The organism is Peptoniphilus ovalis (assembly GCF_018919265.1).
Classification (GTDB): domain Bacteria; phylum Bacillota; class Clostridia; order Tissierellales; family Peptoniphilaceae; genus Peptoniphilus_A; species Peptoniphilus_A ovalis.
The window spans coordinates 1-115343 of record NZ_JAHLQO010000005.1; the positions used below are offsets into that span (position 1 = coordinate 1).

The window sequence follows — 115343 nt, forward strand, 5'->3', positions numbered from 1 at the left end:
ATCTGTCATGTAGTGTTTTTGTTATTGCTGCTGTAAGTGTTGTCTTACCGTGGTCAACGTGACCGATTGTTCCAATGTTAACATGTGGTTTATTTCTTTCAAATTTTGATTTAGCCATTATAATCCTCCTAAATAATTAGTCTTTCTTTTTATCTCCAACTACTTCTTCTGCAATTGAAGCAGGTACTTCTTCGTAGTGATCGAATTGCATTGAGTAGTTTGCTCTACCTTGTGTATTTGAACGTAAGCTTGTTGCGTAACCAAACATTTCTGCTAGTGGTACATAAGCTGTAACAACTTGAGCTCCAGCTACAAGTTCCATACCTTCCATTCTTCCACGTCTTGAGTTGATGTCTCCGATTACATCTCCCATGTATTCTTCAGGAGTAGTAACTTCAACCTTCATCATTGGTTCAAGAAGAACTGGGTCAGCCTTAGCAAGTGCATCTCTAAGAGCCATAGAACCTGCTATCTTAAATGCCATTTCTGAAGAGTCAACTTCGTGGTAAGAACCATCGTAAAGAGTTACCTTTACATCAAGAACTTCGTATCCACCAACAATACCTGATTGTAGTGCTTCTTCAATACCTTGTTGAGTTGGTCCAATAAATTCTTTAGGAATAGCACCACCAACAATTGCATTTTCAAATATAAAGCCTTCACCTGGTTGATTAGGTTCGATTCTAATCTTAGCGTGACCATATTGTCCACGACCACCAGATTGACGAGCGTATTTAGCTTCGCCTTCAGCTGCTTTTCTAATACCTTCTCTATAAGATACTTGAGGGTTACCGATATTAGCCTCAACTTTAAATTCTCTTAGAAGTCTATCAACGATGATATCAAGGTGAAGTTCACCCATACCAGCGATAATAGTTTGTCCAGTTTCATCATCAGTATAAGTTTTGAAAGTTGGATCTTCTTCAGCAAGTTTTGCAAGTGCAATTGCCATCTTGTCTTGAGAAGCTTTAGTCTTTGGTTCAATAGCTACTGAGATTACTGGTTCTGGGAATTCCATGTTTTCAAGAATTACTTGAGCTTTTTCGTCACATAGAGTGTCTCCAGTAGTAGTATCTTTAAGACCTACAGCTGCAGCAATTTCTCCAGTATGGATTTCGTCAAGTTCTTCTCTCTTGTTAGCGTGCATTTGAAGGATTCTACCGATTCTTTCACGCTTACCTTTAGAAGCATTCATTACATATGAACCAGCTTCAAGAATACCTGAATAAACTCTAAAATATGCTAACTTACCAACATATGGGTCAGTAACAATTTTAAATGCAAGTGCTGAGAATGGTTCATCATCTGATGGATGTCTTTCAACTTCGTTGCCATCTAAGTCTGTACCTGTAATAGCAGGGATATCAAGTGGAGATGGTAGGTAGTCAATAATCGCATCAAGAAGTAATTGAACTCCCTTATTTTTATAAGAAGATCCACAAGAAACTGGAGTCATCTTAACTGCAAGAGTTCCCTTTCTAATAGCCTTCTTTAATGTTTCATTATCTATATCTTCACCTTCAAGATAAGCCATCATTAAATCTTCATCAAATTCAGATGCCTTTTCAATTAGGTTTTCTCTGTATTCATTTGCTTGATCTAGGTAATCATCTGGAACATCAGTGATTTCAATTTCTTTACCTAGTTCATCCTTGTAAATTTCAGCTTTCATTTCTACAAGGTCAATCATTCCAATGAAAGTATCTTCTGCACCAATTGGAATTTGGATAGGAACTGGATTACCTTTAAGTTTCTTATCGATTGTATCAACAGATCTAAAGAAATCAGCACCAGTAACGTCCATTTTGTTAATATGTGCAATTCTTGGTACACCATATTTATCTGCTTGTCTCCAAACAGTTTCTGATTGTGGTTCTACCCCTGATTTAGCATCAAATAATGCAACTGCACCGTCAAGAACTCTTAGAGATCTTTCAACTTCAACAGTAAAGTCAACGTGTCCTGGAGTGTCTATGATGTTTAATCTATGATCTCTCCAGTGAGCTGTTGTAGCTGCAGAAGTAATAGTAATACCTCTTTCTTGCTCTTGTTCCATCCAGTCCATTTGTGCTCCACCTTCGTGAGTTTCTCCTATTTTGTGGATTTTACCAGCGTAAAATAGAATACGTTCAGTTGTAGTAGTTTTACCAGCATCAATATGGGCCATAATACCTATATTTCTAACTTTCTCTAATGGATAATCTCGAGACATTTCTTCCTCCCCTTATTACCATCTATAGTGTGCAAATGCCTTGTTGGCTTCTGCTGTTCTATGCATTTCATCTTTTCTCTTAACGCTTCCGCCAAGACCATTAGATGCATCTAGAATTTCTTTTGCAAGTCTTTCGTGCATTGTCTTTTCGCCTCTAGCTCTTGCATATTTAACTAGCCATCTTAGTCCTAGTGTTTGGCGTCTTTCCGGTCTAACTTCCATAGGAACTTGGTAAGTAGCACCACCAATTCTTCTACCTTTTACTTCAAGTACAGGCATTACATTATTTAGTGCCTTGTAAAATACTTCTAGTGCGTCCTCTCCTGTTTGTTCAGAAACAGTTTCAAGTGCTCCATAAACAATTCTTTGAGCAGTACCTTTTTTACCGTCAAGCATAACATTGTTTATAAGTTTTGTGATAACTACATCACTATACATTGGATCAGCCATAACTTCACGTTTTTGGATATGTCCTTTTCTTGGCATAACTTCCCTCCTTAACTATTTTCAGTCGATTCATTGGTACTCAGGTTGAGCCCGTAAGCCAAAAAATCTATAATAATCATAAAAAAATTCTATCAGTTCTTAGGTTTTTTAGTACCATATTTAGATCTTGATTGTTTTCTATCAGTAACTCCTGCTGTATCTAGAGTTCCTCTAACAATATGATATCTAACCCCTGGTAAATCCTTAACTCTTCCACCACGTATTAAAACAACACTGTGTTCTTGAAGATTGTGACCAATTCCTGGAATGTAAGCCATTACTTCGTATCCGTTAGTTAAACGAACTCTGGCAACTTTTCTTAAAGCTGAGTTAGGTTTCTTAGGTGTTACTGTTCTTACTGCAACACATACTCCTCTTTTTTGTGGAGAATTAACTTCTGTTTCAACTTTCTTTAAAGTATCGTAGTTTACATCAAGAGCTGGTGATTTAGATTTACTGTGAATTTTCTTTCTACCATTTCTTACTAATTGGTTAATTGTAGGCATTCTTGCACCTCCTGTTTAAAATAATGATATTTGCACATTACTAAGACTACCTAAAATAGGTAGTCTCGTCTCAAATACTGTTCAATTTTACCATTTAAAGCAAATTAAGTCAACTAAAAATTTGATAAAATGGGAGTTTCTTCAAACTTTTTTAAACTTTAATATTAATCTAAACTTATAAAAATAAATCTATCAAAATTAAAAATATTATAAAAAGTTACAATTACAAATAATAAAATAAAAATAATTTCACTTATAAGAAATATTTTTTTATAAATATCATTATTTACAAAATATTTCTTCAAAACTTTTTTATCAACTATATACTTAAAAGCAAAGTGAATAAATAAAGCGAGAATCAGCGTAATAAAATAATCTCTAGAACTAATTCCATAAATTTTTATTTTTTCATCATTAATTAAACTAAAGGGCATGGAGCAAATAACTGCGACAATGGAAATAAATATAAAACTTATTTTATCAACAACTGGGTTATTTATTAGAAATTCTCCCCTTTTACTTTGACTAGCAAGTGTAAGTATTGCCCACGCTACAAATATAACTGCTCCAAAAACTAATATTTTTGGAAAATCATAAAAAGAAAAAGGATCATTATACAAATTTCTTTGAATGTCCATTAAAACATAGGAAGTGAAAATAAAATAATATTTAAAATCAGATTCATCTTTATTTCCATAAAAGATTTTAGAGAAAACCAAGAAAATAAAAATAGCTAACACCATGCTTATAGAACTTCTATAATCTTTTAAAATCATATCAACCACCTCATTGACCCCAAATCTTTAAATTTTCTAAATTTACATATAAATATACTTTTTCTGCTACATAGATAACTAGATATATAAAATTAAGTGCAATAAAAATTTTTCTATACTTATCTTTTTCTACAAATACTTCTTTTAACGCTCTTCTAACAGTTATTAATACAAAAAAGAATACTAAAATCGCTTCAACAAAAATATATTTTCTAAGTTCATCAAGATGATAAAAAATTTCTAAATCAAATATTGAGTTGAAAATATAATAACTTAATGCTGAAATAATTAAAATTATTTCTGTATAAATCAATATGTACTTATTGAGATTAATGTTTTTCTTAAAAGTTTTTCCACTTTCTGTCATTGAATAAAATTTGAATAAGAAAAAGGATGCAAGCATTGTTATAAAAAACACTTTTGTTTTAAAAGTATCAAAGAACAATCTGTCTTGAAAAACTAATATGTATAGCGAGCTTCCTGCAAATCCATAAGTAGGACTCACTTCATCTTTTCTCATATAACTTATTGCGACAAGAAGTCCAACTGCAACTAATACTAGGTAAAAAATTAATTTTACACCTTCATTCATAATCCACCTCTATAAATACATTTTACCATTCTAAATAGATAAATAAAAGTTTACAAAAAAAGATGCTGCATAAAGCAACATCTCTTTTCTAATTTATTTATTCTTCTTCAACTGTTTCAAGTTCAAGTTTTAAATCTTTTTTAGTAACTACTTCAGAGTTTTCTAAAATATTATATTCTTCTCTTAACTCATCATTAACAGCAATTTGAACTCTAGAATTTGATCTAGTACCTGTACCTGCTGGAATTAATTGTCCGATAATAATATTTTCTTTTAAGCCTTCTAGCTTATCAACTTTTCCCTTAATTGCCGCATCTGTAAGAACTCTAGTAGTTTCTTGGAATGATGCTGCTGATAAGAAGGAATCTGTTGCAAGTGAAGCCTTTGTTATACCAAGAAGATTTATAACACCAATTGCTGGTTGTCTTCCTTCTTCAATAGCTTCAGCATTTGCTCTCTTATAATCAACTACATTTACAAGTGAACCTGGAAGTAAGTCAGTTTCGCCTGGATCTTCGATTTTGCATTTTGATAGCATTTGTCTAACAATGATTTCAATATGCTTGTCGTTGATATCTACCCCTTGTAGTCTGTAAACTCTTTGAACTTCTTTTACAATATATTCTTCAACGCCCTTAGGTCCTTTAACACGAAGTAAGTCTTGAGGATATACTGAACCTTGAGTTAGTTCATCTCCTGCTTCGACTTCATCTCCTGTTTTAACCTTAAGTCTTGAGCCATAAACTATATTGTAAGTATCAACTGAACCGTCTTCTGTTGTAATAACAACTTCTCTTTTCTTAGCAGTTTCCTTAACTTCAACAACTCCTGCTCTTTCAGCAATTATTGCAAGTCCCTTAGGTTTTCTAGCTTCGAAAAGTTCTTCAACTCTAGGAAGACCTTGTGTGATGTCGGCTGCAGATGCTACCCCACCAGTGTGGAAAGTTCTCATTGTAAGTTGTGTACCTGGTTCACCAATTGATTGAGCAGCTATTACACCAACAGCTTCTCCAATGCTTATGTGAGAACCTGTTGCAAGGTTTTTACCATAGCAGTGTGCACAAACTCCATTTTTACTCTTACATCCAAGAACTGATCTAACCTTTACATCAGTGATGCCTGCAGCTTCAATTTCAACTGCAACCTCATCAGGGATTTGTTCATTTGCATGAACCATAATTTCTCCAGTTTCTGGATGAACTATATCTTCAAAGGCATATCTTCCTTCGATTCTGTCAGCAAGTGATTCGATTAATTCCTTGCCATCTTTAAATGCTCTTGCCACAAGATATTCATCAGTTCCACAGTCTTCTTCTGAGATTATAACTTGTTGTGAAACATCTACTAGTCTTCTTGTCAAATATCCTGAGTCGGCAGTTCTTAGAGCAGTATCGGCAAGACCCTTTCTAGAACCATGGGCTGACATGTAGAATTCAAGTACTGATAATCCTTCTCTAAAGTTTGAAGTGATTGGAACTTCTATTGTTCTACCTGAAGGTGATGCCATAAGTCCACGCATACCTGCAAGTTGTCTAATTTGATTCTTAGAACCTCTGGCTCCTGAATCTGCCATGATATAGATATTGTTTAGCTCATCAAAGCCATCCATTACATCATCAGTTAAGTCATCAGTTGCCTTGTTCCAAATTTCAATTACCTTTTCATATCTTTCTTCATCAGAGATAAGACCTCTTCTGAAAGCTTTTTCGTATTTAGCAACTTCTTTTTCTGCATCTGCTAAGATTTGTGGTTTAGACTCTGGAATTTGAACATCACCCATTGATATTGAAATAGCTCCAATAGTTGAGTAATGGTATCCATTAGCCTTAATATCATCTAATAGTTTAGCAGTTTTAAGGTTGCCGTGTTTTTTATAAGTTTTTTCAATTATTTTACCAAGAAGTTTCTTGTCAATTACTTGATCAATTTCAAGAGAATATTTATCTTCGTCTCTATTTACAAAGCCTAAGTCTTGTGGGATAAATTCATTTACCAAAAATCTTCCAACAGTAGAAGAAACAATTTTCCCTCTTTTGTCGTTTTCATCTGCAAATCTTCTCACAGAAACATGAGATTGTAGATGTAAAAATCCTGACTCATAAGCGTGGAACATTTCATCATAGTTTCTATAAATTGATCCATCGCCTGGCATTTTATCTTTTCTGTCTAATGTTAAATAGTAAGAACCCAAAACCATATCTTGAGTAGGTGTTGTAATTGGCTTACCATCTTTTAGAGCTAAGATGTTATTTGTAGAAAGCATTAAAAGTCTAGCTTCTGCTTGGGCTTCTGTTGAAAGTGGTAAATGGACAGCCATTTGGTCCCCATCAAAGTCGGCGTTGTATGCAGTACAGCTAAGTGGATGAAGTTTAATAGCTTTACCTTCAACTAAGACTGGTTCAAAAGCTTGAATTCCAAGTCTGTGAAGAGTCGGTGCACGGTTAAGTAGCACTGGGTGGTCCTTGATTACATCTTCAAGCACATCCCAAACTTCTTCTCTTCCTCTTTCTACCATTCTCTTTGCTGATTTTATATTATAAGTTAATTCTCTAGCTACAAGCTCTCTCATTACAAAAGGCTTAAATAGTTCTAGAGCCATATTTTTTGGAAGTCCACATTGATAAAATTTAAGGTCTGGACCAACTACGATTACAGAACGTCCAGAGTAGTCAACTCTTTTACCAAGTAGGTTTTGACGGAAACGACCTTGCTTACCCTTTAACATTTCTGAAAGAGATTTAAGTGGTCTGTTACCAGGACCAGTTACAGGTCTTCCTCTTCTTCCATTGTCAATAAGTGCATCTACAGATTCTTGAAGCATTCTCTTTTCGTTTCTTACAATGATATCTGGTGCATTTATATCCATTAACTTTTTAAGTCTGTTATTTCTATTTACAATTCTTCTATATAAATCATTTAAATCACTTGTAGCAAATCTACCACCATCAAGTTGAACCATAGGTCTTAAATCTGGTGGGATTACTGGAATCGCATCTAATATCATCCATTCAGGCTTGTTGTCTGATTGAATAAAAGCATCAATTACTTCTAGTCTTCTTGTGATTCTGATTTTCTTTTGACCAGTTGCATCTTGAAGCTCTTCAGTTAACTCGTCATTTTCCTTTTGAAGGTCAACTTTTTCAAGTAAATCTCTAATAGCTTCTGCACCCATTTTTGCAGTGAATTTATCTCCGAATTCTCTTTTAAATTCTCTGTATTCAATTTCAGTCAAAAGTTGCTTTTCATAAAGTGTAGTTTCACCTGGTTCTACATGAGTAACTATATATGATGCAAAGTAAAGCACCTTTTCAAGAGCTCTTGGACTCATGTCAAGGACAAGACCCATTCTTGAAGGAATTCCCTTAAAGTACCAAATGTGAGAAACTGGAGCGGCAAGTTCAATATGACCCATTCTTTCACGACGAACCTTAGCCTTAGTTACTTCAACTCCACATTTTTCACAGACTACTCCCTTATATCTAACTCTCTTATACTTACCACAAGAGCATTCCCAATCCTTAGTAGGTCCAAAAATCTTTTCGCAGAATAGACCTTCCTTTTCTGGTTTTAATGTTCTGTAGTTAATAGTTTCCGGTTTTTTTACCTCACCATAAGACCATGATCTAATCTTTTCTGGTGAAGCAAGTCCAATTTTTATTGAATGGAATAATTCATGTTCGCTCAAGGAGCACTTCTCCTTTCATATTACAATTGAATATTAATCATCAATTGAGTCATTATCGTCATCGTAGTCGTCTTCATCATCACTATCTTCATCTTCATAGTAATGACTGTTTTCAAAAGACTCTACTTCATCATTAGATATAGTTCTAATTCCTGCAGTAGGATTTGAGCTTGAATGTTCAATTAGCTCTTTAATGTCATCTTCAGATTCAGTGTTTTTGTCATCTATATTGTCAATCTTTGTTAATTCATCTTCATCAACTTCAAGATCAACTTCATGTCCATTTTCATCAAGAACTTGGATTTCTAATGCAAGTGATTGAAGTTCCTTAATAAGAACTTTAAAGGATTCTGGCACTCCTGGTTGAGGAATATTTTCTCCCTTAACAATTGCTTCATAAGTCTTAACACGTCCTACTATATCATCAGACTTAACTGTAAGCATTTCTTGAAGTGTATAACTTGCACCATAGGCTTCAAGAGCCCAAACTTCCATTTCTCCAAATCTTTGTCCACCAAATTGAGCCTTTCCTCCTAGTGGTTGTTGAGTTACTAGTGAGTAAGGTCCTGTTGAACGAGCATGGATCTTTTCATCTACTAAGTGGTGAAGTTTTAACATATACATATATCCAACTGTAACTGGATGGTCGAATTCTTCACCTGTTCTACCGTCACGAAGTTGAATCTTGCCATCTCTTGAGTATCCTGCTTTTTCAAGTGTGTCGAAGATGTCATTTTCATTAGCACCATCGAATACTGGAGTGGCCACATGCCATCCAAGTTTTTTAGCAGCAAGTCCCAAGTGAACTTCAAGTACTTGTCCAAGGTTCATACGAGATGGTACCCCTAGTGGGTTTAGTACTATTTGGATAGGTGTTCCATCAGGCATATATGGCATGTCTTCTTTAGGCATTACTCTAGAAATTACACCCTTGTTACCGTGACGACCACACATCTTATCTCCAACTTGGATTTTTCTCTTAGTTGCAACAAAGACTCTAACCATTTCGTTTACACCTGGTTGAAGTTCGTCGCCTTCAGATCTATTAAATGTTTTAACATCTACGACAATTCCATGTTCACCATGAGGTAGTCTTAGAGATGTGTCTCTTACTTCTCTTGCCTTTTCGCCAAAGATTGAACGAAGAAGTCTTTCTTCTGCAGATAGTTCAGTTTCTCCCTTTGGAGTAACTTTACCAACTAGGATATCTCCTGGTTTAACTTCTGCACCAATTCTAATAATTCCACGAGCATCAAGATCTTTTAACATATCTTCGCCCACATTTGGAATATCTCTTGTAATTTCTTCAGGTCCAAGTTTTGTATCTCTTGCTTCTGATTCGTACTCTTCAATATGAAGTGAAGTTAGTACATCGTCTATAACAAGCTCTTGACTTACAAGCATGGCATCTTCATAGTTATATCCTTCCCAGTTCATAAAGGCAATGAGGATATTTTTACCTAGAGCCATTTCTCCCATGTCTGTACTTGGTCCATCTGCGATGATTTCACCAGCTTCTACCTTATCTCCAAAGCTTACAATAGGTCTTTGGTTAATAGTAGTACCTTGGTTACCACCCATGAATTTATGAAGTTTATAATTGTCAACTCCAGATTTATCGTCTCTTTCAATTTCAATGTGGTTTGAGTCAACTTTTTTAACTACACCAGCATTTTTAGCTACAATTACAACACCTGAGTCCTTTGCCGCTCTGTATTCAATACCTGTACCTACAACTGGTGCTTCAGTTTTAAGTAGAGGAACTGCTTGACGTTGCATGTTGGCACCCATTAGTGCTCTGTTGGCATCGTCGTTTTCAAGGAAAGGAATCATGGAAGTACCTACAGCTACAATTTGTTGAGGTGAAACGTCCATGTAGTTTACATCTTTTATATCAAATATATCGGCATTACCGCCATGACCTCTGGCTGCAATTCTGTCTTCTACAAATTTGTTATTTTCGTCAAGCTTTTCATCAGCTTGTGCGATAATTTGCTCCCATTCGACATCTGCTGTTAGATAGTCGATTTGGTCAGTTACAACTCCGTCTACAACTTTTCTGTATGGAGTTTCAATAAATCCGTATTCGTTGATTCTCGCATAAGTTGTAAGGGAAGTTATAAGTCCAATATTTGGACCTTCTGGCGTTTCAATAGGGCACATTCTTCCGTAGTGTGAGTTATGGACATCACGCACTTCAAATCCAGCTCTATCTCTGCTCAACCCACCAGGTCCAAGTGCAGATAACCTTCTTTTGTGAGTTAATTCTGATAGAGGATTGTTTTGATCCATAAATTGTGAAAGTTGTGAAGAGCCAAAGAATTCTTTGATAGCTGCTGTCACAGGTCTAATATTAATAAGTGATTGTGGAGTTGTTGCATCTACATCTTGTACAGTCATTCTTTCACGAATAACTCTTTCCATTCTAGATACACCAATTCTAAATTGATTTTGAAGAAGTTCACCAACTGAACGAATTCTTCTATTGCCTAAGTGGTCTATATCATCAACTTCTCCAATATTGTTTAATAAGTTAAATTCGTAATTGATACCAGCTATAATATCATCTACTAAAATATTTTTAGGAGATAATTCTCTATGAGCCTTTACAAGTTCTTCTTTAAACTTTTCAGTGTCATCTGAAAACTCTTCGAATAGCTCATCGAAAAGAGGTCTATACACCTTTTCTTTGAATCCCAATTCTTCCATTGAAAAATCAAGTTCATAAGCATCTACAAAAGTAAAGTTATTTCCTATAACGATAGTAGTTTCACTTGCGTGGTCTTGGTTTAAATCGGATTTTAATACAACCTGATTTACACCTGCTGATTCAATTCTATTTGCCATTTCTCTGTCGATATATCCATCAGTTTCAACTAGAACTTCTCCAGTCATTGGATCGATTATATCTTCTGCGGCAAAATTGTCTTCGATTCTAGCACTGATTCCCAATTTTTTGTTGAATTTATATCTTCCAACTTTTGCAAGATCGTATCTTCTGTCGTCGAAAAACATATTTTCAAATAGAGATTGTGCTGATTCAATTGTTGGAGGCTCACCTGGTCTTAATTTTTTATAGATTTCAAGTAGAGCTTCACCCTTATTAGTTGTAATATCTTTTTCAAGAGTTTTTAAAACAGTTTCATTTTCACCAAGAACGTCAATGATTTCGCTATTAGATTCAACTCCAATTGCTCTTAAAAGAATTGTAATTGGAATTTTTCTAGTTCTGTCGATTCTTACATTGATTACTCCTTGAGCATCTGTTTCAAATTCAAGCCACGCCCCTCTGTTAGGGATAAGAGTTGCAGAATAAATCTTTTTACCAGTCTTGTCTCTGTCTTCTTTATAATACGCTCCCGGACTTCTTACAAGTTGCGAAACGACAACACGTTCTGCACCATTGATTACAAAAGTTCCAGTTGGAGTCATAAGTGGGAGATCTCCCATGAAGACTTCTTGCTCCTTAACTTCTCCAGTTTCAGTATTTATTAGTCTAACTTTAACCTTTAAAGGAGCACTGTAATTAGTATCTCTTTGCTTTGATTCGTCGATATCATATTTAATATCTTCAGATAAATGATAGTCAACAAATTCTAAAATTAAATTTCCAGAGTAGTCCTCGATTGGAGAAACATCATCAAAAACCTCTTTCAACCCTTCATCAATTAACCATTTATATGAAGAAGTCTGCACGTCTAAGAGATTTGGAAGTGACATTACCTCATCTACACGAGAAAAACTCATTCTCTCACGTTTCCCATATTTCACAGGATGTACCATTAATTTTTCACCCTAGCCTTTCAAATGAGTGTACCGAATTAGAGAACACTACGCCACTCTAATTGTTATTATGCAATTAATCATTTTATCATTTGTATTATTATTTTTCAAGGCTATAAATAAAAAAATCCTGCCAAATTTGACAGAATTTCTTTACAATTAAAGTCTTATATAAGCATATCCTTCGTTTTGAAGTTTTGCTATCTTTGTTATTACTAAATCTTCAATTTTTATTCCAGAAGGAATCATATCTTCAGATAATTTATTTTGTTCAAGAGCGGTTTTTCCAATAGTTATATTAACTTTAGGATTTCCCAATACTCCGTCAAAATCAACTCCTGAATATCTGTTAAAAAGTGCTGCTGCCTTTGACATTGCAATGATTTCAATCTCTACATCATCATAAGTTCTTAAAATATCTTTGACATTTGAAAGAACCGCTTGCCATTTGTCTTGTTCAACTACGTGAAAAATTACTTTCATTAAATCACCTCTGTTAAATAATATTTTACACTAATAAAGAGGAAAAGAAAAGTCTTATCTAAATTCTCTTTTTCCCAATCTTTTCAAAAATTAGATTAAATATTTCTTTAATCTCATCTACTCTTAGAATTATTAAAAGTAAAAGATAAATAACTCCAGCCATTACGATGGAAATAAGTAGAGATAAATTACTTCCAAGCCTGTCAAATAGCATATTGTAAAATACTTTTGAGCCAACTGCCATTATAATAGAAGAAATTGTAATTTTAATAATATTTGTTACGAGTTTCTTGTCAAAGACATTTCCAATGTATTTAATAGATGGAAGATAAATTGTAATCGCTCCAATTATAAAAGAGATTGTAGTTGCAAGGGCAAGTCCCTCTATTCCCATTAATTTTGAAAGAATAAAACTAAGTATAATATTTATTCCAACGATTAAAACAGAATTTATTAGGGGGGTCTTGTTATCAGAAATTGAATAAAAAACTCTTGATAAAATTTCTCGAACTCCAATTCCTATTACTCCAAAGGCATAGAAAGATAGTACAACTGCAGTAATTCTTGCATCATCAAGTGTAAACTCTCCACCTACAAATAATAAATTAACAATTGGTAGAGAATATGCGTAAAGTCCAAAGGCCGCTGGAATTACAAGAAGAAGCATATTTGAGAGCCCTTCTCTAAGTGATTTATTTAAATTCAGAAAATCTTTTTTAGATCCAAAGTTTGCCAGCTTAGGATATGTTGCAGTAATAATTGATGTTACAACAATTCCTGTAACAAATCCCTGGAGCTTATATGCGTAGTTAAGAATTGAAATTCCACCTGCAAATAATCCCGATGAAAGGGAACGAGAAATCATAAAGTTAATTTCAATTGCAGATGTTGAAATTAAAATTGGAAGAATGAGATAAAACATCTTCTTAATATTTTTATCTGCAAAATTTATTTTTAATCTATATCTGTAACCAGTACTTTTAATTGGAAGAATAAAAATTACATATTGAAGTGTGAAAGATAGAAATATTCCAATTGCAAGATAGTTAATTCCAAGCTTATACGAAGCTGCCATTGCAGCAATTATAATTACATTCATAAGAATTGAGTGAAGAACTGAAACTATAAACTTCTCATGAATTTGTAAGTATGCTTTATAAATTGAACTTGTTGCAGTTACAGATATAGAAAGCATTGCAACTCTTGAAACAAAAACCGCAAGGTCTAGCTTCTCCCCTGTAAAACCTTCAGCCATTAACTTTACAAGAGGTCTTGCAAAAATTATAGAAATAATTGTAATTATAATAAAAATTAGCATAATTATATTTGCAAGATTCGATGTGAAATCATCAGCGCTCTTTTTGTTTTCTCTTTGTCTAATTTTGTCATACATTGGAATATAACCATTGGCAACAGCTCCACTTATTACATTAGTAAAAGTCATTGGAAGCTGAAAAGCGATTAAGAAAATATCTGCAATTATTCCAGCTCCAAAGAAGTATGCAAGAGCCTTCTCACGAAGAAGACCAAAAACTTTTGATAGAATTGTAATAATCATAAGTATATAAGAAGTTTTCATTTAAAATCTCCATTCATAAAAATTAAAAAGACTTGAGCCTTTTACTCAAGTCATTATATATTTTATTATATTTAATTACAAGTTTTGAATATTAAAAAATCAGCCCCTTAGGACTGATTTATTTTACTTCAACTTTATGAATACTTCCCCTTGATACAATTTTCACTTCTCCAGTGAGTTGATAGATCCAATTTGATATAAAGGGTTCATGTGACACAAAGATATAATTTTTTTCCCTTTCAAGTGTTTTGATTATATCTTCAATTCTTCCTCCTGCAAGGAAGTTTTTAACTTCATAATCTTTTTCTAAATGGCGAGATAAAATTTCTGCAGTTTCCTTTGCTCTTCTAAGTGGTGATGAGTAAATCACATAGCTTTCTTTATCTTCTAAATCCTCGGCAAATTCTTCAAAAGTTGCTTCTAATTTTTGCTTTCCAGCAATTGTTAGTTTTCTTTCGAAGTCATCATCTGCAAAGATTTCCGCTTCGCCATGTCTTATAAATATTATTTTCATTTTAAATTATAAAAGGCATCTTTGCCCGGATATTTTGCCATAGTGTAAAGTTCGTCTTCAATTCTTAGAAGTTCATTGTATTTTGCAACTCTTTCACTTCTTGCAGGTGCTCCAGTTTTTATAAATCCAGCATTTGTTGCAACTGCCAAGTCCGCAATTGTTGTGTCTTCAGTTTCTCCAGATCTGTGAGAAATAATTGCAGTCATATTGTGTCTCTTTGCAAGTTCAATGGCATCAAGAGTTTCTGTGAGTGTTCCAATTTGATTTAACTTGATTAAAATTGAATTTGAAACTTTTTCTTCGATTCCCCTTTGAAGTCTCTTTGTATTAGTTACAAATAAATCGTCTCCAACAAGTTGAACTCTATCTCCAATTGCATCTGTTAAGATTTTCCAACCTTCCCAGTCATCTTCATCAAGTCCATCTTCAATTGAATAAATAGGATATTTTTCTACAAGTTCTTCATAATATTTTGCCATTTCTTCAGAGTTTAACTTTCTATCTTCGCCCTTTAAGAAATATTCTTTTTTATCTTTATCATAGAATTCACTTGCTGCAGCATCAATTGCAAGAACTATATCTTCTCCTGATTTGTATCCTGCTTTTTCGATTGCTTCTACAATTACATCAAGTGCCTTTGCGTTAGAATCAAGGTTTGGTGCAAATCCACCTTCATCGCCTACTCCAGTTGAAAGTCCAGCTTCTTTTAAAACATCTTTTAGAGAGTGATAAACTTCTGAACCCATTCTTAGTGCTTCTTTAAAAGATTTTGCTCCCACTGGCATAATCATAAATTCTTGAATATCCACATTATTGTCGGCGTGTTCGCCACCATTTAATATATTCATCATTGGAACTGGAAGTGTCTTTGCGTTAACTCCTCCAATGTATTGATAAAATGGAAGTCCAAGTTCATCTGCTGCTGCACGAGCTACTGCAAGTGAAACTCCTAAAATTGCATTTGCTCCAAGTTTACCCTTGTTGTCAGACCCATCAAGTGCGATTAAAAGTTCATCAATTGCAACTTGGTCTAGCACATCGTATTCAAATACTAGTTCTTCAGCAATTATTTCGTTAACATTTCTTACTGCAGTTTCAACACCTTTTCCAAGGTATCTTTCATCTTTATCTCTTAATTCAACTGCTTCATAAATTCCAGTCGATGCTCCTGATGGAACTATTGCAGATCCAAAACCGTCAAATTCTGTTAAAACTTCTACTTCAATTGTAGGATTTCCCCTTGAATCAAGGACTTCTCTTGCATAGACATCTGTGATTAAGCTCATTTTACTTCCTCCTCAAATAAACTTCTTCCAGTCATTTCCTCTGGTTTTTTTATATTTAAAATTTCTAAAATTGTAGGTGCAATGTCGCATAGTGCTCCGCCACTTCTAAGTTTTCTATCCATTCCGTATAAAAATAGTGGAACTGGATTTATACTGTGAGATGTAATAACATTTCCATTATCATCTATCATAAGCTCACAGTTTCCATGGTCTGCAGTAATTATTGCTACTCCACCAACTTTATCCAAAGCATCTAAAATTTTTCTAAGCTCATAATCCACTGTTTCAACTGCTTTTATTGCAGCATCTAAATCTCCAGTGTGACCAACCATATCTGGGTTTGCAAAATTTAAAATTATGGCTCCATATTTTTCCGATTTAATTCTTTCAACTACTTCTGCAGTAACTTCAATTGCACTCATCTCCGGCTTTAAATCGTAAGTTGCAACTTTTGGAGATGGAATTAAAACTCTGTCTTCCCCTTTAAATGGAACTTCGCGTCCACCGTTAAAGAAAAATGTAACGTGTGCATATTTTTCTGTCTCTGCAATTCTAAGTTGATTGATGTGATTTTTTTCTAAGATTTCGCCCAAAGTATTTTTTGGAATTTCATCTTTAAAGGCAACAACTTTATTTTTAATTTCCTTATCGTACTCTGTCATTGTTACAACTTTTAAGTTTCCAATTTTTTCTCTTTCAAAACCGTTAAAGTTATCATCTACAAGAGCTCTTGTAATTTGTCTAACTCTATCTGGTCTAAAATTAAAAATTATAACTGAGTCGCCTTCTGAAATTTCTGAGCCTTCTACAAATTTTGCTGGCTCTAAAAATTCATCAGTTACTTTTTTGTCGTAGGAATTCTTTATATAATCTAGAATATTTTCTTCTACAAGGTATTCATCAGAAACTATGTTATCATAGTATTTCTTAGTTCTTTCCCATCTATTGTCCCTATCCATTGCAAAGTATCTTCCACAAATTGTGGCAATCTTACCTACTCCAATTTCTTTAATGTCATCTTGGAATTCTTTTATATCTTCTATACTTGCATTTGGCGAAACATCACGACCATCTGTAATTGCATGAATATAAACTTCACTTAGTCCTTCTCTCTTTGCAAGTTCCACAAGTGCCTTTAAGTGATTCATGTGTGAATGAACTCCACCCTTTGAAAGAAGTCCAATTAAATGAAGTTTTGAATTATTTTTCTTTGCATTTTCTGTAGCTTCTAAAAATTCACTATTTTCATAAAATTCGCCATCTTCAATTGACTTAGTTATTTTTGTAAGATTTTGATAAATCACTCTACCTGCGCCTATGTTTAAATGTCCAACTTCTGAGTTACCCATTTGGCCATGAGGAAGTCCAACATATTCTTCGCTGGCAAAAATTTCAGTGTATGGACAAGTTTTTCTAAGAGAGTCAATTGTTGGAGTGTTAGCCATTTTTACGGCGTTTCCATTTACTTTATCTCTATTTCCAAATCCATCCAAAATAATTAGCATAGCTGGTTTCATAAATTTTCTCCCGCTTTTATAATTTCAATAAAATCTTCAGATTTTAAACTAGCTCCTCCAACAAGAACTCCATCAATATTTTCCTTTGATAGAATTTCAACTGCGTTTTCAGGTTTAACTGATCCGCCGTATAGAATTCTTGTTGAATCTGCTTCTTCAGTATATTCTTCTATCAATGTATTTCTAATTTCTTTACACATTTCTTCAGCATCAATAGAATTACAAGTTTTACCTGTTCCAATTGCCCAAATTGGCTCATAGGCAATTGTAATGTTTTCAAGAGTCTTTATATCTTTTAGAGATGCAAGAAGTTCATCTCTTACAAATTCAACTTCTTTACCTTTTTCTCTTATTTCTTCTGATTCTCCAAGGCAAAGTATGACTTTAAGCCCCTCAGATATTGCTCTTTTAACTTTTTCATTTACTATTTCATTTGATTCTTTGAATATCTCGCGCCTTTCTGAATGTCCTATAATTACAGAATTTACATCAATATCTTTTAACATTTCTGCAGAAACTTCACCAGTGTAGGCTCCATTTTCGTATTGAGAGATATTTTGAGCTGCAATTTCTATTTCGCTTTTTAATTCTTTTCTTAAAGATTCTAGTGTCACAAAGGAAGGTGCAATTAATACATCTACATTTTTAAATTCAGAATTATTTAAATCTTTAGCAAATTTTCTAGCTTCAGATGAAGTTTTATTCATCTTCCAATTTCCACAAATATATTTTCTTCTCATTCTTTATCACTAACTGCCTCTATACCTGGTAAAGTTTTTCCTTCAAGCATCTTAAGACTTGCTCCGCCTCCTGTTGAAATGTGAGTTAGTTTATCTTCAACTCCTGCCTTTTCAACTGCAGCAACAGAATCTCCTCCGCCTACAATAACTGTAGCATCAATATTTGCTAAGATTTTTGCAAGTTCAATTGTTCCATGTGAAAATTCTTCAATTTCAAAAACTCCACAAGGTCCATTTAAAATTACAGTCTTTGCACTTTCAAGTTCATTTTTTATGTCTTCTAAACTTTCTTTTCCTATATCTAAAATCATGTCTTCTAAATCAACGTCTTCAACTTCCTTAAGTTCTCCCTTGGAATCCTCCGAAAGTTCAGGTGCTACGATAACATCTTGAGGTAGTATTAAGTTAACATGATTTTCAATAGCCTTTGCCATAATCTCTCTAGCAAGATCTAACTTGTCATCTTCTACAAGAGATTTGCCAACTTCAAGACCCTTGGACTTTAAGAAAGTATTTGCCATTGCTCCAACAATTACAAGGCTATCAACTTTTTTAAGAAGTTCTTCAATTACTCCGATTTTATCTGAAACTTTTGCACCGCCAAGAATTGCAACAAAAGGTCTCTCAGGATTTTTTAAAGCCTCGTCAAAGTATTTGACTTCCTTTTCAACTAAAAATCCAACACATGATGGTAGTAACTCTGCAACTCCAACATTAGAAGCGTGAGCTCTGTGAGCAGTTCCAAAGGCGTCATTTACAAAAATATCTCCAAGTGATGCAAGTCTCTTAGAAAAGTCTTTATCATTTGCTTCTTCACCTTTAACAAATCTTAAATTTTCTAGAAGAGCAATTTCTCCACTTTTTAAATTTTTAACTTCTTCTACAACTTTATCGTCTACAACTTCTTTAGATGCAATAAATTTGACGTCTTTATTTAGTATTTCACTTGCTCTTTTTGCAACTGGTGCAAGAGATAACTCTTCTTTGTATTCTCCCTTGGGTCTACCTAGATGACTTATAAGTACAACTTTAGCTCCAGCATCAACTAGAAAATTTATAGTATCAGCCGCTTTTATAATTCTGTCGTCACCAGTAACTTTTCCATCCTTTATAGGTACATTAAAATCCACTCTTACAAGTGCTGTTTTATCTTTAAAATCAAAATCTCTAATAGTATTTTTCACATTACACCTCTTAAATGATTTTCGTCTTTTTTATCAATTAGATTATACCATAAAATAATTAATGTAACATTTATAGTAAGTATTTATAATAAATGTATATTAAATTATTTGATTTTAGTTTTTTTTGTAATATACTATGATAAATCAATAAAAAGGTGGCGAGATTATGGCTAAAATTATTAAATTTTTAACCTTTCTAAATCCCTATGTGATTTTTAATATAATTGAAATAATAATTTTAATTTTAATATTGCAAAAATTAAAGGAAATTTATAATGATAGGTGATTTTATGGAAAATTATACAGAGGTCATGAGAATACTCAAGAGTATTTTAATATACTCAATCCCACAAATTATAAAAATATACCTACTCATCAGAATTTTATACATGCTAAATAAGATAAAAAATAAACCCAGCGAATAATGCTGGGTTTTCTACTATAGTGAATTTTTAATTTTTTCTGCTCTTTCTATAAGTTTATCTTTTCCTAGTAGATAAATTATATTAGACATATCTGGTCCGTGAACATTTCCTGATATTGCTGCTCTTGTTGGCATGTAAAGTGCCTTGCCCTTTACTCCAGAATCTTTTTGAACTTCTTTCATCAGTCCCTTGGCTACTTCTAAATCTATTTCATCGTGAGATTTTACAATTTTAATAAAGGAATCTAAAAGTGCCGGTACATGCTCTGCTTGAAGTTCTTCTTTTGCTGCATCTTCTGTGATTTCAATATCTCCAAATAAGAAAGAAATATGTTCTGGAATATCTTCTAACTTGTCAATCCCCTCTCTAACAGTGTCGATTAAAACCTTGTACCATTCAAAGTTATTTCTTATTTCTTCTTCAGTGATAAGACCTGATTTTACTACAAATGGTATTGATAGTTCTGCAAGTTTATCTAAATCGTAGGATTTAATATAGTGTGAGTTAACCCAGTTTAATTTATCTGTGTCAAATATTCCACCGCTCTTACCAACTCTATCGAAGCTAAATTTTTCAACCATTTCATCAAGAGTCATGATTTCTTCGCCATCTTCTGGAGACCAACCAACAAGGGCAAGATAATTTACAAGGCCTTCTGGCAAATATCCTCTATTTCTAAAGTCTTCAACAGATACATCGCCTTGTCTCTTTGAAAGTTTCTTTCTATCTTTATTTAAAACTGTTGGAAGGTGAACAAATTCTGGTGCTTCCCATCCAAAACATTCATATAGATATACGTGTTTTGGAGTTGATGCAAGCCATTCTTCTCCTCTTACAATATGAGTTATGTCCATTAGATGATCGTCAACAATTACTGCTAAGTGATAAGTTGGGAATCCATCTGATTTCATAAGAACTTGATCGTCAATTTCATCAGTGTTAATTGTAACTTTTCCACGAACTGCATCATTGAAAGTTATGTTTTTATCCTTTGGAAGTTTAAGTCTAACTACATATTCTTCGCCAGCTTCAATTCTCTTTTTAGCTTCTTCAATTGGAATGCTTCTGCAAAGTCCGTCGTACTTAGGAACTTGTCCCTTTATTCTTTGTTCTTCACGAAGTGAGTCAAGTCTATCTTTAGTACAGAAACAGTAGTACGCATGTCCTTTCTCGATTAATTCATCTACATATTTTTGATAAATTGGAAGTCTTTGAGATTGGATATAAGGTCCTGCATCTCCTACGTCTACGATTTCTCCATCTTTTACAAATACACCTTCATCATGAGTGATGCCAGCCCATTCAAGAGATTCAATTAAATTTTCAATTGCCCCTTCAACATATCTAGTTCTATCTGTATCTTCTATTCTAAGTAAAAACTTGCCGCCATTTTTCTTTGCATATAGATAATTGTAAAGTGCAGTTCTAAGTCCTCCAATGTGTAGATATCCTGTTGGAGATGGTGCAAATCTAACTCTTACTTCTTTCATTTTGTTCATCCTTTCTATTTAGCAGTAATTTCTAAAACTTGATAATAAAACCATTGTTTTCTATTTACATCTTCAAAGGTATTCTTTGCGTATTTATCAAGAAAACTTTCGTTAATTTTTCTATCCAGTATTTTATTAAAAATAGTAGCAGCTTCTGCTCTTGTAATGTTCTTGTCTGGATTAAATTTATTTTTATCTCCAACCATTATTCCATGGCTTGAAAGAGTGTTAATCGCCTTTGATGCCCAGTGATTTTTCTTAACATCAGAAAAGTTCATTGGATTATTTCCCTCTTCAAGTTTTAGATAATTATTAATTAAATGAGCAAATTGTGCTCTAGTCATGGCATTTTCTGGTTTAAAAGTTCCGTCCTCATATCCAGAAATAAGACCTCTTTTTTCAATAAATACTATATCATCATAGTACCATGCATTCTTTTTTACATCTCTAAAGCTAGTGCTATCATTGGCCTTTGCATTAGGATCAATTATTCTCTTTAATACTGATGCTGCTTGTGCTCTTGTAATTTTTTCATTAGGAGCAAATTTTTTCTCAGAAATTCCTGTCATATAGGGTCTTCTTACAATATTTATTGATTTTGTCAGTTCATCAAGAGATTTTTCAATTTCTTCAGTTGAAACTTCTGTCTTTACAATTACATATTCAGCTGAAGCAATAGCTGCCTTTAATCTCTTTTCATTTTTATTAGTTGCCTTTGCAGTTGAAAGATTTTTTGCAAAATCAACATAATCATTTAATTTTTCTAAGCTTTTAATAGTTGAATATATGTCTGTATAATTTTCTTCCTTATTATTAACTACTGAATTATTTTCATTTTTATTTTCAGTTTTGTCAGAATTATCTTCTTTAACAAGCTCTTTAGACTTATTAGCTTCTACCTTTGGTTTTACAATATACTCTAAAGCTGCATTTTTATCTTTAGTTTCTGAAACTATTCTAATTAGAGTTCCTTCTTTGAGATTATTAATCGCAACTTCAAAGTTTCCATTTTTGTCGGCTTTAATCTCATCATAAACTTTTCTGTCAATGGCAATTCTAACATTTGCATTTTTTTCAGTTTGACCTATTATGCTTTTAGAATCAGTGTAGACATCCTTTATTTTTAAAACTCCATTTTGAGTTTTAGTAGATGATTCTAAATTCTTTTGATCACTTTTAGAATCTCCACCTTTATCAACATAACTAATTACAAAGGAATTTTTAAGATTTGAGTTTGTAACATCTTCCTTTACCTTAGTTTGAATTTCAAGATTGAGCTCATTATCTTTTATAATTGATAAATCATTGGCATTTACAGTTACAATATTTTGTCCCTTGCCCTTTATAGTAGTAGTTCTAACATCTAACTTTCCTTTAACTTCTTCACCTTTAACCATTTTAGTTTTTTCAACATCAAGTGATTTATCTAAAAGGAGAGTTACAGAAAAAGAAGAATATTTTTCCTTGAAATTTTTAGGAAGATTTATAACTAGATTATATTTAAGTACATCCCCACTTTTTGCCTGAGAAACAGCGGGCTGTTCAAGGACTACTTGAATATCTTCTGCTGCAAAAACATTTATAGTAAGCAGAGAAAATAATAATATAGATAAAAATATTTTTTTCAAATTTTTCATAAAAAAAGACCCCCTCAATATTAATATTATACTAAAGGGGGCTTAACAATTCAATAAATCAAGATTTATGAATTTTTCAATTTAATCCTTAAAATGGTAAAAGTGGTCTTAAATATCTTAGCGTAAATATTAAAGCTAAAATATACATTACAGGGCTCACTTCTTTGTGTCTTCCTGTTGCAACTTTTAAGATAACATAAGAAATCATACCAACTGAAATTCCTTCAGCAATTGAATATGCAAAAGGCATAGTTACAATTGTTAAAAATGCTGGCACAGAATCAGTATAATCGTCAAGTTTTATTAAGTTAATTGGACTTATCATAAATAATCCAACCATTACAAGTGCAGCTGATGTTGCTTGAGCTGGCACTATTGAGAATATTGGGAATAAGAATAGTGATAAGAAAAAGAAAAATGCACAAGATATTGCAGTAAGTCCTGTTCTACCACCATCAGCAACTCCTGATGCAGATTCAACAAATGTAGTAACTGTACTTGTTCCAAGAAGTGCTCCCACAACTGTACCAATTGCATCAGATAAAAGTGCACGTCCAACTCCGGGAAGATTTCCATCTTCATCAATTAAGTTTGCCTTTGTAGCAACTCCTGTTAAAGTTCCTACAGTGTCAAATAAATCAACAAATAAAAATGTAAACATTACTGAAAACATATCAAAAGTGAAAATATTTTTCCAATGAAGTTTAAAAGCAACATCTTTAATTGATGGTGGTAATGAGAATAATATTCCTCCTTCTGGGAAATGAGTTACTCCTAATACAAGTGCTAAAATTGTACCAGCAACAATTCCATATAGAAGTGCTCCTTTTACATTTTTTGCAGTTAAAAATGCCATTATCATTAAAGTTACAATAAATACAAGAGATGGTCTTGAAGCAATTTCTCCAAGAGCAATAAGAGTAGCATCATTGTTTACGATAATACCTGCTGAAATTAGACCAACTAAAGTAATAAATAGTCCAATCCCTACAGAAACTGCATTTTTAAGTGACATCGGTATAGATGTAAATATCGCTTCACGAATGTTAAAAAAGCTCATTACAATAAAAATAATACCTTCTAAAAATACAGCAGTAAGTGCATAAGACCAAGGATGACCCATGCTAAGAACTACAGTGTATGTGAAGAAAGCATTAAGACCCATACCAGCAGAAAGTCCAAAGGGAAGATTGGCAAATAAACCCATAAAAATCATTGCAATAATAGATGCTAAAATAGTGCCTGTAAAAACTCCGCCCTTGTCCATTCCTGCTTCAGCTAACATATTTGGATTTACAACTAAAATATACGACATTGTCATAAAAGTTGTAAGCCCTGCCATAAACTCAGTTTTGGCATTAGTATTTCTCTCCCTTAGAGAGAAAGTCTTTTCTAAAAAGCCTGAACTAGAATTCAAAATAAAACCTCCTTATAAATTCAGTTTTAATTCTATCACAAATGAAGTGAAATAAAAAAGACTTCTTTAATATAGAAGCCTTTTCATTAGTAATTAATTTAGAAATCTTTGTTATTGATTATTCCAAGAGAGATTACATAAATCAAAATTAGATACAATATCAATAAAGCAAAAGGAATTATTTTATTTGTGTTTTCATAAAACTCGATTACTTTTGAAACTGGATCTAATCCAATTTTATCCATCCAAGGAATAAGTGCTGGTGCAAATGTGATTAGTGTTGGTACTGCACTATCTTTTGCAAATTTCATGCTCAATGGAATTAATATTAAATAATAGGACATGAATGTCAAAATTATTAATAATCCAAGAGATTTATTTAATCCATGTATATTTATATCATGCATTAGATAAAATATTGTCAAAATATTAATAACAAAAATTATAAATGTCTCAATAAATTTCCAGTTTAATAAATCTCTTCTTGAATTTTTTAACATTAGTAGATATGAATTTGAATTATCTACGATTAAATTATTATCTGCTATTAAAAATAATGCAAAATGCAACAATGTTATAGTTACAAATACTACAGAAAAGTTCTCTCCTGCTAAAATATTAAGTGAATCTATATTCATTCCCAAAGTTTTTATTAAGATTAATAATGCAATGAAAATAAAATAATATATTATTTGTTTTTTCTTAATTTTATATGAATTTAATAATAAAGTTTTCATTCTTTCCTCGCCTTCAATAAGTTTGTAGAAAATTTATAATCTAAATAAATTGAAAATATTCCAAAGATTATTGAGATTATAATAGTCATGTATTTATACTCAAGAAAATTTTGCCAATTAAATACTAATATAGATCCTACTAAAACCAATAAAACTGTATAAATTATTACTAATATCAATTTAATATTATCTGTATAAAGTATGTGAAAGAAACTAATTAGCATAATATCAAGTGCCATAAAAGCCATTGCTGCTGGAAAGTAATTTTTATTAGTTATAAATACATAGGCTATGAGAAATATATAGCTTATGAAAAGTACCTTTGAATTTTTTAATATTTTAGCAAGTGAATATTCTTCAATTGAAACTGGCATGGTCATAAACTTTTCAAAATCTTCAAACTTTTCATCAAATATAACACTATTTCTCATGCTTAAAATCATAATTGCAATCCAATTTATAAAAAATACGCTATCTGATGTTCCTATAATAAAGAATGATAATATAAATATTAAAAATATAACAAATAAATAACCTGCAATTGATTTTTTTAATATTTTAAAGTCGTTTAAAAGTACGGCTTTCATTCTTTCATCTCCTTTAAAATTTCTTTAGAAAGTCTATAATCTAAATATAATGAAAGTAATATAACTAATGCTGATATTAAAACTGATGTTAATCTATAGTCTATTAAATTAAAAAACATTAATGCAAATCCAATTAAATTCAATAATAAAAAATAAAGTAATCCTATAAATCTTTTTTTAAATTTTACCAGCAATATGTGAAAAAAGGTCATTAATACAAAATCAACTGCTAAAAAATTTAAAAAATAAAAATTTATTAGAGATTTAGGCATTTCATCTAATGATAATAATATAATTGCAAAAACTACTGATGATATAACAAATACAACAGTATTTTTTATTATCTTTGACTTAATATATTCATTTATTGATATTGGCATTATCAAAAATTTATCTAGATCACTATAGTTATCTGAAAATACTATTTCTGCTCTAATTATTAGAGTCAATATAAAAATATAATTTATTAAACTAGATGAAATTGTTAATCCATGAAGATAAAAATTTATTATAATTACAAAAATTGTGATTAATAAGAAGGATATAGCTTGAGTCTTATATAATTTTAAATCATTTATAAGTACAGCTTTCATAACTAACTCCTACTTAAAAATATCATTATATCTTCTATATTTACCTTGTCTACTACTTCATTTGGATAAAATTCTCTAAAGACATCTACGTTTTTAATTAATGCCTCTGTTGAGTACTTATTTACTCTTGTCTTTACTACAAAATCTCCAAATTTTTCTATATTTTCTTCACTAGTCTTTAATACTCCAAATTTTTCTATTAATTCATCTTTTTCATCGTAGAAAACTACTTTTCCATCGTGGATATAAATTATATAATCTGCAATTTTTTCAATGTCTGATAAAATGTGAGAGCTAAATAATATACTTCTCTCATCAGATTTCATATATTCAAATAAAAACTGCATTATCTCATCTCTTATTACTGGGTCAAGTCCTGCTGTTGGCTCATCTAGTATTAATAAATCTGGATTGTGCGAGATTGCAGAAATTATTTTTAGTTTCATTAGATTTCCAGTAGAAAGTTCTTTTATCTTTCTATTAGTTGGCATTTTAAATTTATCTGCAAATTCATAAAATTTATCTCTAGAAAAATTTATAAATGCAGCTTCTAATATATCCGCCACATCTTTAATTTTAAATTCTTTGTTAAAAAATGAATCTGTGAGAACTGTGCCTATTTTTTCAAATAATTCCTTGTGTATTTCTTCTCCAAATACTTTAATCTCTCCATCATATTTAAGTAAATCAACTATACATTTAAGTAGAGTGGTTTTGCCCGCACCATTTTCTCCAATGATTCCTATGACTGCACCACTTGGAATTTTTAAATCTTCTATATCTAGACTAAAATCTTGAAATTCTTTTTTTAAATCTTTTATCTCTATAATATTCATAGTTCACCTACTTCATAAATTGTCTTTAAAACTTCTAAAAGTTCATCTAATTTAATGCCAGCTGAATTTGCAACTACTATTGCATTTTCAAAATGCTCTTCAATTTTTGCCATTGCATTTTCTTTTACAAATTCTTCATTTAACTTTTTAACAAAGGATCCCTTACCAGGAACAGAATAAATATAACCTTCAGCTTCTAAATCATTGTATGCTCTTTTTGTTGTGATAACAGAAACTCTAAGATCACTTGCAAGAGTTCGCATTCCAGGAAGAGATTCATCTTCCTTTAAAGTTCCTTCAGCGATTTGCTTCTTGATTTGATTTTTTATCTGTTCATAAATTGGAATTCCACTGTCATTTGAAATAATTATATTCATAATATCACCAAATCCCTTAATATATACTGTATATATTTTGTATCTACAGTATATATCCTATAGATACATTTGTCAATAAATTTTATAAAAAAACAACTGCCAAAAAGGCAGTTTTAATATTATAATAAATATAAAAATCCCATATACACTGCTGTTCCCAGTGCAATAGACAAGAAGAAGTTTTTAATAAATTTAAAACTTAAAATTATCACCGCAAAGGATGTTGCAACAGGTATTACTTCTGTAGGGTTTAAAAAATTAACTTTTCTAATGCAAAATACTAGGAGAAGTCCCATTAATGAATAGGGAAGTTTTTCTCCAAGATATTCAATAAAGGGTGTTAATTTTCTCTTTCTAAAAATTATTCCTGGCAGAAATCTTGCAATAATCGTAATAATTCCCGCTATGAAAATATATTTTAATGCTTCCATCTTTTATCTTCCCCCTTTAGATTTTTATAAAGTTGTCCAACCACCATCTACGCCAATTAATTGGCCATTTGTATAGGATGTATAATCAGATGCCAGGTATAGAAGTGTTGTGTCAAGCTCGCCTTTTCTGCCAGGTCTTCTCATTGGACAATTAGTCTTTATTAATCTCTTAAAAGTATCAGTTTCTAAAATTTCTTCAGTCATTTCACTTTCAAAGTAAGCAGGTCCTATGGCATTAACTGTAATTCCATATTCTGCCCATTCTCCTGCAAGAGTTGTAGTAATTCCTCTCACGCCAAATTTACTTGTTACATAAGGAGAAATCATACCAATATCAAGTGATACAGTTGAGTGAACAGATCCAATATTTATAATTCTTCCGTAATTATTTTTCTTCATAACTTTTGCAACTTCTCTTGCCATAAAGAAAACTGCATTTAAATTTAAATCCATCATCTTTTTCCAATTTTCTATGGAAATTTCTATTGCCTTAGCTCCAATTGAAAGTCCAGCATTGTTTACTAAGATGTCAATTTTCCCAAAGTCTTTTTCAATTTTAGTGACAGTGTCTTCAATTTTTTCAAATTCACTTAAATCTAATTTATAATACTCAACTCTATTGTTAAATTCTTTTTCTATTTCTTCTTTAACAGACTTTAACTTTTCTTCTCTTCTTGCGATAATTGCGAGGTCAGCTCCTGCTGATGCAAGTGCTCTTGCAAATTGAACACCTAATCCTGATGATGCTCCTGTAACTACTGCTACTCTACCTGTTAAGTCAAATAAATTGTTCATAATACCTCCAAATATTATTATTGTATTTTAATAGTTTGTGTCTTTCTAAATTCTAAATATAAGAAAAATAATATAATTATCATTGCTGGAAGAATAAAATTTTCACCAAATACAATTAATGAAAATACTGATGCTACAACTCCAAGCACTGCTGGGAAGTGATCATCTGTCTGCTTCCACTGACTTAAATATATTACTAAAAATAATGCCGTAAGTATAAAATCTATTCCAAGAATTTCTGTCTTTACAAAGTTTCCAAGAAGTCCACCAAGTGTTGTAGCCAAAAACCAATATGCTTGAAGCAGAAAAGTTATTGAAAAATAAAAGTCTTCTTTTTTCATATCATCTGGCACTGGCACACCCATAATCATTGAATATGCTTCATCACAGAGAGCATAATTTGAATAAATTCTTCTTCCTTCGCTCATGCCACTAAATTTTGTAAGACAAGTTAGTGCATAGAAGAAATGTCTAATATTCATCATTGCAACAATTAATATAAAGGAAAGTAAATTCATTCCTGCATGCATAGCTTCAACTACAACAAATTGTATTGATCCAGAGAAAATTACAACTGATGTAAGCGGTGAAACCCAGGGTGCATATCCCTTTGACGAAGTAAAAATTCCAAAGGAAATTCCTATAAATAAAAAGGAGATAAATATTGGAATAGTATAGGGAAAGGTCTTTTTTAAATTTTTAATCATCTCATCCCTCCAATTTTTTAAAATTATAACACAAAAGGGAGAAATAATTAATAAAAAACCTCGAAATTAATCGAGGTTTACAAAAATTATTTATTATTTTCTTCCAAATCTTATAACTTTTTGAATTTCTCCAACTACAAGTGGAATAAATGATGCTACTACAACTACGGCTATTTCTTTTGTGCCAAGTCTCATTAGTCCAAAGGCATCGTTTAATACTGGTACATAAACTACAACAAGCATCAATAAGAATGAGAATATTGTAGCTATTACAAGTCTCTTGTTAGAGAAGATTCCAATTTGCATTAAAGTCTTATCTATTGATCTTGATGTGTAAGATCTTAAAAGTTCGCAAAGTATAAGTGTTACGAAAGCCATTGTTCTTGCATGTCCAAGTCCTTCGCCCATTCCATACCATTTTATTCCAATGAAATATGCTCCTAGTGTTGCAACTGTAATTGCTATTGATTGAATTGCAACTGTAAGTTTAATTTCACTGTCAAGTATTGGCTCATCTGGATCTCTTGGTGGTTCATTCATTATGTCTTCTTCGCCTTTTTCAACTCCAAGAGCTAGTGCTGGGAAGGAGTCAGTTACAAGGTTAAGCCATAATAATTGAATTGGAATAAGTGGCACTGGAATGTCTAATAGTATTGAAATTAATACGATTAAAACTTCTCCAAGGTTACAAGATAGTAGATATGCAACGAATTTCTTTATATTAGAATAAATAATTCTTCCTTCTTCAACTGCATTTACAATTGTTGCAAAGTTGTCATCTGTAAGGATAACTTCTGCAGTGTTTTTCGCAACATCTGTACCTGTTATACCCATTGCAATACCAATGTCTGCCTTTTTAATTGCAGGTGCGTCGTTAACTCCATCTCCAGTCATGGCTGCAATGTGTCCATTTTCTTTAAGTGCAGTTACGATTTGAACTTTGTTTTCAGGAGAAACTCTTGTGAAAACTGTCTTTTCTTTTACAATTTCACGAAGCTCTGCGTCACTCATTTCGTTAAGTTCTCTACCCATTATTGCTTCATCATCAGATGTTGCAATACCAAGGTCTTTTGCAATTGCAAGTCCTGTTTCTAGGTAGTCTCCAGTAATCATAACTGGTCTAATGCCTGCAGTTCTACATTCTTCTATTGCAAGTTTAACTTCTGGTCTTGCAGGGTCAATCATTCCTGTAAGTCCAACAAATACCATGTCTTTTTCAATATTTTCTGAAGTTATTTCATTTGGTACGCTGTCAAATTTTCTATAAGCATAAGCTAGACAACGAAGTGCTGCTCTTGCAAATTCGCTGTTCTTTTCAAGAACTCTATCTCTAAGTTCTTTAGTAAGTTCAACTTCTTTTCCATTGATTAATATTTTATTACATCTTTCAAGAACAACATCAGGGGCTCCCTTTGTAAATGAAGCTATGCCATCAAAGAAGTTTTTGTGGAAAGTTGTCATCATCTTTCTGTCAGAATCAAAAGGTATTTCTTCAATTCTTTCGTGATTTTTATTTAATTCATCAACTGGATTATTTGCCTTTTCTGCAAAAGTTAAAAGTGCACCTTCAGTTGGATCTCCTGTAATTGAAGAATCCTTGCCTGTAATTTTAAGCTTTGCATCATTTGTAAGTGCTGCAATAGAAGTGATAAGTTTTAGAGTTTCGTCATCCTTTGCAGAAACTTCCTTTCCTTCTATTTCGATGTGACCTTCAGGATCGTATCCAGTTCCATTGACATCATAAACTTTGTCATTTGTAAATACTTTTGTAACAGTCATTTCGTTTTGAGTAAGAGTACCAGTCTTATCTGAACAAATAACTGTAGTTGTACCTAGAGTTTCAACTGCAAGTAGTTTTTTTACAATTGCATTTCTTTCAGCCATTTTACCCATACCAATTGAAAGTACAATTGTTACAATTGCTGGAAGTCCTTCAGGCACTGCCGCTACTGCAAGAGAAATTGCAGTCATAAACATTTCAAGTGGGTCATTCTTGTAAAGAACACCGATTAAAAGTACAAGTGCACAAATTACAATTACAAGAATTCCAAGAATTTTTGAAAGTCCTGCAAGTTTTCTTTGAAGTGGAGTTTGTTCATCTCCTACAGTTGCAATTGAAGTTGCGATTTTACCGATTTCTGTTTCGTGACCAGTTTCTACTACAACTCCCATTCCTCTACCATAAGTCACAATAGTTGAAGAATATGCAATGTTTTCTCTGTCTCCAATTTCCATTTTGCCATCATAGGTAACTTTATAATCCTTTTCTACTGGAACTGATTCACCAGTAAGTGAAGACTCATCAATTTTTAAATTACTTGACTCAATAAGTCTTAAATCTGCTGGCACAATATCTCCTGTTTCAAGAACTATAATATCTCCTGGGACAAGTGTAGTTGAATCAACTTCAATTGTCTCTCCATCACGAATAATTTTTGCCTTAGGCGATGACATTTTTTGTAGTGCTTCAATTGCCTCTTCTGCTTTTCCCTCTTGATAAATTGATAAAAATGCATTTACCACTACAATTGCAATAATTATAGTTGCATCAAGTCTTTCGCCAACTGCAAAGGACACTATTGATGCTATTAAAAGTATGATTATCATTGGGTCAAGAATTTGGTCTTTAAGCTTTTGAATAAAAGGCTTTTTACTGTCAGCCTCTAGTTCATTCTTGCCATACTTTTCAATACGAGCCTTGGCTTCAGCCTCAGTAAGTCCAGTTTCTTTAGAAGTGTTTAAATTTTCTAAAACTTCAGAAACTTCCTGATTGTACCAATTTTTTTGTTCTGCCATTATTTCCTCCTTTTAATTTTAAATATAAAAAGAGACCGAAAATAATCGGTCTCACAAACTTAAAATTAAGTATTATCAGCCGGGCTGTGCCGTAGTGACGACTGATAATTTTATGTTACTCCCCAAAAGTATTTATCTGAAAATTTACCGATCTCTTACTTTAAATTGTACCCTAAAAACCTATAAATTAATTATATATTTTACTTTTTAGGAACAATTTTATCAGCTCCACCCATGTACATTTGTAGTGGTGCTGGAATTTTAACAGATCCATCTTCTTGTAGCAGATTTTCTAAGAATGCAATTAACATTCTTGGTGGTGCTACAACAGTGTTGTTTAATGTGTGTGCAAGATAAGTGCCATCTTTGCCACGAAGTTTAATATTAAGTCTTCTTGCTTGTGCATCTCCAAGGTTTGAACAAGATCCAACTTCAAAATATTTATTTTGTCTTGGAGAAAAAGCTTCAACATCAAGAGATTTTACCTTAAGGTCTGCTAAATCTCCTGAACAACATTCTAAAGTTCTCACAGGAATTTCAAGTGAACGGAAGAAGTCCACTGTGTTTTGCCATAATTTAACAAACCAATCTTTAGAATCTTCTGGCTTACAAATTACAACCATTTCTTGCTTTTCAAATTGGTGAATTCTGTAAACTCCTCTTTCTTCGATGCCGTGAGCACCAACTTCTTTTCTAAAACATGGAGAATATGAAGTTAGTGCAAGAGGCATATCTTCTTCTGGAGTAATTGTGTTTATAAATTTACCAATCATTGAGTGTTCAGATGTTCCAATTAAATAAAGATCTTCGCCTTCAATTTTATACATCATGTTTTCCATTTCAGCAAAACTCATAACGCCTGTAACAACATCTGATCTAATCATAAATGGAGGAATGTGATATTCAAATCCTCTGTCAATCATAAAATCTCTAGCGTAAGCAAGGATTGCAGAGTGAAGTCTTGCAATATCTCCTTTTAGATAATAAAAACCTGCACCTGATGTATTTCTAGCAGAATCTAAATCAATTCCGTTAAAAGAATCCATGATGTCAACATGATATGGCACTTCAAAATCAGGAATTACTGGTTCGCCAAATCTTTCAACTTCAACATTTTCCGTGTCGTCCTTACCGATTGGAACAGTGTCGTCAATCATTTGAGGAATAATTTGCATTCTTTCCTTAAGTTCTGCTGCAAGTTCTCTCTCATCATTTTCAAGCTTAGCGATTTCTTCGTTAATTTCATTGACTTTTTTCTTTGCTTCTTCAGCCTTATCCTTTTCGCCAGCTTGCATGAATTTTCCAATTTCTTTTGAAGCTACATTTTTTTCTGCACGAAGGTTGTCGCCCTTAGTCTTTGCATCTCTTAGCTTTTCATCAATTGCAATTGCTTCATCAACTAGAGGAAGTTTGTCATCTTGAAATTTTTTCTTAATATTTTCTTTAACTGCCTCAGGATTTTCTCTTACAAATTTAATATCTAACATATATCCTCCCTTAAAATAAAAAAGAGCCCCTCATCCCCTAAAGGGACGAGAGACCCGCGTTGCCACCCTAATTAACCGTAATGGTTCACTTAAATAAAATAGGCTATGAGGTGGATTTGCAATAAACTATTTACAGATTTACACCTTCCATCTGCTCTCTTTAAAACACTTTAAAGCTACTATTCTCAATCACTGCCTTATAAACTTTTTATTCATTATAACATAATAAACTATTTTTTCAAATTAACTTTTTAAATATTTAATTAAAGCTAATATAATAAGTATTAATATTATAAAAATTAATAAATAAAATATAAATACAAATCCCATTGCTAATGGTATCCTAGTCATAATAACAGCCTCCTATTAATATAGTATATCATTAATAAAATAATAAAAAACTATTTTTCAAATTTTTGTTATAATACTTTAGAGGTGATTAGATGAGAGAGTTTTTACTTTCACAAGGAGTTTCACAAGAGCTTCTAGATGAGGTGCGTGAATTTAAAGAAAAATATAGTCTCAGCGACAATTTATTATATAGAATACCTAAAATTAAATATAAATACTATGGCAAAAATACTTTGGAGAAAGCAATTGCAGCTATACTTTCTGGCAACAATATTCTTCTTTCAGGACCTAAGGCTACTGGCAAAAATGTACTGGCAGAAAATCTTGCATACATTTTTGGAAGACCTCTTTGGACAATTTCATTAAATATTTCTTCTGACCCATCTAGTTTAATTGGATCAGACACTTTTAAAAATAATGAAGTTACTCTAAAGAAGGGACCAGTTTATGAAGCATCAGAGTACGGAGGCTTTGCTATTTTTGATGAAATAAACATGGCAAAAAACGAAGCACTTTCAGTTGTTCACTCTGCACTTGACTATAGAAGGGTCATAGATGTATCAGGCTACGACAGATTAAAGATTCATGATGCAACAAGATTTATTGCAACAATGAATTACGGCTACATTGGAACTCGTGACTTAAACGAAGCCTTGGTATCAAGATTTTTAGTTATCGATATGCCCACTATTTCAGAATCAGATTTAGCAAAATTATTTGAAGAAAATACAAACTTGAATAAAAAATCCATTGATAGCTTTGTTAAATTATTTTTAGATTTGCAAGAAAAATCACTTAATTCTGAAATTTCTTCAAAGGCAGTGGACCTTCGTGGACTTCTTTCAAGTATTGAACTTATGGAAAGAGGACTTTCCCTTAGAAATTCCATTGCTCTTGGAATAACTGACAAGACTTTCGATGCTTATGAAAAGGAAATTGTAAGCGATGTAATTGACACACTTTTTGTAAAAGATGTAAGTCGCTCTGATTTATTTGATTGATATGAGAGACGAAAATAGAATTAAAAATATTTTTTGGACAATTTCAAATGATTACGACTACGACCTTTCAAACTTTTCTATAAGGGCAAATGATTTTTATGAAGGCTCACTTCTCGGATTTGCTTCTAAATTTTATAATTTTTATATCTTAGATGAATTCTTTAAAAAATTTGTAAATGGATTAAATAATAAAGATGAACTTTTAGAAATTGCAAAGATAGTTTTGAGAAATGTATTTAATGATGAATTAATAGGCTCTCGCAGTGGAGTACTAGATTTTAAAAAATCTCATGATGAGGAAATTTTAAAAAAATTAAAAAGGCAGAAAATTTTATTAATTGATGAGCTTAAAATAGGATTTGTTAGAGCTAAAAAGGTCGAATATCCAAAGATTCAGAAAGTTTTAAATGAAATGCTAAAAGAAATTTTAGCTTTTGATTCTAAGGACACTTTCGAATATTTAGACTTTTTAAAAAATCTCTACAAAAAATATTTTCACATCAATAAGAGCATTAATCTCGACATAGATACAGATTTCGAAGAGTTTAAAGAAGAGTCAAAGAAAAAGAAAAATCCGAGAAAGAAAAAATATGAACAAAATAAATATATGGACAACACTTTTCTCGAAAGATACAGCATAGAATCTGCAGAGTTTACATTTTTTAACGATGACTACAGAGATGTAAATATTATCGAAGAAGATTTATTAAATAAAAATCATGGAGACATTAATATTTACGACAGGACTTGTAAGAGATATGGTGTGGAGAAAATTCCAAGATATATTTCAGATAAAATTGCAGCGGAAATTTCCACTGGAATTCACAAAGACATCAAGCTATTCTTCCCTTCAGGCGAATTTGAAAATAAAGATTCCTATTACGCAAGAGAAGCTGAAAGTAATCACGAGGATAATTTACAGTTTTACAGAGAAAATGAATTAGCTAACAAGAGAGCAATTCGTGAACTTTCAATAATTATTAAAAATTCACTTTTAAAAGAAGCAAGTGATGAAATAGTTCGCTCAACTTCAGGAAGAATTATCCCCAATGAAATTTGGAAAAATGAAAAGCTAAATGAAGATAGAATTTTTGAAAAGATAAATAGAAATGATTCTAGCGATATTTATGTGGACATTCTTTTAGACTCATCAGCTTCACAAAATGAGCGAAAAGAAATTGTAGCAACTGAAAGCTATATAATTGCAGAAGCTTTAACAAGTCTTAATATAAAGACTAGAGTTTTTTCTTTTAATAATTTTTATAATTATTTGATTCTTAAAAAATACAGAGATTACAATGATCCGAGAAATAAGAACAAAGAAATTTTTAAATACTCACCAAGTGGATCAAATAGAGATGGTCTAGCAGTGAAGTTTATGAGACATTTGTCAGAGAAAAATTTAGATGAAAAAAGATTTTTAATAATATTAACTGACGGACTTCCCTTTGATGAAATTGATGTGGGCCTTGTGGGCGGTGGAAAAGTGCCTGGAGAAAATTATAAAGATGAAGATGCAGTAATGGATTCGTCGAAAGAAATACTTTTGACAAGACTTAAAAATATAAATACCTTTGGAGTATTTACTGGAAATGAAAGTGAAATCGAAAATATAAAAAAGATTTTTGGAAATGATTTTACCTATATTACTGATATATCAAGATTTCACAAAGTAGTTGGCGTGTTTTTAAAAACTTATTCACAGAAAATAGAGTAAAAAATGGGGACTGTCGCTATCCAAGTTGGATAGGAAAAGCCCCCATTTAATATTTTACTTATTGTTTTATAAAAATACCACTTAAGATTTTATCTAAAATATAATTATGCCAATAATTAAAAACCTTCTCTAATGATAAGCAAAAAGGTCGGAGACGTTAAAAATTTTCAACTTGTTTGAGCAAAGCGAGTTTTGAAAATTTAGTCGTAGACCTTTTTGCGTATTAGCGGGACGGGCCCCTGCCAGGCCGCCCGTGGTGAGTGGGGATGGTCTTAGGAAGGGGCGAGGCCAATTCGGAAGGCCTAGCCGCCCCTTCCTAAAATAAAAATAAAATATTAAAACTTTTTAAAAGCTACTTTAATTTTTATCAAGCTATAAAAAATAAAATTAATTATCTTTAAGAGTTTTCACAAAATAAGTTCCCGCTGCTACAAGAACTACTGAATATAAAAATCTCAAAATCATTTTACTTTCATCAGCTAACATTAATGACATGGCTGCAAATATAGCTGCATAGATTACTAATTTTAAAATCTTATTTAAATTCATCTATATAATCTCTCTTTTCAATCATTTCATTTAAGATAACTTCATCAGTCTTTTTCATTCCATATCTTGCAAGGTTTCCTATTACTTCAAGACTCTCTTCCACATCTTTTTTTACTATTCCATCTCCAGCTTGAAATGAGTTTTCACTTTTTGCCTGCTCATAACCTAAGAAGGCATTTCTTAAACTTGATGCTATCTTTGATGCACAAGACGGCTTTGCTCCATCGCAAATGAGTCCTGAATTTACTGCCAAAATATTTACAAGGGCATGTTCGATTGTTTCTAAATCATCTCCATTTAAATATGAAATTCCACAAATTGATGCAGCTGATGCTGATACAACTCCACAATATGCAGATAGTTTGCCAATTTTTTCTTTCATATAAAGTCCCAATAGATTTCCAAATACTAGAGCTCTCTTTAACTTTTCTTCAGATAAATTTTTATCTTTCGCATAGATAATTATTGGAACAGAAACTGTTATTCCTTGATTGCCGCTGCCAGAATTAATTACAACAGGTTTTTCTGATCCACTCATTCTAGCATCAGACCCTGCAGAGGCATATGCCACTAATTTGTCCGAATAATTATTTGAACTATTTAAAATTAATTTTCCAATATTCGATCCGTAATTATTTTCAATACCATCTTCTGCAATTGCAATATTGTATTCTATTTGTCTATTTAAAATCTCATCAAGTTTAGTTAAATCACAATTATTTGCAAAGTCATAAATCTTTTCAACAGAAAAATCTATTGTCTTTTCTTTTTCCTCTGAGCTTTCAGATTTTTCTAAGACTTCTCCGTTTTTCTCAATTAAGACAACATTTGTATGTGCATCTTCTATTACAATCCTTGAAGTATTTTTAATTCCCTTCATTTCAATTTCTATGTATAGATTTGATGCACCTTCTTTTAAACTTATTTCAACAATGCCATCTTCTATTTTTTTATCCATTTCAGAAAGCTCTTTCTTATCTATATTTTCGAGAACTTGTAATTTCTTTGAGGCATCGCCAAGAAAAGCTCCTGCAACAACAGAAATCTCAATTCCCTTTCTTCCTTCAGTTGATGGAACTTTTACGGAGTTTGCATTTTTTATAATATTACCAGAAAGTTTTGCATATATTTTAATAGGAACTTCTTCTAAGACTTCACTACAAAGTGCCGAGCCATAAGCTATTGCAATAGGCTCAGTGCAACCAAAAGCTGTTATGAGTTCATTTTCTAAATAAGTATAATAATCCATAATAACCTCCATTTTAAGAATAACATAAATATAAATTTTTGCATAAAAAAATCTCCGCTAATGCAGAGATAATTTTATTATTTTCTAAAATGGTCGCATGCCTGTTCTAATCTTTCAAGTCCTTCGACTATATCTTCGTAGCTACTTGCGTAAGAAAATCTTATAAAGCCTTCGCCCTTTGTTCCAAATTCTGTTCCAGCAACAGTTGCCACACAGTATTCATCTAAAAGGTATTTACAAAATTCATCTGAGTGAACTCCACCAAGTCCTCTAATATCTATAAATGCGTAAAATGCTCCATCTGGTACATTTAGTGAAAGTCCTTCAATTGAATTTACTTTTTCAACTATATAATCTCTTCTTCTCTTGTATTCTTCAACCATTTTTTCAACATCTTCATGTGCTTCTTTAAGTGCAGTGATTCCAGCATATTGCACAAAGGATGTTGCACAGGAAGTATTTTGTTGATGGACAATATTTAATGTCTTGATGAAATTTTCTGGAGCTGCAATATATGCAAGTCTAAATCCAGTCATTGAAAAAGTTTTTGAAAAACCATTTATAGTAATTGTTCTTTCCTTCATTCCATCAATAGATGCAATGGAAATATGCTCTTTATTTCCAAAAGTTATCTTTTCATAAATTTCATCTGCAATAATTAAAATATCTTTTCTCTTTGCAAAATCAGCAAGTTTTTCTAAAGTTTCTTTAGTCAGCATTGATCCAATGGGATTTGATGGCGTGATTATAACCATTGCCTTTGTCTTTTCTGTAACTAGACCTTCTAATTCTTCAAAGTCAATTTGGAAATCTTTTTCGCTGTCAAGACTGTATCTCACTGGCTCTGCTCTCATTATATGTGCAGTGTTTACGTAGTTAGGCCAACATGGATTTGGAAGAAGTATTTCATCTCCTGGCTCAAGTATTAATTGATAAGTGTCAAAAATTGATTCACTTGCACCTGCAGTAATTAATATTTCTTTTGCATTGTAATCAAGATTATTTTCTGTTCTAAGTTTTTCAGCAACTGCTTCACGAAGTGACATTATTCCATAATTTGAAGTGTAAAAAACATCACCTCTTTTAATGCTTTCAATTGTAGCATCTTTAATAACTTGTGGTGTTTCAAAATCAGGTCTACCAATTTCAAAATGATAGACTTTTTTTCCTTCTCTTTCCATTTGGATTGTCTTTTCATTGACTTGCCTAATTCCAGAAGGAGACACTTTATCAAATTTCTTAGATATAAATTCCTTCATTTTTTACCCTCCTTATTATGGGTTAATTATATCCTCAATAGCAGCAGTGCTTACATTGCCACCAGTAATAATAAGAACTAATTTATCCCTTTCATTGTAGTCAATTTTACCTTCAAGAATTGCCGCAAGACCAATTGCTGATGAAGGTTCGACTATTAATTTCTCTCTATTATACAATAAATTCAAAGCTTTTTTAATACTTTTATCATTAGAAGTTACAATTTCATCAACTAAATCTCTTACAATTGGATAAACTATCTCACCTGGTCTAACTGAAAGAAGTCCATCTGCAAGTGTATCTCCTCTTATTACATCAGAAATTTCTCCTGCTTCAATGGATTTTGAATATCTTGCAACATTTTCTGGCTCAACTCCTATTACTTCTGTCCATCTAGTAACTCCCTTTACATAAGTTGCAATTCCTGAAATAAGTCCACCGCCGCCAACTGGCACTATAATTTTTTGATGATCCATTTTATTTAAAATTTCAACAGCAATTGTCCCTTGTCCACGTGAAACTTCAATATCATCAAAGGGATGGATAAAAGTCTTTCCTTCTTTTTCTTCAATCTCTTTTGCTGTTTTAAATCTTTCTTCCACAGTTGAGATTACAATTTCTGCACCTAAGTCCCTAATCATTTGTCTTTTTGTTTCAGTTGAAGTGTCTGGAAGAACAATAGTTGCAGGAATGCCTAGCATCTTAGCACAAGTTGCAATGGCCTTGCCGTGATTTCCACTTGAGGCAGTTACAACACCTTTTTTCAAACTTTCTTCATCAAGGCTTCTAATTTTATTTAGCGCTCCTCTAATTTTAAAAGAATTTGTCTTTTGCATATTTTCAAGTTTTGCATAAACTGAAGTGTTTAAAAGTTCAGAAATATGATTAAGTCTAATAAGTGGCGTTTCATAAATAAAATCTCTAATATTTTCTCTCGCCTTGATTATTTTTTTATAGTCATTTCTGTAGTCCATCTTTCCTCCTATAAATTATATACTTATATTAAATTATACTCTTTTAATATAAAAAAAGAATTGTATTTTTAAAAAAGGTCCCTTAAAAGAGACCTCTTAACATAAATTTCATTAATTTTCATTTAAAAAGTTAACTGCAATTCCTGCCATTAAAGCTGAACCTCTGTGAAGAATTTCTTCATTTAAGAAGAACTTATTGCTGTGAAGGGGATAATTTTTTTCTCCTTCAGTTCCAATGCCAACCCAGTAAAATGCTCCCTTTATCTTTTCAAGATAGAAGGCAAAATCTTCTGCAGTCATTGCTGGTTTTGAAATTTCGAGAAGACTTTCCTCTCCGAAAACTTCTTTAACAGAATTTTTTACAATCTCAACTGAAGATTTTTCATTCAATAGTGCAGGATAACCAAATCCATAATTGTAATCTACACTTCCATGATTTACACTCGCAATAGCCTCTGCAAGGTTTTTCATATCTTCGTAAATTCTTTGTCTGTCTTCTTCAGAGAAAGTTCTGCAAGTTCCATCTACTAAACATTCTTCAGCCATTACATTGTATCTAGTCCCTGCAATAAATCTTCCAACAGTAAGAACTGCTGAATTCATTGGGTCAGTATTTCTAGATATTAGAGTTTGAATTGCATTTACAAATTGCACTCCCATCACTATTGCATCTACACCTTCGTGAGGCTTTGCAGCATGAGATGAGGCTCCTCTAAATTTAACTGTAAAGTGGTCAGAGTTTGCCATCATGGCTCCCTCTTTTATTGCAATTTTTCCAAAAGGAAGATCTGGCCACACATGTGATCCAAAGATTGCATCAACATCATTAAGAAGTCCTGATTCTAAAATCTTAGGAGCTCCTCCAATTGGAGAGAGTTCTTCTGCTGGTTGGAATACAAGCTTAACTTTACCATTTATTTTATTTTTATTTTCATTTAAAAGCTTTGCAGCTCCTAGGACAAAGGTCATATGTGAATCATGTCCACAGGAGTGCATTACATTTTTATTTTTTGCTTTAAAATCAATATCATTTTCTTCTTCCATTTCTAGAGCGTCCATGTCTGCTCTTAGAGCAACAGTTTTGCCATCATTATCACCTTTAATTTCAGCGATAATTCCATGACCTCCAATTTCACTCTTATATGGAATGTTAAACTCATCTAAATACTTCATTATGATTTTTGATGTTTCAACTTCATTTTGTGAAGTTTCTGCATTCATGTGAAGCTCTCTTCTGATTTTAACTAAAAAATCGTGATTCTTTTTTGATTGTTCTAAAAAATTCATATCATCAGTCCATTTTTGGTTTTGCTCCATCAGGTATTGGTGAGATAAATTTTTCTCCACGAACCTTTAAGAACTCTTCTTTAGCTTTATCAATTAACTCTGGATTATCTATAAAGCTCTTTGCAGCTCTTGCCATTACATCAGATGCCTTAAGCATTCCCTTCATAGCTATAGAAGATTTACCTTGAGCAACTTCTTGCCATGAGTGAGCAGTTGTACCAATTGCAAAACATGCTGTTACAATTTGAGCTGTTGGAACGACATTTGAACAGTCTCCAACATCAGATGAACCCATTACAATATCACTGGAGTGTTTGTAATCTAAAATTTTATCGTAAAGTAGGTTATCTTTTAGATATTCAAGTTCTGCATTTTTGTCTTCAGCAAATCCAATAGTTTGTTCACTTTCTATATTTTCAACTGGGAAAGTTTCTCTAAACTTAGCTGCATAATCTCTTTCTTCATCTGTAAATTCAATTGGTCCTTCTTCTAAGAAAGCTTTGTATAATTCTTGTTCAATTACAGGGTTTGGAATTACATTTGAACAAGCTTTGTCAAAAATAATATCAGCTTCTGTTTCAGTCATTAATGCTGCACCTTGTACGATTTTTTCAAATCTCTTGTAAAGTCTATTTACAAATTCTGTATTTTTAGATCTTATTAAATACATTCCTTCAGCAAAAGGTTGTACAACATTTGGTGATCCACTGCCTGGGTCTGTAATTGAGTAGTGAATTCTTTCGAAGTCTTGCATATGTTCTCTTAAAAATTGAACTCCAATATTTACAAGTTCAAGTCCATCAAGAGCTGACCTTCCAAGATGTGGAGAAGCAGCTGCGTGAGCTCCCTTTCCTTTAAATTTCACATATACTTGTTTATTTGCTTGAAGTGATCCTGTAAAGATTGCATTTCCGTTAAATGGATGCCATGTAATTGCTATATCCATTACATCAAAGCATCCTGCCTTAGCAAGAAATGCCTTACCACTTCCACCTTCTTCAGCAGGGCAACCAAAATATATTACTCTTGCCTTTAAATTATTTTCTTCTATATAATCTTTTAGCTGTAAAGCTGCTCCAATTGAAGCTGTACCAAGAAGATTGTGACCACAACCGTGACCGCATGCTCCTTCTTCTTTTTCTTTTCTTTCAGCTAAATCTTCAACTTGAGAAAGTCCTGAAAGAGCGTCAAATTCTCCTAAAAATCCAATTGTAATACCATCTTCATCTCCAAACTCAGCACTAAATGCAGTTGGAAGATCTGCTAATTTATCGTTGATCTTAAATCCATATTTTTTTAGAAGTTCTTTTTGAGCTTCAACAGATTTAAACTCCTTCCACTTAATCTCTGCATATTCCCAAATTTCTTTGGCTAGTGTAATTAGTTCATCACTGTATTTATTCATATCTTTCTCCCTTTCTTTAAATTATTAATCCTTTAATAAAATCTTAGATGATACCATAGTTGCTACGATACCAAAAATTGTAAGTCCTGTAGTAAGTACAAGTGCCATACCAGGTCCTTGTGTTAAAATTATATTTAATATTGCTGGCATAATTGCAAAAGTAACTGCTGAAATTATAGAAAATGAAATTGAGTAGTTACCAAGAGCTGTAGTCTTAGACTCAGGGTCGCATATCTTAAGAAGAAGTAAACCTGTTAAGAATACACCCGTACTCATTCCAAGTGTTGCTACCATGTGTTCGAACCAGTCAACTTTTAAATATCTCTTACATAAGAATAATAAAATTCCCACTGTTCCTATATAACCTAGAACTACCATTACTAAAATTGGTACAAGGTATGTGAATACTGTATCGAGTGGCAATGAAGCAACTGCTCCTATAACTGCAAACTCAGTAAGTGGTCCAGTAATTTTTCCCTTTACATTAGAGTCAATTAAAAATTCTAGGTTTAATTTTCTAATAACCCACCAAATAAAGAACATTACTAAGATACCATATGCCCAAACTGAAATTGATTTAAATCCAGGAATGTCAAATCTCTTTGCTAATGCAAGAAGTCCATAGGCAATTAAACATCCTAAGAAAATAACTGATGTATGGAATGTAATAGTATCCATTGATGCTGATTTAGTTGTTTCTCTACCAAGAGATCCTTGCTTATTAATATCCCTTTCATATCCGACTTTTATATTTGTAGGAATATCTCCAGGTTCTTCAAGAACTGCAGTTTCACCTTTTCTTGCGGCCCAGTTAATTAGTACCATACCTATAAGTATACCACCAACTAGACCAAATGTTGCCATTGTTATACCAACGCCTTGTGCAGTTTCCCAATATGGAATATTAAGTTCATTTAACATATTGCCTAGGATACCTGCAGTTCCGTGACCACCAGTATATCCTATACAAAGTTCCCAACCAAAAGTGTCATATAAATCTTGTCCAATGGATCTAAAAAGTACATTTGTACCAAATCCTATTGCATTTTGTAAGTAATAAGCTGCAAACATTATAAAAAATAGTGGAACTGCTGGTTTGAATTTCTTCATTGCATCTTTTCCACCTAAGTCTAGTCCAAGTGGTGTTGCTGTAACAACTGGAACTATAAGTATACCAGGGATTAGTGACCAAATTTTAATCCACTCTTCTGGTATTGGCAAAATACCAAATCCAATTGGTCCTAGTAATAGTAGAATAAAACCACCAATTACGCTGGCAGGTATAAAAGTTTCTTGAAAAACTTTGATTTTAGCTCTCAAAAAGAATCCTATTAATAAAAAAAGTGCTAAGAAAGCTATACTTTGAAATAAAGTCGTAAACATTGCTCCTGTCATAAAATACCTCCTTAAAATTAATATTTTAAAATATACCTTGGATCTATATTAATAGTAATATAGATCCAATTCTCTTGATATTTTTTCTAGCATTTTAACTCCTGCTAGTGAATTTCCAAAACTATCTAAACCTGGGCAGAATACGCAAACACCAATATCTTTATTAGTTGTTGCCATTATTCCTCCACCAACTCCACTCTTTGCAGGAATACCAATTTTAACTGCAAATTCTCCAGCAAAATCGTATGTTCCACATATTGCCATTAGAGTTCTTAATATTCTTGCATTTTCCTTTTTAATTATTTGGTCTCCATTAAGGCCCTTACCATGTCTTGACATAGTTGATGCAAATACTGCAAGGTCTCTTGTGTCAACCATAATGCAGCAGGCTAAGTTGTAAATGTAAAGAACATCATCTACTGAAGTGTCTTTGTCAATGTATCCGTGTTTCTTTAAAATCCAAGCAAGTGCAAGATTGTTTTCTCCGCCAAATTTTACTGTATCTAAAAGTTCTTGGTTGTGAGTTAGTTCTTCATTGTCCATAAGAATTCTTATTCTTTCCATCAATACATCGATAGACTTATCTTTAAACTTTTTGTAAATTAAATATGAAGACATTATTGCACCAGCGTTAATAAAAGGATTTACTGGCTTTCCGCCTTCAGCTTCTAAGTCAAGAATTGAGTTGTAAGGTTTTGATGAACCTTCAAGTCCAATGTATTTTTCAATTTCTGAAAGTTTATAATTTTCAAGAACAATTTCAAAAAGCACAACTTTTACAATTGACATAATTGCAAATTCTTCTTGTGATCTTCCAGCTTCGTGAACTTTACCATTTTCATCGATAATACATGCTCCAAGTGCATGCTTATCTGCATCCTTTAGGATTGCTATATAGTCTACAAGTTTACCTTCATCAGTAAATTGTTTTCCATAATCAATAACTTCTTCTAAAAATTTATCCATTAAATCACCTTACTTTTCTTTTCTAAATAGTTTAACAATTCCTGCTTTATAATATGCATAAGATATAGCAACTGTAACTATAAGCATTACAAGCATTGCATATCCTTCTTTTCCAGCAAGTGGCATAATTAAGAAGTTAAAAGCATATACTAAAGCTAGAGCTGTAATTGCAATAAGTGGTTTTTTAGGTGCAGAATATTTACTTCCTGCTGAAGTTGAAATAAATGCAGAAATTCCCATACTTCCATAAAGTGCTGGAAGAATATAAGAAGTTGCAATTCCTACTGTTTCAGTTTCAAGAATTGGTTTTAAAGGAACAAGCAAAACCATCCCTAGTGCAACTATAATCATAGTAACCATACCTGAAATAGTAACTGCGATCATTCCCATTACGTCAGCTTCTTCAGTTCCTGGAGTTGCTCCAACTGTTTCAATTGCTGATAAATAACAAGGGAATTTAATATTCATTACATTTCCTAAAATTGAGTTTAAATAACATGTTGTTCCTGCGATTGGAACCATTGAAAGTTGCTCAGATAAAGCAGCTGGTACATATAGTGCAAGAAGTGGTCCTGCAACACTCATTACAAGTGAAAATGGTGGCCACATTCCATAAGCTGTACACATAATTGCTGGAATACCAAGCATAACTGTCATTGATAAGATTGTTGCGATAATACCATATCTATAAGTATTTCTCATATAAGTTGACATTTGCATAATTAGCCTCCTATTCCCATATTAGTAAATATAACAGCTGCTGCCATACCGCCTATAAGTGCGAAGGACATTGTAAAGTCGTTAAGCCAAGAAATGTTATATTTAGTTGCGATTTTCGAACAAACAACTGTGATTATTGCACTGACAATAATTGTCAATAAGTGAATAATAGATTTTACACTTTGAATTGGAACAAATACAGACATCATTCCAATGATAAGAACTGATAGTGCTAAATCCATAAATGGAGTGTCTTTTTCTCCTGCCTTAAGTACGCTTGTATGTACTTTTTTTAATGCGAAAATATTGAAAACCATTCCAGCCATTATAGCAATACTCATTACAAACATTATTGCTCCAATTACACTAGGAACACCATTTGCAATAAAGTCTTCGAAACTTGCATATCCTGCTCCCTTAATTGAAAGGTCAGCTGCTGAAAGTTCATATGGAAGAGACCCTACTACTGAAAGTCTAAACCAAGGCCATGGCACACCAAGAAGTGGTGCTAAAGTTATAAGTCCAATAATAATTGAAATTGAAGGAACTATTGAAAATACTACTGATGTTCTAATTGCTGATTTAATTTTATCATCAGAGATATTTAATTCCTTTGCTCTAGTCATTGCTCTTTTGCAGAAGAATATACATAAACAGAAAATAAATACTAGACCTGCTCCTACTAAAATATAAAGCAATTTACTATTAAGAATGTCAAATAAATTCATAAAATCATCTCCTAATAAATAATTTTTTATAAAATCGCTTTCAAACTCCCTCCCTCTTAAACTTATTTGCGATTATTATATAAATATTATATCAAAATTTGACAAATAATTAAACTTAATATTTTAGTGCAATGAAGTTCTTTGGGGTAAATTATTAAAATTCTTCTTAAAGAAAAAGAAGCCCTAAATATTTTAGGACTTCTATATATAGAATTTGCAAATTATTTACTTATATTAAACTAATTTTTTTATAAAATCATCAATTTTTTTATTTTTACCCTTTAAATAGTTTTCTAAATCATTAATTATCTTTTGGCCTGCATTTGGATTCATAAAATTATAAGTTCCGACTTCAACAGCAGTTGCTCCCGCCATTAAAAATTCTAAAACATCTCTGTAATTTGAAATTCCACCCATTCCTATAATTGGAATTGAAACTTCTTTTGCAACTTGATGAAGAATTCTTAAGGCAATTGGTTTTACTGCTGGTCCTGAAAGTCCTGCGTAAACATTGTCAAAAACTATTTCTTCCCTATCAACATCAACTGCCATTCCCAGAACAGTATTAATAAGTGAGATACCAGTTGCACCCTCTGCTTCAACTGCCTTTGCAATTGATACAATATCTCCAGCATTTGGTGAAAGCTTTACAAATACTTTTTTATTTGTCACATTCATCACTTTTTTTACAACATTTGCAGCAGAATCTACTTCCATTCCAAATGCCATCCCGCCCTCTTTGACATTGGGACAAGATATATTTAATTCAATTGCGTCAAATTCATAATCATTTAAAATCTCAACTGCTTCAACATATTCTTCAACAGTATTTCCGCCAAGATTCACAAAAATTTTTGTGCCAAGAGAATTCATTTTTTCTAGCTTGTCTTTTACAAATTCTTCAACTCCAGGATTTTCAAGTCCAATTGAATTTAGTATTCCACTTGGAGTTTCCCAAATCCTTGTTCCAGTGTTTCCTGGTTTTGGAAATCTTGTAATTCCCTTAGAAGCAATTCCTCCTAAAATTTTTGGATCGTAATAATTTTTAAATTCTTCGCCATATCCATAAGTCCCGCTCGCCATAATTATTGGGTTTTTAAGTTCAATTCCCGCTAAATCAACTTTTAATCTAGAATCCAATTAATTCACTTCCTTTAAACACAGGACCTTCTTTACAAGATCTCTTTCTTCCTCTTGTTGTTTCACATGTACAAGACAGACATGCTCCTAGGCCGCATCCCATTCTCTTTTCAAGTGACACATAAGTCTTGCAGCCTTTTGCGTTTCCGTATTCAACAATTTTTCTCATCATAATTTCAGGACCACATGCATAAATCAACTTGTCCTTTTCAAAATCAATGATGTCAGTGATAAATCCGCCCTTTTTAATAATTATTTCGCACTCTACATCTTTAAAGGCATTTTCAAGATCAAGCTCTTCTCTCTCGCCAATGTAGAGTTTTAGTTTTGCCTCGTGTTTTAATTTTAATATTTCTTTAATCAAGAAATGAAAAGGTGCAACTCCAACTCCTCCACCAATCATTGCAAGCTCGTCAACATTTGGATAGAACATATTTCCATAGGGTCCATATAAAGTTATATCATCACCTTCTTTTAAGTTGTATAAAATTTCTGTTCCTATTCCCCTTCTCTCGATTAAAAAATCAACTCCATCAGTTTTGTCATAAACTGAAATTGGTCTTGATAAAGTTGGGTAATCTCCCCAGGCTCTTAACATAAAAAATTGCCCTGGATAAACTTTTACATCTAAGTCCGTCCTAATAATATAATAATCCTTACATACATCTATATGTTCAATAACTTTAGCCATTTCACTCTCCATAAGTAGTTAAATTATCACAGTATTCGCATCTATATTCCTTTTTATCCTTGTCATAGAGATAAAATTTGTGAGATGGAATTTCTCTTTCACTATTTGTAATACATCTTGGATTTTTGCAATGAAGAACACCCTCTACAACTTCAGGCATCTCCATTCTAATTTTCTTAACTCTTTCGCCTTCTTCTATAAAGTTAACTGTAGTATAAGGCGCAATAAGTCCAAGCACTGTAAAATCTAGGTCGTAATCTGTTTCTATCTTTATTAAATCTTTTTTTCCCATGGAAGTTGAGGAAATATTTTGCATAATTACAACTGTGTCAGTAACTTCATCTAGCTTTAAGGCTCTGTAAAGTATGTGCGCCTTTCCTGCTTCAATATGATCAAGTACAATTCCTTTTTTTATTTTTGAAACATTAATCATTTTTAGCCTCCAAAAGTGTAATTATAAGTGCCATTCTGCCAAACATTCCAAATTTTGTCTGTTGGAAATAAACTGCTCTTTCATCAGAATCAACTTCTGGTGCAATTTCATTTACTCTTGGAAGTGGATGAAGAATAATCATATCATCTTTTGCATGTTTTAATTTTTCTCTATCTAATATGAAGAAATCTTTTAACCTTTCATATTCATCTGATGATACAAATCTTTCCTTTTGCACACGAGACATATAAAGTATATCTAAATCTCCAATAACATCAACTAGGCTATCTGTCTCTTTATAATTTTCCTTTTTTATATTTTGTTTAAAAACTTCTGGCATCTTTAGTTCTTCAGGAGATATAAAAATAAATTTCACATTTTTATATCTATTTAAGGCTCTTGCAAGGGAATGAATTGTTCTTCCAAATTTTAAATCCCCGCAAAATCCAATAGTTAAATTGTCAAACCTACCCTTATAATGTCTAATTGTAATTAAATCAGCAAGAGTTTGTGTGGGATGTTCATGTCCTCCATCTCCTGCATTTATAATTGGCATATTCTTTACTACCTTTGATGCAAGTAGTGCTGCTCCCTCTTTTGGATGACGCATTGCACAAATATCAGCATAATTTTCTATAACTCTAATTGTATCTGCTAAAGTTTCACCTTTTGTAGATGAGCTAACTCCTGCATCAGAAAATCCAATTACCTTTCCACCAAGTCTTTCCATAGCTGTTTCAAAGGAAAGTCTTGTTCTTGTTGATGGTTCAAAAAAAAGACTGGCCAATAATTTATTATCACAGAAATGAGAAAACTCTTCGGGTTTTGCAATAATATCATCAACCAGACTAAATAATTTTTCGTATTCTTCTATTGTAAAATCTAAGGGCTCAATTAAATGTTTCATTTTTACCTCCATTACTAAAGATTTATCTAACTAATATTACTCTAAAAAATTTCCTTTGTAAAGTCGACATTAAACTTTTTTCTGTTATACTTTAATAAATTAATTAAAAGGAGAAGAAATGATTTATTTATTATTAGGACATTCTGGCTCAGGTAAAAGTACAATAGCAAGTGCTCTTTTATCTCGAGGCTTAAATAAAATTACAACTTATACAACAAGAGCACCAAGGACATCAGAAATAAATGGAATTGATTATAATTTTATAAGTCTTGATGAATTTAAAAAAATGGAAGATTCTGGAGAATTTATTGGCACGACTAATTATGTGGGAAATTTTTATTCAACTCTTAAAAAAGATTTTGAAGAAAATTATTATTCAAAGGACTGCGTAATTGTAGTTGATAAAGAAGGCGTAGTGGAAATAAAAAAAGAATTTCCAAAGGCAATTTGCATTTATCTTAGATGTTCAAAAGAAGTTTTAGAAGAAAGAATAAAAAAAAGAGATGACGATTATAATGACATTAAGAAAAGACTTTCAGTTTTAGAAGATTTAACTTCCTATGCTGATTATATAGTCAACGCTGATAGAGACATTGATACAGTTTTTGAAGATGTTTTAGAAATTGTAAAAAATACTAAATAATATAGTCTTGACAAATGTTTTCTTAGTGCTATCATTAATTTAGCAGCTGTATTAAATCTTTAGTTGACATTTATATAGCTGAAATTAAAATTAATAATCATTCTTCAGGGCGGGGCGTAATTCCCCACCGGCGGTAAAGTCCGCGAGCGAAAGCCGAATTGGTGAAATTCCAATACCGACAGTATAGTCTGGATGAAAGAAGATTTATATTTATTATATTTGTATTTCATGAGCCCTGTTTTTGGGGCTCTTTTTTTGTAGGTGGTTTTATGGAAATAAATTTTAACGACAGCTTTTATATGCAAAGGGCAATTGACCTTGCTAAGTGCGGCTTTGGTAAAACTAAGACCAATCCCCTTGTAGGCTGTGTAATTGTAAAAGACGATGAGATTATTGGAGAGGGTTATCACGAGGAATTTGGAAAAAACCATGCCGAGGTCAATGCAATTGAAGATGCTAAATCTAAGGGACATTCCCTTGAAGGAGCAACATTATATGTAAACCTCGAGCCATGTGCTCACTATGGAAAGACTCCACCTTGTGCAAATAGAATTGTTGAAGAAAAAATTGCTCGAGTAGTAATTGGCACGACTGATCCCTTCAAGGAAGTTTCTGGCAGAGGAGTAGAAATTCTTGAAGAAAATGGAATCGAAGTGGTAGAAGGTGTTCTTGAAGAGGAATGCCTTGAACTCAACGAAAGATTTTTTACTTATGTTAAGAAAAATAGACCCTATGTAGTTTTAAAAGCTGGAATGACACTTGATGGAAAAATTGCTACATCAACTGGAGAATCTCAGTGGATTACATCAGATTATTCAAGAAAGTTTTCTCATGAATTAAGAGGTAAACTCGACGCAATTATGGTTGGAATTAACACAGTTTTAGCTGACAATCCAACGTTAAACGTTAGATATGGAGATTATCCTTATAATCCAATTAGAATAATTTTAGATTCAAAACTAAGAATCCCAGAAAATTCTAATGTCTTAAGAAATGATTTGGATTCAATTGCAATTGTTGCAACTACAAAAAATTGTGGCAGAAACAACTATGAAAGATTAATAAATAAAAAAAATGTCGAGATACTAATTTGTGAAGAAAAAAATGGTCAAGTTGATTTAATTGACTTGATGAATAAATTAAAGGATTACGACATTTCTTCAATTTTACTTGAAGGTGGAGCAACTCTTAATGCTTCAATGATTAAGGAAAAACTTGTAGATAAATATTATTTCTTTATAGCTCCAATGATTATTGGAAATGAAGGTCTTTCAGCAATTGGAGATTTAAATATTGAAAAATTAAAAGAGAGCATTCGCCTTAAAAATATAAAAGTTGAGACAATGTTTGGAGATATTTTAGTAACTGGAGTTGATTAATATTTTTACAGGAATTATAGAAGAAATTGGAACTTTAAACTCCATAAAAAAAGAAAGTGATTTATACACTCTTGAAGTGAGCGCCAAAAAAGTCTTAGAAGGAACAAAATATGGCGATTCCATTGCAACAAATGGCGTTTGTCTAACAGTTACAGAAATGGGAGAAAATTTTTACAAAGCAGAAGTGATGCTTGAGACAATTAACTCCACAAATTTTAAAGATTTGAAAAAAGGTGCAAATTTAAATTTAGAAAGAGCACTCTCCCCTTCCAAAAGACTTGACGGACACATAGTCCAAGGTCATGTTGATGGAGTTGGAGAAATCACAAATATTATTAATAACAACAGAGAAGTTGTTTATAGAATAAATTTTAAAGGAGAAAATTCTAAATACATTGTAGAGAAAGGCTCCATTGCTCTTGATGGTATTAGCCTTACAGTTTCAAAAGTTGAAGGGGATAATTTTGAAGTTTCAATTATTCCTACAACAGTTAAGGAAACTACTCTATCAAGTAAGAAAGTTGGCGACAAGATAAATATTGAGACAGATATAATCGGAAGATATGTCTACAGTTTTTTAAATCTTGAAAATAAAAAAGAAATCACTATGGATTTCTTGAGAGAAAATGGTTTTTGAAAGGAGACAAAATGAAAATAAATACTATAGAAGAAGTTGTAGAAGCTTTGAAAAATGGCGAAATGATAATTGTAACAGATGAGCCTGACAGAGAAAACGAAGGCGACTTTATTCAAGCTGCACAGTTTGTAACAGGTGAAAGCATAAATATAATGGCATCAATTGGTAAAGGTCTGATATGCATGCCAATGTCAAGAGAATACGCAATGAAGCTTGAATTTCCACAAATGGTAGCAGACAACACTGACAATCACGAAACTGCATTTACAGTTTCTGTTGACCATGTAGAAACTACTACTGGAATCTCAGCTTGGGAAAGAGCTTTAACAGCAAGAAAGATGACAGAAGATGACGCAAAACCTGAGGACTTTAGAAGACCAGGACATATGTTCCCACTAGTTGCTAAAAAAGATGGCATCTTTGTAAGACGCGGACATACTGAAGCAACTGTTGATTTACTTAAAATTGCAGGACTTAAAGAAGTTGGACTATGCTGTGAAATTATGCAAGATGATGGACATATGATGCGTGGTGAAGATTTATTTAAGCTTGCAGAAAAATTAAATATGAAGATTACTACAACTGAAGAACTTCTTCTCTATAGAAAAAGACATGAAAAAATAGTAGAAAAAGTCGCAGAAGCAAAACTTCCTACTAAGTTTGGAGATTTTATGGCTCATGCATACATTGACACAGTTACTGGAGAACATCACATAGCCCTTGTCAAAGGAGAAATTGGAGATGGCATGGATGTGCTCACAAGAGTTCACTCAGAATGTTTAACTGGCGACTGCTTTGGATCAAGCAGATGCGACTGCGGCAATCAACTTCATCTTGCTATGAAAAAAATTGATGAAGAAGGTCGTGGAATACTTCTCTACATGCGTCAAGAAGGTCGTGGAATTGGACTTGTAAATAAAATCAAAGCTTATGCATTACAAGATGAAGGAATGGACACTGTGGAAGCAAATTTAGCTCTAGGCTTTCCTGAAGATGCAAGAGACTATTCAACTGGTGCACAAATTTTACAAGACCTTGGAGTTAAAGAGCTTCGCCTTCTTACAAATAATCCAGACAAAGTTTATTCACTTCAAGAATTTGGAATGAAAATAAAAGAAAGAGTGCCAATTGAAATTCACTCAACTGAACATGATGAGTTCTATTTGAGAACTAAGGCTGAAAAAATGAATCACATGTTGTCAGAATTTAAAGATAAAGTAACAAAATAATGGAGGATATAATGAGAGTTTACAGTGCAAATTTAAAATCAGAAGGCAAAAAGTACGCCATTGTGTTGGCAAGATTTAACGAATTCATAGTTTCAAAACTACTTGATGGAGCATTAGACGGACTTAAAAGACATGGAGTTCTAGACGATGAAATAGATGTTGTATGGGTTCCAGGATCTTTTGAAATCCCTATCGCAGCAAAATCTCTTGCCCTTACAAAAAAATATGACGCAGTTATTACTCTTGGTGCAGTAATAAGAGGAGCTACAACTCACTACGAACTTGTATCATCAGAAGTTGCAAAGGGCGTTGCACAATCTTCTCTTGAAACTGGAGTGCCAATAATCTTTGGAGTTATAACAACAGAAAATATTGAACAAGCAATTGAAAGAGCTGGGTCTAAAGCCGGCAACAAGGGATTCGATGCAGCAACAACTGCAATTGAAATGGCAAACTTATTAGGTGAAATTCGTGAATAAGATAAAAAGTATAGTCTTCGATTTTGATGGCACCCTTCACGACACAATGAAAATTTACCAGCCAGCTTTTGCATCAGGAGTAGAGTTGTTGCAAGAAAAAGGCTTTGCAAAAGACTTCTCTCCCACTGCCTCAAATATTAAAAAATTCCTTGGAGAAAAACCAGACTTTGCCTACAACCAAATAGCAAAAGATGCTCCAAGAGAACTTATTGAAAAGGCAATGCATAAAGTTGGAACTGGTATGGAAGATTATATGGATACTGTCGGCAAGCTCTACCCTGGAACTATTGAAGTGCTTGAAAAATTATATAAAGATTATGATTTATATATTCTTTCAAACTGTAGGATTAGATATTTAGAAAAGGCACTTGATGCTTATAATATAAGAAAATATTTTAAAGATTATTACACTGGAGAGGCCTTTAAATATATTCCAAAAGAAGATATCTTGCGAAGCGAGAGAAAACATATGAAAGAAGGAATAATTTTTGTAGGCGACAGATACCATGACATTATGGCAGCAGTAGATAATGAAATTCCTTCAGTCTTTGCAAGATATGGCTTTGGTGAAGAGGATGAAGGAAAAGAAGCAGATTATAAAATAGATGATATAATTGAGCTCGTTGAGATTTTAAAATAATTAATATAGTTTTGAAATTAATAAGTTAAAAAAGAGATTAGCATATAATTTCTCTGGTCCAACTTTTGTAGTCAGTCAAAAATGGAAAGCCCGTAAAGTTTATTTTTGTCTTAAATCTGAATCTTTAAAAATATTTCTACTATTAAAATATTTTTACGGCTGCTTATTAGTCTTATAATCAGTTTATACTATTAACAGAAAATCTTATATTATAAAAATATTCTTAAATAAAAAACTACATTAGAGCAGTCACCAAATCCTTTGGTGACTGCTCTAATTAAAATACTACTCTAATAATGTGGTATTATCTGTTAGCGAAGTATAAAAGTTTAAATCTGTAAACATCATTTCCTTCACTAATTTCTATTATATCTCCAGGCTTGGACTTTCCCACTTGAAGAGATAATAAAGTGTTATTAGTTATAAATCCTTTTGATAAATCAACTTTACTTCTATTTACTATCTTAAAAAAACTTATCTCTTCAGTATCAATATTAATCATTTTAAATATAGTTCCTAAATTTAATTGCTTCTTTGAAATAAGATTTTCACTTGTTAAATACTTTTCATCATAATCTAAAACTTCACAATAAACTATTTTTCCCAAAAATTTTTTATAAAACTTTAATTTTTCTCCAACATTAGAATTAGCCACTTCAATAGCTAAGAAATGGTTTGGTGATAATAAATTATATTTAACATTCTCTTCACTTTTATCAACTATTTTATAATTAAGTTTTTTCTTTAAAGATAAATCAACTATTGAAAAAGTTGCTCCAACTAAAAATCTTTTATTCATTAAGTCCTTTAAATAATTACTTAAAAAGCAATTTTTGTTATCACGATATTGATTTTCTAGTATATAATTACTATCTAATAAATTATTTTCATTATCATTAGAATAACTTTTATTAATATTATCTTCATCTATATTATTTACTTTATTTCTTTTCTTATACCTAGATTCTATCTTAGAATTAGTATAGTTCTCTTTTTTGCCTTTATATATTATTTTATATATTTTAGGAAACAAACTAGTCGAAACTTTTATTTCAGAGTTTATACCTGATTTTTCAACAAGTTTAACTAATTCTGAATTTAAACCTAGAAAATAAATTTGCTCATTTTCTCTTTCATCACTTACTATTTCAAAACTATGCTCTTCATTTCTATTAATATCATTAAGAATAATAATATCTCCGATGTTTAAGTTTTCATCAATATAATCTTTTTCATTAAATATAGTGATTAAATCTTTTTTAGATAGAGAATTTCTTCTATTTATTTCTATAACTTCATATTTTCCATTTTCATTAATCTCGATAATTTTATTCTTTTTTGAATTTGCAACTTTAGTAGCTAAGAGTGAATCACTAGAAATTTTATTATTTAAAATATTTTCGTCAGATTCTTCGACTATTTCAAAGTTTAATATTTCATTATTATATAAATTTTTAAGAATAAAGTTTGAGCCTAAACCAAGTGATTTCTTGTTTTTATTTTCTTGTGAGATGTTATTGGTTTTATTTTTACTTTTCTCCTTGTTTTTATTACTAACATTATTCAGTTTTTTCTTCTTTTTCTTTTTCTGTTTATTTTTATTAGAACTTTGATTTTTAAAACTTTCACCAGATTGACTAAAAAATTTAAATGTTTTACTTTTTTTATTTGGCGTTGTATCTATATATTCTATGTAAAGAATTTTATAATAAATTTTCTTTTTATTTTCATAAATTCCTATTAAATCTCCTGTTACTTTTTTTGATAATTCAACAGCTATAGGATTATTTGGGTTTAAATTATAAATATTATCTTCTTCTGATTTTTTAACTATAGTTATTACTATTCTTTCTTTTCCTCTTAATTTTTCAAGCAAATAAGCTGTCCCTACTTTGCATCTTCTTTCATAATCTTGAATTAAATAACTTTTCTTATCCATAATGTCCTGATCAATATAATCATCTATATAATGCTCAACTTTAGAATAATCCATATTAGAATTAGCCTTAGGTAAATACTTTATACTCATTGTTTTCTCCCACTAGTTATGATAATGATAGTATACCTCAAAAACAAGATTTGAACAATTAAAAAAGCTGACCCCTGTTCAATACAGAAATCAACTTTTATGAGCATAGTTTTTTATTTTGTCCTTGAAATTGGGTCCAGTTTATAATGTACAAATCTCTTTGTTCCAACTTTTTTTAGGTTAATTTATATGAAATCTAATTTTATTTCTTATTTTGATGTGCTATTCTTGCCGATGCTGCAGCTGCAATTGCTGCCACTATATCATCTGCAAAAGTTGTAACTCTAACTACTCTTTTCTTTTCGTCTAGTTCTTTAATTACACCAATTTTCTTTTTATCGAGATAACCAAAATTTGTAAGGCCAATTGTACCATACATATTTACAATACCAAGAGTTAATATTTCATCGACACCATAGAGCCCCTCGTCGTCTGATATTATTGATTGAATTGGCTCAGGTAATAGTCCTTGGTTTGCCATGTCATCAAGTGCAAGTCCAGTTAATATAACATGAATTGATTCTCTTTTTCTAATAACTGACTGAACGCTATCTAAACATCTTTCAATGCTTAAGTTTTTAATATAATCAGCTTGAAGTTCCTGTACAAGTTCAGCAATATCTACAAGCTCAACTCCAAAATCCTTTAATCTTTTAACGGCTATTTCATAAAGCTCTTCGCTATCGTATTTATACATTTATCTTCTCCTATTATTTATTCTGTTTCTCATATTTCTATTTCTTACATTTCTTTCTCTTGCAATTAGTTTGTTTCTAGAAATTTTAATGCTAATTCCATAAATTATTCCAGGGATAAGAGTTGCAACAAGAAGTGTAAAAGCATTGTAGTTAATCCCCAAAACTTTTATAGAATAAACTTGTGGCATTAAAAATAATTCCATTGGAAATTTCCAGAAGCTTCCACCTACAGGTCTTTCAAAAATATCCATTCCAAGACCTAGAAAGCCAATCCCAAAAAGTATTATTCCTATTAAAACTATAATATTTCCTGCAAAAAAGTCCAAAGCTCTTGCAGACTTTTTAGACAGTAGTTTTCCAAAATTATAATATAAAATTAAAATCACTGCTATTACAATAATCTTAAATATTATATTCCCATACATTAAATTTCTAACGCTCTCGTTAAGATTAACGAGAAAAGCAAGGGCAAATATAATTAATGAAATTAAGATGTGAAATATTAAACCCCTTGTGTTATTTCTCATAATTTTCCTCTAGTTTTCGCCTTGATCAATATATTCAAGAGCATTTTCTGTATATTTTAATTCGTTATCTTCAGTAATCCAAATTATTGCAGTATTTGTTTTTGCTGCAATTTCTTTTATTTCTTCTTCAGTTGAGTTAAAGCAAGCTGTTGATAAGAAGTCACAAAGTCCTGAATCTTTTGCAATTACTGTAACAGATTTTAAATTGCCAGATGGTTGTAAAGTATCTGGGTCTATAATGTGACAGTATCTTACTCCATCAACTTCGAAGTATCTTTGATAATCGCCACTTGTAACAGCAGACATATCTTTTAGATTTAAAATTACAGACGTTGGATTGTTAGGATCCATTGTAGGATTTTGAATTCCAACTTTGTAAAACTCACGTCCATCGCCAGGGCTTCCAATAGCTCTAACATTTCCTCCCGCTGAGATTAAAGCAGATTTAACTCCTCTTTCTTCAAGCTCTCTTGCAACAATTTCAGTTGCATATCCCTTTGCAGTTGCACCTAAGTCAAGGCTCATTCCTTTATTTATCTCAACTGTTTTTTTGTCGTCATTTAATTTGATATTACTTATATTTGTATAAGGTCTTAAAGTTTCAAGTTCTGCTTCTGTTGGAATGGCTTGTCCAAATTTTTCTACAACTTGTTCTTTTGTCTTTCCACCTTCGTATTCAGTTCTATAACTATTCCAAAGTCCTGTCACAGGTCCCATTGCAATATTAGTCTTGTGAGAAATATTATTGTGATTATCTACTGAAAATTTAATTAAATTATATAAAGTTAGATCTACAATTAAAGGTTTTGTTCCCGCATCATCATTGATTGATTTTGCATTTATAATTCCATCGTAGTTTTTATAATTGTCAAAAAGCATGTGAAGTTCTTGAAATCTTTTCTTCGCATACTTAAGATTTTCATTTGCGAAATTTTCATCATCTGAATAAATTGCAATATCTATTACAGTGTCAAAGGTATCGTAAAATTCAATATTATATTTTTTTACTTCGCCCTTTGTAGCAGTGCTTTCTACTTTAATTTTATTCGTGCTGTTGTTTTTTGTATTATCTTTTCTATCGCAAGCTGTAAATAGTAGCATTGCACTTAAAGCAATAGAAACTAAAAATTTCTTTTTCATAATATCACCATTTATATAATAACATTTATTAGTAGATTTTAAAATAAAATAAAAAATCTGCTAGTTTCCTAGCAGACTATTTTAATAAACAGGTCTTAATGCGTCCTTATACTTTTCATTTTTTCCATGAGTGATGTCATAGAAGATATCTTTTAATCTTGTACAAACTTCACCTGGTTTTCCATCTCCAACTTTGATGTCATCAACTTCTACAACTGGAGCAACTTCCATTGCAGTTCCAGAGAAGAAAACTTCATCAGCATTATAAAGCTCAGTTCTTGCAAGAGATTTTTCAATACATTCAATTCCAAGTTCATCTTTTGCAATTTCAAAAACTAAATCTCTTGTAATTCCTTCAAGAATGTCATCAGATGCAGGTGGAGTCATAAGTTTTCCCTTTTTATAAATAAAAATATTTTCTCCTGGTCCTTCACATACAAAACCATTTCTGTTAAGTAAAACTGCTTCGTCATAACCATTTCTAGTTGCTTCATAAGATGCAAGAGCTGAGTTTAGATAACCTGCAGTTGCTTTAGTTCTTGGAGGAAGCATATTATCAGCAATTCTAACCCACGAAGAAACTTTAACTCTAAATGCCTCTTTGTCAATATATTTTCCCATTGGTTGTAAGTAAATTGCAACGGCATCATGTTCGTTATTATCATCAATGCTTACACCAACATTTTTTTCATTTTTAAATGCAAGTGGTCTTATATAAGTAGTTTGTTTATATCCATTTTTCCTTAAAAGTTCAATAGTGATATCAGAAAGTTCTTCTGCAGTGTAAGGAATTTTAAGATTCACAACTTTTGCAGATTGTAAAAATCTCTTGTAGTGTTCAACTAATTTGAAACCATAAAGTTGTCCTTCTTCTTCATTCCAGTATGCTCTAATGCCTTCAAAAACACCTAGACCATAGTTGACAACTTTAGATCTAATGCTTATTGAAACTTTTTCTTCTTCAACTATTTCTCCATTAAAAAAAACATAAGATTGTTCCATATTCTTCCCTCCATTAATTCATATAAAAATATTTAATTCATTTTATCACTTTTACACTGAAAAATCTAGTTTATAAAAAAGAACATAAAAAAAGAGGCTACAAAAATGTAACCTCTTCATTAATTAAAATTAAATTTCAGCTTTAATTTTTTGTTCTCTAAGAATTGCTTCTGTAAGTTTTGGAACAATTGCGTTAATGTCTCCGACAACTCCAAGATCAGCAACTTCAAAGATTGCAGCTTCTGGGTCTTTGTTAACTGCTATGATAAGATCAGAGTCTTCCATACCAGCAACGTGTTGGATTGCTCCAGAGATACCCATTGCAAAATAAAGTTCAGGTCTAACTGTCTTACCAGTTTGTCCAACTTGGTGATCCTTAGTAATCCATCCAGAGTCAACTGATGCTCTTGATGCAGAAATTTCAGCGTCAAGTGTGTCAGCAAGTTCTTGAAGTGGTTTAAATCCTTCTGGTCCACCAATTCCACGTCCACCAGAAACTAAGATATTAGCTTCAGTGATGTCTTTCTTATGAGATTCTTGTTTTTGAATGTCAAGAATTTTTACATTCATGTCTTCGTCAGAGAATTCTACTTTAAATTCTTCAACTTCACCTTCTCTTGAATCATCTGAATCTAGCGCTTGCATTACTCCAGGTCTAACTGTAGCCATTTGAGGTCTAAAGTCTTCGCAAAGAATAGTAGCCATTAGGTTACCACCGAATGCAGGTCTAGTCATCATAAGGTTTTTAGATTCTTCATCTATTTCAAGTTTTGTACAGTCTGCAGTTAATCCAGTGTGAATTCTTGCAGCAAGTCTTGGAGCAAGGTCACGACCAATTGAAGAAGCACCAAAAATTACAATTTCAGGTTCTTTGTCTTTAATAACTGCTGTTACTGCCTTAGCATATGGTTCAGTTACATATTCTTTAAGCATTGCATCTTCAACTATGATTACTTTGTCAGCACCATGTCTAATAAGAGTTTTTGCATGATCTTTGACATTTTCACCTAATAGAAGAGCAACAACATCTTGACCTAAATCATCAGCAAGTTCTCTAGCTTTACCTAGAAGTTCGATTCCAACTTTTTCAAGTTTATTGTCTCTTTGTTCTATAAATACATATACATCTTTACTCATTTTTAAACCCCCATTAGATAATATACTTTTCTTGAAGTTTAGCAACGATTTGTTGAGCTGCTTCATCTGCAGTTAAGTCAGTTAAAAGAACTCCCTTACCTTTACCTTGTTTAGGGAAAGATTTCTTAACTCTTGTAGGAGATCCCTTAAGACCAATGTTAGCCATATCAAGTTTATCTTTAATATCTTCTAGTCCCCAAATAGTGATGTCTTTTTTGTAAGCGTCAAAAATCTTACCAATTGTCATATATCTAGGCTCTGCTAATTCTGCAATTGCAGTAATTAAGCATGGGAATTTAACATTGATTGTGTGATATCTATCTTCAAATTGTCTCTTAACTGTGATACCTTTTTTGTCATCATCAAGTTTAAGTTCTTCAACATAAGATACTTGTGGTACTCCAATGTGTTCAGCAATTTGAGGTCCTACTTGTGCAGTATCTCCATCGATTGCTTGTCTACCACAAATAATTAAATCATAATCTAAGTGTTCAAGTGCAGCTGTAATTGTACAAGAAGTTGCCCAAGTGTCAGCTCCACCAAATGCTCTATCACTTATAAGAACTGCATCATCTGCTCCCATTGCAAGAGCTTCTCTTAAAGCATTTTCAGCTTGGAAAGGTCCCATTGATACAACAGTAACTTTAACATCTTCTGGGTTTTCATCCTTAAGTCTTAATGCAATTTCAAGGCCTGATTTGTCATCAGGATTTATAATGCTTGGCACCCCATCTCTGATAAGAGTGTTTGTAACAGGATCAAGTCTAACTTCATTAGTGTCAGGTACTTGTTTAATACATACTAATATATTCATTTATAATACTCCTTTGCTTATTTAACGCCCATCCAGCCAGATACAACCATCTTCATTACTTCAGATGTACCTTCGTAAATTTCAGTAATCTTAGCATCTCTCATCATTCTTTCAATTGGATAGTCTCTAGTGTATCCATATCCACCGAATAATTGAAGACATCTTCTAGTTATATCACTAGCTGCTTCTGAAGCGAAAAGTTTTGCCATTGCTGCATAATGTCCGTATGGAACACCTTGAGCTTTAGCATCAGCTGCTCTGTAAACAAGTAGTTGAGCTGCTTCAGCAGTAGTTTTCATATCTGCAAGTTCAAATTGAGTATTTTGGAATTGAGAAATTCTTCTTCCGAATTGTTTTCTTTCAGAAGTATATTTTACAGTTTCATCAATTGCGCCTTCTGCAATACCAAGAGCTTGAGAAGCAATTCCTATTCTTCCTCCATCAAGTGTCTTCATTGCAATTCCAAATCCTTTACCTTCTCTTCCAAGAAGATTTTCTTTTGGAATTCTACAGTCTTCAAAGATAAGTTCGCAAGTTGAAGATCCTCTGATACCCATTTTGTCTTCTGGTTCTCCAACGCTAAATCCAGGAGTTCCTCTTTCAACTATGAAAGCTGAAATTCCACGATTTCCCTTTGATCTATCAGTCATTGCTATTACAATGAAAGTATCAGCAAAACCTGCATTTGTTATAAATATCTTTGATCCGTTAAGTACATATTCATCTCCATCAAGAACAGCAGTTGTTCTTTGACCACTTGCATCAGTACCAGCGCCTGGTTCAGTAAGTCCGAATGCACCGATCTTTCTTCCTGATAGTAGGTCTGGAAGATATTTTTGTTTTTGTTCTTCTGTACCATTTTCATAAATAGGTGCAGCACAAAGTGAAGTATGAGCTGAAACAATTACACCAGTTGTAGCACATTTCTTAGAAAGTTCTTCAACTGCCATTGCATAAGCTATATAATCAGCACCTTGTCCACCGTATTCTTTAGGAAATGGTATTCCAAAAAAGCCGTATTTAGCTAATTTTTTTACATTTTCCATAGGAACTTCTTCAGTTGCATCAACATCAGCAGCAATTGGCTCTACTTCTGTTTCGGCAAAAGCTTGATACATTTGTCTTAATAGAACATGTTCCTTGTCCATTTTAAAATCCATTCTAAAATCCCCCTAACAAATTTTTCTAAAGAATGTTATTTAATTAACATACCACTGTTAATATTATAACATTAACAATAACATTTTCAAGGATTAGTTTATAGGAAAATCCTTTTCATCATTCATTTCTCAATTAATTCTTGAATCTATTTACTAAAGATAAAACAAATTGTTAAAAATTTAATAAAGTGTCATCAAAACAAATTTATTTTATTCTTTTTTTACTAATAAAATAAAATTGCAAAATAAAATCCCCTACATATGTAGGGGATAAATATTTTAAATATCTGCTTTAACAACAAGTACTGACTTTGTTGCGTGGTTTATAACTTTGTTTGAAACTGATCCAAGAAGAGTTCTTGAGAATGCTCCTAGGCCTCTATTTCCCATTATAATCAAATCTACATTTTTTTCATCTGCAAATTTACAAATTTGTTCACCAGGATTACCGGAAGTGTAGAAAGTTTCGATTTTATGTGGATATCCGCTAAGATCGCTTTCAGCATCTTTAAGTATCATTTCAGCTCTTTCTACATTTGCCTTATCAATTTCAAGGGTAAAGGAGAAATTTGCTGGATATTGTTCAAAAATTGATGTTTCAGGTGTAACTGTTAGGATTAATAAATCGGCTCCTAATTTTTCTCCCATTTCTCTTGCTATATCGATTGACTTCTTTGAACTCTTAGATCCATCAATAGGTACTAATATTTTCATATAATTTCCTCCTATAATATATTTGTAAGGTTAAGATTTTTATCTATTAATCTTATACCCAAGTTTAAAAATTATAATTATATTTAATTGTATATAATAGTAAAAATTTAAAAATTAAATCCAAATATTAATTTCATTTGCTCTTTCCGTCTTTTGTGTGATGTGACTATTTGAAGCATCTAGGATTTCATAGTAAGCCCAGTGAGATTTGTCTACATCATTAAATTTTATAAGCGCATTTTGATTTATATTTTTTAGAGACTGAGAGTTTGTAGCTCTGCCAAAAACTGAATTTAAAATTACTACAGCTTCAGCTCTTGTTAATTTTTCATCTGGTTTAAAGCTTCCGTCGGGGTATCCTTTAATTAATTTGTTTCCATAAAGTTCATTTATTGCATCGCTTGCCCAATGGCCCTTTACATCTTTAAAGCTCTCACCTTCTGGATAGCCATCTTTTACAAAGACTGCAATCATATTTGCAAACTCAGCTCTTGTTATTTCTGCATCAGGTCTAAAAGTGTTATCGTCGTAACCTTTTATAAAGCCTTTAGAGACTGCATAATTTATTTCACCCACATACCATCCGGTTTTAACATCTGTAAAATTATTTTGTCTATTAGAATTTTTATCTCCAATGCTAAGTAAATTTACAAACATACTGACAGCTTCAGCTCTTGAGACTGCATTAGATGGTTTAAAACTTCCATCTGGATAGCCTTTAATATATTTTGGTTTAAAAACTCTTCCACTATCTTCATTTACTTCTCTATATATTTCTTTTATATTATCTGAATATCTTTCAAGTTCAGGATTATAATATGCAAAAGCATTTGCCGGAATCGATGCTGCTAGTAAACTTGCAAGGGCAATTATTATTTTTTTATTTTTCATTTCTGCCTCCTATTACTTATATTATACCAGCAAAATTATTTTTTATTTTAAATTTATAATTTCTATGGAAAAAGTATAATTTTTTAGAGTTTTTTTCCTTTTCTATTTATTTTATCTAGTCAAAGTGATATAATAGCAAAAATATCTAAATTTGGAATAGTACTTAGATATTATTTTAAAATTTAATTAAGAAAGGATATGTAAGAATGAAGATGAAAAAATTATTCGCAGTTATGTCCCTTGCTGTTCTTCTTACAGCTTGTGGTGGCGGAGATAAAGCTGCTTCTGCTCCAGCTGATTCAGATGTAATCAAGATTGGTGGTATAGTTCCAAAAACTGGTGCTGCTGCAGTTTATGGCAACACTACAGATAATGGAATCAAGCTTGCTGTTGAAGAAATCAACGCCAATGGCGGTATCAATGGAAAACAAGTTGAATATGTTTCTGAAGATGACAAGGGAGATCCAACTGAAGCTGTTACAATTTATAACAAATTAGTTGAAGGTGGCAATAATGTTATTATAGGTGCTATTACTTCTAAACCTTCTCTAGCAGTTGCAGATAATTCGGCGGCTGATGGAATTCCAATTATTACTCCAACAGGTACAAGTGCTGCAATCACTGAAGGAAAGGCAAATGTATTTAGAACTTGTTTTACTGACCCACTTCAAGGAAAAATTCTTGCAAACTTTGCTGCTGATAATTTAAGTGCAAAGACTGCAGCAGTTTTAAGAAACACTTCAAATGACTATTCAAATGGTGTTGCTGATGAATTTATCAATCAAGCTAAAACTAAGGGAATAGAAGTTGTTGCTGATGAAGGATATGGCGATTCAGACGTTGACTTTAAAGTTCAACTTACTAATATTAAAAACCAAAATCCTGATGTAATTCTAGTTCCAGAATATTATGAAAAAGATGTTTCAATTATCAAACAAGCTAGAGAACTTGGAATCGAGTCTAAAATCATTGGACCAGACGGATGGGACGGAGTACTTTCTGTAATTGATCAAGGCTCAGTTTCTCTTCTTGATGGAGTTTACTTCACAAACCACTATTCACTTCAAGATGAAAACGAAAAAGTTCAAAACTTTGTAAATGCTTATAAAGAAAAATACAATGAAGATCCTTCTGCATTCTCTGCACTTGGATATGACACAGTTTACATCTACAAAACTGCAATTGAAAATGCAAAATCAATGGAATTTACTGATATTGTAGATGCAGTTAAAGCTGTTGAAATTAGTGGTGTAACTGGCGATCTTAAATTTGGAGAAAACAACAATCCAATTAAATCAGCTACAATTATAGAAATTAAAGATGGAGCATACCAATTTAATAGCTTAGTTTCAGCTGAATAATAAGAAAAATGAATAAAATTAGACAAGCTGTAATGGCTTGTCTTTTTTAAATATAATAGGAGGTATTAATGGGTTTTATAAATCAACTTATTAATGGCTTTAGCTTGGGTTCAATCTATGCATTAGTTGCCCTAGGTTACACAATGGTATATGGAATTGCAAAACTTATAAACTTCGCACACGGTGAAATCATAATGATTGGTTCTTATACTGCAATTTATGTAATCTCGGGAATACTTCTTGATGCTGGTCTTCCCTTCTATCTTGCAATAATTCCTTCAATGCTAGTATGTATGATATTTGGAGTTGTTATTGAAAGACTTGCTTATAAGCCACTTAGAAATAGTCCAAGAATTACAAACTTAATCACAGCAATTGGTGTGAGTTTACTATTACAAAACTCTTTTATGAAAATATTTGGTGCAGGAGCTAAATCTGTTCCTCCAATTTTCACATCAAATGCTTTAAATATTGGAGCAATTAGTATTTCTCCATCAACTTATGTAACAATTATCATCACTTTAATCTTAACATTTATATTGCAATTATTTATGAAAAAGACAAAATATGGAAAAGCGATGATTGCTACAAGTCAAGATTATGGTGCTGCTGCTCTTGTGGGAATTAATGTAGATACAGTTTTATCTCTTACATTTGCAATTGGTTCAGCTCTAGCAGGAGTTGCCAGTGTGCTTTATATTTCCGCATATCCGCAAACCTATCCTTTGATGGGCTCAATGCTTGGTATTAAAGCCTTTACTGCCGCAGTTATCGGTGGAATTGGTCTTATTCCAGGAGCTGTACTTGGTGGAATTATTATAGGAATTGTTGAAGCCCTTGTTAAGGCATATGTGTCTACAAAACTTGCAGATGCAATTGTATTTGGACTTCTTATAATAGTACTTCTAGTTAAACCAACTGGTTTACTAGGTAAGAATCAAAAGGAGAAGGTATAATGTCAAGAAGTAAAAAAGGAATAATGGTGCTTAGTGTAATCCTAATAGCACTTTTTTATTTAGCAGTACTTGGGCTAGATTTTGCCGGTGTCCTTAATAGATATGCAATGTCTGTTTTAAGACTTGTATGTATCAATGTTGTGCTTGCAGTTTCTCTAAACGTAACTGTAGGTAACCTTGGACAAATTACACTTGGTCATGCTGGTTTTATGTCAATAGGTGCATATACTGCAGCACTTTTTGCGAAAGCTGGTATCGTGCCAGGCCTTCCTGGATATTTAATAGGACTTGTACTTGGCGGTATCTTTGCCTGCATAATCGGAATTTTAATTGGTATACCTGCCCTAAGACTTAAGGGAGACTATCTTGCAATTGTAACTCTTGCCTTTGGTGAAATCATAAGAGTATTAATCGAATACTTTAACTTCACAGGTGGAGCGCAAGGTCTTTCAGGTATACCTGTAATGCAAAACTTTTTAGTAATATATTTAATCACAGTTATTTCAGTTGCCCTAATGTTTAGCACAATGACTTCTAAACATGGTAGAGCCGTTTTATCAATTCGTGACGATGAAATTGCATCTGAAAGTTCAGGTATAAACATAACTTATTACAAAACTTATGCCTTTGCACTTTCTGCATTCTTTGCTGGAATTGCTGGAGCAATGTATGCTCACAACATCGGTGTACTTGGAGCTAAAGTATTTGACTACAACAGAAGTTTCGACATTCTTGTAATGGTTGTACTTGGAGGTATGGGATCTTTTACTGGTGCTATACTTTCAGCAGTAGTTCTTACAATTGTTCCAGAACTTCTTCGTCAATTTGCAGAGTACAGAATGATATTCTATTCTTTAGCACTAATTATTGTAATGATATTTAGACCTGAAGGTCTTCTAGGAAGAAAGGAATTCTCTCTTACTTCTCTAGTTTATAAAATACTAAAGATTGATAAATATTATGAAAGAGGTGAAGACTCATGAGTTCAGTTTTAACACTTAATAATGTTGGAATTCAATTTGGCGGACTTAAAGCCGTTGATAATATAAACTTAGAAATTAAAAAGGGCGAACTTTTTGGACTAATTGGGCCAAATGGTGCCGGTAAAACAACTTGTTTTAACATGATTACAGGAGTCTACAAACCTACTGAAGGCGAAATCAAATTAAATGGTGAAGTTATAAATGGAGTCAGTCCTCATAAATTAGTTGAGAAGGGAATTTCAAGAACTTTCCAAAACATAAGACTTTTTGGATATATGTCAGTGCTTGACAATGTGCGTGTTGCTCAAAATGATGAAATTAAATATTCAATCTTTGATGGAATGTTTAGAACTAAGAAATTCTGGAAGGAAGAGTACGCAGGAGTTACAAGAGCAATGGAAATCTTAAAGATTTTTGATTTAGATAAATTTAAAAACTTCTCAGCCAATGCACTTTCCTATGGAGATCAAAGAAAGCTTGAAATCGCAAGAGCCATGGCGACTAATCCATCAATATTATTACTTGATGAGCCTGCAGCTGGTATGAACCCTCAAGAAACAGAAGAACTTATGAATACAATTAGACTTATTAGAGATAAGTTTAACATCACAATACTATTAATAGAGCACGACATGAAGCTTGTACTTGGAATTTGTGAGAGAATTATGGTTCTTAACTATGGTAGAGTTCTTGCCCAGGGAAATCCTAGAGAGGTTATTGAAGATCCTAAGGTTATAGAAGCTTATCTAGGAGGTCACAATGCTTAGAGTTAATGATTTAAATATATATTATGGAAACATTCACGCAATTAAGGGAATTGATTTTGAAGTAAAGGAAGGCGAAATTGTATGTCTAATAGGTGCCAATGGTGCCGGTAAGACTTCAACTCTTCAAAGTATTTCTGGCCTTATCCCAATTAAAAGCGGAACAGTATTTTTTGAAGACAGAGAAATTACTAAAGTAAAACCAAATGAAATAACAATTATGGGAATTGCACAAGTTCCTGAAGGAAGAAGAGTTTTCACAGACTTGTCAGTTCTCGATAATTTAAAACTTGGATCCTTTGCAGTTAAAAATCCAAAAGAAAGTGACGAGGAAATCCTAAGAACAATTTATGAAAGATTTCCAGTGCTTGAAGAAAGAAAGGATCAAAGAGCAGGGACACTTTCAGGTGGAGAACAACAAATGCTTGCCATGGGACGTGCAATGATGTCAAGGCCAAAATTAATTCTACTTGACGAGCCATCAATGGGACTCTCTCCCCTATTTGTTGATAAAATCTTCGATGTTATAAAAACTTTTAAAGAAATCGGAGTTACAGTTTTATTAGTAGAACAAAATGCAAACTTGGCACTTCAAATTTCAGATAGAGCCTATGTGCTTGAAACTGGAAAAATTGTTAAATCAGGATCAGCAAGAGAACTTGCAAATGATCCTTCAATAAAAGCTGCATATCTTGGAGCATAAATTTAAAGTTGTTAGAGAATAGTAAAATCTTCTCTAACAACTTTTTTTATTATTCTATTTAGATATTTTTCAAAATAGAATTGACTTTATTTTACTTTGTAATTATAATCAAGGTAAGTATTTAGATGATTATCGAAATAGAAAGTTTGGTGAAGCAATGTTTTCAGATACTTTTAAAGCTCTATCTGATCCTGTTAGGATTAAAATCTTAAATATGCTGCGTGAGAAAGGTAGGATGAATGCAGGAGAAATTTCAAATAGTTTTGATTTATCTAAAGCCACGATTTCTCATCACTTAAAATTATTAAAAGAGCAGGATTTAATATATGAAACTAAAGAAAAAAATTTTATTTACTACGAATTGAACACTTCAATCTTTGAAGACATACTTACATGGATTGTTAAATTTAAAGGAGGTCAAAATGAAAAATAAATTTAGATTTAGAAAAGAAAGTATAATTTCAATAATTGCATCTATATTAATTTTTATATTTTTTAATTTATTATTCTATAATAAAATGCCTGACTCTCTTCCCACTCATTGGAATTTCAATAGCGAAGTTGATTCCTATGGAACAAGGTTTGAGGCAATGATTGGAATTCATATATTTCTAATAGCAATGAATATATTTTTATGTTTTATGTTAGATAATGATCCAAAAAATAAAAAACAAAATAATTTTGTAATCACAATTAGTAAATTTTCCATACCTACAATTATGTTTATAATCTACTTAATAACTGTTTTATCTGGATTTGGAATAGATGTTAAGGCGACAAATATAATTACACCTTTTGTTGGATTATTATTTATTGCAATTGGAAATTATATGCCTAAGATTAAGAGAAATTATACAGTAGGAATTAAACTTCCATGGACATTAAATAGTGATGAAAATTGGAGAAGAACTCACCGAGTTGGAGGTTACTCTTTTATATTTGCTGGAATTTTATTTCTCATTATGACTTTTTTTAGATATGAGTTTTTAATTCTCATTCCATTTATAATTTGCATGCTTATCCCAATGATATATTCTTTTTATCTTTATAGGAAAGGAGTTTAATTTATGAAGTTAAATAAAAATATTATATCTGGATTAGTATTCTCAATTGCAATTATTTTATCTTTGTATAGCTACTTTAATTTACCTGAAACTGTGACTGTACAAATAGATTTTTCTGGCAATCCTTCAAATACTGAACCAAAAATCTTTGCCCTATTCATTCCAATGATTCTTTCTATTGGCGGTACAATAGGTTATTATAAATATGAAGAAACTAAACCTTTATTTATTTCAATTATTGGAATTATAATAATGATATTAACTTTGATTTTTAATATGTAAGGAGCCTTTATGATTAAAATAGAAAATGTTTCAAAGACCTTTGGAGTTAAAAAGGCAGTTGATAATTTAAATTTGGAAATCGCTAGTGGCCAAATTTATGGATTTCTTGGACCTAATGGTGCTGGAAAATCTACTACAATTAAAATGATTGTCGGAATGCTCAAACAAGACAGTGGAAAAATTTCTATCGATGGAATTGACACTTTAGAAAATCCTATTGAATCTAAGAAAAAATTTGCCTTTGTGCCAGACAGTCCTGAAATTTATGACACAATGAGCGGCAGACAATATCTAAATTTTATTGCTGATGTATTTGAGATGGATGTTAAAACAAGAGTTGAAAATATTAAAAAATATTCAGAAATTTTTGAAATGGAAAGTAGTTTAGATACTTTAATTTCAGCATACTCTCACGGGATGAAACAAAAGATAGTTCTTATTGGAGCTTTAATTCACAATCCTGAATTACTTATTTTAGACGAACCAATGGTTGGTCTTGATGCAAAATCTTCCTTTAGACTTAAAAATATTATGAGAGAACGTGCAGATGATGGCAAGACTATTTTCTTTTCAACTCATGTTATGGAAGTTGCAGAAAAATTATGCGACAGGATTGCAATTATTAATAAAGGTGTGATTATTGCAGAGGGAAGTCTTGATGAAATAAAGGAAAAAGCTCACGAAAGTGGCAGCTTAGAGAAAATATTCTTGGAGTTAACGGAATGAAAGAATTAATTTTACTACTAAAAAAAGATTTTTATCTGAGTTTTAAAGGACCTCTTGAAAAGATTCGTGAGAAAAAAGGCAGTTCATTTCTGCAAAGTTTTTTAATTTTTGTTCTTATAGTTTATTTCTTAATAGTTTATGGTTTTGTATATCTAGGTGTAATTCAAATTGCAATAAAAAATGGGGCAGGAATTTATATGCTAACTTCTTATGGAGCTGCGATTTCAGTATTGGCGGTGGTTTTTGAAACTGCATCAATTATTTCAAGAATTTATTACTCACAAGATGTTAGAATTTTATTATCACTTCCTATTAAAAGAAATAATATTTATATTTCAAAAATAATAGTTTCTATATTTTCTACTTCATCGATTTCTATAGTTCTTTTAGTTCCATTATTTTTTGGACTCATGAGATATGATTCTGCAAGTTTTGTAAATATAATTGGAGTGACGCTTTTAATTTTTGCAAATATAATCTTTACGATACTACTTATTTCTATTGCTGTAATACTTTTTATGTCAGTCTTTGCAGGTAGAGGTGGGCTTAAAAATATATTACAGGGAATTGGATTTTTATTAATTCTATTTATTTCCTTTTCCCCACAAATTATAATCAACAATTCAAATTTAGATTATATGGAAGTTCTAAATCTTTTAAAGATAGTTTTTCCTCAATTATTTTTACTTCAAAAGATTTATTCTCTAAATAATTATATGAGTCTATTAATTGGATTTGTGGCTCTTGTAATTGTCGTAATTTTATTTCTAGCAATAAGTTATCCGATATCCAATATTATGGTTACGGGAGTACTAAAAAATGAAGTTACAACTAATAAGAGAAAAGCAAAGGGAGATGACAAAAAAAGTTCTGTTAGATTTACTATTGCAAAAAAAGATTTATTAAATATTTTAAAGACTCCAGTTTATCTCTTTAATATTGGTATTACAGGAATAATCTTTCCAATAATTATTTTTATTAATTTGTTAAGTCAAGGTGGAAATCTAGATACTATAAGAAATGTAATTAGCGATTTTGAAACTCTTGAAGTTCTTCATTCAGATGTATTTATATTTATTGCAATTATATTTTTCAGTTACGCAATATTTATTCAGCCACTTTCAATTACAAGTATCACAAGAGAGGGAAAATTAATTTATCTAATGCAGACTCTTCCCATTTCTTACAAAGATCAAATTATTGGAAGATGTATGAGCTCGATTTTCTTTGGAATATTAAATGTAGTTCCAATGATTTTAATATTGACTTATCTCACAAAATTTAATTTAATTTATCTTTATGGGATGATTCTTGGGACTTTACTTGGCACATTTTTTTCAACAAGTATAGGAATGTATTTTGGAATTAATAATGCAAAGCTTGACTGGGACAATCCTCAAGAAGCTGTAAAGAGAAACTTTTCTATATTTGTATTTTCTCTAATTACAATTGCAATTATTATTGCTTCAGCTATTGTTGGATATGTGATATTTTTTAAGCTTGAACTTGATTTTTTCTACGTGAAAATTTTTTCCATAATTTATTTTATAATTATGACAATTATCGCAATAATTTTTCTAAACAAATCGCTCGAAAGTTTTGCAAATAAAATAAATGAATATTAATTTATGAAAACCTTAGCAATGTGTTGCTGAGGTTTTTTTAACAAAATTATTTTGATTTCTTTACAAAAATTAATAAAATATTTGACAAACTTTTGACTTTCCTTTTTCTCTAAAGTGATATATCATAACATAAAGATATCATTTTAAATAAAATGTTTTATATCTATTAATTTTAGGAGGTAAAATTATGCTAACTATTTTGTCTTGGGTAATGATAGTCGTATTTATGTACGTTATCCTTACAAAAAAGATGACGCCTTTTGCATCTCTTGTTATCATTCCATTAATTTTCGCATTAATTGCAAAATTTACAGGCGTTGCAAACGATGGTAACATTGGAGAATGGGTTCTTGCAGGTGTTGATGGAACTGCAAAAACAGGAATTATGCTATTATTTGCTATACTATTTTTCTCCATTATGCTCGATGCTGGACTTTTCGATCCAATAACTGAAAAAATGATTCGCTTTGCTGGCGGAGACCCTATGAAGGTTCTTATTGCTACTGCAGTTCTTGCAGCTTCTATTTCACTTAATGGTGATGGAACTACTACAACACTTATCTGTGTTGCAGCATTCTTACCAATTTATCAAAAGTTAAATATGAAAATAATGAATCTTGGTGTTTTGATAATCATGCAAAATACTATTATGAATCTTCTTCCTTGGGGAGGACCTACTGCTAGAGCCATGGCAGTTATGGATGTAGGTGCTGAAATCCTTGGCTATCTTGCACCAGGTATGGTTCTTTCAATACTTTATGTACTCTTTATCGTTGCTCCATACATGGGTAAAAAAGAAAGAGAAAGACTTGGAGTTAAGCACATGACTGAAGAAGAAATTCAAGAGCTTCTTGCAGTTAAAGATCCTGAAGAACAAAAACTTAGAAGACCAGATAGATGGGCTTTTAATGCAATTCTTACTATTGTTCTTATAGGCTGGTTAGTTGCCGGATCATTTATCGACTCAATTTCTGTTCCACCACTTTTATTATTTTTAGTTGGCACAGTCATTGCACTTATGGTAAACTATCCTAAGCTTTCCGATCAAGGGAAGAGAATATCTGATAATGCCGGAGATGCTGTGTCAGTTGTTATCTTAGTATTTGGTGCCGGAGTATTTATGGGATTATTCCAAGGATCAGGTTTAAGTGATGCTATGGCAAAATCTTTAACAAGTATTATCCCTGAAAAACTTGGACACTTCTGGGGAATTGTAATCGCACTTATTTCAGCTCCAGGAACATTCTTTATTTCCAACGACGGTTTCTACTTTGGTATCTTGCCACCACTTGCAGAAATTGGAATAAATTATGGATTTACAAATATGGAACTTGCCCTTGCTTCATTAATGGGACAAGCATTCCACTTACTAAGCCCACTTGTTGCATTTATTTATCTACTTTTAAGACTATTAGACCTAGATATGGGACAATGGCAAAAAGAATCTGCTAAGTGGCTGATTGGAGTTTTCGTACTACTTGTAGTGGGAACTGTTATCTCTGGTGGATTGAGACTATATGTATAATAAACCGCCCTTAGGGGTGGTTTAAAATTTGAAAATGGAGGTAAAATTTGGAAATATTATTAGAAGGAATAATGAATTTAGAGATTAAACATGTAATTATGTTTATCATCGGAGGACTTTTAATTTATCTTGCGATTGCTAAGGAATACGAGCCAGCTCTTTTACTACCTATTGGATTTGGAGCTATTATATCTAATATCCCTCTTTCTTCAGCAGTTGGAGAACATGGATTTTTAACTATTTTATATCACGCAGGTATTGCAACTGAGCTTTTCCCTGTATTAATTTTTATTGGCGTTGGAGCTATGATTGACTTTAAACCTCTTATCGCTTCACCATTTATGCTGTTCTTTGGAGCGGCGGCTCAATTTGGTATCTTTGCCACTATGCTATTTGCAGTATCAACTGGTAAATTTACATTACCTGAAGCTGCTTCAATTGGTATAATTGGTGCTGCTGATGGTCCTACAAGTATTTACGTAGCTAAGGAATTTGCTCCTAACTATCTTGGACCTATTTCTGTTGCTGCTTATTCTTATATGTCACTTGTACCTATTATACAGCCACCTGTAATTAAACTTTTAACAACTTCTAACGAAAGAAAAATCCGTATGAAGTATACAACTGTAAAAGTGCCTAAGATTGTAGAAATCTTATTCCCTATTGTAATTACAGTTATCGCAGGAGTTATCGCTCCTATGTCAGTTGCTCTTATAGGAGCATTAATGTTTGGTAACCTAATTAGAGTTTGTGGCGTGCTTGAAAGACTTTCACAATCAGCACAAAACGAATTATCTAACCTTGTAACAATCCTACTTGGTATCACAATTGGGGGAACAATGTCAGCTGATGCATTCCTTAATATCAACACATTAATGATTCTTGCAATGGGACTTGTTGCCTTTATCTTTGATACAGCTGGTGGAGTTTTATTTGCTAAGTTCTTAAATTTATTCTTAAAGGAAAAAGTAAATCCAATGATTGGAGCTGCTGGTATTTCAGCATTCCCAATGAGTGGTAGAGTTGTTCAATCAATTGCTACAAAAGAAGATCCAACAAACTTTATCCTAATGCAAGCAATGAGTGCTAACGTAGCTGGACAACTTGGATCAGTAGTTGCAGGATCAATGATTCTTGCTCTAGTTCCAATGTTTATGTAGAGGTGATAATATGGATACAAATATGTTTATGAACGCTGTAGAAGTTGCAATATTTGGACTTATCGGAGTTTTCTCAGTTCTTATATTATTTTATATTTCTACAAAAATTATGCTTATGATGTTTAAAGAAAAATAAATTTTTACGGCTGCTCTTTGTGAGCAGTCTTTTTTTGTTATCTAAGACAGTCGCCATTAACTAGAAGCAGACAGCCCTGAAGGGTAGCCTGCTAAGGTGTAGCAAGAGAAGAAGCATCAAAAGAAGAAGACAGCCCTCGCTGTGCCGTTGGTTCTTCTTCGCCTCTAATTTCGCTAAGCTCATTAATCGGCGTGAAGAATGCAAATTAAAATTTTCTACCTTTTCCGACTCGCTCTAAAATGCTCCTTATCCAGTCGCATTTTATTCGCTACCATTAAAGGGCAGCCTGCTAATATTTCAAAGGCTTTTTCATACTTTATCAAACAATAAAAAACACCAGATAATTCTAGGTGCTATATTTCACTTCTTATTTTTTCTATATCTAAAATTTTTATTTCTTTCCCCTGTATTTCAATTATATTTTCACTTGCCATCTTAGAAAGTTCTCTTGATAATGAAGGTCTTGTCGTGCTTATATAATCTGCCAATTCTTCCCTATTCATTGTAAGAGTTAGACTGCCGCTTTCTTCTTTATCTAATATAAATTTACAAATTTTCTGTCTCAAAGTCTTTTTCGATGTAATTTGATTTTTCCTAGATAGATTTAAGCACTTATTGGAAATAAAATTAATATAATTTTTAAAAAATTGCTCATTTGAATTTTCAAATAATTTCTTAAAGTTTTTTATTATTAAGACTTTGCTTTCTCTTTCGCAAACTCCATCGAAATCAAAGGGTTCATTTAAAAAGGCATAGACTTCCCCAAATCCTGTCTTTTCTTCGATTTTTTGAAAGATAAATCTATTTCCATAATTATCTATTTGAAAGACTATAATTTCGCCCTCAATTAAATAATAAAAGTCATTGGATACTTCACCTTCTCTAAAGACATATTCATCTTTTTTAAATGTTTTTATTTCAGTTTCAGTGCTGGACAAAAGATTTTTTATTTCATATTCTGTTAATCCCTTAAAAATATTAATCTCACTATAATTCATAAAATTCCCCTGTGTATTCTTTAAATAAATTATACCACAGGGGAGAATTTTTAGATTAAATCATTTTCGCAAGATCATCTTCTACATTTGAAATTGTACCAATATTAAAGTTTTCAACTAGAAACTCTGCAATACTTGGTGATAAAAATGCTGGTAAGGTTGGTCCAAGGTGAATATTCTTAACTCCAAGTGAAAGAAGTGCAAGAAGAACAATTACTGCTTTTTGTTCGTACCAAGCTATATTGTATTCAATAGGAAGGTCGTTAATTGATTCTAGTCCTAAGGCATCTTTTAATGCAAGTGCTATTTTTACAAGTGAGTATGAATCATTACATTGACCTGCATCTAATACTCTTGGTATTCCATTTATATCTCCTAATCCTAATTTATTATATCTATATTTAGCACAACCTGCTGTTAGAATAACTACATCTTTTGGAAGATTTTTTGCAAATTCTGTGTAATAATTTCTCTTGCCACTTCTTCCGTCACAGCCAGCCATTACTACGAATTTTTTAATATTTCCCTTTTTAATTTCATCTATAACTTTATCTGCAAGTGATATAACTTGATTGTGAGCAAATCCTCCGATGATTTTTGTATTTTCTAAATTTGTTGGTGCTTTAGAATTTTTTGCAATTTCTATAATTTCTGAAAAGTCTTTATATCCCCTTTCATCCGCATTTATATGTTTAGCTCCAGGATAACCTGCATTTGATGTTGTAAACATTCTATTTAAATAAGTGTTGTCCTTTTTTGGCGGTACTATACAATTTGTAGTCATTAAAATAGGACCATTAAACTTTTCAAACTCTTCATTTTGACTCCACCAACTATTTCCGTAATTTCCATGGAAGTGATTATACTTTTTAAATTCAGGATAATAATTTGCTGGAAGCATTTCTGAATGTGTGTAAATATCCACACCGCTTTCCTTACTTTGTTCTAAAAGCATTTTTATATCGTGTAAATCATGTCCTGAAATTAAAATTCCCGGTCTATCTCCTGCAGAAAAATCAACTTCTGTTATCTCTGGATTGCCATAAGTTTCTGTGTTGGCACGGTCCAATAAATCCATTGCCATAACTCCATGCTTTCCTGTTTCTATAACAAGATTAACTAGTTCATCTACTTCTAAATCCATTGTAATTTTTTCTAAAGCATTTGAGATAAATTTATCAACTTTTTCATCTCTATAATTAAGCACATTTGCGTGATGATTATAAGCAGCAAGTCCCTTTAGTCCATAAGTTATTAGCTCTACTAAACTTCTCTTATCTTCATTTTCAGTGTTTAAAACTCCAACACCAATGGATTTAACCAACAGTTCATTTCTGTCGCTACTTACAAAACTTTCAATTTCATTTAAGTCATCTCTATTTAACTTTTCAATAAGTTCTTTTTTTAACTCAATAGTTTTAAATATATGAATAAAAATTGCCTCTTCATCGAAATTTGCATTAGTGATAGTTACAAATAAATTGTTGGAAATTTTATCGTAAAATTTTTCTTCTACACTTTCAAATTTATTTACAAGAGCAGAAAGTCCCTTTGTTAAATATAATAGTAAATCTTGAAGATTTGCTACTGCATCAGTTTTTCCACAAACTCCAATTTTTGTACATCCTTTATTTCCTGCTGTTTCTTGACATTGATAACAAAACATTTTATACCCCCTGTTATTTTATGAGTTAATTTTATAAGAAGAAAATAAATTAGTCGGTAACATTTGTTACAAAATTAAAATTTAGAATATGTTATAAGCTTTAAAAAATTGGATATATATTTTAATAAGATTAAAACTAATTATAGGAGGAATTTATGAATATTACATTTGGCGGAGATAAAGTTACACTAGCAGGCACTCAAATCAAAGTTGGAGATAAAGCTCCAGAATTTAAAGCAGTTAAAAGAGATTTATCTGATTTTAACTCAAAAGATTTAGAAGGAAAAATAGTAGTTTATTCTGTTGCACCTTCAATTGACACTAAAGTTTGTGCAATTCAAGCTACAACTTTTAATGAAGAAGCTACAAAATTATCAGATGATGTAGTTGTTCTAACTATTACAGTTGACCTTCCTTTTGCTCAAGATAGATTCTGTTCAGCTAAAGGAATTGATAATGCAGATATTATTTCTGACTACAGATATAAAGAATTTGGAGAAAAATATGGATTCTTAATGGAAGAATTACAACTTCTTGCAAGAGGTGTTGTAATTGTTGATAAAGAAGGAAAAGTTGCATATGTTGAATATGTTGAAGAGGTAACTAACGAAGTTAACTTTGACAAAGCTTTAGAAGAAATCGAAAAATTACAATAATGAATATAAATATTATTGCAGTTGGTAAAGTCAAAGAAAAATATTTTAATGATGCAATAAAAAATTATGAAAAAATGCTTAAGTCCTATGGTGATTTAAGCATTTTTGAAATTCCAGACGAAGCTGCACCTGAAAATCTTTCTGAAAAAGATATGATTAGAGTTAAGGATATTGAGGGCGAAAAGATTTTATCAAAAATTAAAGACGGATCTTATACAATTGCCCTTGATATTAAAGGCAAATCAATTGATTCAGTTGAACTTGCAGATAAGATGAAAAATGTAATGCTCGAAGGATTTTCAAATATTAATTTTATAATTGGTGGAAGCCTTGGACTTTCAGATGAAGTTTTAAATCGTGCTGACTTTAGACTTAGTTTTTCAAAGATGACTTTTCCACATAAATTAATGAGAGTAATACTTGTAGAGCAAATTTACAGAGCTTTTAGAATAATGAACAATCACCCATATCACAAATAGGAGTAAATATGAGAGTTAAACCCTTTAATTCAGTCTTTTCCTTTCACGATTGTAGGATTGAAAATATTGAGGAAGAAAAATCAAAAATAACTTTATATTTTGATGATGGATACACTTTTAAAGAAAATAATGAAGGGCAAGCGGACTATGCCATGACAAATCCAAGACTTGTGTTTCATTTAGATGAAAGCATAGAATATCCTTCATCTGAAGAATTGAACGAAATTATAACTGGAATTATCAAGGAGTTTGACGAAGACTTTGAAGATTTAGACTTTCCAACAGAGGAATTTGAAGTTTCAAATATAACTATAAAATTATTTGAAGAAAACACTTATAAGAAAATAACTTTAAAAGAATTTTTAGAATATGATTTTGAAGTGATTAACGAATCCTTTGGTTACTGCTACGCTAGATTTTCTGGAATTGTAACTAAATGGGATAAAGATTTTAGTGCCGATGCTTCTATTGAAATTTTTTACAACAATGATTTGGAATTAATTTATGATGATTTAGTGGAGCTTGAAAAACAGGAGGATTTATGAGAAAAATACTTTTTTACGTAATGCAGGGCGAGAAAATGTGTTTTATGCATGTTTTATTAAATGCTGATTCTTTAATTAAGTCTGGTCATGAAGTTAAAATTATTATGGAAGGTAAATCTGTAAAGCTACCTAAAATTTTTGAAGCTGAAAAAAATAAGCTTTACAAAAAACTTCTTGATGATGAAGTAATTGTTGGAGTTTGCAAGGCTTGCTCTAAAGTCTTTGGAGTTTACGAAGAAAATGAAAAGCTTGGACTAAATCTTTTAGATGATATGAATGGTCATGCTGGCATGAAGGATTATGTAGAAAATGAATATGAAGTTATTGTATTTTAAATTATTGTAATCATAAAAAAGGGACTTCCCTACAATTTTAGGGCAGTCCTTTTTCTATTTTTATTAAAATATCAAAGCTTTTTATTTACATCATCTAATTTAAATTCAAAAATTACATTTAATCCATCATTAGTATTTAAAATCCTAAAATTACCATTATGAATTTCGCAAATTTGCTTGGAAATAAATAAACCAAAACCATGAGTTCTTACCTCTGATATATCTGAATTTTGAAGTTTTTCTATAATTTCTTCATCAATTCCTTCTCCCTCATCTTTTATATAAATTCTAAACATACCCTCGCTTGCATTTAATATTACACTTATTTTACCACTTGTGTATTTAATGCTGTTGCTCAACACATTTTCTATCATTCTATAAAATAAATGCTCGTCCATATAAATATTAATATCTTCATAATTAAACTTAAAATCTATATCCCTATTTGAATTATCGTTTATCTTTTCAACTATCAATTTTCTCAATATTTTTATAGGATTTTCTTTAGTGAATTTGTTTTTATTTACACTTTCAAGATACATTGTGAGATTTAAATCTTCGATTATATTGGATACCTTAATTACTTCTTCATTAGTTTTATTAATTAAACTTTCATCATAATTTTCTTTTAAATTGTTTAAATTCCAAGTGATTTTAGAAAGAGGTGTTCGCAAATCATGACTTACCCCTCTAATCCATTTTATTTGGGAAAGTTTTAAATCAGAATATTTTTTATTTGCATAATTTATTGTCTTTGATAACTCTCTTAACTCTCCACTTTCATCTAATACTTCATAATCATCTTCATATAAATTATCAATGGCTTTTTGTATTGGGAAGAGTTTTTTATAAATACTTTTTATATCCATCCTATAAAAAACATAAATAGAAACTAAAAATAATATTATAAATAAAAGAAATATTTTAAATACAAATAATAAGCTATCATAATTATAAAAATTAGATGGTAATTTATCTAAACTTCCCACTGGATATGCAAAAATTATAATTCCATCTTCAATAACATAAGTAAATACCGGATAATCTTCAAGATAATATCTTGTAAATCTAACTATATCTTTTATATCAAATTTTTCTTTAACATTACTTGGTTTATTAAAACTTTCTACTACATTACCCTTTTCATCAAGTCTGATTGCCCATATGTTTTTATCAGATAAAAATTTTTTATTTGTTTCATTGAAATAGATATTACTTTTATTTTCAATTACATGTTCGTAAACAGAATTAGGATTTTCATAAATATCTCTTTTTTGATAACTTAAATAAAAAAGTAAAATTAACATTGAGGAAAAAAGAAACAATAAAATTAACATTCTAAAAATAGTTTTTGTGAATTTTTTTAAAAAATAATTAAACATAAACTACCTACTTATTTTTAATTAACTTATATCCCAGTCCTCTTACATTTATTAATATTTTCGGATTTGACGGATCTTCTTCTAATTTTTCTCTAAGTCTATAAATATGAGTGATAAGCGTGTTTTCATATCCGAAACTATCTCCCCATACTTCTTCTAAAATTCTGTCTATTGATACTATTTTATTTATATTATTTGAAAGTAAATCTAAAATTTTAAATTGAATAGCAGTTAAATTTTCTTCTTTTTCACCTTTTATTAATACTGCTCTCTCCCTATCAAAAATTACATTATCAAGTTCAATGATATTATCCTCTTTAAATTTATCTATTCTCCTTAAAACAGCTTTTATTCTCCATAATAAATCTTCAGGTAAGAAGGGCTTGACTATGTAGTCATCAGCTTCATATTTAAAACCATCTCTTCTATCTTCGATGCCATCTAAAGCAGATAAAATAATCACTGGAATTTTAGAATTATTTCTTATTTTCTTTAAAAAATCTAATCCGCTACCGTCAGGTAACATTATATCTAATACAACTAAATCAATATCATTGTTTAATAGCTTAAACTCAGCTTCTTTAATATTTTTAGCTGTTATTATTTTATTAAAATTTTCCTTTGATAAATAATTATACAAATTATCTAGGAGTTCTCTTTCATCATCTACTAAGAGAATATTAAAATTTTCATAAGAATTCATTTCATCGCCTCTCTTTATTTAAATATTTTATCATAATCTTTTTTAAATTTATTCTTTGTGATGTAAAAGTGATATTATTTAAATTTTATTTTAATTCTAATTTGATAATATCTATTCGAAAACAAGGAGGCAAATATGAATACAATTTTAAAAATGGAAAATGTGTCTAAAATTTACAACGGAAATACTGTACTAAATATTAAAAACTTAGAGATTGAAGAAAAATCAATCTATGGATTAATTGGACCAAATGGTGCTGGCAAATCCACTTTGATGAAAATAATTTTAGGACTTGTAAAGAAAAATTCAGGAAAAGTTACAATTTTTAATGAAGAAGTATCTAATAAGAATCAAAAAGATATCAATAAGTATTTAGGTGCTTTGATTGAAAATCCTTCCTTTTATGATCATTTAAACGCTTACGACAATCTATATATAATTTGCAAACTTAAAAATATTAACCCAAATGAAATTGAAAAAGTTTTAGAAATAGTTGGATTATCCAATGTTTCCAACAATAAAGTAAAAGAATTTTCTCTTGGAATGAAACAAAGAATTGGAATAGCCATGGCTTTAATAGGAAATCCAAAACTTTTAATACTAGATGAACCAATTAACGGCCTTGATCCCTATGGCATAGAAGAAATGAGAATATTATTTCAAAATATTGTACAAAATACTAATACAAGCATTTTAATTTCTTCACATTTATTAGATGAAATTGAAAAAATATCTACTCATATTGGAATTTTGAAAAAAGGTGAATTTATTTACAATGGAACTCTTGAAAAATATAGGGAAATGCACCCACCTTATATATCTATTAAAACTTCAAATAATTTTGAGGCTGCAAATATTTTAAATTTATCTATGAAAAATATTATTAATGATAGTTTAATGCTTGGTAAAGTTTCAAATGAAAAAATTGCACAAATAGTTAATTTGCTAAATGAAAAAGTTGATATTTATAGAATAACTGAAGAAAAGGAAAGTTTAGAAAAATTATTTATTAAAGAAACTAATGGAGGCAGTAATGAAAAATATTGAATCTATAAAATTTAAGCATTTAAAAATAAATATATTGTTTTTATTAATGTTTTTTGCTCATATTTTTATAGTTTTATTTATGGGATTTGATAAATCATTTATTAATGATAAGCTTCCTGTTTATTCACTAATAGATAGCTATCTTATTTTCTCAACAGTTTTTAATCCAATTATATTATCTTCAATTGTAAAAAGAACCATTGAAATTGAGGATAAAAATAATATGTGGAAGATTCAACTGATAAGTGGTGAAAATATAAATAAAATTCTTTTTAATAAAATTAAATTAATCTCAAAGAAATTAATTTTAACTTTAATCTTAGAGTTTATTTTAATTTTAATAATTGCAGCTAAGTCAACTTATTTTAATATAAATTTTGATTTAGTATCTAGATTTCTATTAATATTTTTTAGCATTTTATTTATAAATATATTTACAATTTTAATCTTTACTATTATGGAAATGAAGGTTACTTCCATTTATTTTACTTCATTTTTCTCAATAGTTGGTGCATTAAGTGGAATAATTTGTATGCTAACATCAAAAATACTTTGTTTTATTAATCCCTTTGCATGGCAATGCACATTAATAAATATTTCTTTTATAAGAGAAAATGATAAATTTATAAAATTAATGAATCCACAACAGTATTTAACTTTTTCCATTACATTTATTTTGTGCATAATTGGAATCACATATATAAAAAATATGAAAAAATTTAACTTAAAAAAAGATTTTTAAACTGGAGGAAATATGTTAAGACTTGAACTTAAAAAAATAAAACTTTTAAATATAATTATCGCTGTATTAATTGTGCCTCTTCTTGCCAATGCCTTTGGTGTTATAAATTATTTGGGAAATAAAGAAGTTTTGACAAGCGAATGGAAAAGCTTGTGGACTCAAGTGTCTTTATTCTACTTTTCATTTTTTATAATTCCCGTTATTTCTATAATCGTTGCAACTTTATGGCAAGTTGAACACAAAGCAGGTTTAAAAAATATTAGGATGAGTCCTATTAAAAATATTAATTTTGTAATTAGTAAAGTTATTATATCTCTTGTAATTATATTGATAACACAAATTTATTTTCTATTACTATTTTATGTTGGTGGAAAATTTATATGTAAATTTAGTAGTATTGATTTTACTATATTCTTTTATTATATTTTGTTAAGTATAGTCCTATCAATACCTATAATTTTAATCTTAAATGCAATATCAATAAAATTTAAATCATTGGGAGTTGTTGTTCTTATATCTGTAATTCTTTCTATATTTGGATTTAGTTCCTCAGCTCAAAATCTTATTCCAATTTTATCTAAAACAATTGGACTTAGTTTTTTGTCTCTTTGTTCTAATAATTGGGAATATATTAACTCTGCTGATTTATTAACTTTATTAATCTTTGGTGTTTTTGAAATAATAATATCACTGATTTTATCAAACAAATTTTTAAAATATGAGAATTAATAATACTAAAAAAAGACTGAATAAATCAGTCTCCAGAATGTTGACAAAGTAAAAACCTACTATAAAAGCAAACCATATTGAGCTTTCTGTACTAATTCAATTCGAAAATGAGCGTCCGAAAAACGCACTGTTTGAGCGTAAGCGAGTTTGCGTTTTTCAGCGAGTTAAGAATTAGAATTAGTAGAAAGCGAAATCCGGTGAGCGTTATAGTGGGTTTGTCTACAGGTTCAAGACTGAACAAATCAGTCTTTTTTTATAATAAAGTATCTAAAAGCATCATCAAAATAAATCCAAGCACAACTCCATAAGTTGCCTCTCTCTCATATCCATTTGAATGAGTTTCTGGAATTATTTCATCACTTATTACAAATAGCATTGCTCCTCCTGCAAGGGCAAGGATAAATCCAAGAATTGCAGAAAACATAGATACCAAGAAAACTCCTAGAAAAGCTCCTATTGGTTCAACAAGACCCGTTAAAAGTGCAACTAAAAAGGCCTTCTTTCTAGTGTAACCCTCACGCACAAGTGCAAGAGCAACTGCCAAACCCTCAGGCATATTTTGTAAACTTATACCCACTGCTATGGACACACCATTAGAGGCTGTTTCTCCTCCAAATCCAACTCCCGTTGCAAGTCCTTCTGGAAAGTTGTGAATTGCAATTGCAATTACAAATAGCCAAATTCTCGCAAGACTTTTTGTATTGACACCTTCATGTCTATTGTCAATTAAATGCTCATGTGGTGCATATTTGTCAATTAAATCAAGCATAAGTGCACCACAAAAAATTCCAAGTGCTGTTAAAAGTATGCCACTTATTTCTCCATTTGCCTCTTCAAGACTTGGAATAATAAGTGAAAAGCAAGTTGCTGCAAGCATTACTCCTGCCGCTGCTGCAAGCATAATGTCTAATGCTTTTTGATTTACATTCTTTGTAAAAAATATTGGAATAGCCCCTACTCCCGTCATTAGACCTGGGATAACACATCCTAAAATAATAAAAGTTAAATTTAAATCCATATCTTCCCCCAATTTAATAATTGTATCATATATTTTATTATTTTTATAATAGGGTATAAAAATTATAGGTATATTTAAGGAGATTATTATGATAAAAAATGAGTGGTACGCAGTGCTTTCTTCTAGTGAATTAAAGAAGAATGAATTAATAGGAGTTAAAAGATTAAATATGGATCTTGTATTTTTTAGAGATAAAAATAATAAGGTCGCATGTTTATTCGATATGTGCTCACACAGAGGAGCAGCTTTGTCTAAGGGAAAAGTTTTAGATAATTGTAATATTCAGTGTCCATTTCACGGATTAGAATTTAATAAAAATGGAGAATGTCAATTTATCCCTGCTAATGGAATAAATAATCAGGGCGACTTAGAAAGATATAATGTTAAATTCTTTAAAGTTAAGGAAAGACATGGAATTATTTACATTTGGAATGGAGATGATGAAGTTGAAACAGATGAGATTCCCTTCCACAATGAAATTGATAAATCCTTTGTTTTTTCTGAATTTAAAGATTGGTGGAAAACTCATTATTCAAGAGCAATTGAAAATCAATTAGATGTTGTTCACCTTCCCTTTGTTCATCACAACACAATTGGAGCAGGTGGCAAAACTCTTGTAAATGGTCCAAAGGTTATTGTTTCAGATAAAGAAAAGACAATACTTACAAGTGCAAATAACGAAGTAGACAATGGACAAGAACGCCATGGTCCAAATGAAAGTGAAATTAGATCTACTTATTTAAAGTTTAAATTTCCAAATATTTGGATGAATAATATTACTGATAAAATAAAAGTTTTAATATTTTTCGTACCTGTTGATGATGAAAATACAATACTATATCTTAGATTCTACAACAAAATAACGGGAATAAAATTAGTTGATAAATTCATTGGTTTTTTTGGAAAAATTGCAAACTTTATAATTGAAAGACAGGACAAAAGAGTCGTAGAAACACAGAGACCTAAGGCTTCAAGTTTAAAGTCAAAGGAAAATTTAATAGAGGGAGATAAACCTATTATCGAATACAGAAAGATGAGACAAAATCTAAAGGGTTATGGATTAAAATAAAAATATATCAACCCTCACCTTTTTTATAAGGATTAGGTTGATACACAAAAATATCTATCCTATTATTATTTAATATAAAAGTAGTTTTTATCTAATATTGAAAGAGTCTTTTATAACACATCTTCTAATTCTACAGAAACTCTTTGCACTTGTAATTCCTTCTCCAGTAGGTCCAGCAATGGTAAATGTTGTTGAACCTTCACCACCAACACCTATACCAGAATAAGATGGTGCATTTTTAACAAATATTGTACATTCTAATAATTTTGCCATTTTTGAAAGCTTATCTACATTTTTAGAATGCATTATTGCTGTATGTCTATTTCCATGTTCTGCTACATGAGCGCATTTTATCGCTTCATCAACATTAGGTACAGGTACAACTGGTAGAATTGGCATCATCATTTCTTCTGTAACTAAATGATGATTTTTATGAGTCTTAAATATGATTAATTTAATATCATCTGAAACATTTATACCTATTTTTTCCAAAATGTATTTTGCATCTTTTCCGACAAATTCTGTCTTTGGCTTTCCATTTTCTTGGCTAACTAGTTTATCAAGCTTTTCTATATCTAAGTCATTAATTAGCAAATATGCTCCGTAGTTTTGCATATGATAAATCAATTCATCCGCTTTTGATTCCACAACAAAAACTTCTTTTTCAGCAATACATGGTACATTGTTATCAAAGCTTGATCCATCTACTATGTCTTTAGCAGCTTTTTCTATCTCTGCTGTTTCATCAACTACTACTGGCGGATTACCTGCTCCTGCTCCAATAGCCTTCTTGCCTGATGATAGTACCGTTTTTACAATTCCAGGTCCGCCAGTAGCTACAAGTAATCTAACTTTTGGATTTTTCATCATTTCATTAGTAGCTTCAATTGATGGTTCTTTTACCATTGTTATTAAATTAGCTGGTGCGCCACTTTCTACTAATGCTTTATTTAACATTTGAATTAATAATATTGATGTTTTCTTAGCACGAGGGTGTGGTGAAAATACAACTGAATTACCTCCAACTATCATCGAAATTGAATTTGATATTATTGTTTCAGTTGGATTTGTTGTAGGTGTAATTGAGCCAATTACTCCAAATGGACAATATTCTTCAATCATTAATCCATTTGAACCAGAGATAGCATTTGTTTTTAAATCTTCTTTACCAGGAGTTTTTAAAGCTGCAACTTTATTTTTTATTTTTTTATCACTAACTCTACCAATAGCTGTTTCTTCAACTGCCATTAATGACATTAAATTCAAATTATCTTCTTTTAATATTGTTTCTCTAATTACATTAGCAAATCTATCTCGTTCATCAATTGAAAGTTCATATAATTTTTTTTGTGCAATATCTGCCGCATCAATTGCATCGCTCATATTATCAAAAACACCATAATTACTAGTATTATTGCTTTGTTTTATTATAATTTTTTCTTTTGATAAATCATCTATGACTTGTCTTATAATATCTTCAATCATATTATTGTCCATTTTTTCCTCCTAAACAACTCTTAGCTATACCGAGTGGTGTAACTAATAAAGCCTCTTTACTTCTAAATGTTTTGATACCTGTTATTTTTTCAAATAAGTCTTCAATGCCATCAAAGTTTGATGCCCCACCTACGAGATATATCGCATCAACTTCTTTTCCGTCTAAATAATTTTTTACTATACTTGCCATTTTTTCTAATACAGGTTTTATAATTGTAAAAATATCTTTATTATTAGAGTTTATTTTTAATTCTTCTGCTTTAGATAAATCAATATTATAATATCCTGCAATAGTTAGATTCATATGATGACCACCAGTGGGTTCATCCCAAGTCCCAATTACTTCACCATTTTTTAGTAAACTAATTCCTGTTGTTCCTCCACCTAAATCTACTATTGCTCCATCTTTTATTTTTAAAGTCTCAGCTGCTGCCGTTGGTTCATCAACAATATTTGTGACTATAAAATCACAAGATTCAACTACATTTGCTATAGCTTTAGTACTTCTTGGATCAATCCCAGGTGGTATTGCACAGCTTGCATATATAAGCTCTTTTTCTAATTTATCTTCTAGTTTTCTTTTTAAATCTTTAACTATATTTATTGCACCAATATAATCAACTACAATGCCATCTCTAACAACTTTAGCAGACTTCATAGCACCTGCTATGACTCTGTTTTTTTCATCAACAACAACTAAAACAATATTAGCCGTTCCAAGATCAACTCCAACCTTAAGTTCACTATTTTTATAATCAACAAAATTATCGTCTTTAATTAATTTTGAAAGTTTTAATACCTCTTTATTGCTAATCAAATTTTCACCCAACAAACTTTCTTAGAACAACAAAATCATTATTCTTAATACCAACTGCATTAGCTTCATCTGTATCTAAATGCATTTCTAATTTATATTTATCACTAACTCTTATTAAAACATTTCCCATTATAGCTTTTCTTTCTCCAAAAAACTGTACATCTACAAAATCACCATCATTCACTTCCATAAACTTAGCATCTTCTGGTGTCATATGGATATGTCTTAATGCGATTATAGTACCATTTGGCATATTAACTTTTCCACAAGGACCAATAAGTTCTATACCTGGTGTACCTTCAAGTTTGCCCGACTCTTTGATTGGGGCTTTAACACCCAATTTAAAGGAATCTGTAAGAGAAATTTCTACTTGAGATTTACTTCTAACTGGTCCAAGTATTCTTACCTTTTTAAATTCACCTTTTGGTCCACGAATTGTAACACATTCCTCTGCTGCAAACTGTCCAGGTTGTTTTAATTTTGATTTAACGGTAAGTTCATAACCTTTTCCAAATAAACTTTCTAAATCTTCCTTTGAAAGATGTACATGTCTATTAGATACTCCAACAACAATTTTATGGTTAGTTATACTATTAATTCTTTTAAAAACTTCATTTGAAACTTTTGCTATAAGTTCATTATCATCAAGCATATTATTTCCTCTTCTCTATTTTCTAAAATATTAAATTTATTACAAACATACTGACTGCTATAACAATAGCTGGTGGGTCAATATATGTATCGCAATGTGAATTAAATATTTTTCCTGCCATTACCCAAAGTAATGCATTAATTAATCCTGTCAAAGCTGCAAGATAAACATTTCCTGTCATTACAAATACTGTTGCAGCTGGATAGGTAATGTGATGTGTTATTGGTACACTAAATCCCATTTGTAAAAATGCTAGAGAAATTGCTGAAAATCCGAAAGTAAATACAGGATAAATTCCCATTGATTCTTTAGATACTCCTGCATCCATTAAAAGTTTTCCAAGAATTGCAATCCCAAGCCCAAATAATAATCCTACTGATCCATTCATTATTGCATCTTGCTGTGGTAAAATTTCTCTTTTTTCTCCTTCTTTTAATGTTCCTATAAGAGAAGTTTTACCTAAAATTATTCTATTTAAGAATAATACAACACATACGCAAAATGCAGGATAATCAGTTACAAATGCTGTTTGTTTAGTAATTAATGTAAAACAAATTATACCTACTAATCCATATAGTCCACCAACTAATAATGTATTAATATCATTAAGTCCAAACAAAGCCGCCAAAACATTTTGTGCATCATCTAACTTTTTAGCTTTATTTGCTGCATAAGTTGCCGCTGCAGCTCCTGCTGCAAATGAAACATGAGGCCCAAAGAATGGTCCAAAAGCAATATTACCTACAGTAAAATCAGTTACACCTGCAAGTGTTAATACTGAGCCTATTAAAGCAAATACACCAGTTAAAATAAAAGCTGGTATTGAACCGTAGGCTGCGCCAAAAAATCCTCCAGCAAATCCTGCAAGTAATGTTAAAATGTTCATAGTACACCTACCCTATTAAATTTTTTATTTCATCTTTTTTATCAATTTTCTCCCATGTAAACTCACTTTCTTCTCTTCCAAAATGACCATATGCTGCAGTTTTTTTGTATATTGGTCTTTGTAATCTTAAGTTTTTAATTATTGAATCAATACTAAAATCAAAAACACTATTTACAACATCATATATCTTTTTTAAGTCATATTTTTCTGTGCCAAAAGTATTTATATAGATACTTTCTGGATTTTCCTTACCTATTACATAAGCAAGTTGAACTTCACACCTATCACACAAATTTGCTGCTACAACATTTTTTGCTACATATCTTGCCATGTAAGAAGCCGACCTATCTGCCTTTGAAGGGTCCTTACCTGAGTAAGCTCCTCCACCGTGTCGTCCTAATCCACCATATGTATCTACAATTATTTTTCTTCCTGTTAGTCCAACATCTGCTCTCGGACCACCAATTGTAAATTTTCCAGTTGCATTAATATGAATTGAAGTATCTTTTTTTAACAGTGAATTATCTATCTCCTTAAATATTACTTCTTTGATTAATTCATATCTTAATGTTGCAATATCTTTACTTTCTTTATGATGAGCCGCAAGTACAATAGACTTAACATATGATGGTTTATTATTCTCATAAACTATACTAACTTGTGATTTTCCATCTGGAAATAATCCGTCTACGATACCTTCTTTTCTAACAACTGACAATCTTTTTGCCAACTTATGCGATAGTTCGCAAGATAACGGAAGATAAGAATTACTTTCTCTTGTTGCATATCCAAAGACAAGTCCTTGATCTCCTGCACATATTTTTTCTCTATTTACTCCCATTGCAATATCTTTTGATTGCTCATCTATATTTGTTATTACAATAGCTTTATCTACATCAAATCCAGATTCATCGTTTGAATATCCTATTTCTTTAATAGTATCTATAGCTACTTTTTCTACATCTACTTTTGCTTTAGATGTAACTTCTCCTGCTAACAATAAGAGATTATTTGAAATCATGCTTTCAATTGCAACCCTAGAATTACTATCTTTTTTTAAATATTCATCTAATATTGAGTCCGAAACTAAATCACATACTTTATCAGGATGTCCTTCTGTTACAGATTCAGATGTAATAATAAATTTATTCATTTACTTCACCTAGTTTTTCTAAACTGTTCTACGGTAACTTTTTCATACTTCTTAAAAATTTTACTAAAATATCCACTCTCGTTATATCCTAAATTAAAAGCAACATCTGATACACTTTGATTTTTAACTAGAATTAATTCTTTTGCGAAATTGACTTTCTTTAAATGAATAAAATTTACAACAGTCATACTATATTCACTTTTAAAAAGTCTACTCAAATATCCTTGCGAAATATTACATCCTTTTACAACATCACTTAGAGAAATATTTTTATCTATATTGTTATCAATATAACTTAAAACATCTTTCAAAATCGGGTATTTTGTTATACTTTTTCTTTTAAAGTAATATTCCACAACTTTAAAAATCCAATTTTGACAAAGTTTAATATCTGAAATTATTAGATTATTAAGTTCTAATTTTGTATCTAAAATTTTTACATCTTCAATAAAATTATTCAAATAAATAATTTTTTCAGCAATACCTCTCAACTCTAGATTTAAATGATTCTTATATTCTAAATTTTTATCCTTGAAATTAAATCTTTCTACATAATCTGCAAAATACTTGTAAACTTCAAGGAAATTGTCTAAGTTTATGGATTTTTGCATCTCCAATATAAACTCTGATCCATAATCACTCTCATTGTTTTTACCTAGACTCTTTTCAAATATTTTTAATTTTTCATTTACCTTATCGTATGTAATTGGCTTTAAAATAATGTGATTTAAATTAATGCTTCTGTTTTCTCTTGAAAATAATTCTGTAGGAAATGCTAATAAAAAAACTTTTATATCATTATATTCTTTCTCTATTTTATTGATAAAATCAAGACCACTCATATTTGGCATTATATAATCAGAAAAGACAATATTTACATCTCCTCTATCAATTACACTAAACGCCTCTTTAGGTGTGTCTGCTTCTGCTACGACATTAAATTTACTGTTTTTTTCTATAGTTTTTTTTATTGCAGTCCTAATTAGGTTTTGATTACTAACTAACAAAACATTGTACATTTAATCACCTTAGCTTTTTACGTGATATTTGATGGATATTTTGGTATTTTTATTTTTTTCTTCTATCTTTATTTCTGGTTCTCCACCAAAAATTTTCTTAATATCTTCTTCTAATTGGCTAATATAACCAAACACATTTTCTATTTCATCACTAATTGCTTGATTAGCTTTAAGTTTTTCTAATGATTCACTTGTAATTCCTGGACCATTATCATCAATGACCACAATATAAAAGTCCTCTTTCTTTTTAAAATTTACTTTTATATTATAAATTCCCTCATTAAAACTTAAACCTAAAAAGCACATTACCACTACATATGCAATTAATACTTTAAGTGGCATTATCATCTCCTTAGAGTCATCATCAATATTAATCTCATATTGAAACCTATCTTTATACTGAATTTTTTTCATCATAAAATACTCTAGTAAGGTCTTTTTAACATAATTAGCTGAGTTTGATTCAACATCAATAGATTCAATAATAAATTTTCTTAAATGCTCACTATACTCACTTGTATTATGTGCTTCTTCTATTAATGCAAGATTTGACAGCGACTCCATCATATTATTTAAAAATAAAGTGTTTACACTATTACTAAAAGAAGATAATTTAGTTTTTAACTTGAAATTCTTTTCTTCAAGTTCTAAAACCTTCTCTTCCAAGGCTTTGATTTTATTTTTATTTTTATTTTCGTGATAACTCGATATTAATTCCTTTTTTATTATTTCAGAAATTATAAGTTCAATTAACTTAACAGTAGATTCAAATTCCTTAAATGTATATTTTTTTGCATGGACATCATCAGAACTAAAATCTATATCACTATAATCAATATCTTCTAATAAGAGTTGGTCCTTCATTCTAATCACTTTTTCAGGTGGATCTTCGCAAATTGCTTGTCCACCTATAAAAGCTCCTAAATATTTGTCATTAATTATTATAGGTATGGCAACTTCTAATAAATTAAAAGGGCAAAAATAAATTGATGTTTTTTTTGAAACAGCGGCCCTTATAGCTCCTGATGCATCAGATAATTCACAAATCTTTTTATGCATTGCATTTTTTCTTATATGTTGACATCTCCTAGAGAAGTTTGTCATTTCAGTTAAAGGTTCTCCCTTATAATCTATTGTTACAAATGCAAGCCCTGTTACATCTGAAATAACTTTTTGTATTTGCTCCAAATATTCCCTTCCAAATATTGAGTAAATATCAATTCCATCTATTCCATTTGTATATTTTTCATTAATTTTAATATTAGGTATATTCTCTTTATTAATGTACACAATGATCCCCCCGTATACAAATTATTAATAATAAGTCTATACTAACTAATATACGTTTTCAATTATCTTTTTTATTTCTTCCTTTTCTATTGATTTGGGTGCTGTTTTCATGCAATTATCTTTTAATGCATTTTCTGCAAGTGTATTTAATTCAGCTAATACCTTTTCTTTAGATACATTACACCCACTAATTTTTTTTGGCATATCCATTATTCTTTGCAATGCATTAATAAATTTTTTTAAAGCATTAAATGCATCTTCATCGCTATTAGAACTTGAAACTCCTATTTTTCTTGCATAACATGCATATCTTTTCTTTAATTTTTCATCTTTTGAATTAAAACTTATTACATTGTTTAATATTAAACCATTACATAGACCATGAGGTATACCAAACAATGCCCCAATTTGATGTGCTATTGCATGATTTACTCCAAGTCCTGCTGCTTCAAAAGCCATCCCAGCCATCATAGATGCCATATGCATTTCTTCTTTTGCTTCAACATCTCTTGGGTTTGAATAACTTCTGAATAAATACTTAACAACTGACTCTCCTGCTTTTTCGGCAAGTGCATCAGAAAATGCACTTCTTTTAGTTCCAACATATGCTTCTAATGCATGAGTTAGCACATCTACTCCTGTATTAGCAATTATTTTTTTTGGAAGTTCTCTCAAAAGACTTTCATCTAATATTGCTAAATCAGGTAACATATTATCTGATTGCAAAAGATGTTTTATATGTGTTTGAGTATCTTTAATCACAGCCACACTTGTAACTTCAGATCCTGTTCCGCTTGTTGTAGGAATTGCGATAAAATATATATCTTTTTCTAATATTTCACTTGCGAAGTATATAACGCCCTTTGCTGCATCTATGGAGGAACCTCCCCCAAATCCTATTAGTATATCAATTCCTTCTTTTATATAAATTGAGAGTGCCTTTCCTACAAGTTCTAAAGTAGGATCTGGCATTACTTTATCAAATATTATTATCTTATTATTTTTATTAATATTTTTTAATAATTTATTCATTAGAACACTATTTGAAATAAATGAGTCTGTCATTATTAAGATTTTCTTATTCTCAAATTTTTCCAATTTACTTAAAGCATTTGCTTCAAACACAATTTCTGTTCCATTTTTTAAAATTTTCATTTTATCACCTTATTGAAAAAGCGTCTATTAAAGCACATCTTCTTCTACGTGCAAAATTTCTGGCACTTGTAGATCCTTCCCCTGTTCTATTAGCTATTGTAAAACTTACAGGATTTCCTTCCGAAAAACCTATACCATCTAGAGAACAACCATTTTTTATAAAAATTGATGTCTGCATTGTCTTAGCTGCAATATTTAATCTTTCAATACTATTTGAATGAATTCCAGCTGTATGACGAAGTCCTTGTTCAAGACATAGTGAAAATTCTAATGCTTCATCAAAATCTTTTGCTTTAATTACTGAAATTACAGGCATTAGTAATTCTTCTATTGCAAATGGATGTATTTTTGGTACATCAACAGCTATTAATTTATAGTCTCCACTATAATTTATTCCTGAAAAATCTAAAATCTCTTTAACACTTTTTCCACCTAAGAATTTATTTGGTTTTAAATCTTCTGTTAATAAAACTTTTGAAAGTTTTAACATATCTTCAAAAGTATCTATGTAAAATACTTTTTCTTTTTCAAGTGCTTCTTTAAATTTTTCATATATAGTTTCGACAATGACTATATTCTTTTCTGTTACACATAATATATTATTATCAAAACTTGCACCTTTTACGATACAATTCGCAGCTTTATCTATATCAGCTGTCTCATCAACAATAAAAGTTGGGTTTGCTGCTCCACCAGAAATGACTTTTTTATCACACTTATTTGCCGTTCTAGCAATTTCGCTTCCACCTGTTACTACAAGTAAATTTACATCTGGATGATACATGATTTCTTGTATACTTTTTATACTAACTTCTGATAATGTTGTTACTAAATTATCTATCCCACATGTTTTTAAAATTGCGCTTGCAATAATATCTGTTAAATACTTAGTAACCTCAATAGCTCTTGGATGTGGACACAATATTACAGAATTTCCAGCAGCTAATAATCCTATTGTATTATTAATTACTGTTGCTATCGGATTAGTACTTGGCATTATTGCACACGCAATACCAAATGCTGAGTATTCATAAAGCGTCATTACTTTATCTTTAGTCAAAACTTCTGAAATCAAATCTTCAGTACCAGGAGTTCTCTCAATACTCAATTTTATTTTTTGAATTTTAGAATCAATACATCCCATGCAAGTTTCTTCATAACTTTTTTGTGCAAGTTCTTCAACATGATTTAAAAGTTCTTCTCTCAAAGCTTTTATTATTTCTTCTCTATTTGAAATTCCAAGCTCTTTATATAATTTTAAAGCTGATTTTGATGCATCTATAGCATCACAAACAGTATCAAAAACTGATCTTTTACTCATATTTCACCTCACACAATTAATTCATCTATTATACCTATTATTGCTAAATCTATTACTGAATCTTTTCTTTGATTTTCAACACGAACCGAAGAACCCGCCCCTACAAGTACAAGTTCTCCAATACCTGCTCCTACATAATCTGCAGCAACAGATTCATTTTTATACTCTTCTCCATTTGCATTAATAGGTTGTATAATCATAAGCTTATAGCCAACTAATGTGTCATTTTTTCTCGTCGCTACTACATTACCTACAACTTTTGCAATAAACATACTATCACTACTCACTTACTTTAGGATTTTTATCAATTTTATCTTCTGTTTGAGATTTTTTTACCTTTAATTTTGCATTATCAGTTTTTGTTTTTGCTTCTTTAGTGCTTATTTTATCTTTTTCAACTACTTTAGTTTCTTCTTTAGCTTCTTTAGTTTCAACTTTAGCTTCTTTAGTTTCAACTTTAGTTTCAGCATTTTTTGTTTCCTTATCTGATACCTTTGGACTATTTTCTTTTACTTCCTTAGACTTATTATCTTTTATTTCTTTGGATTTATTATCTTTTCTATTTTCTTTATCTAAATCAAATACACTGTCAAGCCCTTTAGCTGGTCTTGGAATTACTTTTGATGAAACAAATTTATCGAATGAAATAGCCAAACTTTTTCCAGAATCGATTGCAGCTTTAACTGCTCCTACATCTCCTGAAATTTTTACAGTAACAAATCCCATACCTTTTGTAATTTCTACATTTTCCATTTGTACATTAGCTGCCTTTAACATTGTATCAGCAACTATTATTGCATTTGTAAGACCTATTACCTCTATCAGACCTAGTGCTCTATTCATACTTATTCACTTCCTCTATATCAACAATTTTGACTCCATAGCTCAAAATTTCATCATAATATCCTAACAATTTATTAATATAATTTTTAGGTTCCTTGCCTGTTACTTTCTTAACAGTTTCTTTCCATAAGTAGACAGAATTTCCCTTTTCGAAAAGTTTCATAACTAATCTAGATTCATATTCTTCTTCATCAAATAAAATTACATTGATTATATTCTTTAATTTAATATCTAAAAAAAATGTATCATTCTCAGAAATTAAATCTAAATTATCATCATTTAGATTGATTACTTCATTCCATATTAAATAATTGGATATTATATTTTTATGATAATCACTTAATTCATTACTAATGATACAATTAGCATTGATTTTTAAATTTTTAATTATATCAAGAGCAAAATAATATTTATTGTTCCAGGGTTTTGAGAATATAAAATTAATTCTTTTATTTTTAGAAATTTGAAGTATAGCAAGTTTTATAATTTCTTCAAATTCTTCTTTACTTATATTCATTTAATCACCTTTTTTTAATAGAAAAGTTAAAATACAAAATGTATTTTAACTTTTCTAAATAGTTTATGGCTTTATATTATTTATCAAAATGAGGAATAATTTTTTCAGTATCAGTATGTGGCCTTGGTATTACATGAATAGATACAACTTCTCCAACAGCTCTAGCTGAAGCTGCACCTGCATCTGTAGCTGCCTTAACTGCTCCTACATCTCCTCTAACCATAACAGTTACAAGTCCAGATCCTATTTTTTCATATCCTACTAATGTTACATTAGCTGCTTTAACCATAGCATCTGCTGCTTCAATTGCTCCTACTAAACCTTTTGTTTCAACCATTCCTAATGCGTCTGAATTCATAATATACCTCCTAAATTTTTTATACTAATTTATATACTTTTATGTTAAATGTAAGGACTTGTAGTTGACTTTGGTTCATCTCCCAAAGATCCAAGTAACTTCTTACCAACTTCAATCGCTGCTTTAACTGCTTGACGAACTGCACCAGAATCTCCTGTAAAGGAAAGTATAACTTCGTTTGAGAAACTTGTGCCTTGTGCAGGTGAAGAATATCCCACAACTTCTACGTTAGCTGCTTTAACTGCAACATCTGCTAAAACTGTTCCTATTACTGCAGGAGCACCTATTACCATACCAAAACTTTTTCCTAGTGGTGTTCCAAAAGCTTTTTCTAGGCAATAACTTGCTCTTGCTGTGTATTGAAATTCAAGGTGTCCTGCATCATTTCCGTAAACATCTCCAAAATATTTTGGAAGAACATCTAGTGCAATTTCAACGGCACGTCTTGCATCAGAAACATCTTCAGCTCCTATATATATTAAGCTTCCATGTCCTGCTCCTCCCTTAGTATCTCTTGGAAGTTCTACTGTTATAACTTCAGTATTAGTAGCTTTTACAGCATCATCTACTGCCATTATTTGTGGACCTGCTCCTGTTCTTGATCCAATGATACCAATTGATTTAAATTTTCCTAAATTCATTTTTTCAACTAATATTGGATCCACGCTTGCTATAACAAGACCGATAGTATCTCCTATTGATGTTCCAACAAATTCTGTAACATCTACTGATTTTTTACATGTACTAGAACAGCATTCTCCAGCTTCTTTTTTATCCATTCCTAATTCGCTAGAAACTTGTCCCATTATTTTTTCTAATAATTCTTTATCCATAATTTCTCCTTAGCCTCCAACTTGGCATACTAATCCATTAGATTCTACAAAAGTCTTTAATTTATCTACATATTTGTCATCTAATTTTTTAAGATTAGATAATTCATAATCCCTACCTAATAAATAATATTTACCTTCTCCATAGTTGTGATAAGGCAAAATATGAAGCTCTTTAACATTTGGGAGAGTCTTTACAAATTTTACAATATCACTAAACTCTTTTTCATCAGCATTTACTCCAGGGATTGTAGGCACCCTTATAATCGTCTCTGATATATTTTGTATAATACTTGCATTTTTCTTTATTAATTTATTACTTACTCCAGTAACTTTCTTGTGGATTTCATCATTATTTGTCTTAATATCTAATAGTACTAAATCAACATGTGGTATAACCTTATTTATAGCTTCTTCTGTTGCATATCCTTCGGTCTCTAATGCAGTATGCCAACCTCTGGCCTTACAAGCTCTAAATAATTCTTTTGCAAATTCAGGTTGCATTAAGGTTTCGCCACCTGAAAGTGTAATACCACCATTAGAACTAAAATAATATTTCTCATCTTTTTTTAGTTCTTCTATTACTTCAGATACCGTCATCAATTTACCTTTTACTTCTAAAGCACTAGATGGACAAACATTGGCGCACTCTCCGCACATTATGCATTTACTTCTATCTACAAAATTAGGATTTGAAGTATCAAGTGCACCTTGTTTGCATGCTTTTATACATAAACCACAGTGTATGCAAAGAATTTTTCTAAACATTAATTCCTTTTCTTTTCTTTGCGACTCTGGGTTTGAACACCAAATACATCTCAAGGGACAACCTTTTAAGAATACTATGGTTCTAATACCAGGACCGTCATTAATAGAATACCTTTGAATATCAAATACGACGCCCTTTTCATTATAATTTATAGAATCCATAGTCACCTCCACTTTACATAGCGTGTTTTTATTCTATAATTTCATCTCTATTACATCATATGTTCTGTTCTGTTGATGATATCATCTTGAACTTCTTTAGCTAATGTTACGAAGTGAGCGGAATATCCAGCTACACGAACAAGTAAGTCTTTATGATCTTGAGGATTCTTTTGTGCTTCAATTAAAGTTTGTCTATCAACTACATTAAATTGAACGTGAGCTCCCTTTTGATCAAAATAAGATTTAATAATAGAAACAAAGTTCTTTAATCCTTTTTCTCCTTCAACTGCTTTTGGAGAGAATTTTTGATTATAAAGTGTACCATTTGATGCTTGGAAATGAGGTAACTTAGCTACAGAGTTTGCAGCAGCTGTTGGACCATTAGCATCCTTTCCTTGTCTTGGGCTTACGCCGTCAGCAAGTGGTGCGTGAGCAACTCTACCGTCTGGAAGTGCTCCTACATCTTTACCAAATAATACGTTGGCAGATACTGGATAGATACCAGCTTGGAAACATCCTCCTCTAGGATTTACATATTTATCAACTTCATCACAATAAATCTTTGATGCTCTAATAGCAAATGTATCGCAAAGTTCATTATCATTACCAAAGCTTTCTGTGTTATCAAGAATTTTTTGAATAGTTCTAAATCTACCTGTTGTTTCTTGGCCGTTACATCCACATGTATTAGGTTGTAAATACTCTCCAGTTAATTTATTTTCAAGTTCATCTACATTTATTGATCCAGTAGAAGCTAAAATCTTCTTAACTGCATCGTAGATTTCTGCTTCATTCATTTCTCCAACCTTAGCAGAAACAGTTTGAGTATTGCATCCACATCCTGGCATTATAGAGTCTGTGAATCCAAAGTTTTCTTCTAGAGCTTCTTTTAATTCAGCAAGAGAGATTTTCTTATCTTCAAATACATTCTTATAAATTGCATAGAAAGAGTCTCCAGAATCTGCAACACCAAATGCTTGAGGTCCAGTAAAGTTGTAAATAGCTCCACCAGATTGTGCAGATTTACCTCTCTTAATACAATCGTCAACCATTGCTGACATAAATGGAAGATTTCCTCTTGAAGCGTGCGCATAGTCAACACAGTTATCAGCTTCAGCTAGATATCTTACAAAATATTCCATTTGTTTTTGATATGCATCAAATATATCATCGATAGATTTCATCTCAGTAAGTTCACCAGTTTTAGGTCCAAGTTGTTTTCCATTACATCTACCATTGTTAAGAGTTATTTCAAGAACTTTTGCAATGTTAAAGAATGCAGCATCATGCCATCCTTCAGTTCTGTGACCTGCTTGAGGTTCAACGCAACCGATTATAGAATAATCTCTAGCATCTTCAAGTTTTACTCCTCTTGATACTAAGTTTAGAATTATAACTTCATCATTATAGAATGCTGGAACACCATAACCAAGTCTTGAAACTTCACATGCTCTTAATAAAAATTCATATGGTGAATTTTGATGAACTCTTACTGAGAATGAAGGAGCTGGTAATGCAACGTGAGCAACAGCTTCCATACACATATATGAAATATCGTTAGTAGCGTCAACACCATATTCATCTTGTCCACCAACACATAGATTTTGGAATACTGCATATCCCGCGAATGCTTGAGCAGATACTTCATCACGTGTTTTATTAATATCATTTAATTTAACCCAAATACAGTCAACTAATTCTTGAGCAAATTCTTTAGTTATAGTTTGATCATTCTTATATGATGGATACATATATTGATCAAATCTTCCTGGAGAAATTGAGTGTCCATTAGATTCAATTTGTACCATTATTTGTACAAACCAGAATGCTTGACAAGCTTCCCAAAAGTCTCTTGCACCATATTCTGGAACTCTCTTACAGTTTTCAGCTATTCTTAAAAGTTCTTGTTTTCTTGTTGGATTAATTTCACGGCTTGCAAGTTCTTCAGCTTTCTTTGCGTATCTGTGTGCAAAGTTAATTGCAGCATTATAAGAAATAATTACTGCTTTATAGAATTGCATTTTTTGGATTGCTTCTGGAGCAGTTTGATCCATTTCGTTCATAGCCTTAACAGTTTCTTCGATTACGCCTCTAAATCCTTTTTTTATGATTTTTGCATAATCAACATTAACATGTCCTACACCACCAAAGAAATAGTTTCCTACAGTAAAGATACCATTAGATATACAATCTTTAGCTTCTTGGCTCATTAATGAATCAGCATATTCTGAAGTTGTTTTGCCTTTCCAATATTTGAAAATTTCGTGAAGTTCTTTTTTTGTTTCTTCAGGAATAACAAATGGGTCTGCCATACGAGTAGCCATTGTATCAAATTCAGCTTCTACCCATTCATATGAAAATTCTGGGCAAAGACCAGTAGATCTTGGATTAACAGTTATTGAACCAACAATTAATTCATCATCTCTAATTGTTACAGGAAGTTCATTAAATAATTTTTCAACAGCTTTAGCTCTTCTCAAAATATTTGTAAGACCTTCTGTTTCCTTGTAAGACTCAGTTATTAATCTAGCTCTATCAGATTCTACAACTGGTACAGCATCAATTATAACTTGTCTAAGTCTTTTAATTCTTTCACTAGGTTGTGAAAAACCTTTTTCTAACATATAAATACCTCCTAAATTGTTTTTCGCTTATGTACCTTTCATCAAGCCTGAATAGATTATATAATGTGTGCTTTAATACGCTATAATAGAATTAAAACTATATTAATGTAAAATTCAAACTTCTTTTTTTGAATTTGTGTTTACTTTTTGTATGTTTTTTTAAATTTTTCATACTTTACAGTAAATTATATTCAAAATAAACTTTTTTATGTTAAATATAAACCTTTTCCCCACTTGTATTGAATAATTAATTCTATTTAAATAAAATGTCTGTGAGGAAGTGGTTTTATGTTATCTTCTTTTTTACTTGTCGAATTTCCTAGCATTGCTATTGGATATAAAGAAATAAATGACATAATATTAAACTATCCAGTATACCTATTCTTATCTAGAAATGTGTGTCCTGGTAGAATTGTTTTCATATTAAATGGTAATGATAATGACATATTGGATATTCACAACTATTTTAAAACTAATAAGATTTTATCTATTGATATTCTTAATGTTGAGGAAGAAGTCATTGCAAAAATTAATAAAAATACTAAGGCATCTGATATTTCAAAGTCATCTCTTATGATGTGTGAATTTAAAAATAGTATCTCTGCAATCAAGGCTTCTGATTTAGTTTTTAAAGCAGCCAATGTTAGTTTGTTAAAAATTTCATTTAGAGTAGGTCTTTTTGGAAAAAGTATTGCAATTTTTAGTGGATTGTTATCAGATCTCGAAAGTTCTAAAACAATTATATTAGATAACTTTACAAATAAAGATGTAGTTGCTCTTGAAATAATAGAAAATCCCGTAGGTGAATTATTAGAATGGATATGAATAAAATTAACGATTTACAATATAAATATCATTCTCTCTTACGCGAGGGGAGAGAAAAGGATATGTTGCCTCTAATAGAAGAGGCTTTGGATATAGCTTATTCAATTGGTGACAACAAAAAGCTAATTGAAATTTTAAATGATTATGGTGGAGCTCTTAGAAATACTGGTGATTACGAAAAAAGCATAAAAAGTTTAATCTTGGCAAAAACACTAATAGAGAAATATTTTGACACTGATTCTGAGGCTTATGCTAATACAATTATGAATTTAGCAAATGCATATAGAATGAATTCTAATAAATATGATGCTATTAAATTATTTGAAAAAGCAAATTCTATTTATGAAAGTTTAAATTTGTATAATTATTCTTATGCATCAAATGCAAATAATTTGGCTTTACTTCATCTTGAAGATGGAAATCCACAAAGAGCGTATCAACTTTTAAAAAAGTCAGAAGAAATTTTAAAGATAATCCCACACCATAGCATTCAACTTGCTACTACATACAATAATTTATTTGATGTTTGTTTTAATTTGAATAGAAATGAAGAAGCAAAAGAATATATTTTTAAAGCTAAAGATTTCCTTGAAAAGAAAATTTCACCAAACAATCCTCTTTATGCAAGTGTAATTAATAATTTAGCAAAGTATTATTATAGCATTGGTGATATATCAAAAAGCAAATCACTTTATCTTATTTCTTTAAAAATTATTGAAAATACTTATGGAGTTGAAAGTGAAGCTTATAAAAACATCATCAGTAATTTAAATTATTTAAGAAAAAATAATCGAAATATAAAATGTGACGATTCTTTACCCGATTCAAAAAAAGGTTTAGAAATTTGTGAAAATTTTTATTTTAATGATGTTAAACCATTTATTTCTAAAACCTACCCTGAATTTATAAAATATTCGGCATTTGCTTTAGTAGGTCAAGGATCAGAATGTTATGGATATGATGACGAAATATCAAGAGATCACGATTTTTATAAAAGATGTATATGGTTCTTGCCTCAAGAAGAAAGAGCGAAATTACCTTTAGATAAGATTAGTATATCAGATGGAATTTTAGAAATTAAATCCATAGAGGACTTCTATAAATACTATACTCTTTATGAAAATGGTCCTTCTACTTTAATGGAATTTAGAAAAGTTCCAAGTGACTTTCTATCAGTAGCTACAAACGGAAAAGTCTTTGAAGATAATTACAATTTATTCACTTCTATTAGAAATAGACTATTGGAATACTACCCAAGAGATTTAGTATTAAAGAAACTTGCATATCTTTGCAATAAAATTGCTCAAGCAGGTCAATATAATTATGATAGATGCTTAAAAAGAAAAAACTTAATGGGCGCTCATATAGCACTTAGTGAGTTTTTAACTTATTACTGTGAATTTATTCATCTCATAAATAAAAAGTACATGCCTTTTTATAAATGGCAATATAATTCTCTTAAAGCTTTACCAATTTTAGGTGATTATTCATCGCAAAATATAGATAAATTATTGAGTCTAAGTGATATCAATAATTCTAAAGAAAAAATAGAAATTATAGAAAATATGTGCAAAAAGATAATCAAATACTTAAATGACAACAATCTTTCAAATTCCACTTCTGATTTTTTAAGATATCATTCAAGTGAAATTGTTAAGAATATAAACGATGAAATTTTAAAAAAAGAAGATACATGGATTAAGTAGGTGCTTTATGAAAAACGAATATAATAATTTAAAAAGAGAAAAAATATTAAAAGAAATAGTTAAAAATGAATGGTATTTTTTTACAAATGTAAATAATATAAAAAAAAGGTCATATTGCCAAGATGATTCTCAAACATTTATATTTTCACGTCTTTGCTATTGGGGAATCTATAATGATATTATCTTAAATTCCTATCTAAATGATTTAATTGACGCAAAAAATAATAACAGAAATTTAGTAACCGAAAAATATGCTTACATGATGCAATATACAGACCCATCATATTATAAATCTATCGAACATAAATTACCTAAGATTTCAGCATTTAAGTCCAACATTATTAATTCCATTATGCTGATATATATGTCTTGGGAAGAAGATATTAAAAATAAGAATTCAAAACTTTTAGATAATAATAGAGATTTATATAATCAATCAATTAGTACTGGCCAGACAACTATTGAACAATATTTTAAAGGAGAGCTTACAAGTTACTCAGAATCTACTTTGAATTTAATTTTAAAATATTACTTGTCAGCATATAATAAGGGAATAAACTTAGTCGAAAGAAATTTGAATAATTTACACCAACTATAAAAAGCACGCTTTATCGCGTGCTTATACTTTTAATTAACTTATGAATACTAATACTTATTCTGTCGAAGAAACGAATTATCTCATTAAATAAACCTTCAAGGCTGAAGTTTCTTATTAAATCAATGAAAAAGAATCTGTCTATTCTTTGATTTCCCACAAAAATCGATATGTTAAATAGATGCATCAGTGCTATTATTATTGCTATTACAATTAATCCCTTTAAAAATTTCTTCATATTCCACCTATGTCTTTAATCTCTTCTCAATTTCTAAATAATTTGGCATGTACTTGATACATTCATTATAAAACTTTTTGTCGTGATTTCCATATTTTAAATGTACTAATTCATGAAGCACCACTGCCTCTATTTCATCAATTGGTCTTTCTGCCAGTTTTAAATTTATATTTATCTTGCCACTTGCAGGATAACAAGTCCCCCATCTTACTTTCATTTTTCTGATGTTTACAGATGTGGCTTTTAGTCCAGTTATTTTTTCGTACTTTTCAAAAAGTATGTCTAAAACTGCCTTAAGTCTTGTTCTATAAATTTTTTCAAGATCTTTTTCATTATCCACTTCTATTTTCTCTCCAAAGAGATGATTTTTAAATCTATTTTTCTTCGCATCAAGTGTTTTTAATTCTTCAATTCTAGATTTATTTTTATCTAAAACTTTATCGATGTAAGATTTAGAAGTGCCATGTGGAGCAGAAACAACAACTTCTCCATCTTCTACTTTTATTATAATGGATTTAATCTTCTTTTTAATAATTTTCATTATAATAATGGTGATAGAAGTCTAGAGAAAGACTCTCTAACTTTTGTAAGTTTTGAACGGTTTTTATAAATTTCTGGAGTGATTTCTCTACAGTGTTCAAGGTCTTTTTTGAAATCTTCTTTGAGTTTTCTATTTACTTCTTCGTCATAGACAAATGCATTAACTTCAAAGTTTAGCTCAAAACTTCTTATGTCAAAGTTTGCAGTACCAACACTTGATAGATAATCATCTGAAATTACAATCTTAGTGTGCAAGAAACCATCTTCATATTGATAAACTCTTGCGCCCCATTTTAGAAGTTCTCCTAAAAATGAAAGTGATGCCCAGTGAACAAATACATGGTCTCTTTTAGCAGGAAACATTATGTGAACCTTAACTCCACTTAATGCTGCAACTTTAATAGCTTTTAAAAGTCCCTCATCAGGTACAAAGTATGGTGTTTGGATGTAAAGTTCTTTTCTTGCAGATGTGATTAGCTTTTCATATCCATTTCTCACTGAGTCCGCCTTAGTATCTGGACCACTTGTAACTATATTTACATCAATACCATCTTCAATTTCAGGGAAGATTTCTGTAGTAAATCCTTTAGTATAGTCCTTAGAAGCAAATTTAAAGTCCATGAAAAATCTCCACGCAAGTCCATTTACTGCAGGTCCTATGATTCTTAAATGAGTATCTCTCCAATAACCCATTGGTCCCTTAGAAACATATTCATCACCAACATTAAATCCGCCCACATAACCTATTCTCTTGTCGATTACGACGATTTTTCTGTGGTTTCTATAATTGATGTGAGTGTTGATTTTAATTATAATTCCTGGGAAAAATATTGCAAACTTAACGCCAGCAGCTCTTAGAGCATCTCTGTCTCTAAGCTTCATCTTCCTAACACCCATGCCATCAACTAATAAGTATACATCAAGACCTTCCTGAGCTTTTTGCTTTAATATGTTCATAAATTCTGTGGAAAGTTCGTCAGATTTAAAAATGTAATACTGAACATAAATTGTGTGCTTTGCTTCTCTTAAATCTTTAAATAATTCGGCAAATTTTTCTTTCCCATCTGTGAAAATTTTAATTTTATTGTTTGTATGAAGGATTTCGTTTTCTGCCCTGTTAAACATTTCTATCATATCAACATGATTTTTAGTCCTTGGGTTTGAAAATTCAAATTCTTCATTTTCAATTTCTTCAAGCTGTTTGTCCGCTTCCTTACTTAGGATTTCATCAGCCTTACTTTTTCCATCAAATATCCTAGATTTTGATATGTCTTGTCCAATAAAAATATATAAGATTATTCCAATCACTGGTAAGAAATTAATTGCCATTACCCACAATAATGTGGATATTGGCTTTTTCTTATCAAATAAAATTACAAAAGTTGAGACTAATACATTTACAATGAATAAAATTGAATAAACTTGGGCGAAATTTTTCAACATACCAAAATATGCACTAAACATATTGCACCTCTTCTTTATTTATTCTTTTTAGATTTGTACCTCTTTTGTGAATCTAAAATTTCCTTTCTTATTCTAAATTCTTCTGGAGTTATTTCAATTAACTCATCATCTTCTATAAATTCAAGAGCTTCTTCAAGACTCATGTCCTTAATTGGAGAAAGTCTTAGAGCATCATCAGAACCTGAAGCTCTTACATTAGTTTGCTTTTTAGCCTTTGTTACAGAAACTTCAACTTCAATTCCCTTCGGAGATTCTCCAACAACTTGTCCTTCGTAAACTTCTTCGCCAGGTTCCACAAATAATGTACCACGTTCTTGTGCATTGTGTAGACCATAAGATGAAGCAACTCCAGTGTCAAAGGAAACAATTGAAGAGTTAACTCTTCTTGGGATATCTCCTTTGTATGGAACATATCCTTCAAAGATTGAGTTAAGTATACCATTTCCCTTTGTATCTGTCATAAATTCAGTTCTATAACCAATAAGCCCTCTTGAAGGGATGATAAATTCAAGTCTTTGATATCCACCATTAGGCTCGATAATATTTACAAGTTCTCCCTTACGTCTTCCAAGTTTTTCAATAACGGATCCTGCATATGCTGAATCTACATCAACTGTAACTCTTTCAGTTGGCTCTAATTTTTTGCCATTTTCGTCAATTTTATAAAGCACTTGAGGTTTAGATACTTGGAATTCAAATCCTTCACGTCTCATGTTTTCGATTAAAACTGAAAGGTGAAGCTCTCCTCTACCACTTACCTTAAAGGAATCAGTCTTGTCAGTTTCTTCAACTCTAAGTCCAACATCAGTTTGAAGTTCCTTTTCAAGTCTTGCTTTAATTTGTCTTGAAGTTAAAAACTTTCCAACTCTTCCTGCAAAAGGTGAATTGTTTACAGAAAAGTTCATTGAGATTGTAGGTTCAGAAATTTTAACAAATTCAAGTGGTTCAGTGTCTTCAGTTGAAGTTATAGTGTCTCCAATGTTTATATCTTCGATACCTGTTACAGCAACAATTGATCCAGTTCTTGAAGATTCAACTTCAACTCTATTAAGTCCTTCAAATTCATAAAGTTGCGAAATTTTAATCTTTTCTTGAAAATCTGGTTTTTCTTTATTAACTCTTACAAGTTGTTCATTTTCTTTTATAACACCCTGTTCGATTTTACCAATTCCAATTCTTCCAACATATTCGTTATAGTCAATTGTTGAAATTAAAAGTTTAAATGGTAAATCGTCCTTATCTTCTGGGGCTGGAATATATTTGATAATAGTGTCAAAAAGTGGCTCCATTGAAGTCATTTCATCATCTAAATTAAGATCAGCAACTCCTGACTTAGCAGAAGCAAACACAAATGGACATTCCAAAATTTCTTCATCTGCACCAAGTTCAATAAATAAATCTAGAACTTCATCAACTACTGCCTCAGGTCTTGCTTCTGGTCTGTCTATTTTGTTGATGCAGACAATAACTGGAAGATTTAGCTCAAAACTCTTCTTTAAAACAAATTTTGTTTGAGGCATTGGACCTTCAAAAGCATCTACTAAAAGCACAACCCCATTTACCATTTTTAAAACACGTTCAACTTCTCCTCCAAAGTCAGCGTGTCCTGGAGTATCTATAATATTAATTTTTACACCGTTTTTATTAACTGCTGTATTTTTTGAAAGAATTGTAATTCCTCTTTCACGTTCAATGTCGTTGGAATCCATTACTCTTTCGTTAACTTGTTGATTTTCTCTAAAAACCCCTGATTGTTTTAGGAGAGCATCAACAAGTGTAGTCTTGCCATGATCGACATGGGCAATGATGGCAATATTCCTTACATCTTCTCTTTTTTTCAAAAAATCATCTCATTTCTTCAAAGTTCTATATTATTTTAATCTTAATTAAAGAAAAGTGCAATATAATGCACTCATTTTGCGTAAATTTTGCTGTTTTCAAATGGATTTTATACAATAATTTATATTTTATCTTGCTTACATAAAAAATTAGTCAAAAGTTTCTAGATTATAGAAACTTTTAACTAATAGATTTTGAATTCTTTTAATTCTTAAATTTTTTAACGAGTTCATCAAAAGTTATTTCTACTTGGTCACCGCATTAAATATTATTAAAGGAGTCGAACTATTTTTTTAACTTTTCAACAAGTTCATCAAAGGTAATTTCTACTTGGTCTCCTGAGTGCATATTTTTTAATGGTAGTGACAATCGCAACGAGTTGCGATTGGAATGGTCTTCACAGTGAAGTCAAGCAAAGCGAAGACTGAACTGATGAAGAACCTTATTCAGCGACTGCAAAAAATGCGACTGAATAAGGAGCATTTTTAAAGGAGTCGAACTTAATTCTTAAATTTTTCAACAAGTTCATCAAAAGTAATCTCTATTTGGTCTCCGCTGTGCATATTCTTAATGGTAGTGACAATCGCAACGAGTTGCGATTGGAATGGTCTTCACAGTGAAGTCAAGCAAAGCGAAGACTGAACTGACGAAGAACCTTATTCAGCGACTGCAAAAAATGCGACTGAATAAGGAGCATTTTTAAAGGAGTCGAACTTATTTTTTAAACTTTTCAACAAGTTCATCAAAGGTAATTTCTACTTGGTCTCCTGAGTGCATATTCTTTAGGCTATATTTTCTATTTTGTATTTCTTCTTCGCCAAGCACAATTACATAGTCAACTTTTGTTTGATCGGCATATTTAAATTTCTTCTTTAATTTAGCTTCTTCAGTATAAATTGTAACTCTAATTCCATTTTCACGAAGTTCACGGACAAGTTTTAATCCTTCATTTATGCAATCATCCATCGGAAGAATTAATAAATCAATGAGTGATTTTTCTTCGCTTGAAATAATCCCAGCTTCATTTAATTGATAGAAAAGTCTAGAAAGTCCAATTGAAAGTCCAACTCCTGGAAGAACTTTGTCAGTGTAATAACTTGCAAGATTTTCGTATCTTCCACCTGAGCAAACAGAGCCAATTTCAGGATAATTATCAAGTGTTGTTTCATAAACTGTTCCAGTGTAATAATCAAGACCTCTTGCTATTTTTAAATCAATATCAAAAAATCCTTCTTCAATTCCAAGGTCTCTTGCATATCCAACAACTTGTGTAAGTTCATCAAGTCCTTCAACAAATATTTCATCTGTTATTCCAAGTTTATTTAGCTCTTCTAAGACTTCATCAACACTACCCTTAATTCCAATAAAATCTAAAATTTTCTTTCCACTTTCTTCATCTATTCCAGTTTCAGAAAGTTCTTTTAATACATTTTCTGGTCCAATTTTATCTATCTTATCTACAATTCTAAGTACTGCCGCACTGTCTTCGATACCAAGTGATGCATAAAATCCCTTTAATATCTTTCTGTTGTTGATGTGAATTGTAAAATCAGAAAATCCTAAATCTTTAAAAGTGTGATAAATTACAACAGGAAATTCAGCATCATTTACAAGCGACAATTCTCCATTTCCTATTGTGTCGATATCACATTGATAAAACTCTCTGAATCTTCCTTTTTGAGCTTTTTCTCCCCTGTACACCTTTCCTATTTGATATCTTTTGAAAGGGAAAGAAAGTTCATTCATGTGCTCTACTGTGTATCTTGCAAGTGGAACTGTTAGATCAAATCTAAGACTCATGTCAGTGTAGCCCTTTTGGAATCTATAAATTTGTTTTTCAGTTTCTCCGCCACCTTTTGCAAGGAGTACTTCAGATTTTTCTATAACTGGTGTATCTATTGGCAAAAATCCATGTTTTTCAAAATTTTCTCTAATTATATCTCTCATCTCGTTAAAGAGAATCTGGTCTTTAGGAAGTAGTTCCATAAAGCCCGGTAAAGTTGAAGCTTTTACTATGCTCATAATATTCACTCCTGTCATTATTGTTTTATAACTTTAAATATATTTTAACACATAATAACTTCATTTTGTACTTTCTTGCATTATTAAATGAAAGCAGAATTATTTTATAAATATTAAAATCCAATAAAAGTTAAAAATTTTTTAATTCATTCTTTTTATATGACAAAAGTTTGACAATTATTTTATTTCACTTTATACTTAATTACTGGTTGAATTTTTAAATTAGCCAGAAATTTAATAAGGAGGAGAAAGATGGGAGAAAGAATAGTTTTAGAGTTTGGTATGTTTGAAACTCTACTTCTCGCAGTAATTGGGATTTATTTAGGGGATTTCCTAAGAAAAAAGTTTCCATTTCTAGTTAAGTATTGTCTACCTTCAGCTGTTGTTGGTGGAACTATAATTTCAATTATTACAATGATTTTATACTACGCAGGAATTATGGAACCTAATTTTGATTTCAAAACAGTTAATACGCTATTTTATTGTTTATTCTTTGCAGCAAGTGGTGCTGCAGCAAGTTTAGCACTTTTAAAACAAGGTGGTAAATTAGTTATTATTTTTGCAGTTTTAGCTGCATTATTAGCTGCTTGTCAAAATGCCGTTGCAATTGGTGTAGGTAATGCTATAGGAGTTCACCCACTAATTTCAATGATGACTGGTTCAATTCCAATGACTGGTGGTCATGGTAATGCTGCAAGTTTTGCTCCAATCGCTGTTGATGCTGGACAACCTGCTGCAATGGAAGTTGCAATTGCAGCTGCTACTTTTGGTCTTATCGCAGGTTCACTTATTGGTGGTCCTTACGGTAACTTCTTAGTTAAGAAATTCGGATTTGAAGATCCTGAATTAGATAATTCTTCAAATACTATTATGGATACTGCAAAAGAAGTATTTATGAACAAAGGTCAAATGCTTTCTGCAGTAAATATGCTTGTACTAGCATGTGGTATTGGACAATTATTCTTCTTAGCACTTAAACAAACAGGAGCTAATATTCCAATTCACGTTTGTTGTATGCTTGGTGGTATTCTTGTTAGACTTTTCCTAGACAAAACTGGAAAAGTTAACGAAAGTCTTTTAGAAGCAATTGATACAGTTGGTGACTTCTCACTAGCACTATTTGTTTCTATGTCAATTGTAAGTATGAAGTTATGGCAACTAGCTGATTTAGGACCACAATTACTTGTACTTCTAGCAGCTCAAGTTGTATTAATTCTAATCTTCACATACTTCTTGACATTTAGACTACTTGGAAAGAACTACGATGCTGCAGTTATGGCAGTAGGTCACTTAGGATTTGGTACTGGTGCAGTTCCAGTTTCAATGACTACTATGAAAACTGTTTGTGACAAATACAGATATTCAAAACTTGCATTTTTTGTAGTACCTGTTATAGGTGGATTTATTTCCAACCTATCAAATGCACTAATCATCACTAAATTCTTAGACATTGCTATGAAAATGGGCGCAGGTATGTAAAAAATAAGAGCTATGCATTGCATGGCTCTATTTTTGTGCATAAAAAAAGAGCAGCTTTCACTGCCCTTAAATTTATTATCAATATAATCCAGTTGGTTTTTCTGAAGTGTTGATAAATATATTTTTAACTTGTGAATAAGCATCAAGCATCATCTTGTGATTTTCTCTACCTATTCCTGATTTTTTATATCCGCCAAATGGAGCTCCTGCTGGAAGCTCGTTATAAGTGTTAACCCAAACTCTTCCTGTTTCTATACTTCTTGCAACTCTTATTGCTTTATTTATATCCTTAGTCCAAACAGCTCCTGCAAGACCATATTCAGAATCATTTGCCATGTCAATTACTTCTTGTTCGTCTTTGAACTTAATAACTACAGCAACTGGTCCAAAAATTTCTTCTCTTGCAACTTTCATGTCGTTATTTGCATTTGTCACAAGTGTTGGAAGTGTGAAGTATCCATTTTCTGTTCCATTTTCAGTAGCCTTTTCTCCACCTACTGCTATTTCAGCGCCTTCTTCTTTTGCAATCTCAATATATTTTA

Annotated in this window: 112 protein-coding genes, 1 riboswitch and 1 other annotated feature (1 of these 114 running past the window's edge); of the genes, 33 read left to right on the forward strand and 79 right to left on the reverse strand. The window is 31.1% G+C overall.

The genetic code is table 11. The features are described from left to right. From KQI68_RS07505 to serS, 28 genes are all read right to left on the reverse strand, one after another. Positions 1 to 118 (reverse strand): GTP-binding protein (locus KQI68_RS07505; RefSeq protein ID WP_216548503.1); only part of this gene is annotated, 118 nt, incomplete at its 3' end. 18 nt (positions 119 to 136) lie between these two features. Continuing rightward, complete coding sequence (fusA, locus tag KQI68_RS07510) at positions 137 to 2212, reverse strand: elongation factor G (protein WP_216549521.1); 2076 nt, start codon at positions 2210 to 2212, stop codon at positions 137 to 139. Positions 2213 to 2227: 15 nt separating this feature from the next. Next, positions 2228 to 2698, reverse strand: a complete 471-nt coding sequence (rpsG, locus tag KQI68_RS07515; RefSeq protein WP_216549522.1) for a 30S ribosomal protein S7 — start codon at positions 2696 to 2698, stop codon at positions 2228 to 2230. A gap of 92 nt (positions 2699 to 2790) precedes the next feature. Continuing rightward, on the reverse strand, positions 2791 to 3204 hold the full coding sequence (gene rpsL, locus KQI68_RS07520; RefSeq protein ID WP_019124174.1) for a 30S ribosomal protein S12: 414 nt from the start codon (positions 3202 to 3204) through the stop codon (positions 2791 to 2793). A gap of 164 nt (positions 3205 to 3368) precedes the next feature. After that, positions 3369 to 3980, reverse strand: coding sequence for a hypothetical protein (locus KQI68_RS07525; RefSeq protein WP_216549523.1), 612 nt, complete (start codon positions 3978 to 3980; stop codon positions 3369 to 3371). Between the two features lie 10 nt (positions 3981 to 3990). Next, on the reverse strand, positions 3991 to 4572 hold the full coding sequence (locus tag KQI68_RS07530) for a hypothetical protein (RefSeq protein WP_216549524.1): 582 nt from the start codon (positions 4570 to 4572) through the stop codon (positions 3991 to 3993). A 97-nt stretch (positions 4573 to 4669) separates the two neighbouring features. After that, entirely contained in the window at positions 4670 to 8257 is a 3588-nt protein-coding gene (gene rpoC / locus KQI68_RS07535) for a DNA-directed RNA polymerase subunit beta' (RefSeq protein WP_216549525.1), read from the reverse strand. A 33-nt stretch (positions 8258 to 8290) separates the two neighbouring features. Next, complete coding sequence (rpoB, locus tag KQI68_RS07540) at positions 8291 to 12040, reverse strand: DNA-directed RNA polymerase subunit beta (protein ID WP_216549526.1); 3750 nt, start codon at positions 12038 to 12040, stop codon at positions 8291 to 8293. Positions 12041 to 12199: 159 nt separating this feature from the next. After that, positions 12200 to 12523, reverse strand: coding sequence for a DsrE family protein (locus KQI68_RS07545; RefSeq protein WP_216549527.1), 324 nt, complete (start codon positions 12521 to 12523; stop codon positions 12200 to 12202). Between the two features lie 58 nt (positions 12524 to 12581). Next, positions 12582 to 14102: a murein biosynthesis integral membrane protein MurJ gene (gene murJ / locus KQI68_RS07550; RefSeq protein ID WP_216549528.1), complete on the reverse strand. Its 1521-nt coding sequence runs from the start codon at positions 14100 to 14102 to the stop codon at positions 12582 to 12584. A gap of 118 nt (positions 14103 to 14220) precedes the next feature. Continuing rightward, complete coding sequence (locus KQI68_RS07555; RefSeq protein WP_216549529.1) at positions 14221 to 14616, reverse strand: SixA phosphatase family protein; 396 nt, start codon at positions 14614 to 14616, stop codon at positions 14221 to 14223. Next, positions 14613 to 15902, reverse strand: a complete 1290-nt coding sequence (gene eno, locus KQI68_RS07560) for a phosphopyruvate hydratase (protein ID WP_216549530.1) — start codon at positions 15900 to 15902, stop codon at positions 14613 to 14615. Before eno ends, KQI68_RS07555 begins: the two co-directional genes overlap by 4 nt. Then, on the reverse strand, positions 15899 to 17419 hold the full coding sequence (gene gpmI / locus KQI68_RS07565; protein WP_216549531.1) for a 2,3-bisphosphoglycerate-independent phosphoglycerate mutase: 1521 nt from the start codon (positions 17417 to 17419) through the stop codon (positions 15899 to 15901). Before gpmI ends, eno begins: the two co-directional genes overlap by 4 nt. Next, a complete protein-coding gene (gene tpiA / locus KQI68_RS07570; protein ID WP_216549532.1) occupies positions 17416 to 18159 on the reverse strand; it encodes a triose-phosphate isomerase in 744 nt (247 codons plus the stop codon). Before tpiA ends, gpmI begins: the two co-directional genes overlap by 4 nt. After that, positions 18156 to 19343, reverse strand: a complete 1188-nt coding sequence (locus tag KQI68_RS07575; RefSeq protein ID WP_216549533.1) for a phosphoglycerate kinase — start codon at positions 19341 to 19343, stop codon at positions 18156 to 18158. The genes tpiA and KQI68_RS07575 overlap by 4 nt, the downstream gene beginning before the upstream one ends. 439 nt (positions 19344 to 19782) lie before the next feature. Next, entirely contained in the window at positions 19783 to 21258 is a 1476-nt protein-coding gene (gene gltX, locus KQI68_RS07580) for a glutamate--tRNA ligase (protein WP_216549534.1), read from the reverse strand. A 14-nt stretch (positions 21259 to 21272) separates the two neighbouring features. Further along, complete coding sequence (locus KQI68_RS07585) at positions 21273 to 22895, reverse strand: S-layer homology domain-containing protein (RefSeq protein ID WP_246541274.1); 1623 nt, start codon at positions 22893 to 22895, stop codon at positions 21273 to 21275. A gap of 88 nt (positions 22896 to 22983) precedes the next feature. Beyond that, the gene (locus KQI68_RS07590) at positions 22984 to 24312 is read right to left on the reverse strand and encodes an NCS2 family permease (RefSeq protein WP_216549535.1); all 1329 of its coding nucleotides are present in this window, start codon (positions 24310 to 24312) and stop codon (positions 22984 to 22986) included. A 98-nt stretch (positions 24313 to 24410) separates the two neighbouring features. Continuing rightward, a complete protein-coding gene (locus KQI68_RS07595) occupies positions 24411 to 25049 on the reverse strand; it encodes a hypothetical protein (RefSeq protein WP_216549536.1) in 639 nt (212 codons plus the stop codon). Next, positions 25046 to 25636: a hypothetical protein gene (locus tag KQI68_RS07600; RefSeq protein WP_216549537.1), complete on the reverse strand. Its 591-nt coding sequence runs from the start codon at positions 25634 to 25636 to the stop codon at positions 25046 to 25048. The genes KQI68_RS07595 and KQI68_RS07600 overlap by 4 nt, the downstream gene beginning before the upstream one ends. Further along, positions 25633 to 26229, reverse strand: a complete 597-nt coding sequence (locus KQI68_RS07605; protein ID WP_216549538.1) for a hypothetical protein — start codon at positions 26227 to 26229, stop codon at positions 25633 to 25635. The genes KQI68_RS07600 and KQI68_RS07605 overlap by 4 nt, the downstream gene beginning before the upstream one ends. Before the next feature lie 2 nt (positions 26230 to 26231). Continuing rightward, positions 26232 to 27065, reverse strand: a complete 834-nt coding sequence (locus KQI68_RS07610; protein ID WP_216549539.1) for an ABC transporter ATP-binding protein — start codon at positions 27063 to 27065, stop codon at positions 26232 to 26234. Further along, the gene (locus tag KQI68_RS07615; RefSeq protein ID WP_216549540.1) at positions 27062 to 27442 is read right to left on the reverse strand and encodes a GntR family transcriptional regulator; all 381 of its coding nucleotides are present in this window, start codon (positions 27440 to 27442) and stop codon (positions 27062 to 27064) included. Before KQI68_RS07615 ends, KQI68_RS07610 begins: the two co-directional genes overlap by 4 nt. Before the next feature lie 119 nt (positions 27443 to 27561). Next, positions 27562 to 27873, reverse strand: coding sequence for a branched-chain amino acid transporter permease (locus KQI68_RS07620; RefSeq protein ID WP_216549541.1), 312 nt, complete (start codon positions 27871 to 27873; stop codon positions 27562 to 27564). A gap of 24 nt (positions 27874 to 27897) precedes the next feature. Then, the gene (locus KQI68_RS07625; RefSeq protein WP_216549542.1) at positions 27898 to 28668 is read right to left on the reverse strand and encodes an SDR family NAD(P)-dependent oxidoreductase; all 771 of its coding nucleotides are present in this window, start codon (positions 28666 to 28668) and stop codon (positions 27898 to 27900) included. Positions 28669 to 28685: 17 nt separating this feature from the next. Continuing rightward, positions 28686 to 29375 carry an AzlC family ABC transporter permease gene (locus KQI68_RS07630; RefSeq protein ID WP_216549543.1) on the reverse strand — a complete coding sequence of 230 codons (690 nt, stop codon included), beginning with the start codon at positions 29373 to 29375 and terminating at the stop codon, positions 28686 to 28688. Positions 29376 to 29468: 93 nt separating this feature from the next. Next, positions 29469 to 32171, reverse strand: coding sequence for a cation-translocating P-type ATPase (locus KQI68_RS07635; protein ID WP_216549544.1), 2703 nt, complete (start codon positions 32169 to 32171; stop codon positions 29469 to 29471). 200 nt (positions 32172 to 32371) lie between these two features. Further along, the gene (gene serS, locus KQI68_RS07640; RefSeq protein ID WP_216549545.1) at positions 32372 to 33658 is read right to left on the reverse strand and encodes a serine--tRNA ligase; all 1287 of its coding nucleotides are present in this window, start codon (positions 33656 to 33658) and stop codon (positions 32372 to 32374) included. A gap of 38 nt (positions 33659 to 33696) precedes the next feature. Continuing rightward, positions 33697 to 33860 (reverse strand) — a binding site (T-box leader). 241 nt (positions 33861 to 34101) lie between these two features. Between serS and KQI68_RS07645 the strand changes: the two genes are divergently transcribed. Then, positions 34102 to 35010, forward strand: coding sequence for an AAA family ATPase (locus KQI68_RS07645; protein ID WP_216549546.1), 909 nt, complete (start codon positions 34102 to 34104; stop codon positions 35008 to 35010). Between the two features lies 1 nt (position 35011). Further along, positions 35012 to 36727 carry a hypothetical protein gene (locus KQI68_RS07650; RefSeq protein WP_216549547.1) on the forward strand — a complete coding sequence of 572 codons (1716 nt, stop codon included), beginning with the start codon at positions 35012 to 35014 and terminating at the stop codon, positions 36725 to 36727. A gap of 387 nt (positions 36728 to 37114) precedes the next feature. Here the strand turns inward: KQI68_RS07650 and KQI68_RS07655 are convergent, their stop codons facing one another. The 14 genes from KQI68_RS07655 to pyrB form a co-directional block, all read right to left on the reverse strand. Then, positions 37115 to 37276 (reverse strand): hypothetical protein, encoded by a 162-nt coding sequence (locus tag KQI68_RS07655; protein WP_216549548.1) that lies wholly within the window; start codon positions 37274 to 37276, stop codon positions 37115 to 37117. Further along, entirely contained in the window at positions 37263 to 38525 is a 1263-nt protein-coding gene (locus tag KQI68_RS07660) for an L-cysteine desulfidase family protein (RefSeq protein ID WP_216549549.1), read from the reverse strand. The genes KQI68_RS07655 and KQI68_RS07660 overlap by 14 nt, the downstream gene beginning before the upstream one ends. Positions 38526 to 38602: 77 nt before the next feature. After that, positions 38603 to 39784 (reverse strand): pyridoxal phosphate-dependent aminotransferase, encoded by a 1182-nt coding sequence (locus tag KQI68_RS07665; protein WP_216549550.1) that lies wholly within the window; start codon positions 39782 to 39784, stop codon positions 38603 to 38605. A 15-nt stretch (positions 39785 to 39799) separates the two neighbouring features. After that, positions 39800 to 40756 (reverse strand): threonine ammonia-lyase, encoded by a 957-nt coding sequence (locus KQI68_RS07670; protein ID WP_216549551.1) that lies wholly within the window; start codon positions 40754 to 40756, stop codon positions 39800 to 39802. A gap of 111 nt (positions 40757 to 40867) precedes the next feature. Further along, the gene (locus KQI68_RS07675) at positions 40868 to 42043 is read right to left on the reverse strand and encodes a M20 metallopeptidase family protein (protein WP_216549552.1); all 1176 of its coding nucleotides are present in this window, start codon (positions 42041 to 42043) and stop codon (positions 40868 to 40870) included. A gap of 4 nt (positions 42044 to 42047) precedes the next feature. Further along, entirely contained in the window at positions 42048 to 43448 is a 1401-nt protein-coding gene (locus tag KQI68_RS07680) for an amidohydrolase (protein WP_216549553.1), read from the reverse strand. A gap of 24 nt (positions 43449 to 43472) precedes the next feature. Beyond that, on the reverse strand, positions 43473 to 44843 hold the full coding sequence (locus KQI68_RS07685; RefSeq protein ID WP_216549554.1) for a sodium/glutamate symporter: 1371 nt from the start codon (positions 44841 to 44843) through the stop codon (positions 43473 to 43475). Positions 44844 to 44891: 48 nt separating this feature from the next. Continuing rightward, positions 44892 to 45809, reverse strand: coding sequence for a glutaminase A (gene glsA, locus KQI68_RS07690; RefSeq protein ID WP_216549555.1), 918 nt, complete (start codon positions 45807 to 45809; stop codon positions 44892 to 44894). Between the two features lie 9 nt (positions 45810 to 45818). Beyond that, positions 45819 to 46529: a hypothetical protein gene (locus KQI68_RS07695; protein WP_216549556.1), complete on the reverse strand. Its 711-nt coding sequence runs from the start codon at positions 46527 to 46529 to the stop codon at positions 45819 to 45821. A 2-nt stretch (positions 46530 to 46531) separates the two neighbouring features. After that, entirely contained in the window at positions 46532 to 47257 is a 726-nt protein-coding gene (locus tag KQI68_RS07700) for a DUF5058 family protein (RefSeq protein WP_216549557.1), read from the reverse strand. A 234-nt stretch (positions 47258 to 47491) separates the two neighbouring features. Then, positions 47492 to 48397 (reverse strand): dihydroorotate dehydrogenase, encoded by a 906-nt coding sequence (locus KQI68_RS07705; RefSeq protein ID WP_216549558.1) that lies wholly within the window; start codon positions 48395 to 48397, stop codon positions 47492 to 47494. Continuing rightward, a complete protein-coding gene (locus KQI68_RS07710) occupies positions 48387 to 49088 on the reverse strand; it encodes a dihydroorotate dehydrogenase electron transfer subunit (RefSeq protein ID WP_216549559.1) in 702 nt (233 codons plus the stop codon). Before KQI68_RS07710 ends, KQI68_RS07705 begins: the two co-directional genes overlap by 11 nt. Before the next feature lies 1 nt (position 49089). Then, positions 49090 to 49521, reverse strand: a complete 432-nt coding sequence (locus KQI68_RS07715) for an aspartate carbamoyltransferase regulatory subunit (protein WP_216549560.1) — start codon at positions 49519 to 49521, stop codon at positions 49090 to 49092. Beyond that, the gene (pyrB, locus tag KQI68_RS07720) at positions 49514 to 50428 is read right to left on the reverse strand and encodes an aspartate carbamoyltransferase (protein ID WP_216549561.1); all 915 of its coding nucleotides are present in this window, start codon (positions 50426 to 50428) and stop codon (positions 49514 to 49516) included. The genes KQI68_RS07715 and pyrB overlap by 8 nt, the downstream gene beginning before the upstream one ends. Before the next feature lie 118 nt (positions 50429 to 50546). Between pyrB and KQI68_RS07725 the strand changes: the two genes are divergently transcribed. The 6 genes from KQI68_RS07725 (at position 50547) to KQI68_RS07750 (ending at position 55435) form a co-directional block, all read left to right on the forward strand. Further along, positions 50547 to 51071 carry a guanylate kinase gene (locus tag KQI68_RS07725; protein ID WP_216549562.1) on the forward strand — a complete coding sequence of 175 codons (525 nt, stop codon included), beginning with the start codon at positions 50547 to 50549 and terminating at the stop codon, positions 51069 to 51071. Between the two features lie 96 nt (positions 51072 to 51167). Beyond that, positions 51168 to 51279: riboswitch (FMN riboswitch) on the forward strand. Positions 51280 to 51340: 61 nt separating this feature from the next. Beyond that, positions 51341 to 52450 carry a bifunctional diaminohydroxyphosphoribosylaminopyrimidine deaminase/5-amino-6-(5-phosphoribosylamino)uracil reductase RibD gene (gene ribD / locus KQI68_RS07730; RefSeq protein WP_216549563.1) on the forward strand — a complete coding sequence of 370 codons (1110 nt, stop codon included), beginning with the start codon at positions 51341 to 51343 and terminating at the stop codon, positions 52448 to 52450. 1 nt (position 52451) lies between these two features. Continuing rightward, positions 52452 to 53087 carry a riboflavin synthase gene (locus KQI68_RS07735; RefSeq protein ID WP_216549761.1) on the forward strand — a complete coding sequence of 212 codons (636 nt, stop codon included), beginning with the start codon at positions 52452 to 52454 and terminating at the stop codon, positions 53085 to 53087. An 11-nt stretch (positions 53088 to 53098) separates the two neighbouring features. Next, a complete protein-coding gene (locus tag KQI68_RS07740; RefSeq protein ID WP_216549564.1) occupies positions 53099 to 54316 on the forward strand; it encodes a bifunctional 3,4-dihydroxy-2-butanone-4-phosphate synthase/GTP cyclohydrolase II in 1218 nt (405 codons plus the stop codon). 11 nt (positions 54317 to 54327) lie between these two features. Next, the gene (gene ribH, locus KQI68_RS07745) at positions 54328 to 54795 is read left to right on the forward strand and encodes a 6,7-dimethyl-8-ribityllumazine synthase (RefSeq protein ID WP_216549565.1); all 468 of its coding nucleotides are present in this window, start codon (positions 54328 to 54330) and stop codon (positions 54793 to 54795) included. Continuing rightward, entirely contained in the window at positions 54788 to 55435 is a 648-nt protein-coding gene (locus KQI68_RS07750) for an HAD family hydrolase (RefSeq protein ID WP_216549566.1), read from the forward strand. The genes ribH and KQI68_RS07750 overlap by 8 nt, the downstream gene beginning before the upstream one ends. Positions 55436 to 55739: 304 nt before the next feature. Here KQI68_RS07750 and KQI68_RS07755 read toward each other — a convergent pair whose 3' ends face one another. From KQI68_RS07755 to KQI68_RS07800, 10 genes are all read right to left on the reverse strand, one after another. Further along, a complete protein-coding gene (locus KQI68_RS07755) occupies positions 55740 to 57464 on the reverse strand; it encodes a hypothetical protein (RefSeq protein WP_216549567.1) in 1725 nt (574 codons plus the stop codon). A 202-nt stretch (positions 57465 to 57666) separates the two neighbouring features. Next, entirely contained in the window at positions 57667 to 58161 is a 495-nt protein-coding gene (locus KQI68_RS07760; RefSeq protein ID WP_216549568.1) for a phosphatidylglycerophosphatase A, read from the reverse strand. Next, the gene (locus KQI68_RS07765) at positions 58162 to 58689 is read right to left on the reverse strand and encodes a hypothetical protein (RefSeq protein ID WP_216549569.1); all 528 of its coding nucleotides are present in this window, start codon (positions 58687 to 58689) and stop codon (positions 58162 to 58164) included. 9 nt (positions 58690 to 58698) lie between these two features. Continuing rightward, a complete protein-coding gene (locus KQI68_RS07770; protein WP_216549570.1) occupies positions 58699 to 59829 on the reverse strand; it encodes an FAD:protein FMN transferase in 1131 nt (376 codons plus the stop codon). A gap of 81 nt (positions 59830 to 59910) precedes the next feature. Further along, positions 59911 to 60831, reverse strand: coding sequence for a branched-chain amino acid transaminase (locus KQI68_RS07775; protein ID WP_216549571.1), 921 nt, complete (start codon positions 60829 to 60831; stop codon positions 59911 to 59913). A gap of 129 nt (positions 60832 to 60960) precedes the next feature. Beyond that, the gene (locus KQI68_RS07780) at positions 60961 to 61968 is read right to left on the reverse strand and encodes an electron transfer flavoprotein subunit alpha/FixB family protein (protein WP_216549572.1); all 1008 of its coding nucleotides are present in this window, start codon (positions 61966 to 61968) and stop codon (positions 60961 to 60963) included. Between the two features lie 13 nt (positions 61969 to 61981). Further along, positions 61982 to 62782, reverse strand: a complete 801-nt coding sequence (locus tag KQI68_RS07785; protein WP_216549573.1) for an electron transfer flavoprotein subunit beta/FixA family protein — start codon at positions 62780 to 62782, stop codon at positions 61982 to 61984. A 17-nt stretch (positions 62783 to 62799) separates the two neighbouring features. Further along, positions 62800 to 63942 (reverse strand): acyl-CoA dehydrogenase, encoded by a 1143-nt coding sequence (locus KQI68_RS07790; protein ID WP_216549574.1) that lies wholly within the window; start codon positions 63940 to 63942, stop codon positions 62800 to 62802. 279 nt (positions 63943 to 64221) lie between these two features. Beyond that, positions 64222 to 64656, reverse strand: coding sequence for a universal stress protein (locus KQI68_RS07795; protein ID WP_216549575.1), 435 nt, complete (start codon positions 64654 to 64656; stop codon positions 64222 to 64224). A gap of 114 nt (positions 64657 to 64770) precedes the next feature. Continuing rightward, positions 64771 to 65547, reverse strand: coding sequence for an S-layer homology domain-containing protein (locus KQI68_RS07800; RefSeq protein WP_216549576.1), 777 nt, complete (start codon positions 65545 to 65547; stop codon positions 64771 to 64773). A gap of 206 nt (positions 65548 to 65753) precedes the next feature. Between KQI68_RS07800 and KQI68_RS07805 the strand changes: the two genes are divergently transcribed. The 13 genes from KQI68_RS07805 to KQI68_RS10445 all read left to right on the forward strand — a co-directional run bounded on the left by KQI68_RS07805 (position 65754) and on the right by KQI68_RS10445 (position 76832). Next, positions 65754 to 66908, forward strand: a complete 1155-nt coding sequence (locus KQI68_RS07805) for an ABC transporter substrate-binding protein (protein ID WP_216549577.1) — start codon at positions 65754 to 65756, stop codon at positions 66906 to 66908. Between the two features lie 68 nt (positions 66909 to 66976). Then, a complete protein-coding gene (locus KQI68_RS07810; RefSeq protein ID WP_216549578.1) occupies positions 66977 to 67864 on the forward strand; it encodes a branched-chain amino acid ABC transporter permease in 888 nt (295 codons plus the stop codon). Then, entirely contained in the window at positions 67864 to 68847 is a 984-nt protein-coding gene (locus KQI68_RS07815; RefSeq protein WP_216549579.1) for a branched-chain amino acid ABC transporter permease, read from the forward strand. Before KQI68_RS07810 ends, KQI68_RS07815 begins: the two co-directional genes overlap by 1 nt. Then, on the forward strand, positions 68844 to 69614 hold the full coding sequence (locus KQI68_RS07820; protein ID WP_216549580.1) for an ABC transporter ATP-binding protein: 771 nt from the start codon (positions 68844 to 68846) through the stop codon (positions 69612 to 69614). The genes KQI68_RS07815 and KQI68_RS07820 overlap by 4 nt, the downstream gene beginning before the upstream one ends. Next, positions 69607 to 70314, forward strand: coding sequence for an ABC transporter ATP-binding protein (locus KQI68_RS07825; RefSeq protein WP_216549581.1), 708 nt, complete (start codon positions 69607 to 69609; stop codon positions 70312 to 70314). The genes KQI68_RS07820 and KQI68_RS07825 overlap by 8 nt, the downstream gene beginning before the upstream one ends. Before the next feature lie 157 nt (positions 70315 to 70471). Continuing rightward, positions 70472 to 70747 carry an autorepressor SdpR family transcription factor gene (locus tag KQI68_RS07830; protein ID WP_216549582.1) on the forward strand — a complete coding sequence of 92 codons (276 nt, stop codon included), beginning with the start codon at positions 70472 to 70474 and terminating at the stop codon, positions 70745 to 70747. After that, the gene (locus tag KQI68_RS07835) at positions 70737 to 71378 is read left to right on the forward strand and encodes an SdpI family protein (RefSeq protein WP_216549583.1); all 642 of its coding nucleotides are present in this window, start codon (positions 70737 to 70739) and stop codon (positions 71376 to 71378) included. Before KQI68_RS07830 ends, KQI68_RS07835 begins: the two co-directional genes overlap by 11 nt. Positions 71379 to 71381: 3 nt before the next feature. After that, positions 71382 to 71660 carry a DUF1648 domain-containing protein gene (locus KQI68_RS07840; RefSeq protein WP_216549584.1) on the forward strand — a complete coding sequence of 93 codons (279 nt, stop codon included), beginning with the start codon at positions 71382 to 71384 and terminating at the stop codon, positions 71658 to 71660. A 9-nt stretch (positions 71661 to 71669) separates the two neighbouring features. Further along, positions 71670 to 72386, forward strand: a complete 717-nt coding sequence (locus tag KQI68_RS07845; RefSeq protein WP_216549585.1) for an ABC transporter ATP-binding protein — start codon at positions 71670 to 71672, stop codon at positions 72384 to 72386. Next, complete coding sequence (locus tag KQI68_RS07850; protein ID WP_216549586.1) at positions 72383 to 74011, forward strand: hypothetical protein; 1629 nt, start codon at positions 72383 to 72385, stop codon at positions 74009 to 74011. The genes KQI68_RS07845 and KQI68_RS07850 overlap by 4 nt, the downstream gene beginning before the upstream one ends. A gap of 187 nt (positions 74012 to 74198) precedes the next feature. Then, complete coding sequence (locus tag KQI68_RS07855; RefSeq protein WP_216549587.1) at positions 74199 to 75536, forward strand: CitMHS family transporter; 1338 nt, start codon at positions 74199 to 74201, stop codon at positions 75534 to 75536. A 47-nt stretch (positions 75537 to 75583) separates the two neighbouring features. After that, the gene (locus KQI68_RS07860) at positions 75584 to 76696 is read left to right on the forward strand and encodes a sodium ion-translocating decarboxylase subunit beta (protein WP_216549588.1); all 1113 of its coding nucleotides are present in this window, start codon (positions 75584 to 75586) and stop codon (positions 76694 to 76696) included. A 10-nt stretch (positions 76697 to 76706) separates the two neighbouring features. Continuing rightward, entirely contained in the window at positions 76707 to 76832 is a 126-nt protein-coding gene (locus KQI68_RS10445; RefSeq protein WP_281422253.1) for a hypothetical protein, read from the forward strand. Between the two features lie 353 nt (positions 76833 to 77185). Here KQI68_RS10445 and KQI68_RS07865 read toward each other — a convergent pair whose 3' ends face one another. Then, positions 77186 to 77830: a Crp/Fnr family transcriptional regulator gene (locus KQI68_RS07865; protein ID WP_216549589.1), complete on the reverse strand. Its 645-nt coding sequence runs from the start codon at positions 77828 to 77830 to the stop codon at positions 77186 to 77188. Positions 77831 to 77885: 55 nt separating this feature from the next. After that, positions 77886 to 79496, reverse strand: a complete 1611-nt coding sequence (gene hcp / locus KQI68_RS07870) for a hydroxylamine reductase (protein WP_216549590.1) — start codon at positions 79494 to 79496, stop codon at positions 77886 to 77888. A 155-nt stretch (positions 79497 to 79651) separates the two neighbouring features. On the opposite strand from hcp, the gene tpx reads away from it, so the two are divergent. The 4 genes from tpx to KQI68_RS07890 are packed head-to-tail and all read left to right on the forward strand — an operon-like array spanning position 79652 to position 81511. Beyond that, positions 79652 to 80152: a thiol peroxidase gene (tpx, locus tag KQI68_RS07875; protein ID WP_216549591.1), complete on the forward strand. Its 501-nt coding sequence runs from the start codon at positions 79652 to 79654 to the stop codon at positions 80150 to 80152. After that, the gene (rlmH, locus tag KQI68_RS07880) at positions 80152 to 80631 is read left to right on the forward strand and encodes a 23S rRNA (pseudouridine(1915)-N(3))-methyltransferase RlmH (RefSeq protein WP_216549592.1); all 480 of its coding nucleotides are present in this window, start codon (positions 80152 to 80154) and stop codon (positions 80629 to 80631) included. The genes tpx and rlmH overlap by 1 nt, the downstream gene beginning before the upstream one ends. An 8-nt stretch (positions 80632 to 80639) precedes the next feature. Continuing rightward, positions 80640 to 81176 carry a hypothetical protein gene (locus KQI68_RS07885; protein ID WP_216549593.1) on the forward strand — a complete coding sequence of 179 codons (537 nt, stop codon included), beginning with the start codon at positions 80640 to 80642 and terminating at the stop codon, positions 81174 to 81176. Further along, positions 81173 to 81511 (forward strand): DsrE family protein, encoded by a 339-nt coding sequence (locus KQI68_RS07890; RefSeq protein ID WP_216549594.1) that lies wholly within the window; start codon positions 81173 to 81175, stop codon positions 81509 to 81511. Before KQI68_RS07885 ends, KQI68_RS07890 begins: the two co-directional genes overlap by 4 nt. A 71-nt stretch (positions 81512 to 81582) precedes the next feature. On the opposite strand, the gene KQI68_RS07895 is transcribed toward KQI68_RS07890, so the two are convergent. Both KQI68_RS07895 and KQI68_RS07900 read right to left on the reverse strand, forming a co-directional pair. Next, entirely contained in the window at positions 81583 to 82818 is a 1236-nt protein-coding gene (locus KQI68_RS07895; RefSeq protein ID WP_343221696.1) for a sensor histidine kinase, read from the reverse strand. 82 nt (positions 82819 to 82900) lie between these two features. Then, complete coding sequence (locus tag KQI68_RS07900; protein WP_216549596.1) at positions 82901 to 83596, reverse strand: response regulator transcription factor; 696 nt, start codon at positions 83594 to 83596, stop codon at positions 82901 to 82903. Positions 83597 to 83731: 135 nt separating this feature from the next. Between KQI68_RS07900 and KQI68_RS07905 the strand changes: the two genes are divergently transcribed. From KQI68_RS07905 to KQI68_RS07915, 3 genes are read left to right on the forward strand one after another with little or no spacing between them, the layout of a single operon-like run. Next, positions 83732 to 84643: an ABC transporter ATP-binding protein gene (locus KQI68_RS07905; RefSeq protein ID WP_216549597.1), complete on the forward strand. Its 912-nt coding sequence runs from the start codon at positions 83732 to 83734 to the stop codon at positions 84641 to 84643. Beyond that, on the forward strand, positions 84630 to 85385 hold the full coding sequence (locus KQI68_RS07910; protein WP_216549598.1) for a hypothetical protein: 756 nt from the start codon (positions 84630 to 84632) through the stop codon (positions 85383 to 85385). Before KQI68_RS07905 ends, KQI68_RS07910 begins: the two co-directional genes overlap by 14 nt. 12 nt (positions 85386 to 85397) lie before the next feature. Beyond that, a complete protein-coding gene (locus tag KQI68_RS07915; RefSeq protein ID WP_216549599.1) occupies positions 85398 to 86114 on the forward strand; it encodes an ABC transporter permease in 717 nt (238 codons plus the stop codon). A 253-nt stretch (positions 86115 to 86367) separates the two neighbouring features. On the opposite strand, the gene KQI68_RS07920 is transcribed toward KQI68_RS07915, so the two are convergent. After that, complete coding sequence (locus KQI68_RS07920) at positions 86368 to 87132, reverse strand: ZIP family metal transporter (RefSeq protein WP_216549600.1); 765 nt, start codon at positions 87130 to 87132, stop codon at positions 86368 to 86370. An 88-nt stretch (positions 87133 to 87220) separates the two neighbouring features. On the opposite strand from KQI68_RS07920, the gene KQI68_RS07925 reads away from it, so the two are divergent. After that, positions 87221 to 88201: an aromatic ring-hydroxylating oxygenase subunit alpha gene (locus tag KQI68_RS07925; protein WP_216549601.1), complete on the forward strand. Its 981-nt coding sequence runs from the start codon at positions 87221 to 87223 to the stop codon at positions 88199 to 88201. Between the two features lie 87 nt (positions 88202 to 88288). Here the strand turns inward: KQI68_RS07925 and KQI68_RS07930 are convergent, their stop codons facing one another. The 16 genes from KQI68_RS07930 to KQI68_RS08005 all read right to left on the reverse strand — a co-directional run bounded on the left by KQI68_RS07930 (position 88289) and on the right by KQI68_RS08005 (position 104093). Further along, positions 88289 to 89698, reverse strand: coding sequence for an aldehyde dehydrogenase family protein (locus tag KQI68_RS07930; RefSeq protein ID WP_216549602.1), 1410 nt, complete (start codon positions 89696 to 89698; stop codon positions 88289 to 88291). Then, positions 89688 to 90515, reverse strand: a complete 828-nt coding sequence (gene eutJ, locus KQI68_RS07935) for an ethanolamine utilization protein EutJ (protein ID WP_216549603.1) — start codon at positions 90513 to 90515, stop codon at positions 89688 to 89690. Before eutJ ends, KQI68_RS07930 begins: the two co-directional genes overlap by 11 nt. Positions 90516 to 90519: 4 nt before the next feature. Next, complete coding sequence (locus tag KQI68_RS07940) at positions 90520 to 91167, reverse strand: phosphate propanoyltransferase (protein ID WP_216549604.1); 648 nt, start codon at positions 91165 to 91167, stop codon at positions 90520 to 90522. 22 nt (positions 91168 to 91189) lie between these two features. After that, positions 91190 to 92053 (reverse strand): DUF7973 family transport facilitator, encoded by an 864-nt coding sequence (locus tag KQI68_RS07945; protein ID WP_216549605.1) that lies wholly within the window; start codon positions 92051 to 92053, stop codon positions 91190 to 91192. A 7-nt stretch (positions 92054 to 92060) separates the two neighbouring features. After that, positions 92061 to 93206 (reverse strand): methionine adenosyltransferase, encoded by a 1146-nt coding sequence (gene metK, locus KQI68_RS07950; protein ID WP_216549606.1) that lies wholly within the window; start codon positions 93204 to 93206, stop codon positions 92061 to 92063. 5 nt (positions 93207 to 93211) lie between these two features. Then, the gene (locus KQI68_RS07955; protein WP_216549607.1) at positions 93212 to 94225 is read right to left on the reverse strand and encodes an AraC family transcriptional regulator; all 1014 of its coding nucleotides are present in this window, start codon (positions 94223 to 94225) and stop codon (positions 93212 to 93214) included. 9 nt (positions 94226 to 94234) lie between these two features. Further along, complete coding sequence (locus KQI68_RS07960) at positions 94235 to 95515, reverse strand: PocR ligand-binding domain-containing protein (protein WP_216549608.1); 1281 nt, start codon at positions 95513 to 95515, stop codon at positions 94235 to 94237. A 45-nt stretch (positions 95516 to 95560) separates the two neighbouring features. Next, a complete protein-coding gene (locus KQI68_RS07965) occupies positions 95561 to 96670 on the reverse strand; it encodes an iron-containing alcohol dehydrogenase (RefSeq protein ID WP_216549609.1) in 1110 nt (369 codons plus the stop codon). A gap of 4 nt (positions 96671 to 96674) precedes the next feature. Next, entirely contained in the window at positions 96675 to 97991 is a 1317-nt protein-coding gene (locus KQI68_RS07970) for an aldehyde dehydrogenase (protein ID WP_216549610.1), read from the reverse strand. An 8-nt stretch (positions 97992 to 97999) separates the two neighbouring features. Next, on the reverse strand, positions 98000 to 98278 hold the full coding sequence (locus KQI68_RS07975; RefSeq protein ID WP_343221701.1) for a EutN/CcmL family microcompartment protein: 279 nt from the start codon (positions 98276 to 98278) through the stop codon (positions 98000 to 98002). Next, a complete protein-coding gene (locus KQI68_RS10450) occupies positions 98271 to 98834 on the reverse strand; it encodes a BMC domain-containing protein (protein ID WP_216549611.1) in 564 nt (187 codons plus the stop codon). The genes KQI68_RS07975 and KQI68_RS10450 overlap by 8 nt, the downstream gene beginning before the upstream one ends. Then, a complete protein-coding gene (locus KQI68_RS07985) occupies positions 98827 to 99351 on the reverse strand; it encodes a hypothetical protein (RefSeq protein ID WP_216549612.1) in 525 nt (174 codons plus the stop codon). The genes KQI68_RS10450 and KQI68_RS07985 overlap by 8 nt, the downstream gene beginning before the upstream one ends. 76 nt (positions 99352 to 99427) lie before the next feature. Then, complete coding sequence (gene pduA / locus KQI68_RS07990; protein WP_216549613.1) at positions 99428 to 99709, reverse strand: propanediol utilization microcompartment protein PduA; 282 nt, start codon at positions 99707 to 99709, stop codon at positions 99428 to 99430. 44 nt (positions 99710 to 99753) lie between these two features. Continuing rightward, positions 99754 to 100542, reverse strand: a complete 789-nt coding sequence (pduB, locus tag KQI68_RS07995; RefSeq protein WP_216549614.1) for a propanediol utilization microcompartment protein PduB — start codon at positions 100540 to 100542, stop codon at positions 99754 to 99756. Positions 100543 to 100551: 9 nt separating this feature from the next. Further along, positions 100552 to 101469 (reverse strand): glycyl-radical enzyme activating protein, encoded by a 918-nt coding sequence (locus tag KQI68_RS08000; RefSeq protein WP_216549615.1) that lies wholly within the window; start codon positions 101467 to 101469, stop codon positions 100552 to 100554. A 50-nt stretch (positions 101470 to 101519) separates the two neighbouring features. Continuing rightward, entirely contained in the window at positions 101520 to 104093 is a 2574-nt protein-coding gene (locus KQI68_RS08005; protein WP_216549616.1) for a glycyl radical protein, read from the reverse strand. 288 nt (positions 104094 to 104381) lie between these two features. Here KQI68_RS08005 and KQI68_RS08010 point away from each other — a divergent pair, with 288 nt between their 5' ends. The 3 genes from KQI68_RS08010 (at position 104382) to KQI68_RS08020 (ending at position 107222) form a co-directional block, all read left to right on the forward strand. Beyond that, positions 104382 to 104918 carry a BMC domain-containing protein gene (locus KQI68_RS08010; RefSeq protein WP_216549617.1) on the forward strand — a complete coding sequence of 179 codons (537 nt, stop codon included), beginning with the start codon at positions 104382 to 104384 and terminating at the stop codon, positions 104916 to 104918. 62 nt (positions 104919 to 104980) lie between these two features. Further along, entirely contained in the window at positions 104981 to 106624 is a 1644-nt protein-coding gene (locus KQI68_RS08015; RefSeq protein WP_246541276.1) for a DUF4037 domain-containing protein, read from the forward strand. Positions 106625 to 106631: 7 nt separating this feature from the next. Beyond that, on the forward strand, positions 106632 to 107222 hold the full coding sequence (locus KQI68_RS08020) for a DUF4125 family protein (RefSeq protein ID WP_216549619.1): 591 nt from the start codon (positions 106632 to 106634) through the stop codon (positions 107220 to 107222). Positions 107223 to 107232: 10 nt separating this feature from the next. Here KQI68_RS08020 and KQI68_RS08025 read toward each other — a convergent pair whose 3' ends face one another. The 5 genes from KQI68_RS08025 to hisS form a co-directional block, all read right to left on the reverse strand. Then, positions 107233 to 107457 carry a hypothetical protein gene (locus KQI68_RS08025; RefSeq protein ID WP_216549620.1) on the reverse strand — a complete coding sequence of 75 codons (225 nt, stop codon included), beginning with the start codon at positions 107455 to 107457 and terminating at the stop codon, positions 107233 to 107235. A 7-nt stretch (positions 107458 to 107464) separates the two neighbouring features. Next, positions 107465 to 107998, reverse strand: a complete 534-nt coding sequence (locus KQI68_RS08030) for a M48 family metallopeptidase (RefSeq protein WP_246541277.1) — start codon at positions 107996 to 107998, stop codon at positions 107465 to 107467. Beyond that, positions 107998 to 109461 (reverse strand): cardiolipin synthase, encoded by a 1464-nt coding sequence (gene cls / locus KQI68_RS08035; protein ID WP_216549621.1) that lies wholly within the window; start codon positions 109459 to 109461, stop codon positions 107998 to 108000. Before cls ends, KQI68_RS08030 begins: the two co-directional genes overlap by 1 nt. Positions 109462 to 109475: 14 nt before the next feature. After that, positions 109476 to 111302 carry a translational GTPase TypA gene (gene typA, locus KQI68_RS08040; RefSeq protein ID WP_216549622.1) on the reverse strand — a complete coding sequence of 609 codons (1827 nt, stop codon included), beginning with the start codon at positions 111300 to 111302 and terminating at the stop codon, positions 109476 to 109478. A 712-nt stretch (positions 111303 to 112014) separates the two neighbouring features. Continuing rightward, positions 112015 to 113322 carry a histidine--tRNA ligase gene (hisS, locus tag KQI68_RS08045; RefSeq protein ID WP_216549623.1) on the reverse strand — a complete coding sequence of 436 codons (1308 nt, stop codon included), beginning with the start codon at positions 113320 to 113322 and terminating at the stop codon, positions 112015 to 112017. A gap of 252 nt (positions 113323 to 113574) precedes the next feature. Between hisS and KQI68_RS08050 the strand changes: the two genes are divergently transcribed. Then, positions 113575 to 114801: a sodium/glutamate symporter gene (locus tag KQI68_RS08050; RefSeq protein ID WP_216549624.1), complete on the forward strand. Its 1227-nt coding sequence runs from the start codon at positions 113575 to 113577 to the stop codon at positions 114799 to 114801. Between the two features lie 78 nt (positions 114802 to 114879). Here KQI68_RS08050 and KQI68_RS08055 read toward each other — a convergent pair whose 3' ends face one another. Next, positions 114880 to 115343, reverse strand: partial view of an aldehyde dehydrogenase family protein gene (locus KQI68_RS08055; RefSeq protein WP_216549625.1) — the 3' portion only. 1021 nt of this gene lie beyond the right edge of the window; only the last 464 of its 1485 coding nucleotides appear in the window; its start codon lies off the right edge, out of view — the gene reads right to left on this strand; it ends in the stop codon at positions 114880 to 114882.

What these genes read in the sequence shown, in the direction of transcription:
- fusA (WP_216549521.1), bottom strand. Translation starts at nt 2,212, where the DNA reads ATGTCTCGAGATTATCCATTAGAGAAAGTTAGAAATATAGGTATTATG.
- rpsG (WP_216549522.1), bottom strand. Translation starts at nt 2,698, where the DNA reads ATGCCAAGAAAAGGACATATCCAAAAACGTGAAGTTATGGCTGATCCA.
- rpsL (WP_019124174.1), bottom strand. Translation starts at nt 3,204, where the DNA reads ATGCCTACAATTAACCAATTAGTAAGAAATGGTAGAAAGAAAATTCAC.
- KQI68_RS07525 (WP_216549523.1), bottom strand. Translation starts at nt 3,980, where the DNA reads ATGATTTTAAAAGATTATAGAAGTTCTATAAGCATGGTGTTAGCTATT.
- KQI68_RS07530 (WP_216549524.1), bottom strand. Translation starts at nt 4,572, where the DNA reads ATGAATGAAGGTGTAAAATTAATTTTTTACCTAGTATTAGTTGCAGTT.
- rpoB (WP_216549526.1), bottom strand. Translation starts at nt 12,040, where the DNA reads ATGGTACATCCTGTGAAATATGGGAAACGTGAGAGAATGAGTTTTTCT.
- KQI68_RS07545 (WP_216549527.1), bottom strand. Translation starts at nt 12,523, where the DNA reads ATGAAAGTAATTTTTCACGTAGTTGAACAAGACAAATGGCAAGCGGTT.
- murJ (WP_216549528.1), bottom strand. Translation starts at nt 14,102, where the DNA reads ATGAAAACTTCTTATATACTTATGATTATTACAATTCTATCAAAAGTT.
- KQI68_RS07555 (WP_216549529.1), bottom strand. Translation starts at nt 14,616, where the DNA reads ATGAAAATAATATTTATAAGACATGGCGAAGCGGAAATCTTTGCAGAT.
- eno (WP_216549530.1), bottom strand. Translation starts at nt 15,902, where the DNA reads ATGAGCTTAATCACAGATGTCTATGCAAGAGAAGTCCTTGATTCAAGG.
- gpmI (WP_216549531.1), bottom strand. Translation starts at nt 17,419, where the DNA reads ATGAAACCAGCTATGCTAATTATTTTGGATGGATTTGGAAATAGAGAT.
- tpiA (WP_216549532.1), bottom strand. Translation starts at nt 18,159, where the DNA reads ATGAGAAGAAAATATATTTGTGGAAATTGGAAGATGAATAAAACTTCA.
- gltX (WP_216549534.1), bottom strand. Translation starts at nt 21,258, where the DNA reads ATGAAAGAAGTAAGAGTTAGATTTGCACCATCTCCAACAGGATATCTA.
- KQI68_RS07585 (WP_246541274.1), bottom strand. Translation starts at nt 22,895, where the DNA reads ATGAAAAATTTGAAAAAAATATTTTTATCTATATTATTATTTTCTCTG.
- KQI68_RS07595 (WP_216549536.1), bottom strand. Translation starts at nt 25,049, where the DNA reads ATGAAAACTTTATTATTAAATTCATATAAAATTAAGAAAAAACAAATA.
- KQI68_RS07600 (WP_216549537.1), bottom strand. Translation starts at nt 25,636, where the DNA reads ATGAAAGCCGTACTTTTAAACGACTTTAAAATATTAAAAAAATCAATT.
- KQI68_RS07605 (WP_216549538.1), bottom strand. Translation starts at nt 26,229, where the DNA reads ATGAAAGCTGTACTTATAAATGATTTAAAATTATATAAGACTCAAGCT.
- KQI68_RS07610 (WP_216549539.1), bottom strand. Translation starts at nt 27,065, where the DNA reads ATGAATATTATAGAGATAAAAGATTTAAAAAAAGAATTTCAAGATTTT.
- KQI68_RS07615 (WP_216549540.1), bottom strand. Translation starts at nt 27,442, where the DNA reads ATGAATATAATTATTTCAAATGACAGTGGAATTCCAATTTATGAACAG.
- KQI68_RS07620 (WP_216549541.1), bottom strand. Translation starts at nt 27,873, where the DNA reads ATGGAAGCATTAAAATATATTTTCATAGCGGGAATTATTACGATTATT.
- KQI68_RS07625 (WP_216549542.1), bottom strand. Translation starts at nt 28,668, where the DNA reads ATGAACAATTTATTTGACTTAACAGGTAGAGTAGCAGTAGTTACAGGA.
- KQI68_RS07630 (WP_216549543.1), bottom strand. Translation starts at nt 29,375, where the DNA reads ATGATTAAAAATTTAAAAAAGACCTTTCCCTATACTATTCCAATATTT.
- KQI68_RS07635 (WP_216549544.1), bottom strand. Translation starts at nt 32,171, where the DNA reads ATGGCAGAACAAAAAAATTGGTACAATCAGGAAGTTTCTGAAGTTTTA.
- serS (WP_216549545.1), bottom strand. Translation starts at nt 33,658, where the DNA reads ATGTTAGATATTAAATTTGTAAGAGAAAATCCTGAGGCAGTTAAAGAA.
- KQI68_RS07645 (WP_216549546.1), top strand. Translation starts at nt 34,102, where the DNA reads ATGAGAGAGTTTTTACTTTCACAAGGAGTTTCACAAGAGCTTCTAGAT.
- KQI68_RS07650 (WP_216549547.1), top strand. Translation starts at nt 35,012, where the DNA reads ATGAGAGACGAAAATAGAATTAAAAATATTTTTTGGACAATTTCAAAT.
- KQI68_RS07655 (WP_216549548.1), bottom strand. Translation starts at nt 37,276, where the DNA reads ATGAATTTAAATAAGATTTTAAAATTAGTAATCTATGCAGCTATATTT.
- KQI68_RS07660 (WP_216549549.1), bottom strand. Translation starts at nt 38,525, where the DNA reads ATGGATTATTATACTTATTTAGAAAATGAACTCATAACAGCTTTTGGT.
- KQI68_RS07665 (WP_216549550.1), bottom strand. Translation starts at nt 39,784, where the DNA reads ATGAAGGAATTTATATCTAAGAAATTTGATAAAGTGTCTCCTTCTGGA.
- KQI68_RS07670 (WP_216549551.1), bottom strand. Translation starts at nt 40,756, where the DNA reads ATGGACTACAGAAATGACTATAAAAAAATAATCAAGGCGAGAGAAAAT.
- KQI68_RS07675 (WP_216549552.1), bottom strand. Translation starts at nt 42,043, where the DNA reads ATGAATTTTTTAGAACAATCAAAAAAGAATCACGATTTTTTAGTTAAA.
- KQI68_RS07680 (WP_216549553.1), bottom strand. Translation starts at nt 43,448, where the DNA reads ATGAATAAATACAGTGATGAACTAATTACACTAGCCAAAGAAATTTGG.
- KQI68_RS07685 (WP_216549554.1), bottom strand. Translation starts at nt 44,843, where the DNA reads ATGACAGGAGCAATGTTTACGACTTTATTTCAAAGTATAGCTTTCTTA.
- glsA (WP_216549555.1), bottom strand. Translation starts at nt 45,809, where the DNA reads ATGGATAAATTTTTAGAAGAAGTTATTGATTATGGAAAACAATTTACT.
- KQI68_RS07695 (WP_216549556.1), bottom strand. Translation starts at nt 46,529, where the DNA reads ATGCAAATGTCAACTTATATGAGAAATACTTATAGATATGGTATTATC.
- KQI68_RS07700 (WP_216549557.1), bottom strand. Translation starts at nt 47,257, where the DNA reads ATGAATTTATTTGACATTCTTAATAGTAAATTGCTTTATATTTTAGTA.
- KQI68_RS07710 (WP_216549559.1), bottom strand. Translation starts at nt 49,088, where the DNA reads ATGGCTAAAGTTATTGAACATATAGATGTATGTAAGGATTATTATATT.
- KQI68_RS07715 (WP_216549560.1), bottom strand. Translation starts at nt 49,521, where the DNA reads ATGATTAATGTTTCAAAAATAAAAAAAGGAATTGTACTTGATCATATT.
- pyrB (WP_216549561.1), bottom strand. Translation starts at nt 50,428, where the DNA reads ATGAAACATTTAATTGAGCCCTTAGATTTTACAATAGAAGAATACGAA.
- KQI68_RS07725 (WP_216549562.1), top strand. Translation starts at nt 50,547, where the DNA reads ATGATTTATTTATTATTAGGACATTCTGGCTCAGGTAAAAGTACAATA.
- ribD (WP_216549563.1), top strand. Translation starts at nt 51,341, where the DNA reads ATGGAAATAAATTTTAACGACAGCTTTTATATGCAAAGGGCAATTGAC.
- KQI68_RS07740 (WP_216549564.1), top strand. Translation starts at nt 53,099, where the DNA reads ATGAAAATAAATACTATAGAAGAAGTTGTAGAAGCTTTGAAAAATGGC.
- ribH (WP_216549565.1), top strand. Translation starts at nt 54,328, where the DNA reads ATGAGAGTTTACAGTGCAAATTTAAAATCAGAAGGCAAAAAGTACGCC.
- KQI68_RS07755 (WP_216549567.1), bottom strand. Translation starts at nt 57,464, where the DNA reads ATGAGTATAAAGTATTTACCTAAGGCTAATTCTAATATGGATTATTCT.
- KQI68_RS07760 (WP_216549568.1), bottom strand. Translation starts at nt 58,161, where the DNA reads ATGTATAAATACGATAGCGAAGAGCTTTATGAAATAGCCGTTAAAAGA.
- KQI68_RS07765 (WP_216549569.1), bottom strand. Translation starts at nt 58,689, where the DNA reads ATGAGAAATAACACAAGGGGTTTAATATTTCACATCTTAATTTCATTA.
- KQI68_RS07770 (WP_216549570.1), bottom strand. Translation starts at nt 59,829, where the DNA reads ATGAAAAAGAAATTTTTAGTTTCTATTGCTTTAAGTGCAATGCTACTA.
- KQI68_RS07775 (WP_216549571.1), bottom strand. Translation starts at nt 60,831, where the DNA reads ATGGAACAATCTTATGTTTTTTTTAATGGAGAAATAGTTGAAGAAGAA.
- KQI68_RS07780 (WP_216549572.1), bottom strand. Translation starts at nt 61,968, where the DNA reads ATGAGTAAAGATGTATATGTATTTATAGAACAAAGAGACAATAAACTT.
- KQI68_RS07785 (WP_216549573.1), bottom strand. Translation starts at nt 62,782, where the DNA reads ATGAATATATTAGTATGTATTAAACAAGTACCTGACACTAATGAAGTT.
- KQI68_RS07790 (WP_216549574.1), bottom strand. Translation starts at nt 63,942, where the DNA reads ATGGATTTTAAAATGGACAAGGAACATGTTCTATTAAGACAAATGTAT.
- KQI68_RS07795 (WP_216549575.1), bottom strand. Translation starts at nt 64,656, where the DNA reads ATGAAAATATTAGTACCTATTGATGGATCTAAGAGTTCAAAGAAGTCA.
- KQI68_RS07800 (WP_216549576.1), bottom strand. Translation starts at nt 65,547, where the DNA reads ATGAAAAATAAAAAAATAATAATTGCCCTTGCAAGTTTACTAGCAGCA.
- KQI68_RS07805 (WP_216549577.1), top strand. Translation starts at nt 65,754, where the DNA reads ATGAAGATGAAAAAATTATTCGCAGTTATGTCCCTTGCTGTTCTTCTT.
- KQI68_RS07810 (WP_216549578.1), top strand. Translation starts at nt 66,977, where the DNA reads ATGGGTTTTATAAATCAACTTATTAATGGCTTTAGCTTGGGTTCAATC.
- KQI68_RS07815 (WP_216549579.1), top strand. Translation starts at nt 67,864, where the DNA reads ATGTCAAGAAGTAAAAAAGGAATAATGGTGCTTAGTGTAATCCTAATA.
- KQI68_RS07820 (WP_216549580.1), top strand. Translation starts at nt 68,844, where the DNA reads ATGAGTTCAGTTTTAACACTTAATAATGTTGGAATTCAATTTGGCGGA.
- KQI68_RS07825 (WP_216549581.1), top strand. Translation starts at nt 69,607, where the DNA reads ATGCTTAGAGTTAATGATTTAAATATATATTATGGAAACATTCACGCA.
- KQI68_RS07830 (WP_216549582.1), top strand. Translation starts at nt 70,472, where the DNA reads ATGTTTTCAGATACTTTTAAAGCTCTATCTGATCCTGTTAGGATTAAA.
- KQI68_RS07835 (WP_216549583.1), top strand. Translation starts at nt 70,737, where the DNA reads ATGAAAAATAAATTTAGATTTAGAAAAGAAAGTATAATTTCAATAATT.
- KQI68_RS07840 (WP_216549584.1), top strand. Translation starts at nt 71,382, where the DNA reads ATGAAGTTAAATAAAAATATTATATCTGGATTAGTATTCTCAATTGCA.
- KQI68_RS07845 (WP_216549585.1), top strand. Translation starts at nt 71,670, where the DNA reads ATGATTAAAATAGAAAATGTTTCAAAGACCTTTGGAGTTAAAAAGGCA.
- KQI68_RS07850 (WP_216549586.1), top strand. Translation starts at nt 72,383, where the DNA reads ATGAAAGAATTAATTTTACTACTAAAAAAAGATTTTTATCTGAGTTTT.
- KQI68_RS07855 (WP_216549587.1), top strand. Translation starts at nt 74,199, where the DNA reads ATGCTAACTATTTTGTCTTGGGTAATGATAGTCGTATTTATGTACGTT.
- KQI68_RS10445 (WP_281422253.1), top strand. Translation starts at nt 76,707, where the DNA reads ATGGATACAAATATGTTTATGAACGCTGTAGAAGTTGCAATATTTGGA.
- KQI68_RS07865 (WP_216549589.1), bottom strand. Translation starts at nt 77,830, where the DNA reads ATGAATTATAGTGAGATTAATATTTTTAAGGGATTAACAGAATATGAA.
- hcp (WP_216549590.1), bottom strand. Translation starts at nt 79,496, where the DNA reads ATGTTTTGTTATCAATGTCAAGAAACAGCAGGAAATAAAGGATGTACA.
- tpx (WP_216549591.1), top strand. Translation starts at nt 79,652, where the DNA reads ATGAATATTACATTTGGCGGAGATAAAGTTACACTAGCAGGCACTCAA.
- rlmH (WP_216549592.1), top strand. Translation starts at nt 80,152, where the DNA reads ATGAATATAAATATTATTGCAGTTGGTAAAGTCAAAGAAAAATATTTT.
- KQI68_RS07885 (WP_216549593.1), top strand. Translation starts at nt 80,640, where the DNA reads ATGAGAGTTAAACCCTTTAATTCAGTCTTTTCCTTTCACGATTGTAGG.
- KQI68_RS07890 (WP_216549594.1), top strand. Translation starts at nt 81,173, where the DNA reads ATGAGAAAAATACTTTTTTACGTAATGCAGGGCGAGAAAATGTGTTTT.
- KQI68_RS07895 (WP_343221696.1), bottom strand. Translation starts at nt 82,818, where the DNA reads ATGTTAATTTTACTTTTTTATTTAAGTTATCAAAAAAGAGATATTTAT.
- KQI68_RS07900 (WP_216549596.1), bottom strand. Translation starts at nt 83,596, where the DNA reads ATGAATTCTTATGAAAATTTTAATATTCTCTTAGTAGATGATGAAAGA.
- KQI68_RS07905 (WP_216549597.1), top strand. Translation starts at nt 83,732, where the DNA reads ATGAATACAATTTTAAAAATGGAAAATGTGTCTAAAATTTACAACGGA.
- KQI68_RS07910 (WP_216549598.1), top strand. Translation starts at nt 84,630, where the DNA reads ATGAAAAATATTGAATCTATAAAATTTAAGCATTTAAAAATAAATATA.
- KQI68_RS07915 (WP_216549599.1), top strand. Translation starts at nt 85,398, where the DNA reads ATGTTAAGACTTGAACTTAAAAAAATAAAACTTTTAAATATAATTATC.
- KQI68_RS07920 (WP_216549600.1), bottom strand. Translation starts at nt 87,132, where the DNA reads ATGGATTTAAATTTAACTTTTATTATTTTAGGATGTGTTATCCCAGGT.
- KQI68_RS07925 (WP_216549601.1), top strand. Translation starts at nt 87,221, where the DNA reads ATGATAAAAAATGAGTGGTACGCAGTGCTTTCTTCTAGTGAATTAAAG.
- KQI68_RS07930 (WP_216549602.1), bottom strand. Translation starts at nt 89,698, where the DNA reads ATGGACAATAATATGATTGAAGATATTATAAGACAAGTCATAGATGAT.
- KQI68_RS07940 (WP_216549604.1), bottom strand. Translation starts at nt 91,167, where the DNA reads ATGCTTGATGATAATGAACTTATAGCAAAAGTTTCAAATGAAGTTTTT.
- KQI68_RS07945 (WP_216549605.1), bottom strand. Translation starts at nt 92,053, where the DNA reads ATGAACATTTTAACATTACTTGCAGGATTTGCTGGAGGATTTTTTGGC.
- metK (WP_216549606.1), bottom strand. Translation starts at nt 93,206, where the DNA reads ATGAATAAATTTATTATTACATCTGAATCTGTAACAGAAGGACATCCT.
- KQI68_RS07955 (WP_216549607.1), bottom strand. Translation starts at nt 94,225, where the DNA reads ATGTACAATGTTTTGTTAGTTAGTAATCAAAACCTAATTAGGACTGCA.
- KQI68_RS07965 (WP_216549609.1), bottom strand. Translation starts at nt 96,670, where the DNA reads ATGAAAATTTTAAAAAATGGAACAGAAATTGTGTTTGAAGCAAATGCT.
- KQI68_RS07970 (WP_216549610.1), bottom strand. Translation starts at nt 97,991, where the DNA reads ATGAGTAAAAGATCAGTTTTTGATACTGTTTGTGATGCTATAGATGCA.
- KQI68_RS10450 (WP_216549611.1), bottom strand. Translation starts at nt 98,834, where the DNA reads ATGAATAGAGCACTAGGTCTGATAGAGGTAATAGGTCTTACAAATGCA.
- KQI68_RS07985 (WP_216549612.1), bottom strand. Translation starts at nt 99,351, where the DNA reads ATGAATATAAGTAAAGAAGAATTTGAAGAAATTATAAAACTTGCTATA.
- pduA (WP_216549613.1), bottom strand. Translation starts at nt 99,709, where the DNA reads ATGAATTCAGACGCATTAGGAATGGTTGAAACAAAAGGTTTAGTAGGA.
- pduB (WP_216549614.1), bottom strand. Translation starts at nt 100,542, where the DNA reads ATGGATAAAGAATTATTAGAAAAAATAATGGGACAAGTTTCTAGCGAA.
- KQI68_RS08000 (WP_216549615.1), bottom strand. Translation starts at nt 101,469, where the DNA reads ATGGATTCTATAAATTATAATGAAAAGGGCGTCGTATTTGATATTCAA.
- KQI68_RS08005 (WP_216549616.1), bottom strand. Translation starts at nt 104,093, where the DNA reads ATGTTAGAAAAAGGTTTTTCACAACCTAGTGAAAGAATTAAAAGACTT.
- KQI68_RS08010 (WP_216549617.1), top strand. Translation starts at nt 104,382, where the DNA reads ATGTTATCTTCTTTTTTACTTGTCGAATTTCCTAGCATTGCTATTGGA.
- KQI68_RS08015 (WP_246541276.1), top strand. Translation starts at nt 104,981, where the DNA reads ATGTTGCCTCTAATAGAAGAGGCTTTGGATATAGCTTATTCAATTGGT.
- KQI68_RS08020 (WP_216549619.1), top strand. Translation starts at nt 106,632, where the DNA reads ATGAAAAACGAATATAATAATTTAAAAAGAGAAAAAATATTAAAAGAA.
- KQI68_RS08025 (WP_216549620.1), bottom strand. Translation starts at nt 107,457, where the DNA reads ATGAAGAAATTTTTAAAGGGATTAATTGTAATAGCAATAATAATAGCA.
- KQI68_RS08030 (WP_246541277.1), bottom strand. Translation starts at nt 107,998, where the DNA reads ATGAAAATTATTAAAAAGAAGATTAAATCCATTATAATAAAAGTAGAA.
- cls (WP_216549621.1), bottom strand. Translation starts at nt 109,461, where the DNA reads ATGTTTAGTGCATATTTTGGTATGTTGAAAAATTTCGCCCAAGTTTAT.
- hisS (WP_216549623.1), bottom strand. Translation starts at nt 113,322, where the DNA reads ATGAGCATAGTAAAAGCTTCAACTTTACCGGGCTTTATGGAACTACTT.
- KQI68_RS08050 (WP_216549624.1), top strand. Translation starts at nt 113,575, where the DNA reads ATGGGAGAAAGAATAGTTTTAGAGTTTGGTATGTTTGAAACTCTACTT.